At 72.2% G+C, this 111,036-nt stretch carries 106 protein-coding genes and 21 pseudogenes (2 of these 127 running past the window's edge); 57 read left to right on the top strand and 70 right to left on the bottom strand.

Translation table 11 applies throughout. From position 1 onward, the window contains the following. Positions 1-131, top strand: a pseudogene (locus ACZ411_RS10190) (hypothetical protein); its annotated part reaches 217 nt to the left of the window's first position; the annotation flags it as partial. 246 nt (positions 132-377) lie between these two features. Further along, positions 378-1,230: pseudogene (locus ACZ411_RS10185) on the top strand (sulfurtransferase). Here ACZ411_RS10185 and ACZ411_RS10180 read toward each other — a convergent pair. The 5 genes and pseudogenes from ACZ411_RS10180 to ACZ411_RS10160 all read right to left on the bottom strand — a co-directional run. Beyond that, the gene (locus ACZ411_RS10180) at positions 1,231-1,599 is read right to left on the bottom strand and encodes a PP2C family protein-serine/threonine phosphatase (protein WP_464170373.1); all 369 of its coding nucleotides are present in this window, start codon (positions 1,597-1,599) and stop codon (positions 1,231-1,233) included. Beyond that, complete coding sequence (locus ACZ411_RS10175) at positions 1,524-3,317, bottom strand: PP2C family protein-serine/threonine phosphatase (RefSeq protein WP_464170543.1); 1,794 nt, start codon at positions 3,315-3,317, stop codon at positions 1,524-1,526. Before ACZ411_RS10175 ends, ACZ411_RS10180 begins: the two co-directional genes overlap by 76 nt. Further along, the gene (locus ACZ411_RS10170) at positions 3,314-4,558 is read right to left on the bottom strand and encodes a DUF3418 domain-containing protein (protein WP_464170541.1); all 1,245 of its coding nucleotides are present in this window, start codon (positions 4,556-4,558) and stop codon (positions 3,314-3,316) included. Before ACZ411_RS10170 ends, ACZ411_RS10175 begins: the two co-directional genes overlap by 4 nt. Positions 4,559-4,877: 319 nt before the next feature. Continuing rightward, positions 4,878-5,714 (bottom strand): annotated as a pseudogene (locus ACZ411_RS10165) (helicase-related protein); the annotation flags it as partial. A 293-nt stretch (positions 5,715-6,007) separates the two neighbouring features. Further along, positions 6,008-6,304 (bottom strand): annotated as a pseudogene (locus tag ACZ411_RS10160) (hypothetical protein); the annotation flags it as partial. Between the two features lie 251 nt (positions 6,305-6,555). Between ACZ411_RS10160 and ACZ411_RS10155 the strand changes: the two are divergent. The 4 genes and pseudogenes from ACZ411_RS10155 to ACZ411_RS10140 all read left to right on the top strand — a co-directional run. Continuing rightward, positions 6,556-6,774, top strand: a pseudogene (locus tag ACZ411_RS10155) (AMP-binding protein); the annotation flags it as partial. Positions 6,775-6,862: 88 nt separating this feature from the next. Then, positions 6,863-7,613, top strand: a pseudogene (locus tag ACZ411_RS10150) (AMP-binding protein); the annotation flags it as partial. Between the two features lie 256 nt (positions 7,614-7,869). Continuing rightward, positions 7,870-7,977, top strand: a pseudogene (locus tag ACZ411_RS10145) (hypothetical protein); the annotation flags it as partial. Positions 7,978-8,185: 208 nt separating this feature from the next. Continuing rightward, a complete protein-coding gene (locus tag ACZ411_RS10140) occupies positions 8,186-8,989 on the top strand; it encodes an aldo/keto reductase (protein ID WP_464170371.1) in 804 nt (267 codons plus the stop codon). On the opposite strand, the gene ACZ411_RS10135 is transcribed toward ACZ411_RS10140, so the two are convergent. Further along, on the bottom strand, positions 8,931-9,269 hold the full coding sequence (locus ACZ411_RS10135; RefSeq protein WP_464170539.1) for a hypothetical protein: 339 nt from the start codon (positions 9,267-9,269) through the stop codon (positions 8,931-8,933). The two genes, ACZ411_RS10140 and ACZ411_RS10135, sit on opposite strands and share 59 nt — an antisense overlap. 368 nt (positions 9,270-9,637) lie before the next feature. Here ACZ411_RS10135 and ACZ411_RS10130 point away from each other — a divergent pair, with 368 nt between their 5' ends. From ACZ411_RS10130 to ACZ411_RS10110, 5 genes and pseudogenes are all read left to right on the top strand, one after another. Continuing rightward, positions 9,638-11,422, top strand: a complete 1,785-nt coding sequence (locus ACZ411_RS10130) for a flavin-containing monooxygenase (RefSeq protein ID WP_464170369.1) — start codon at positions 9,638-9,640, stop codon at positions 11,420-11,422. Positions 11,423-11,526: 104 nt separating this feature from the next. Beyond that, a pseudogene (locus tag ACZ411_RS10125) lies at positions 11,527-12,700 on the top strand (magnesium and cobalt transport protein CorA). A 38-nt stretch (positions 12,701-12,738) separates the two neighbouring features. Further along, positions 12,739-13,527, top strand: a complete 789-nt coding sequence (locus tag ACZ411_RS10120; RefSeq protein ID WP_464170367.1) for a thioredoxin domain-containing protein — start codon at positions 12,739-12,741, stop codon at positions 13,525-13,527. Then, positions 13,463-14,704: a YyaL domain-containing protein gene (locus tag ACZ411_RS10115; RefSeq protein WP_464170365.1), complete on the top strand. Its 1,242-nt coding sequence runs from the start codon at positions 13,463-13,465 to the stop codon at positions 14,702-14,704. Before ACZ411_RS10120 ends, ACZ411_RS10115 begins: the two co-directional genes overlap by 65 nt. Positions 14,705-15,384: 680 nt before the next feature. Next, on the top strand, positions 15,385-15,930 hold the full coding sequence (locus ACZ411_RS10110) for a class I SAM-dependent methyltransferase (RefSeq protein WP_464170363.1): 546 nt from the start codon (positions 15,385-15,387) through the stop codon (positions 15,928-15,930). A 73-nt stretch (positions 15,931-16,003) separates the two neighbouring features. Here the strand turns inward: ACZ411_RS10110 and ACZ411_RS10105 are convergent, their stop codons facing one another. Together ACZ411_RS10105 and ACZ411_RS10100 are read right to left on the bottom strand one after the other, a co-directional pair. After that, positions 16,004-16,471, bottom strand: coding sequence for a YybH family protein (locus tag ACZ411_RS10105; protein ID WP_464170361.1), 468 nt, complete (start codon positions 16,469-16,471; stop codon positions 16,004-16,006). 52 nt (positions 16,472-16,523) lie between these two features. Continuing rightward, a complete protein-coding gene (locus tag ACZ411_RS10100) occupies positions 16,524-17,492 on the bottom strand; it encodes an aldo/keto reductase (protein WP_104344178.1) in 969 nt (322 codons plus the stop codon). Between ACZ411_RS10100 and ACZ411_RS10095 the strand changes: the two genes are divergently transcribed. Continuing rightward, entirely contained in the window at positions 17,491-17,682 is a 192-nt protein-coding gene (locus ACZ411_RS10095) for a hypothetical protein (RefSeq protein WP_146081618.1), read from the top strand. The genes ACZ411_RS10100 and ACZ411_RS10095 overlap by 2 nt on opposite strands. A 255-nt stretch (positions 17,683-17,937) precedes the next feature. Here the strand turns inward: ACZ411_RS10095 and ACZ411_RS10090 are convergent. From ACZ411_RS10090 to ACZ411_RS10080, 3 genes and pseudogenes are all read right to left on the bottom strand, one after another. Continuing rightward, positions 17,938-19,369, bottom strand: a pseudogene (locus ACZ411_RS10090) (aldehyde dehydrogenase family protein). Then, positions 19,366-20,322, bottom strand: coding sequence for a 5-dehydro-4-deoxyglucarate dehydratase (locus tag ACZ411_RS10085; RefSeq protein ID WP_464170357.1), 957 nt, complete (start codon positions 20,320-20,322; stop codon positions 19,366-19,368). Before ACZ411_RS10085 ends, ACZ411_RS10090 begins: the two are co-directional and overlap by 4 nt. Further along, positions 20,322-21,554 (bottom strand): enolase C-terminal domain-like protein, encoded by a 1,233-nt coding sequence (locus ACZ411_RS10080; RefSeq protein ID WP_464170355.1) that lies wholly within the window; start codon positions 21,552-21,554, stop codon positions 20,322-20,324. Before ACZ411_RS10080 ends, ACZ411_RS10085 begins: the two co-directional genes overlap by 1 nt. 114 nt (positions 21,555-21,668) lie before the next feature. Here ACZ411_RS10080 and ACZ411_RS10075 point away from each other — a divergent pair, with 114 nt between their 5' ends. The 3 genes from ACZ411_RS10075 (at position 21,669) to ACZ411_RS10065 (ending at position 24,434) form a co-directional block, all read left to right on the top strand. After that, positions 21,669-22,475, top strand: a complete 807-nt coding sequence (locus tag ACZ411_RS10075; RefSeq protein ID WP_464170353.1) for an NAD-dependent epimerase/dehydratase family protein — start codon at positions 21,669-21,671, stop codon at positions 22,473-22,475. Continuing rightward, positions 22,469-23,299, top strand: a complete 831-nt coding sequence (locus ACZ411_RS10070; protein ID WP_464170351.1) for an IclR family transcriptional regulator — start codon at positions 22,469-22,471, stop codon at positions 23,297-23,299. Before ACZ411_RS10075 ends, ACZ411_RS10070 begins: the two co-directional genes overlap by 7 nt. 196 nt (positions 23,300-23,495) lie before the next feature. Beyond that, the gene (locus ACZ411_RS10065; RefSeq protein WP_464170349.1) at positions 23,496-24,434 is read left to right on the top strand and encodes a hypothetical protein; all 939 of its coding nucleotides are present in this window, start codon (positions 23,496-23,498) and stop codon (positions 24,432-24,434) included. A gap of 30 nt (positions 24,435-24,464) precedes the next feature. On the opposite strand, the gene ACZ411_RS10060 is transcribed toward ACZ411_RS10065, so the two are convergent. The 4 genes from ACZ411_RS10060 to ACZ411_RS10045 all read right to left on the bottom strand — a co-directional run bounded on the left by ACZ411_RS10060 (position 24,465) and on the right by ACZ411_RS10045 (position 27,299). Then, entirely contained in the window at positions 24,465-24,836 is a 372-nt protein-coding gene (locus tag ACZ411_RS10060; protein ID WP_104344171.1) for an SdpI family protein, read from the bottom strand. 37 nt (positions 24,837-24,873) lie between these two features. Beyond that, positions 24,874-26,241 carry an L-serine ammonia-lyase gene (locus ACZ411_RS10055; protein ID WP_464170345.1) on the bottom strand — a complete coding sequence of 456 codons (1,368 nt, stop codon included), beginning with the start codon at positions 26,239-26,241 and terminating at the stop codon, positions 24,874-24,876. Between the two features lie 9 nt (positions 26,242-26,250). Further along, on the bottom strand, positions 26,251-26,895 hold the full coding sequence (locus tag ACZ411_RS10050; RefSeq protein WP_464170343.1) for a hypothetical protein: 645 nt from the start codon (positions 26,893-26,895) through the stop codon (positions 26,251-26,253). Positions 26,896-27,038: 143 nt separating this feature from the next. Beyond that, on the bottom strand, positions 27,039-27,299 hold the full coding sequence (locus ACZ411_RS10045; protein ID WP_015491009.1) for a GlsB/YeaQ/YmgE family stress response membrane protein: 261 nt from the start codon (positions 27,297-27,299) through the stop codon (positions 27,039-27,041). A gap of 293 nt (positions 27,300-27,592) precedes the next feature. Here ACZ411_RS10045 and ACZ411_RS10040 point away from each other — a divergent pair, with 293 nt between their 5' ends. After that, positions 27,593-27,994 carry a DUF427 domain-containing protein gene (locus ACZ411_RS10040; RefSeq protein ID WP_464170332.1) on the top strand — a complete coding sequence of 134 codons (402 nt, stop codon included), beginning with the start codon at positions 27,593-27,595 and terminating at the stop codon, positions 27,992-27,994. A 45-nt stretch (positions 27,995-28,039) separates the two neighbouring features. Here ACZ411_RS10040 and ACZ411_RS10035 read toward each other — a convergent pair whose 3' ends face one another. From ACZ411_RS10035 to ACZ411_RS10015, 5 genes and pseudogenes are all read right to left on the bottom strand, one after another. Continuing rightward, a complete protein-coding gene (locus ACZ411_RS10035) occupies positions 28,040-28,558 on the bottom strand; it encodes a CoA-binding protein (RefSeq protein ID WP_181034776.1) in 519 nt (172 codons plus the stop codon). Between the two features lie 251 nt (positions 28,559-28,809). Continuing rightward, positions 28,810-30,106 (bottom strand): annotated as a pseudogene (locus tag ACZ411_RS10030) (O-acetylhomoserine aminocarboxypropyltransferase/cysteine synthase family protein). Positions 30,107-30,181: 75 nt separating this feature from the next. Beyond that, entirely contained in the window at positions 30,182-31,186 is a 1,005-nt protein-coding gene (locus ACZ411_RS10025; RefSeq protein WP_104344167.1) for a YeiH family protein, read from the bottom strand. Then, positions 31,186-31,932, bottom strand: coding sequence for a dolichyl-phosphate-mannose--protein mannosyltransferase (locus ACZ411_RS10020; RefSeq protein WP_464170535.1), 747 nt, complete (start codon positions 31,930-31,932; stop codon positions 31,186-31,188). The genes ACZ411_RS10025 and ACZ411_RS10020 overlap by 1 nt, the downstream gene beginning before the upstream one ends. After that, the gene (locus ACZ411_RS10015; RefSeq protein WP_464170533.1) at positions 31,932-32,882 is read right to left on the bottom strand and encodes a phospholipid carrier-dependent glycosyltransferase; all 951 of its coding nucleotides are present in this window, start codon (positions 32,880-32,882) and stop codon (positions 31,932-31,934) included. The genes ACZ411_RS10020 and ACZ411_RS10015 overlap by 1 nt, the downstream gene beginning before the upstream one ends. Before the next feature lie 179 nt (positions 32,883-33,061). On the opposite strand from ACZ411_RS10015, the gene ACZ411_RS10010 reads away from it, so the two are divergent. Continuing rightward, positions 33,062-33,427, top strand: coding sequence for a DoxX family protein (locus tag ACZ411_RS10010; RefSeq protein ID WP_464170329.1), 366 nt, complete (start codon positions 33,062-33,064; stop codon positions 33,425-33,427). 13 nt (positions 33,428-33,440) lie between these two features. Here ACZ411_RS10010 and treS read toward each other — a convergent pair whose 3' ends face one another. Then, entirely contained in the window at positions 33,441-35,711 is a 2,271-nt protein-coding gene (gene treS, locus ACZ411_RS10005; protein WP_374953162.1) for a maltose alpha-D-glucosyltransferase, read from the bottom strand. A 223-nt stretch (positions 35,712-35,934) separates the two neighbouring features. Between treS and ACZ411_RS10000 the strand changes: the two genes are divergently transcribed. From ACZ411_RS10000 to rsmI, 5 genes are all read left to right on the top strand, one after another. Beyond that, the gene (locus ACZ411_RS10000) at positions 35,935-36,558 is read left to right on the top strand and encodes a TetR/AcrR family transcriptional regulator (protein ID WP_464170326.1); all 624 of its coding nucleotides are present in this window, start codon (positions 35,935-35,937) and stop codon (positions 36,556-36,558) included. A 61-nt stretch (positions 36,559-36,619) separates the two neighbouring features. Continuing rightward, on the top strand, positions 36,620-37,327 hold the full coding sequence (locus tag ACZ411_RS09995) for an NADPH-dependent F420 reductase (RefSeq protein ID WP_464170324.1): 708 nt from the start codon (positions 36,620-36,622) through the stop codon (positions 37,325-37,327). Positions 37,328-37,407: 80 nt separating this feature from the next. Beyond that, complete coding sequence (locus ACZ411_RS09990) at positions 37,408-37,938, top strand: SRPBCC family protein (protein WP_464170322.1); 531 nt, start codon at positions 37,408-37,410, stop codon at positions 37,936-37,938. A 3-nt stretch (positions 37,939-37,941) separates the two neighbouring features. Continuing rightward, positions 37,942-38,235, top strand: coding sequence for a hypothetical protein (locus ACZ411_RS09985; RefSeq protein ID WP_464170320.1), 294 nt, complete (start codon positions 37,942-37,944; stop codon positions 38,233-38,235). Positions 38,236-39,192: 957 nt separating this feature from the next. Then, positions 39,193-40,008 (top strand): 16S rRNA (cytidine(1402)-2'-O)-methyltransferase, encoded by an 816-nt coding sequence (rsmI, locus tag ACZ411_RS09980; RefSeq protein ID WP_094116450.1) that lies wholly within the window; start codon positions 39,193-39,195, stop codon positions 40,006-40,008. A gap of 34 nt (positions 40,009-40,042) precedes the next feature. On the opposite strand, the pseudogene ACZ411_RS09975 reads toward rsmI, so the two are convergent. Beyond that, positions 40,043-40,602: pseudogene (locus ACZ411_RS09975) on the bottom strand (CGNR zinc finger domain-containing protein). A gap of 73 nt (positions 40,603-40,675) precedes the next feature. On the opposite strand from ACZ411_RS09975, the gene ACZ411_RS09970 reads away from it, so the two are divergent. Continuing rightward, positions 40,676-41,686 carry an EamA family transporter gene (locus tag ACZ411_RS09970; protein ID WP_464170318.1) on the top strand — a complete coding sequence of 337 codons (1,011 nt, stop codon included), beginning with the start codon at positions 40,676-40,678 and terminating at the stop codon, positions 41,684-41,686. Here the strand turns inward: ACZ411_RS09970 and ACZ411_RS09965 are convergent. The 3 genes from ACZ411_RS09965 to ACZ411_RS09955 are packed head-to-tail and all read right to left on the bottom strand — an operon-like array spanning position 41,672 to position 43,727. Then, on the bottom strand, positions 41,672-42,502 hold the full coding sequence (locus ACZ411_RS09965) for an aromatic acid exporter family protein (RefSeq protein ID WP_464170316.1): 831 nt from the start codon (positions 42,500-42,502) through the stop codon (positions 41,672-41,674). The two genes, ACZ411_RS09970 and ACZ411_RS09965, sit on opposite strands and share 15 nt — an antisense overlap. After that, the gene (locus ACZ411_RS09960; RefSeq protein WP_464170314.1) at positions 42,499-42,774 is read right to left on the bottom strand and encodes a hypothetical protein; all 276 of its coding nucleotides are present in this window, start codon (positions 42,772-42,774) and stop codon (positions 42,499-42,501) included. The genes ACZ411_RS09965 and ACZ411_RS09960 overlap by 4 nt, the downstream gene beginning before the upstream one ends. A gap of 8 nt (positions 42,775-42,782) precedes the next feature. After that, entirely contained in the window at positions 42,783-43,727 is a 945-nt protein-coding gene (locus ACZ411_RS09955) for a GNAT family N-acetyltransferase (RefSeq protein ID WP_464170312.1), read from the bottom strand. Between the two features lie 101 nt (positions 43,728-43,828). On the opposite strand from ACZ411_RS09955, the pseudogene ACZ411_RS09950 reads away from it, so the two are divergent. From ACZ411_RS09950 to ACZ411_RS09940, 3 genes and pseudogenes are all read left to right on the top strand, one after another. After that, positions 43,829-45,379 (top strand): annotated as a pseudogene (locus ACZ411_RS09950) (MmgE/PrpD family protein). Next, positions 45,379-46,293 (top strand): methylisocitrate lyase, encoded by a 915-nt coding sequence (gene prpB / locus ACZ411_RS09945; RefSeq protein WP_464170310.1) that lies wholly within the window; start codon positions 45,379-45,381, stop codon positions 46,291-46,293. The pseudogene ACZ411_RS09950 and the gene prpB overlap by 1 nt, the downstream one beginning before the upstream one ends. Before the next feature lie 87 nt (positions 46,294-46,380). Continuing rightward, a complete protein-coding gene (locus tag ACZ411_RS09940) occupies positions 46,381-46,863 on the top strand; it encodes a hypothetical protein (RefSeq protein ID WP_464170308.1) in 483 nt (160 codons plus the stop codon). A 72-nt stretch (positions 46,864-46,935) separates the two neighbouring features. Here ACZ411_RS09940 and ACZ411_RS09935 read toward each other — a convergent pair whose 3' ends face one another. After that, positions 46,936-47,478 (bottom strand): N-acetyltransferase family protein, encoded by a 543-nt coding sequence (locus ACZ411_RS09935; protein ID WP_464170306.1) that lies wholly within the window; start codon positions 47,476-47,478, stop codon positions 46,936-46,938. 22 nt (positions 47,479-47,500) lie between these two features. Next, complete coding sequence (locus ACZ411_RS09930; RefSeq protein ID WP_464170304.1) at positions 47,501-48,073, bottom strand: TetR/AcrR family transcriptional regulator; 573 nt, start codon at positions 48,071-48,073, stop codon at positions 47,501-47,503. Positions 48,074-48,118: 45 nt separating this feature from the next. Here ACZ411_RS09930 and ACZ411_RS09925 point away from each other — a divergent pair, with 45 nt between their 5' ends. Beyond that, positions 48,119-49,162, top strand: coding sequence for an NAD(P)-dependent alcohol dehydrogenase (locus ACZ411_RS09925; protein WP_464170302.1), 1,044 nt, complete (start codon positions 48,119-48,121; stop codon positions 49,160-49,162). Positions 49,163-49,186: 24 nt separating this feature from the next. Here the strand turns inward: ACZ411_RS09925 and ACZ411_RS09920 are convergent, their stop codons facing one another. From ACZ411_RS09920 to ACZ411_RS09910, 3 genes are read right to left on the bottom strand one after another with little or no spacing between them, the layout of a single operon-like run. After that, a complete protein-coding gene (locus ACZ411_RS09920) occupies positions 49,187-49,789 on the bottom strand; it encodes an NAD(P)H-dependent oxidoreductase (RefSeq protein ID WP_464170300.1) in 603 nt (200 codons plus the stop codon). Beyond that, the gene (locus ACZ411_RS09915; RefSeq protein ID WP_464170531.1) at positions 49,786-51,135 is read right to left on the bottom strand and encodes a dihydrolipoyl dehydrogenase family protein; all 1,350 of its coding nucleotides are present in this window, start codon (positions 51,133-51,135) and stop codon (positions 49,786-49,788) included. Before ACZ411_RS09915 ends, ACZ411_RS09920 begins: the two co-directional genes overlap by 4 nt. Further along, complete coding sequence (locus ACZ411_RS09910; protein ID WP_464170572.1) at positions 51,026-51,271, bottom strand: hypothetical protein; 246 nt, start codon at positions 51,269-51,271, stop codon at positions 51,026-51,028. The genes ACZ411_RS09915 and ACZ411_RS09910 overlap by 110 nt, the downstream gene beginning before the upstream one ends. A 187-nt stretch (positions 51,272-51,458) precedes the next feature. Here ACZ411_RS09910 and ACZ411_RS09905 point away from each other — a divergent pair. The 7 genes and pseudogenes from ACZ411_RS09905 to ACZ411_RS09875 all read left to right on the top strand — a co-directional run bounded on the left by ACZ411_RS09905 (position 51,459) and on the right by ACZ411_RS09875 (position 59,215). Then, a pseudogene (locus tag ACZ411_RS09905) lies at positions 51,459-52,609 on the top strand (bifunctional 2-methylcitrate synthase/citrate synthase). A gap of 795 nt (positions 52,610-53,404) precedes the next feature. Continuing rightward, positions 53,405-53,572, top strand: a complete 168-nt coding sequence (locus tag ACZ411_RS09900) for a hypothetical protein (protein WP_464170298.1) — start codon at positions 53,405-53,407, stop codon at positions 53,570-53,572. A gap of 202 nt (positions 53,573-53,774) precedes the next feature. Further along, positions 53,775-55,352 carry a methionine--tRNA ligase gene (gene metG / locus ACZ411_RS09895; RefSeq protein ID WP_464170296.1) on the top strand — a complete coding sequence of 526 codons (1,578 nt, stop codon included), beginning with the start codon at positions 53,775-53,777 and terminating at the stop codon, positions 55,350-55,352. Between the two features lie 56 nt (positions 55,353-55,408). Then, positions 55,409-56,360, top strand: a pseudogene (locus ACZ411_RS09890) (TatD family hydrolase). A gap of 26 nt (positions 56,361-56,386) precedes the next feature. Continuing rightward, positions 56,387-57,284 (top strand): annotated as a pseudogene (rsmA, locus tag ACZ411_RS09885) (16S rRNA (adenine(1518)-N(6)/adenine(1519)-N(6))-dimethyltransferase RsmA). Positions 57,285-57,294: 10 nt separating this feature from the next. Next, positions 57,295-58,234 (top strand): annotated as a pseudogene (locus ACZ411_RS09880) (4-(cytidine 5'-diphospho)-2-C-methyl-D-erythritol kinase). Positions 58,235-58,252: 18 nt separating this feature from the next. Beyond that, entirely contained in the window at positions 58,253-59,215 is a 963-nt protein-coding gene (locus tag ACZ411_RS09875; RefSeq protein ID WP_464170294.1) for a DMT family transporter, read from the top strand. 17 nt (positions 59,216-59,232) lie between these two features. On the opposite strand, the gene ACZ411_RS09870 is transcribed toward ACZ411_RS09875, so the two are convergent. Further along, positions 59,233-59,733: a CGNR zinc finger domain-containing protein gene (locus ACZ411_RS09870; protein WP_464170292.1), complete on the bottom strand. Its 501-nt coding sequence runs from the start codon at positions 59,731-59,733 to the stop codon at positions 59,233-59,235. Positions 59,734-59,818: 85 nt separating this feature from the next. Between ACZ411_RS09870 and ACZ411_RS09865 the strand changes: the two genes are divergently transcribed. After that, positions 59,819-60,679: an alpha/beta fold hydrolase gene (locus ACZ411_RS09865; RefSeq protein WP_464170290.1), complete on the top strand. Its 861-nt coding sequence runs from the start codon at positions 59,819-59,821 to the stop codon at positions 60,677-60,679. A 2-nt stretch (positions 60,680-60,681) separates the two neighbouring features. Here the strand turns inward: ACZ411_RS09865 and ACZ411_RS09860 are convergent, their stop codons facing one another. After that, positions 60,682-62,388 (bottom strand): glycosyltransferase family 39 protein, encoded by a 1,707-nt coding sequence (locus tag ACZ411_RS09860; protein ID WP_464170288.1) that lies wholly within the window; start codon positions 62,386-62,388, stop codon positions 60,682-60,684. 136 nt (positions 62,389-62,524) lie between these two features. Here ACZ411_RS09860 and ACZ411_RS09855 point away from each other — a divergent pair, with 136 nt between their 5' ends. The 3 genes and pseudogenes from ACZ411_RS09855 (at position 62,525) to ACZ411_RS09845 (ending at position 64,379) form a co-directional block, all read left to right on the top strand. Beyond that, positions 62,525-63,574 (top strand): ThiF family adenylyltransferase, encoded by a 1,050-nt coding sequence (locus tag ACZ411_RS09855; RefSeq protein WP_464170286.1) that lies wholly within the window; start codon positions 62,525-62,527, stop codon positions 63,572-63,574. Further along, a pseudogene (locus ACZ411_RS09850) lies at positions 63,547-63,717 on the top strand (hypothetical protein); the annotation flags it as partial. The gene ACZ411_RS09855 and the pseudogene ACZ411_RS09850, both read left to right, overlap by 28 nt. Positions 63,718-63,848: 131 nt before the next feature. After that, entirely contained in the window at positions 63,849-64,379 is a 531-nt protein-coding gene (locus tag ACZ411_RS09845) for a hypothetical protein (RefSeq protein ID WP_464170570.1), read from the top strand. Between the two features lie 6 nt (positions 64,380-64,385). Here ACZ411_RS09845 and ACZ411_RS09840 read toward each other — a convergent pair whose 3' ends face one another. The 5 genes and pseudogenes from ACZ411_RS09840 to ACZ411_RS09820 all read right to left on the bottom strand — a co-directional run. Further along, a complete protein-coding gene (locus ACZ411_RS09840; protein ID WP_464170285.1) occupies positions 64,386-65,672 on the bottom strand; it encodes a hypothetical protein in 1,287 nt (428 codons plus the stop codon). A gap of 104 nt (positions 65,673-65,776) precedes the next feature. After that, positions 65,777-66,508, bottom strand: a complete 732-nt coding sequence (locus ACZ411_RS09835; protein WP_464170283.1) for a phosphotransferase enzyme family protein — start codon at positions 66,506-66,508, stop codon at positions 65,777-65,779. A gap of 305 nt (positions 66,509-66,813) precedes the next feature. Then, positions 66,814-67,107: a hypothetical protein gene (locus ACZ411_RS09830; protein WP_464170568.1), complete on the bottom strand. Its 294-nt coding sequence runs from the start codon at positions 67,105-67,107 to the stop codon at positions 66,814-66,816. Between the two features lie 154 nt (positions 67,108-67,261). Beyond that, positions 67,262-67,513 (bottom strand): hypothetical protein, encoded by a 252-nt coding sequence (locus tag ACZ411_RS09825; protein WP_464170566.1) that lies wholly within the window; start codon positions 67,511-67,513, stop codon positions 67,262-67,264. A gap of 70 nt (positions 67,514-67,583) precedes the next feature. Continuing rightward, positions 67,584-67,760: pseudogene (locus ACZ411_RS09820) on the bottom strand (general stress protein); the annotation flags it as partial. Between the two features lie 86 nt (positions 67,761-67,846). On the opposite strand from ACZ411_RS09820, the gene ACZ411_RS09815 reads away from it, so the two are divergent. From ACZ411_RS09815 to ACZ411_RS09785, 7 genes are all read left to right on the top strand, one after another. Continuing rightward, positions 67,847-68,359: a MarR family winged helix-turn-helix transcriptional regulator gene (locus tag ACZ411_RS09815; RefSeq protein ID WP_464170281.1), complete on the top strand. Its 513-nt coding sequence runs from the start codon at positions 67,847-67,849 to the stop codon at positions 68,357-68,359. 137 nt (positions 68,360-68,496) lie between these two features. After that, entirely contained in the window at positions 68,497-70,515 is a 2,019-nt protein-coding gene (locus ACZ411_RS09810; protein ID WP_464170279.1) for an aldo/keto reductase, read from the top strand. A gap of 265 nt (positions 70,516-70,780) precedes the next feature. Beyond that, positions 70,781-71,539, top strand: coding sequence for a substrate-binding domain-containing protein (locus ACZ411_RS09805; RefSeq protein ID WP_464170529.1), 759 nt, complete (start codon positions 70,781-70,783; stop codon positions 71,537-71,539). A gap of 41 nt (positions 71,540-71,580) precedes the next feature. Continuing rightward, a complete protein-coding gene (locus ACZ411_RS09800) occupies positions 71,581-71,931 on the top strand; it encodes a GntR family transcriptional regulator (RefSeq protein WP_464170277.1) in 351 nt (116 codons plus the stop codon). Continuing rightward, on the top strand, positions 71,928-72,887 hold the full coding sequence (locus ACZ411_RS09795) for a DUF1648 domain-containing protein (protein ID WP_464170275.1): 960 nt from the start codon (positions 71,928-71,930) through the stop codon (positions 72,885-72,887). The genes ACZ411_RS09800 and ACZ411_RS09795 overlap by 4 nt, the downstream gene beginning before the upstream one ends. Positions 72,888-72,928: 41 nt before the next feature. Continuing rightward, on the top strand, positions 72,929-73,081 hold the full coding sequence (locus ACZ411_RS09790; RefSeq protein ID WP_172407216.1) for a hypothetical protein: 153 nt from the start codon (positions 72,929-72,931) through the stop codon (positions 73,079-73,081). Between the two features lie 826 nt (positions 73,082-73,907). After that, positions 73,908-74,672: a CoA transferase gene (locus ACZ411_RS09785; protein ID WP_464170273.1), complete on the top strand. Its 765-nt coding sequence runs from the start codon at positions 73,908-73,910 to the stop codon at positions 74,670-74,672. 165 nt (positions 74,673-74,837) lie between these two features. On the opposite strand, the gene ACZ411_RS09780 is transcribed toward ACZ411_RS09785, so the two are convergent. From ACZ411_RS09780 to arsB, 12 genes and pseudogenes are all read right to left on the bottom strand, one after another. Continuing rightward, positions 74,838-75,641, bottom strand: a complete 804-nt coding sequence (locus ACZ411_RS09780) for an AAA family ATPase (RefSeq protein WP_464170271.1) — start codon at positions 75,639-75,641, stop codon at positions 74,838-74,840. Then, positions 75,641-76,699 carry a Mu transposase C-terminal domain-containing protein gene (locus ACZ411_RS09775; RefSeq protein ID WP_464170269.1) on the bottom strand — a complete coding sequence of 353 codons (1,059 nt, stop codon included), beginning with the start codon at positions 76,697-76,699 and terminating at the stop codon, positions 75,641-75,643. Before ACZ411_RS09775 ends, ACZ411_RS09780 begins: the two co-directional genes overlap by 1 nt. Positions 76,700-76,702: 3 nt before the next feature. Continuing rightward, positions 76,703-77,026 (bottom strand): helix-turn-helix domain-containing protein, encoded by a 324-nt coding sequence (locus ACZ411_RS09770; protein ID WP_464170267.1) that lies wholly within the window; start codon positions 77,024-77,026, stop codon positions 76,703-76,705. A gap of 8 nt (positions 77,027-77,034) precedes the next feature. Continuing rightward, positions 77,035-77,628: a recombinase family protein gene (locus tag ACZ411_RS09765; RefSeq protein ID WP_464170265.1), complete on the bottom strand. Its 594-nt coding sequence runs from the start codon at positions 77,626-77,628 to the stop codon at positions 77,035-77,037. A gap of 216 nt (positions 77,629-77,844) precedes the next feature. Beyond that, positions 77,845-78,030, bottom strand: coding sequence for a hypothetical protein (locus ACZ411_RS09760; RefSeq protein WP_464170263.1), 186 nt, complete (start codon positions 78,028-78,030; stop codon positions 77,845-77,847). A 637-nt stretch (positions 78,031-78,667) separates the two neighbouring features. Further along, on the bottom strand, positions 78,668-79,189 hold the full coding sequence (locus ACZ411_RS09755; protein ID WP_464170527.1) for an N-acetyltransferase family protein: 522 nt from the start codon (positions 79,187-79,189) through the stop codon (positions 78,668-78,670). Next, entirely contained in the window at positions 79,180-80,535 is a 1,356-nt protein-coding gene (locus ACZ411_RS09750) for an NAD(P)-binding domain-containing protein (protein ID WP_464170261.1), read from the bottom strand. Before ACZ411_RS09750 ends, ACZ411_RS09755 begins: the two co-directional genes overlap by 10 nt. Then, positions 80,532-81,524 carry a thioredoxin-disulfide reductase gene (gene trxB, locus ACZ411_RS09745; protein WP_464170260.1) on the bottom strand — a complete coding sequence of 331 codons (993 nt, stop codon included), beginning with the start codon at positions 81,522-81,524 and terminating at the stop codon, positions 80,532-80,534. Before trxB ends, ACZ411_RS09750 begins: the two co-directional genes overlap by 4 nt. Then, positions 81,521-81,739 carry a hypothetical protein gene (locus tag ACZ411_RS09740; RefSeq protein WP_464170258.1) on the bottom strand — a complete coding sequence of 73 codons (219 nt, stop codon included), beginning with the start codon at positions 81,737-81,739 and terminating at the stop codon, positions 81,521-81,523. The genes trxB and ACZ411_RS09740 overlap by 4 nt, the downstream gene beginning before the upstream one ends. Further along, positions 81,736-82,191: a hypothetical protein gene (locus ACZ411_RS09735; protein ID WP_464170256.1), complete on the bottom strand. Its 456-nt coding sequence runs from the start codon at positions 82,189-82,191 to the stop codon at positions 81,736-81,738. Before ACZ411_RS09735 ends, ACZ411_RS09740 begins: the two co-directional genes overlap by 4 nt. 9 nt (positions 82,192-82,200) lie before the next feature. Then, positions 82,201-82,623, bottom strand: a pseudogene (locus ACZ411_RS09730) (arsenate reductase ArsC). A 30-nt stretch (positions 82,624-82,653) separates the two neighbouring features. Further along, positions 82,654-83,689: pseudogene (gene arsB / locus ACZ411_RS09725) on the bottom strand (ACR3 family arsenite efflux transporter). 182 nt (positions 83,690-83,871) lie between these two features. Between arsB and ACZ411_RS09720 the strand changes: the two are divergent. From ACZ411_RS09720 to ACZ411_RS09710, 3 genes are all read left to right on the top strand, one after another. Continuing rightward, positions 83,872-84,222 carry a metalloregulator ArsR/SmtB family transcription factor gene (locus ACZ411_RS09720; protein ID WP_464170254.1) on the top strand — a complete coding sequence of 117 codons (351 nt, stop codon included), beginning with the start codon at positions 83,872-83,874 and terminating at the stop codon, positions 84,220-84,222. Between the two features lie 312 nt (positions 84,223-84,534). Then, a complete protein-coding gene (locus ACZ411_RS09715; protein ID WP_464170252.1) occupies positions 84,535-84,717 on the top strand; it encodes a hypothetical protein in 183 nt (60 codons plus the stop codon). Then, positions 84,714-85,850 carry a cadmium resistance transporter gene (locus ACZ411_RS09710; protein WP_464170250.1) on the top strand — a complete coding sequence of 379 codons (1,137 nt, stop codon included), beginning with the start codon at positions 84,714-84,716 and terminating at the stop codon, positions 85,848-85,850. Before ACZ411_RS09715 ends, ACZ411_RS09710 begins: the two co-directional genes overlap by 4 nt. Positions 85,851-86,243: 393 nt before the next feature. Here the strand turns inward: ACZ411_RS09710 and ACZ411_RS09705 are convergent, their stop codons facing one another. From ACZ411_RS09705 to ACZ411_RS09655, 11 genes and pseudogenes are all read right to left on the bottom strand, one after another. Then, on the bottom strand, positions 86,244-86,831 hold the full coding sequence (locus tag ACZ411_RS09705) for a vitamin K epoxide reductase family protein (RefSeq protein WP_464170248.1): 588 nt from the start codon (positions 86,829-86,831) through the stop codon (positions 86,244-86,246). A 410-nt stretch (positions 86,832-87,241) separates the two neighbouring features. Further along, positions 87,242-87,571, bottom strand: a pseudogene (locus ACZ411_RS09700) (copper resistance CopC family protein); the annotation flags it as partial. A gap of 43 nt (positions 87,572-87,614) precedes the next feature. Beyond that, on the bottom strand, positions 87,615-87,770 hold the full coding sequence (locus ACZ411_RS09695; protein WP_464170246.1) for a hypothetical protein: 156 nt from the start codon (positions 87,768-87,770) through the stop codon (positions 87,615-87,617). Further along, a complete protein-coding gene (locus ACZ411_RS09690; protein WP_464170244.1) occupies positions 87,767-88,477 on the bottom strand; it encodes a cytochrome c oxidase assembly protein in 711 nt (236 codons plus the stop codon). The genes ACZ411_RS09695 and ACZ411_RS09690 overlap by 4 nt, the downstream gene beginning before the upstream one ends. Before the next feature lie 65 nt (positions 88,478-88,542). Continuing rightward, on the bottom strand, positions 88,543-89,007 hold the full coding sequence (locus tag ACZ411_RS09685; protein ID WP_303056905.1) for a DUF3093 domain-containing protein: 465 nt from the start codon (positions 89,005-89,007) through the stop codon (positions 88,543-88,545). Between the two features lie 286 nt (positions 89,008-89,293). Further along, positions 89,294-90,055: a DUF4396 domain-containing protein gene (locus ACZ411_RS09680; RefSeq protein ID WP_464170242.1), complete on the bottom strand. Its 762-nt coding sequence runs from the start codon at positions 90,053-90,055 to the stop codon at positions 89,294-89,296. A gap of 157 nt (positions 90,056-90,212) precedes the next feature. Continuing rightward, on the bottom strand, positions 90,213-90,950 hold the full coding sequence (locus ACZ411_RS09675; RefSeq protein WP_303056907.1) for a cytochrome c biogenesis CcdA family protein: 738 nt from the start codon (positions 90,948-90,950) through the stop codon (positions 90,213-90,215). Beyond that, positions 90,947-91,582, bottom strand: coding sequence for a TlpA family protein disulfide reductase (locus tag ACZ411_RS09670; protein WP_464170239.1), 636 nt, complete (start codon positions 91,580-91,582; stop codon positions 90,947-90,949). The genes ACZ411_RS09675 and ACZ411_RS09670 overlap by 4 nt, the downstream gene beginning before the upstream one ends. Beyond that, on the bottom strand, positions 91,567-91,830 hold the full coding sequence (locus tag ACZ411_RS09665) for a hypothetical protein (protein WP_303056909.1): 264 nt from the start codon (positions 91,828-91,830) through the stop codon (positions 91,567-91,569). The genes ACZ411_RS09670 and ACZ411_RS09665 overlap by 16 nt, the downstream gene beginning before the upstream one ends. Positions 91,831-91,933: 103 nt before the next feature. Beyond that, positions 91,934-92,608, bottom strand: a complete 675-nt coding sequence (locus ACZ411_RS09660; protein WP_464170237.1) for a DsbA family protein — start codon at positions 92,606-92,608, stop codon at positions 91,934-91,936. Positions 92,609-92,829: 221 nt separating this feature from the next. Beyond that, the gene (locus ACZ411_RS09655; RefSeq protein ID WP_303056911.1) at positions 92,830-93,237 is read right to left on the bottom strand and encodes a hypothetical protein; all 408 of its coding nucleotides are present in this window, start codon (positions 93,235-93,237) and stop codon (positions 92,830-92,832) included. 161 nt (positions 93,238-93,398) lie between these two features. Here ACZ411_RS09655 and ACZ411_RS09650 point away from each other — a divergent pair, with 161 nt between their 5' ends. Continuing rightward, positions 93,399-93,752, top strand: coding sequence for an ArsR/SmtB family transcription factor (locus ACZ411_RS09650; protein WP_303056951.1), 354 nt, complete (start codon positions 93,399-93,401; stop codon positions 93,750-93,752). Position 93,753: 1 nt separating this feature from the next. Continuing rightward, a complete protein-coding gene (locus ACZ411_RS09645) occupies positions 93,754-94,677 on the top strand; it encodes a cation diffusion facilitator family transporter (RefSeq protein WP_303056912.1) in 924 nt (307 codons plus the stop codon). A gap of 21 nt (positions 94,678-94,698) precedes the next feature. On the opposite strand, the gene ACZ411_RS09640 is transcribed toward ACZ411_RS09645, so the two are convergent. Together ACZ411_RS09640 and cmtR are read right to left on the bottom strand one after the other, a co-directional pair. Beyond that, a complete protein-coding gene (locus ACZ411_RS09640; protein ID WP_303056913.1) occupies positions 94,699-95,382 on the bottom strand; it encodes a cation diffusion facilitator family transporter in 684 nt (227 codons plus the stop codon). Then, positions 95,379-95,732: a Cd(II)/Pb(II)-sensing metalloregulatory transcriptional regulator CmtR gene (gene cmtR, locus ACZ411_RS09635; protein WP_303056914.1), complete on the bottom strand. Its 354-nt coding sequence runs from the start codon at positions 95,730-95,732 to the stop codon at positions 95,379-95,381. Before cmtR ends, ACZ411_RS09640 begins: the two co-directional genes overlap by 4 nt. Before the next feature lie 208 nt (positions 95,733-95,940). Here cmtR and phoA point away from each other — a divergent pair, with 208 nt between their 5' ends. Continuing rightward, positions 95,941-97,638 (top strand): alkaline phosphatase, encoded by a 1,698-nt coding sequence (gene phoA, locus ACZ411_RS09630; RefSeq protein ID WP_464170232.1) that lies wholly within the window; start codon positions 95,941-95,943, stop codon positions 97,636-97,638. 88 nt (positions 97,639-97,726) lie between these two features. On the opposite strand, the gene ACZ411_RS09625 is transcribed toward phoA, so the two are convergent. Further along, complete coding sequence (locus ACZ411_RS09625) at positions 97,727-99,850, bottom strand: heavy metal translocating P-type ATPase (protein WP_464170230.1); 2,124 nt, start codon at positions 99,848-99,850, stop codon at positions 97,727-97,729. A gap of 200 nt (positions 99,851-100,050) precedes the next feature. Here ACZ411_RS09625 and ACZ411_RS09620 point away from each other — a divergent pair, with 200 nt between their 5' ends. The 4 genes from ACZ411_RS09620 (at position 100,051) to ACZ411_RS09605 (ending at position 103,634) form a co-directional block, all read left to right on the top strand. Then, positions 100,051-100,566, top strand: a complete 516-nt coding sequence (locus ACZ411_RS09620) for a hypothetical protein (protein ID WP_464170228.1) — start codon at positions 100,051-100,053, stop codon at positions 100,564-100,566. Between the two features lie 11 nt (positions 100,567-100,577). Continuing rightward, positions 100,578-101,222, top strand: coding sequence for a DUF305 domain-containing protein (locus tag ACZ411_RS09615; RefSeq protein ID WP_464170226.1), 645 nt, complete (start codon positions 100,578-100,580; stop codon positions 101,220-101,222). 91 nt (positions 101,223-101,313) lie between these two features. Further along, positions 101,314-102,267 carry a M23 family metallopeptidase gene (locus ACZ411_RS09610; RefSeq protein WP_464170224.1) on the top strand — a complete coding sequence of 318 codons (954 nt, stop codon included), beginning with the start codon at positions 101,314-101,316 and terminating at the stop codon, positions 102,265-102,267. Beyond that, a complete protein-coding gene (locus ACZ411_RS09605) occupies positions 102,243-103,634 on the top strand; it encodes a peptidoglycan DD-metalloendopeptidase family protein (protein WP_464170222.1) in 1,392 nt (463 codons plus the stop codon). Before ACZ411_RS09610 ends, ACZ411_RS09605 begins: the two co-directional genes overlap by 25 nt. A gap of 37 nt (positions 103,635-103,671) precedes the next feature. On the opposite strand, the gene ACZ411_RS09600 is transcribed toward ACZ411_RS09605, so the two are convergent. Together ACZ411_RS09600 and ACZ411_RS09595 are read right to left on the bottom strand one after the other, a co-directional pair. Further along, entirely contained in the window at positions 103,672-104,634 is a 963-nt protein-coding gene (locus ACZ411_RS09600) for a F510_1955 family glycosylhydrolase (RefSeq protein ID WP_464170220.1), read from the bottom strand. A gap of 40 nt (positions 104,635-104,674) precedes the next feature. Then, entirely contained in the window at positions 104,675-104,923 is a 249-nt protein-coding gene (locus ACZ411_RS09595) for a heavy-metal-associated domain-containing protein (RefSeq protein WP_243575112.1), read from the bottom strand. 432 nt (positions 104,924-105,355) lie between these two features. Between ACZ411_RS09595 and ACZ411_RS09590 the strand changes: the two genes are divergently transcribed. Beyond that, entirely contained in the window at positions 105,356-106,588 is a 1,233-nt protein-coding gene (locus ACZ411_RS09590; protein WP_464170217.1) for an MFS transporter, read from the top strand. Between the two features lie 61 nt (positions 106,589-106,649). Here ACZ411_RS09590 and ACZ411_RS09585 read toward each other — a convergent pair whose 3' ends face one another. From ACZ411_RS09585 to ACZ411_RS09565, 5 genes are all read right to left on the bottom strand, one after another. After that, the gene (locus ACZ411_RS09585) at positions 106,650-106,997 is read right to left on the bottom strand and encodes a histone-like nucleoid-structuring protein Lsr2 (protein WP_243575114.1); all 348 of its coding nucleotides are present in this window, start codon (positions 106,995-106,997) and stop codon (positions 106,650-106,652) included. 117 nt (positions 106,998-107,114) lie between these two features. Next, positions 107,115-107,801, bottom strand: a complete 687-nt coding sequence (locus ACZ411_RS09580; protein WP_464170215.1) for an SOS response-associated peptidase — start codon at positions 107,799-107,801, stop codon at positions 107,115-107,117. A gap of 4 nt (positions 107,802-107,805) precedes the next feature. Then, positions 107,806-108,054 carry a hypothetical protein gene (locus ACZ411_RS09575; RefSeq protein WP_464170213.1) on the bottom strand — a complete coding sequence of 83 codons (249 nt, stop codon included), beginning with the start codon at positions 108,052-108,054 and terminating at the stop codon, positions 107,806-107,808. A gap of 303 nt (positions 108,055-108,357) precedes the next feature. After that, positions 108,358-109,917 carry a tetratricopeptide repeat protein gene (locus ACZ411_RS09570; RefSeq protein ID WP_464170211.1) on the bottom strand — a complete coding sequence of 520 codons (1,560 nt, stop codon included), beginning with the start codon at positions 109,915-109,917 and terminating at the stop codon, positions 108,358-108,360. Then, the gene (locus tag ACZ411_RS09565; protein ID WP_464170209.1) at positions 109,907-110,200 is read right to left on the bottom strand and encodes a DUF4365 domain-containing protein; all 294 of its coding nucleotides are present in this window, start codon (positions 110,198-110,200) and stop codon (positions 109,907-109,909) included. Before ACZ411_RS09565 ends, ACZ411_RS09570 begins: the two co-directional genes overlap by 11 nt. Positions 110,201-110,656: 456 nt before the next feature. Between ACZ411_RS09565 and ACZ411_RS09560 the strand changes: the two genes are divergently transcribed. Next, positions 110,657-111,036, top strand: the 5' portion of a protein-coding gene (locus tag ACZ411_RS09560) for a universal stress protein (protein WP_237582567.1). 127 nt of this gene lie beyond the right edge of the window; 380 of the gene's 507 nt are visible here — the first part of the coding sequence; its start codon is at positions 110,657-110,659; its stop codon lies off the right edge, out of view.

Raw genomic sequence — 111,036 nt, 5'->3', positions numbered from 1 at the left:
CGAGCTGGGCCGACGCCACCATCGTCGCGGGCGACGGGGTCGGGATCGTCCGGCGCCTCAAGGAGGAGTCCGCGCTGCCCCTGCGTTCGCCGGGCAGCCTCTCGCTCAACCGCTCGCTCCTGGCGGCCGGCCTCGTCGACCGTCTGCACCTCACGGTATTCCCCGTGGTCTCGGGCGCACGGGCACCAGCCCGATCCTCCGCGGCGTCGAGGACCTCCAGCTCGAGCTCATGGAGAGCCGCGTGCTGGACGGCGGCACGCTCGACCTCGTCTACCGGCCCCGCCTCCGCTGACGTCAGCGGGCCGCGGGCGCGGGCGGCGGGTGGCGAGCGGCGCTGCGGCCGCGGCACGGGGAGCGCGGCCTGCGAGCATGGGCGGATGGACATCCTCATCACGCCCGCCGAGCTGGACCACGCCCTCCGCACCCGTGACGACATCCGCGTGCTCGACGCGCGCTGGTCGCTCGGGGGACCTCCCGGCGCGCCGCTGCACGAGGCGGGGCACATCCCGGGCGCGGTCTACGTCGACCTCGACGCCGAGCTGTCCCGGGCACGGCGTTTCCCGAGGAGGGGCGGCACCCGCTGCCGGACACCGCGGACCTGCAGGCCGCGGCCCGGCGCTGGGGCATCCGCACGGGGGACGTCGTGGTCGCGTACGACGGCGGTGGCGGCCTCGCGGCCGCGCGGGCGTGGTGGGTGCTGCGCGACGCGGGCGTCGCGGACGTGCGGATGCTCGACGGGGCGCTCCCCGCCTGGACCGCTGCCGGCCTGCCGCTCGACACCGGCCCGGCGGCGCCCGCGCCCGGCGACGTGACGCTGTCGAGCGGGCTGCTCGCCGTGGTCGACGAGGCCGGCGCCGCCCGCGTCGCGGCGCAGGGAGTCCTCCTCGACGCCCGCGCCGGGGAGCGGTACCGGGCCGAGGTCGAGCCGTGGGGCAACCGCGTCCCGGGCACATCCCGGGCGCCCGCAGCGCGCCGTCCTCCGACGCGCTGACGGCGACCGGCGCGTTCCGGTCGGCGGAGGAGCTGCGGGCGCGGTACGGGCGGCTCGGTGCGGTGGACGCGGGGCAGGTCGCCGTGTACTGCGGGTCGGGCGTCAGCGCGGCCCTCGAGGTGGCGGCGCTCCGCATCGCGGGGATCGACGCGGCGCTCTACCCCGGATCCTGGTCGGCGTGGTCGAACCGGCCCGAGCTGCCCGCGGCGACCGGCGCGGAGCCGGACGGCGGCCGTTGATCAGGCCGAGCGCCGCACCGCGATCACGGTGCAGTCGTCCGGCTGGCCCGCCGGCGCGAGCTTCACGAGGGCGTCCACGAAGCGCTGGGCGTCGCCGTGCCGCACCATGAGGCCCGTGAGGTAGGTGTACGCGGACTCCTCGTCGTCGAAGAAGTCGAGCAGACCGTCGCTGAAGATCACGAGCGCGTCGCCCGGGTCCAGGCGCACCGTCTCCTCCTGCCAGGCGTCCTCCGCCTCGAGCCCGAGGGGCAGGTGCCGCCCGCGGAGGCGCTGCATGCCGCCGTCCGCGCGGATCACGAGCGAGAGCCCGTGCCCGGCGTCGACGTAGGTGAGGACCCCGGTCGCGAGCGCGAGCCGCGCGTGGAACATCGTCGAGAAGGAGCCGGCCGTCGAGAAGGTCGTCCACGAGGGCCGCGGCGCGCGCGCACCATGGTGCTGCGGACGCCGTGCGTGCGGGAGGCCAGGCGGACTGTCGCGCGGACGCCCGCCGCGAGGATCGCCGCGCCCACGCCCTTGCCCATGACGTCGGCCAGCGTGAGGCGCAGGTCGCCGCCCTCGAGGAACCAGTCGTGCACGTCGCCGCCCACGACCTGGGCGGGGATGCTCGTGCCCGCGACCTCGTAGCCCTCGAGGTGCGGCGCCGCCACCGGCGAGAGGGCGCGCGCGACCTCGACGGCGCGCTGGCTGTCGGTCTCCCGGGCGAGCTCCTCGGAGAAGAAGTCGCCGATGAGGGCGAGGCGGGCGCGGTCGGTCGCGCTGAGGAAGGCCCGCGGCGCGGTGTCGGCGATGAAGAACACGCCGATGACGTTGCCGTCGGGCGCGCGCAGGTGCTGCGCGGCGTAGAAGCGGACCCCGAGCGGGCCGGTGACGCTGGGGGAGTCGGCGAGCCGGGGATCGCGGAGGGCGTCCTCGACGACGAGCATGCCGCCCTCGGCCGCGAGCGCCGCGTCGGTGAAGGTGCCGTGCCGGGCCCAGCGGGCGGAGGGCAGGCCGACGCTGGACTTCATCCAGATGGACTGCGCGCCGATGACGCCGACCGCGGCCATCGGAACGCGGTAGAACTCGGCGATCATGACCGTGATGCGGTCGAACCGCGTCTCGGGAGCGGTGCCGAAGACGTGCAGGGCCTCGAGCGACTCGAGCCGCTGCTGCTCCCGGAGGTCGGTGTCCACGCGGTCCCCCTGTGCCGTCACCCGCGGATCCCCCGATCCGCGCGTCGCGCACCCGGCCCGGCGGCCCGTCGTGCGCGATGCCCTGATCCTACGCGCCTGCGGAAATGCGGGGCGCCGGGTCAGCTCGCGAGCACCTTGCGGATCCGCTGCAGCGACACGGGCTCCGCCGTGGGCAGGTGCTGCGCGAAGAGGCTGAGGCGCAGCTCCTCCAGCATCCACCGGGCGTGCACGAGCGACTCGGGCGCGTGCGGCGCCGACGGGATGACGCCGCCGGCCTCCCGGTACAGGTCGGTGGCCTTCTGCACCTCGGTCATCCAGGCGCGGTCGCGGGGGCGGGCTGGTCGGGGAGGCGCTGCACGCGGTGCGTGAGGCCCTGACAGGTACGCGGGCAGGCGCTGCAGCCGCGCGAGCCCGGTGGCCGACGACGAACCCCGGGTGCACGAGGCCCGCGAGCTGCTCGCGCGCGTCGGTGAGGGCGCCGATGAGCTGCATGCTCGTGGCCTGCTTGATGGCGCGCTCGGCGTCGCGGGATCCCGTGAGGATCCGGTTCACGAGCGCCACCGTGTCGAACATCGAGTCCATGACGACGCCCGAGACGCGATCGCGCGCCGTCTCGAACAGCTCCTTCGAGTAGATCGCGCCGCCGGGCGCGACGCGCTCGAGCACCTGGTCGATGCAGGCGAGCAGGCAATCGTCGAAGAGCGCCTGCACGTTCGCGTACGGGCTCGTCGCGAGCATCAGCTTCTCCTGGCTCGTGAGGTGCTGCTTCACGTAGGCCGAGGGGTTCGCGATGGCGAGGACGAGGAGCCGCCGGACGCCGCCCGGCATCGCTCGGGCCTGGTCCTCCGCGGTGGCCATGAGGCGGATCGCGACGGTGGAGCCCTCGTCGACGAGCGCGGGGTAGGCGCGGATCACGTGCCGGCTGTCTCCCGTGCCGCCCTGCGCGGTGTCGACGAAGCGGGAAGCTCGTCGAGGTCCCAGGTCGTGAGGCCGGTGCGCTCCATCCCGCGCGCGGGGCCCTTCGCGCCCGCCACGCGCTCGACGGGTCGCGCGGTCGCACGGGCCACGCTGTCCCGGGCGCGGCTGGAGAGGCGCGCCTGCAGCTCGGTGAGGTCGCGGCCCGCGGCGACCTCGCGGCCGCGCTCGTCGACCACGCGGAAGGCCATGCGGAGGTGCGCGGGGATCCGGTCGAGGTCGAAGTCGTCGTCGGCGACGCGCACGTGCGCCTTCCGCATGATGAGCGAGGCGATGGTGGTCGTGAAGGCGACCGGGTGCTGCGGGTCGGGCTCCGGCAGCCCCTCGAGGAGCCGGTCGGCCCAGTCGGCGGCGGGCACCACGTTCTTCCGCAGCGCCTTGGGGAGCGCCTTGATCATGGCGGTCACGAGGTCGCGCCGCATGCCCGGGACCTGCCAGTCGAACCCGGCGGGGCTGAGGCGCGCGAGGAGGGCCAGCGGGACCTGCACGGTCACGCCGTCGTCGGGCGCGCCCGGCTCGAAGCGGTAGGTGAGGGACAGGCGCTGGTCGCCCTGCTGCCAGGTGGGCGGGAACGCGGCCTCGTCGACGTCCACCGCGTCCTCGGCGAGGAGCTCCTCGGCGGTCATGGTGAGGAGGTCGGGCGTCTCCTGGCGGGCCTTCCTCCACCAGCCCTCGAAGGCACGCGTGGAGGCGACGTCGCGCGGGATCCGCTTGTCGTAGAACTCGAACACGGCCTCGTCGTCGTTGAGGATGTCGCGGCGGCGCGTGCGCTCCTCCACCTCGGCGAGCTCCTCGCGGAGGCGGCGGTTGGCGCGGTCGAACGCCTGCTGCGACTCCCAGTCGCCCTCGACGAGCGCGTGCCGGATGAAGAGCTCCCGCGCGTACGCCGGGTCGATGCGGGAGAACTGCACCCGGCGCTTCAGCACGATGGGCACGCCGTAGAGCGTCACGCGCTCCCAGGCGACGGTCGCGCCCTGCTTCTTCTCCCAGTGCGGCTCGCTGTGGGTGCGCTTCACCAGCGAGCCCGCGATGGGCTCGGCCCACGCCGGGTCGATGGCGGCGTTCGTGCGCGCGAACAGGCGGCTGGTCTCCACGAGCTCGGCGCTCATGATCGCGTCCGGCTGCTTCTTGGCGAGCGCGGATCCGGGGAACACGACGAACCGCGACTGCCGGGCGCCCACGTAGTCCTTCTTCTGCGCGTCCTTCAGCCCGATGTCGGGAGAGGAGGCCCGCGAGGAGGGACCGGTGGATCCCGTCAGGGTCGGCCTTCGGCTCGTTCATGGCGAGGTCGAGCGGACGGGCCAGCTGCCGGAGCTGCCGGAACACGTCCTTCCACTCGCGGACCCGCACGTAGTTGAGGAACTCGGCCTTGCACATGCGTCGGAACGCGCTCGAGGAGAGCTCGTCCTCCTTGGCCTCCAGGTGGTTCCAGAGGTTGAGGAGGGTGATGAAGTCGCTGGTCGGGTCGATGAACCGCGCGTGCTGCTGGTCGGCCTGCGGGCGCTTCTCCAGCGGCCGCTCGCGGACGTCCTGGATGGTGAGGCCGGCCACGATGATCATGACCTCGCGGCTGACGCCGTGCTTGCGGGACTCGACGACCATGCGCGCGAACCGCGGGTCGATGGGCAGGCGCGACAGGTCGCGGCCCACCTTCGTGAGCGCGGGGGTGCCGTCGGGGGAGCGGACGACCGCGCCCAGCTCCGTGAGGAGGTCGACGCCGTCCTTGATGCCGCGCGAGTCCGGCGGCTGGAGGAACGGGAACGCGGCGATGTCGCCGAGGCCGAGCGACACCATCTGCAGGATGACGGCCGCGAGGTTCGTCCGGAGGATCTCGGGCTCGGTGAACTCGGGACGGCGGAGGAAGTCCTCCTCCGAGTAGAGGCGGATCGCGATGCCGTCGCTCGTGCGGCCGGAGCGGCCCGAGCGCTGGTTCGCCGACGCCTGCGACACGGCCTCGATGGGAAGGCGCTGCACCTTCGACCGCACGCTGTAGCGGGAGATGCGCGCGGTGCCGGCGTCGATCACGTACTTGATGCCGGGCACGGTGAGGCTCGTCTCGGCGACGTTGGTCGCGAGCACGATGCGGCGGCGCACGCCCGCCTGCGTCGAGGGCTGGAACACGGCGGCGCTGGTCGGCTGGAGGAGAGCCGCCCGTAGAGCGGCAGCACCTCGGTGTGCGGCAGGTTCCTGCTGCGGATCGCGTCCTCGGCGCTCGCGGATCTCGTTCTCCCCGCTGAGGAACACGAGCACGTCGCCGGAGGACTCGCCGGCGAGCTCGTCGAGGGCCGCGTTGATGCCCTCCAGGTAGTCCTGCCGGTCGTCGGCCGGGCGCTCCATCGGCGCGTCGGCGAGGTCGTCGTCCTCGCCCGCGACCGCCGCCTCCGCGACCAGCGGGCGGTAGCGGATCTCCACCGGGTACGTCCGCCCCGAGACCTCGACGATCGGCGCGTCGCCGAAGCGCCGCGAGAAGCTCTGCGGGGTCGATGGTCGCCGACGTGATGATGAGCTTGAGGTCGGGCCGGCGCGGGGAGCAGCTGCTTGAGGTAGCCGAGCAGGAAGTCGATGTTGAGGCTGCGCTCGTGCGCCTCGTCGATGATGATCGTGTCGTACTTCCGGAGGAGCCGGTCGCGCTGCAGCTCGTTGAGGAGGATGCCGTCCGTCATGAGCTTGATGCGGGTGTCGGCGGAGACCTTGTCGGTGAAGCGCACCTGGTAGCCGACGAGCTGGCCGACCTCGCCGCCGAGCTCCTCCGCGATGCGCTCCGAGATGGTGCGCGCGGCGAGACGCCGGGGCCGCGTGTGGCCGATGCTCTCGCGGCCGAGCTCGAGGCAGATCTTCGGCAGCTGGGTGGTCTTGCCGGAGCCCGCGGCGCCCGCGACGATGACCACCTGGTTGTCGCGGATCGCCTCGGCGATCTCGTCCCGCATCCGGCTGACGGGGAGCTCCGGCGGGTACGCGACGCCGAATTCCATGCTGGTCCCATCCTATCCGCGGGCCGTCGGGACCCCGGCGGGACGGCCGCGGTGGCTATCGTCGGGGGAAGGCGCCGATCCGCTCGGCGCGCGGGGGGCTGTGCCCGCCGAAGTCGACGACGACCGACGGGATCCGCCATGACCTCCGACGCGCCCCTCCTCCCCGAGCACGACCGCGGTGACGCGGATACCGGCTTCGCCTCCCCGTGTCCGTCGCCGCGATCCTCGCCGAGTCCGCCGAACGGCACGCCGACCGGGTCGCCGTCGTCGTCGGCGACGTGTCGACCACCTACCGCGAGCTGTGGGACGAGACGCGCGCCTACGCCGGGGCGCTCGCCGAGCGCGGCGTGGGGGAGGGCACGCGCGTGGCCATGCTCATCCCGAACGTGGCCGACTTCCCGCGGGTCTACTACGCCGTGCTCGCGCTCGGCGGCGTGGTCGTGCCCGTGCACGCGCTGCTCAAGGCGGAGGAGATCGCCTTCGGCGCCGCGCGACTCCGGATCCGCCCTCCTCGTGTGCGCCGGACCCCTGCTCGAGCAGGGCGGGAAGGGCGCCGGGCTCGCCGGGGTGCCCGTCATCAGCGTGCTCGTGCCGGCGTCGACCGAGGGCGGGCCCGACCGGCTCGAGGAGCTCGCGCAGGCCGCGACGCCCATCCGCACCTACGTGCCGCGCCGTCCGTCCGACACCGCGACGATCCTCTACACCTCGGGCACCACGGGCCAGCCCAAGGGCGCCGAGGGCTGCCACCTGGCGCTCGTCATGCAGGTCGACGTGCTGCTGCTCGAGCACGTTCGACCTCCGCACGGGGGACCGGATCCTCGGCTGCCTGCCGCTGTTCCACACCTTCGGGCAGACCTGCACCATGAACGCGTCGTTCCGCACGGGCGCGACCATCGTGATGGTGCCGCGCTTCGACGGCGACACCGCGCTCGCGCTCATGGTCGAGCACGACACGCAGGTGTTCATGGGCGTCCCGACGATGTACTTCGCGCTCCTCGCCGCCGCCGGCCGCAACCCCGCCCGACCGTCCCTCCCCGGTACGCGATCTCGGGAGGCGCCGCCATCCCCGTCGCCGTCATCGACGCGTTCCGCGAGCAGTTCCAGGCCGAGATCGCACGAGGGCTACGGCCTCACGGAGACCTCGCCCGTCGCGTCGTTCAACCATGTGGGCGTGGCCGCGCGGCCGGGCACGGTCGGGAAGCCGATCTGGGGCGTGCAGGTCGAGATCGCCGACCCCGAGCACGAGGACCGTGTGGAGCTCCTCGAGCGCGGGACCATGGGCGAGATCGTCATCCGCGGCCACAACCTCATGAACGGCTACCTGAACCGCCCGGAGGACACGGCGCGCGCGGTCGTCGACGGGTGGTTCCGCACGGGTGACCTCGGGACCATCGACGACGACGGGTACATCCGCGTCGTCGACCGGACGAAGGACATGATCCTGCGGAACGGCTACAACGTGTACCCGCGCGAGGTCGAGGAGGTCCTCGCGCGCCACCGCCGCCGTCGCGCAGTGCGCCGTGTTCGGGGTGCCCCACGAGGAGCACGGGCAGGAGATCGTCGCCGCGATCGTCGCGCAGGCGGACGCGGCCGTGGACGCCGAGGAGGTCGTCGCGTACATGCGGGAGCGCATCGCGTCGTACAAGTACCCGCGGCGGGTCGAGGTGGTCGAGGCGCTGCCGCTCAGGGCCGAGCGGGAAGATCCTCAAGCGGGCGCTCGTCGAGCGGTTCGGCGCGTGAGCGACGGGCACGGCGCTGCGGGCGCCGGCCCGGGCGCGGCAGGCAGCGGGCGACGCGGGCTCCGCCGTCCTCCGCACGCCCGTCCCGTCGGTGCCGATGGGCGACGGCGTGCCCATCCCGCAGTTCGGCGTCGGCACCTACAAGGTCCCGGCGGACGACGCCGAGCGGGTCGTGTCGGAGGCGCTCGAGGTCGGGTACCGGCACATCGACACGGCCGCGATGTACGGCAACGAGGAGGGCGTCGGGCGGGCGATCCGCGCCTCCGGGATCCCGCGCGACGAGCTGTTCGTGACCACCAAGGTCTGGAACGACGACCACGGGCGGGAGCGCGCGCGCGACGCCATCCGCCGGAGCCTCGACCGGCTGGACCTCGCCGCGGTGGACCTCCACCTCATCCACTGGCCGGCCGCCGAGCGCGGCCTCTACGTGGAGACCTGGGAGGCACTCGCCGCCGCGCGCGACGCGGGGCTGACCCGCTCCATCGGCGTCTCCAACTTCCTCGTGCCGCACCTCGAGGCGCTCGACGCGGCCGGCCTCCCGCGGCCCGCGGTCGACCAGATCGAGCTGCACCCGCGGCACCAGCAGCGCGCGACGACGCGGTACCTCGCGGAGCACGGCATCGCCGTCGAGGCCTGGAGCCCGCTGGCCCGCGGAGCCGTCGCCGACGCGCCCGTCGTGCGCGCCGCCGCCCGCGCCCACGGGCGGACGGACGCGCAGGTCGTGCTCCGCTGGCACGTGCAGCAGGGCACGATCGTGTTCCCCAAGACCACGCGCCGCGAGCGGCTCGTGGAGAACGCCGACGTGTTCGACTTCGCGCTCACCGACGACGAGATGGACGGGATCACCGCCCTCGAGGCGGCCCGCGGACGCGTCGGCAGCCACCCGGACGCGGTGTCGTAGGGGGCGGACGCCCGCGGCCGGTCAGGGGATGCGGCGGTCGTTCCGCAGCTCGCGGGCGATGGCGCCGAGGCCCGTCCGGAGCGCCTGCAGCTCCGCGAGCGTCAGGCGCGCCGAGCACGTCCTCGCCGAGCTCGGGGCGGGCGGCCATGAGCTCGCGGACGACCGCGCGGCCGAGGTCGGTGGCGTGGATCCGGCGCACCCGCTGGTCGACCGGATCCGGCGCGCGGATCACCAGGCCCGACGCGGCCAGGCGGTCGACGAGCTTCGAGGTCGAGGCCATGGACACCCCGAACGACTGGGCGAGGGCGGCGCCGGTCGCGCCCTCCTCGGTCGTCACGATCACGGTGAAGGGACTTCAGCTGCTGGATCGTCAGGTCCGTGGTGAGCAGCGGCGCGAGCACCCGCGGGATGGAGCGCACGGTGATCGCGATGGTCAGGGCCTCGATGCCGGCGAGGGCGTCGGCGCGGGGATCCATGGCCCCACCGTAGGTCCCAGCCGATCCCCAGCGCAGGCGCGCCTCAGCCCCGGGCTAACCTTCTGTCGCAGCAACAGAACCGATCCGCAGTCGTGTCGGCGCCCGCGGTCCGCCGCCGTCGCCCCACCCGGGTCGCCGTCCGCGCCGGCCCACCCGACGAGAGCGAGACGCCATGACCGACACCATCCCCGCCGCCATCTCCGCCACCGACGAGCGGCGCCTCGAGGCCGCGCGCGCCCGGTACCGCCACGAGCGCGACCGCCGGGTCCGCCCCGACGGCGCGACGCAGTACCGGGGCGCCCGGGGCGAGTACGGCTACTACGCGAAGGACCCGTACACGCCGCGCGAGGAGCGGGAGCCCGTGACCGACCGGGTCGAGGCGCTCGTGATCGGCGCCGGCTTCGGCGGCCTGCTCACCGCCTCGCGCCTCCGCGAGGCGGGCGTGGAGTCGCTGCGCCTCATGGACGAGGCGGGCGACGTGGGCGGCACCTGGTACTGGAACCGGTACCCGGGCGTCCGCTGCGACATCGAGGCCTCCGTCTACCTGCCCCTGCTCGAGGAGGTCGGCGGGATGCCCGGCGAGCGGTACGCCCCCGGCGAGGAGATCCGGCAGCACGCCGTCGCGATCGCCCGGCGCTTCGACCTGTACCGCGACGCGCTCCTGCAGACCCGGGCCACCGGCCTCGCGTGGGACGAGGGCGCCGAGGAGTGGATCGTCGACACCGACCGCGGCGACCGCTTCCGGGCCCGGTTCGTGGTCACCTCCTCGGGCACCCTCACCCAGCCGAAGCTGCCCGGGATCCCCGGCATGGAGGAATTCCGCGGCCACACGTTCCACACCAGCCGCTGGGACTACGGCTACACGGGCGGCACCCCCGACGGCGGGCTCACCGGCCTCGCCGACAAGCGCGTGGCGGTCGTCGGCACCGGCGCGACGGGCCTGCAGGTCATCCCGCACGTCGGCGAGGACGCCCGGGAGCTCTATCGTCTTCCAGCGCACGCCCTCCACGGTCGACGTGCGGGACAACCGGCCGACCGATCCCGCGTGGGATTCGGCGTCGCTCCGCCCCGGGTGGCAGCGCGAGCGGATCGACCACTTCCTCGCCGCGCTCGCCGGCGAGCCGTCGGCGGAGGGCCTCGTGCAGGACGGCTGGACGAGGACCGTCGCCCTGCAGCGCCAGATCCTCTCCGGCGCCGTCGACACGAGCGTGCCGCCCGAGGAGCGGGAGCTGCGCGACGAGCTGCCGACGACCTCGACACCATGGACCGCATCCGGGCCCGGATCGACGAGGTCGTCGAGGACGAGGCGACCACCGAGGCGCTGAAGCCCTGGGCACCGCTGACACGTGCAAGCGCCCAGGGCTTCAGCGACACGTACCTGCCCACCTTCAACCGGCCGAACGTGCGGCTCGTGGACACGGCGGACACGGGCGGCATCACGCGCATGACCGAGACCGCGGTCGTGGTCGGCGACACGGCCTACGAGGTGGACTGCGTCGTCTTCGCGACGGGCTTCGAGGTGGGGATCTCGGGCGATCCCGTCCGGCACGCTGCCCGTTCGTCGGGCGGGGCGGTCCGCACGCTCCTCGGTGGCCTGGGCCCAGGGGCCGCGCACGCTGCACGGCCTCTTGTCGCACGGCTTCCCGAACCTGTTCCACCTGAGCGGCATCCAGAACGCCAACTCGGTCAACTTCGTGCACGTCCTGCTGGAGCAGGCGGAGCACATCGCCGCGATGATCGCCCGGGGCCGCGACGTCGGCGCGCGCCGCATCGAGCCCACCGCGGAGGCGGAGGACGCGTGGGTGCGCACCATCCGGGAGACGGCAGCCGACCCCCGCGCGTTCCAGGAGGCGTGCACGCCCGGGTACTACAACGGCGAGGGCACGCGCTCCATCGGGGGCGCCTCCTACAGCCCGGGACCCGTCGCGTTCCACCGGCTGCTCCGCGCCTGGCGTGAGGAGGGCATGGCCGACGTGCTCGTCGGCGCGCAGGAGGGCGCGGGCGCCGCGGCGTCGCGCTAGGCGCGGGAACGCGACACCTCCGCCCGGTACGGTGTGGCCCATGTCCCAGCACCGCATCCGCACGCGCCTCAAGTCCGTGGTCTCCCGAGGCGTCGCGCCCCTCGGGGGCCTCGCGGGCGGCGGCACCTCGCGGGCGCGGGCCGAGCGGGATCCCGAGCACCGCGAGCCCGACGACGGCCCGCGCCGCCCGAGCCTCGTCGACAACGGCGTCTACGTCGACGGGTGCCGCGTGGCGAGCCCCGCGACGCTCGCCGACACCTTCCGCGAGCTCGACGAGCGCCCCGAGGCGATGGCGTGGATCGGCCTCTACCGTCCGACCGTCGAGGAGCTGCAGGCGCTCGCCGAGGAGTTCGACCTGCACGAGCTGGCCGTCGAGGACGCGGTGCAGGCGCACCAGCGCCCGAAGACCGAGCGCTACAGCTCCACCCTCTTCACCGGCGTGCGCCGCGCGCCGCCCGCTACGTGGACGACCGCGAGGAGGTGGAGTTCGGCGAGCTGCACGTGTTCCTCGGCCGGAACTTCGTCATCACGGTCCGGGCGCCGCCGAGTCGCCCGACCTCTCCGCCGTGCGCACGCGCATGCAGGAGCGGCCGGAGCTCCTGGCGCACCGGCCCGAGTCGGTGCTCTACGCGATCCTCGACGCCGTCGTCGACGGGTACGCGCCCGTGGTCACGGGCCTCGCCAACGACATCGACGAGATCGAGGACCAGGTCTTCGACGGGGACCCGGCCGTGTCCCGCCGCATCTACGAGCTGTCGCGCGAGGTCATCGACTTCCAGCGGGCCGTGCGCCCCCTCACGGGCATGCTGCAGCAGCTGCAGGCGGGATCCGGGAAGTACCGCGTGAGCGAGGACCTGCAGCAGGCGCTCCGGGACGTGGCCGACCACGTCATCGTCGTCAACGAGCGCGTCGAGGAGTTCCGGGTGCTGCTGCGCGACATCCTCACCGTGAACAGCACGCTCGTCGGGCAGCGCCAGAACGAGGAGATGCGGGAGCTGTCCGAGTCGAGCAACCGGCAGAGCGTCGAGACCCGCAAGATCTCCGGCTGGGCGGCCATCCTCTTCGCGCCCACGCTCGTCTCGAGCGTGTACGGCATGAACTTCGACCTGATGCCGGAGCTGCACTGGGACTGGGGCTACCCGGTCTCGCTCCTGCTCATGCTGGGCGTGAGCGGCGTCCTGTTCACCATCTTCCGCAAGCGCGACTGGATCTGACCGGCCGTCGCCCGGAGGCCCGCGCGTAGCGTGGACGCATGACCAACCGCCTCGCCGACGCCGTCAGCCCCTACCTCCTGAGCCACGCCGACAACCCGGTCGACTGGCGCCCCTGGGGCCCGGAGGCGTTCGCGGAGGCCGCCCGGCGCGACGTGCCCGTGCTCGTCTCCGTCGGCTACTCCACGCGCCACTGGTGCCACGTCATGGCGCGCGAGACGTTCTCCGACCCGGTGCTCGCGGAGCGGCTGAACGCGGGCTTCGTCGCGGTCAAGGTGGACCGCGAGGAGCACCCGGAGGTCGACGCCGCGCTCATCACCGCGGCGGGGGCCTTCACCGACCAGCTGGGCTGGCCGCTCAACGTGTTCACGACGCCCGAGGGGCGCACCTTCCACGCGGGAACGTACTCGCCGCCCGAGCCGCGGGCCGGCCACCCGTCGTTCCGGCAGGTGCTGGACGCGGTCGCCGACGCGTGGACGACGCGGCGCGACCAGGTGGAGCACGGTGCGGGGCAGCTGAGCGCGGCGATCCGCGAGGCCTCGGCGCGCGGATCCGCCGCCTCGCCCCTCCCGGACGCCGCCGCCCTCGACCGCGTGGCCGCCGAGCTCGCGGGCTTCGAGGACACGGAGCACGGCGGGTTCGGATCCGCGCCCAAGTTCCCGGTCGCCCCCGTGGTGCTGCTCCTCGACACGCTCGCGACCTCCGGCGCGCTCGCCGGACCGCGCCGAGGCGACGGCCGCGCTCGTCCGCCGCACCCTCGACGCGATGGCCCGCTCCGACCTGCGCGACCCGGTCGAGGGCGGCTTCTTCCGCTACTCGACGCGCCGTGACTGGTCGGAGCCGCACTACGAGCGGATGCTCTACGACAACGCGCTCCTCCTCGACGCGTACGCACGCGCCGGCGACGAGGAGGTCGCGGCGGGGATCGTCGCGTTCCTCACCGGGACGCTCCGGCGGGCGTCGGGCGGCTTCGCGTCGGCGCAGGACTCGGAGAGCACGGTCGCCGGCCGCCGCGTCGAGGGCGGCTACTACGCGCTCGACGCCGCGGGCCGCGCCGCCGAGGAGCCGCCCGCGGTCGACGGCAAGGTGCTCACCGGCTGGAACGGGCTCGCGATCGGCGCGCTCGCCCGGTCGGGCCGCGCGTTCGGCCGCCCCGCGTGGATCCGGGCCGCCCGGGCCGCCGCCGACATGCTGCTCGACCAGCACGTGCGGGAGGACGGGTCGCTCGTCCGGGCGTCCATCGACGGGCGGGTGTCGCCCGCGGTCGCGACCCTCGAGGACCACGGCATGCTCGCGGACGGGCTGCTCGCGCTGGCCCTCGCGACGGGGGACGCGGGCTACGCCGTGCGGGCGCGGGACCTCGTGGACGCGCTGATCGCGGCGGCGGCGGCGGAGGGCGCGGACGCGGGATCGGACGCGGGCGGCGGCGGGAGCGCCGGGTTCCGGGTGCCGACGGGCGCGGATCCGGTGCTCGCCGGATTCGGCCTCGACCTCGCGTCGGATCCGTCCGAGGGCGCGTACCCCTCCGGGCTCACCGCGGCCGCCTCGGCCGCGCGCGTGCTGGGGCAGCTGACCGCGGATCCCCGCTACGACGACGCGGCGCGCGACGCGCTCGCGACCGTCGCGGCGGCCGGTGCGACGCGGCCGATCGCGTTCGGCGGCGCGCTCGAGCAGGCGGTCGCCGTCGACCGGGCCGCCCGCCAGCTCGTCGTGGTGCTGCCCGACGCGTCCGATGCCCCCGACGCGGCCGGTGCCGCCGACGACGCCGGTGCCGACGACGACGCGCTCGCCGCGATCGCGCGCGGCCGCATCCGCCCGCCGGACGTGGCGCTGGTCGTGACGGAGTCCGTGGCGCGTGCGTGGGCGGAGGCGGGCTTCGAACTGCTCGCCGACCGGACGGCCGCCGCCGGCCCCACCGCGTACCTCTGCGCCGCGTTCGTCTGCCGCCTCCCCGTCACCGACGCGGATGCGCTCCGCGCCCAGCTCGCGGGGGCGCTCCCCGGCTGACGCCGCGATGCCGGGACGCGCACCGAACGGCGGGCTGCGCGTCGCGGCCTAGGGTCGGAGGGTGGCCGAGCACCCGGAGTACGCGATCTTCCTCAACGGCTCGTACGGCGTGGGCAAGACGACCGTGCTCGACCACGTCGGGAACCTCCTCGCCGCCCGCGGGCGCCCCTTCAGCCTCATGGACGTCGACTGGTTCCACCGGTCGTGGCCGGTCGCCGACGATGACCCGGGCAACACCCTCGTCGAGGCGCGGGCCATCGCCGCCGTCTGGGCGGCCTACCGCTCCGTCGGCCCGCGGCAGCTGGTCCTCAGCGGCGTCATCGCGAGCGCATCCGACGCGGCCCGCTATGCGCGCGCCGTCGGGATGCCGGTCCGGTCGGTCCGCCTCGTGGCCCGGCCACGGGCCCTCGAGGCGCGGCTGCGTCGACGCTACGACCCCGACCGGGCGGAGGACCTGGCATGGCACCTGGAGCGGCACGCGGAGCTCGCGGACCGGCAGGCGCGGGTGGATCTCGACGAGGCGGTCATCGACGCGGACGACAGCACCCCGGCGGAGGTCGCCCGGCGCGTGCTGCGGCACTTCGGCCTGGACGACGCCTCCCCGGCACCTCGCCGGGCAGCCGACGTGGCTCGGCTCGTACGCGGACCGGGCCGCGGAGTACGCGGAGCTGCTCGGATCCATGGCCGCCGTGCACCCGTCCGACGCCGAGCTCGTGACGACATGGGCGGCGGGCGTCACGGGTCCCGTGCTCGACGCGGGCTGCGGTCCCGGGCACTGGACCGACCACCTCGCGCGTCAGGGGATCGACGTCCGCGGGATCGACCAGGTGGCCGCCTTCGTCGACCACGCGCGCGCCGCCTACCCCGCGGTGCCCTTCGTGACCGGCAGCATCGACGCCCTGCCCGACGCGGCGGACGCGTACGGGGGAGTCCTGTCCTGGTACTCCCTCATCCACCACGAGCCGTCGACCATCCGACGCGCCCTCGACGAGTTCGCCCGCGTGCTCCGCCCGGACGGACGGCTCCTCGTGGGCTTCTTCCCCGGTGCCCGTCTCGAGGCGTTCGACCACGCGGTGGTCACCGCCTACCGGTGGCCGACGGATCTGCTCGCGCACGAGCTGGTCGCGGCGGGCTTCGAGGTCGTCGAGACGCACACCCGCACCGGCTCCGGCGCGGGATCCCGTCCGCACGCGGCGATCTCGGCTCGACGCGTCCGCGGCCGCTAGGGCGCGGGCTCCGCCGCCCCGTCCGGCAGGCCGTCCGCTCGCGGGGCTCCGCCGGACCTCGAGGCCGCTCGGCTCAGTGCTGCGGGATCGCCCGGTCCGGCTCGTCCTCCGGTCGGCCCGCGTACCACTCGTGGAACTCGGAGCAGCGCCCGTCGGCGTCGAAGCGGAGGAACCAGATGTTGTCGTACGCTGTGACGACCTCGTCGCCCTCGTCCGCGAGGAAGACGGTGCGCCCGTGCGTGACGGCCGTGTCGCCGTCGAGGACCACCGGGTGGTACCGCGCGTCGAACCGCTCCCCGACGAACGCGTCGCGCTCGGCCATCCACTCCGCGACGATCGCGTCGCGGCCCGTCGCGCGGATCCCGAACGGGTAGTGCCACACGGCGCCCTCGGACCACAGCGCGGCGATGTCGTCCGGCTCGTACGACTGCCACGCGGCCACGTACGCGTCGAGCCACCGCTGCACCTCCGGCCGGCCGATGCCGCGCACGGACCTCGTCGTCGGATGGTGCCAGGCGGGCTGGTCGAGGAGGGAGGTCATCGTGCGAGCCTAGGCGCGGGCGCACCCGGACCCTGGCCCCGACCCGGCGCCGTCACCACCAGAACGGCGGCTGCGTCACGTAGGGGCTCTCGAGACGGGCGACCTCGTCGTCGGTCAGCTCCAGGTCGAGCGCGGCGACGGCGTCGGTGAGGTGGTGGGGCTTGGTGGCCCCGATCACCGGGGCGGCGACTGCGGGGTTCCGCAGCACCCAGGCGAGGGCGACGCGGGCCATGGGCACGTCGCGCTCGGCGGCGATCCGCTCGACCGCGTCGATCACGGGCCCGTCGGCGTCCGTGTCGAAGGCCGCGGCGACCTCGTCGGTCTCGGATCGCGCGGTGGTCGCGCCGCGCGGTCGGGTCAGCCGGCCCTTGCCGTTGGGGGAGTAGGGGGTGAGGCCGACCCCGGTGTCGACGCAGAGGGGGATCATCTCGCGCTCCTCCTCGCGCTTGATGAGGTTGTACTGGTCCTGCATGGCGGCGAAGCCCGTCCAGCCGTGGACGGCCGCGGCGCGCTGGAGCTTCGCGAACTGCCACGCGTGCATGGACGAGGCGCCGAGGTAGCGGACCTTGCCCGCGCGGACCACGTCGTCGAGCGCCTGCATCGTCTCCTCGACCGGGGTGTCCGGGTCGAAGCGGTGCAGGTAGTGCACGTCGATGTGGTCGGTGCCGAGCCGGCGGAGGGACGCGTCGACCTGCTCGAGGATCGCGGCCCGGGACAGGCCGGATCCGCCGGGCCCGTCGTGCATCCTCCCCGAGACCTTGGTGGCGAGGACGATGTCCTCGCGCCGGGTGAAGCGGCGGATGGCGCGGCCGACGTACTCCTCGCTCGTGCCCTGCTGGTAGACGTTCGCGGTGTCCCAGAACGTGATGCCGAGCTCGACCGCCTGGCGGAAGAAGGGCGCCGACGCCTCCTCGTCCATGGTCCAGGTGTGCATGCCGCGTGCGGGGTCGCCGTAGGTCATGCAGCCGAGGGCGAGGCGGCTCACCTTCAGGCCGGTGCTGCCGAGACGGGTGTGCTCCATGGTGGTGATCCTCCTCGATCGGCCACCAGGCTACGGCGTGCGGGGCGTCCCGGGCGTGCCGTGCGCGCCGTCGGCTGCGCTCGCCGGCGAGGCCCGTCCGCCCGTCGACGTCCACGTCGCCGCTCGCGCTCGCGGCCGGACACCGGTGGTGCGCACCCACTACTGGCATGGCGGCGCGGAAGACAAGTAGCGGCCCCGGTTCACGGCCGACGGGGTGCGCGCTACCTTCGATCTGTGCGCCGCTCCTTCGGGTGGAGCGCGACACATGTCGGCTCGAGCTGCGGGTAACAGCTCGCCGGCGGCCCGGCCCCGTCACCGGGGCCGGGCGCACTTCCGCCCGGGCTCCGGGCTCCGGGCTCCGGGCTCCCGTGCTCCCCCCTCTCGCCCGGCCCATGCCGAGCGGCGCGCGCGGCGTCCGGCGCGCACGCCGTCCGGCGCGTCCCGCTCAGGCGCGCAGTCGGCCGTCCACGCGCCGGGGGCCCGACCAGCCGTCCCGGAGCGGGGCCGGCAGGATCGCCTCCGGGGCGTCCTGGTACGCGATCGGCCGCTGGAACCGCCGCATCGCCGTCACGCCCACCGACGTGTGCTGGGACGTCGTCGCGGGCCACGGCCCGCCGTGGCGCTGGGCCCACGCGACGGCGACGCCCGTGGGCCAGCCCGCGAAGAGCAGGCGACCCGCGCGTGCGGCGAGGAGGTCGACGAGCGCGTCGACCTCGTCCTCCGGCTCGGCGTGCAGGGTCGCCGTGAGGGACCCCGGGAGGGCGGCGACGGCGAGGTCCCGCTCCTCGGCGCTGCGGTACCGCACCAGCAGGGTCGCGGGGCCGAACACCTCCGCGGTGAGCTCGTCGGCCGACGCGGCGAAGTCGAGGGCGTCGACCGCGAGCAGCGCGGCGGCGCCGGCGACCGTCGGCGCGATCAGCTCCTCGACCCCCGGGATCCCGGCCAGCCGTCGGGCGCCCGTCACGAAGCCCTCCGCGATGGATCCGGTCAGCATGGCCGCCGTGCCGCCCGGCACCTGCCCGGGCAGCTCCCGCTCGAGCGCCGAGCCCGCGGGGACGAGCACGAGCCCGGGCTTGGTGCAGAACTGACCCGCCCCGAGCGTGTACGACGCGGCGAGGCCCGCGGCGAGCTGGCCCCGCGGGCGGCATCGGCCCGAAGTGTGACGACGACCGGGTTGAGGCTGCCGAGCTCGCCGAAGAACGGGATCGGCTCCTCGCGCGCGGCGGCGCGGTCGGCGAGCGCGCGTCCGCCGCCGAGCGAGCCCGTGAAGGCGGCCGCGCGGACGGGGGCCGCGTCGACGAGCGCGAGCCCGGCGTCGAAGCCCTCGACGAGCGCGAACGCGCCGTCGGGAGCCCCGGCCCGCCGGAGCGCGCCGGCGACGATCGCGGCGGTCGCCCGGGAGGTCTCGCGTGCCCGGGGTGCGCCTTCACGACGACGGGGCACCCGACGGCGAGCGCCGATGCCGTGTCGCCGCCGGCGACGGAGAACGCGAAGGGGAAGTTCGAGGCCGCGTACACGGCGACGGGGCCGAGCGGGATCAGCATGCGCCGGAGGTCCGGACGCGGGGGAGCGCTCGACGGGTCGGCGTGGTCGACGACCACCTCCAGGTGGCTGCCCTCCTCGATCGCGTCGGCGAACAGCCGCAGCTGGCCGGTGGTGCGGGCGACCTCGCCCGTGAGGCGCGCGGCACGGCGAGCCCGGTCTCGCGGGCGGCGAGCGGCACCGAGCGCGTCGCGCGCGGCGTCGAGGTCGTCGGCGATCGCGCGGAGCCACCCGGCGCGCTCCGCCTCGGTGGCCCGGGCGGCGGCGGGCGCGGCCGCGGCGGCGCGCGCCACGGCGTCCCGGACGGCCTCCGCCGTGGTGTCCGCGCCGCTCACGAGACCACCTCGTCGCCGTGCGCGAGGATCCGCTCGAGCTCCGCGAGCTGGTGCGGGCTCGGATCCACGAGCGGCGCCCGGACGGACCCCACCGGCATCCCCCGGAGCCGCAGGCCCGCCTTGATGAGCGACACGGCGAAGCCGGGCGTCTGGTCGCGCAGGCGCACGAGCGGCGTGTAGAACCCGTCGAGGAGCCGGCGCTGCGCCTCCCGGTCGTCGGCCTCGTACGCGGCGAAGAACGCCCGCGCGATCCGCGGCGCCATCGCGAAGACGGCGGACGAGTACAGCGGCACGCCGATGGCGCGGTAGGCCGCCTGGCTCGCCTCGGCGGTCAGGAGCCCGTTGAAGAACTGCACGTCGTCCCGTCCGGCCCGGCGCGCGGCCAGTACGAAGCGCTGCATGAGGGCGATGTCGCCGGCCCCGTCCTTGATGCCGGCGAGGGTGGGCAGGGCGAGGAGCCGCTCCACCGTCGACTCGCTGAACTGGGCGGTGCCCCGGTGGTACGCGATGAGCGGCAGCGGCGAGGCGGCGGCGATCGCCTCCACGTACGCGGCGACGCCGGCCTGGGGGCCCTGCACGAGGTAGGGCGGCATCACGAGGATCCCGTCCGCGCCCAGCTCGGCGGCGATCCGGGCGCACCGGCGGGCGTGCCCGAGCGGCCCGCCGACGCCCGCGACGACGACGTGGCGCCCGGCGGCCGCCGCGACCCCGACGCGCACGGCCTGCGCGTACTCCTCGATGTCGAGCGCGTGGAACTCGCCCGTGCCGCACGCGACGAAGGCGGCGCCGGCGCCCTGGCCGAGCCCGTCGGCCACGTGCGCGGCGAGCAGGTCCTCGTCGACGCGGTCGTGGGCGTCGAACGGGGTCACGGGGAAGAAGAGCACGCCCTCGAGCGGGGCGAGCCCGCCGGACGCAGCGGTGGCGGGGGTGGCGGGGGTGTCGGTGATCGTCATCAGAACCTCGGGAGCGTGGGGTCGTAGGCGGGATGGATGCTGCGCATGTAGCCGGTGTCGTCGCGCACGGTGCGGCCGGACTCCCGGTACACGCGGTGCTGGCGGGCGAGCGCCTCGCGGTCGAGCTCGACGCCGAGGCCGGGGCCGGTCGGCACGGCGACGGCGCCGTCCACGATCTCGAGGACGCCGGGGACGATGACGTCGTCGCCGCGGTTCCACGGGTAGTGGGTGTCGCAGGCGTAGCCGAGCTCGGGGCTCGCCGCGGCGACGTGCGTCATGGCGGCGAGGGAGATGCCGAGGTGCGAGTTCGAGTGCATGGACAGGCCCACGCCCCAGGTGGCGCAGATCGCCGCCAGCTCGCGGGTGTGCGCGAGCCCGCCCCAGTAGTGGTGGTCGGAGAGCACGATCTGCACGGCGTCCTTCGCGAAGCCCTCCGCGATCTGCTCGAAGGTCACGACGCACATGTTCGTGGCGAGCGGCTGGGACACCTCGGCGGCCACGGCGGCCATCCCGTCGATGCCGAGCACCGGGTCCTCGAGGTACTCGAGCACCCCGTCGAGCTCGCGGGCCACGCGGAGCGCCGTCTCGTGCGTCCACGCGCCGTTCGGGTCGATGCGCAGCGGGTGGTCGGGGAACGCCTCCGCGAGGGCGCGGATCGCCGCGATCTCCTCGTCGGGCGGGAGCACGCCCGCCTTCAGCTTGATGGAGCCGAAGCCGTACCGGCCGATGAGGAGGCGGGCCTGCGCGACGATGCCCGCAGGATCGAGCGCCGCGCCGAAGTCGTCGGGCTCCTGACCGGGGTGCGCCGCCCACTTGTAGAAGAGGTACGCGCTGTACGGGACGGCGTCGCGGACCCGGCCGCCCAGCAGCTCGCTGACCGGCAGGCCCGTGATGCGGCCCTGGGCGTCGTGCGCGGCCACGTCGATCATGGAGTGCACGACACGGCGGGCACGGAGGTCGAGCGGACCGTCGTCGCCCCCGAGGGCCGCGCCGACCGCCGCCTCGATGCCGTGGAGGTCGAACACGCTGAGCCCGACGACGGCGTCCCGGACGGACGCGACGGCCTCAGCCGCGGCGGCACCGCCCTGGCCCTCGCCGAGGCCGATGACGCCGCCGTCGACGACGAGCTCGACGATGGTGCGCAGCGCCAGGGGCTCGTGCACGCCGTCGGCGTTCAGCAGGGGAGGGTCGCGGAACGCGATGGGCGTGACGACGAGGTCGCGGATGATCATCGAGCCCCTCCCATCCGCATATGCGGATGCCCTCCATCAGCGTGAACGTGCCTGCTAACGTAGGCGGCATCGGGCACGTCGTCAACGCGGACGGGCCGGGAAGGGGACGCCGGCATGGCCGACGCGCGGAGCATCGTCATCACCGGGGCCGCCGGCCTCGTCGCCCGCGGGGTGCGGCCGCTCCTGCGCGCCGCCGGCCACCGGCTGACCCTCATCGACCTGGTCGACCCGGAGGCGGTCGCGGGCGAGACGGCGATCACGGCCTCCGTCACCGACACGGACGCCGTCCGTGCGGCGATCGTCGGGGCGGACCTCGTCGTGCACCTCGGCGGCCTCAGCCGGGAGCGGTCGTGGGCCGCGCTGGCGGAGGCGAACGTCGAGGGCACCCGCAGCGTGCTCGAGGCCGCCCGCGACACGGGCGTGCGGCGGGTGCTGCTCGCGAGCAGCACGCACGCCGTCGGCTTCCACCCCGTGCCGGCGCAGCCCGTGGACCGGCTCGAACCGCGGCCCGACGGCCTGTACGGCGCGAGCAAGGCCGCCATGGAGGCGCTCGGCTCCGTGTACGCCGACCGCCACGGGCTCGCCGTCGTGAGCGTCCGCATCGGCACGGCCCTCGCGCGGCCCACCACCTCGCGCATGCTCTCCACCTGGCTCTCCTTCCCCGACCTCGCGCGGCTCGTCGAGGCGGTCGCCGCGCTCGACGAGCCCGGCGCGCGCATCGTGTGGGGCGTCTCCCGCAACACCCGCGCCTGGTTCGCGCACGATGCCGGCCACGCCATCGGCTACCACCCGGAGGACGACGCCGAGCAGCTCGCGGCGGACGTGATGCCGCGCGACGTGGACGGCGTGGATCCCGACGCGAACGGCCTCATCGGCGGCGAGTTCGCGTCGGCGGCGCATCCGCTGGGGGAGCCGTGGTGACCCGCGCCGCCGGGGAGCGGGTTCCTGCATCGTCGCCTGCCGCGATGGCGGCGGAGGGCGGCGCCCGGCCCGTCAAGTCGGCGGAGCGCACCCTGGCCCTCCTCGAGCGGCTGGCGGCGTCGGACGAGCCCGTCTCCGTCGTCGAGCTGCACCGGGCGTCCGGATACCCGCGCTCCAGCCTCCACCAGCTGCTGCACACCATGGCCGCCAGCGGCTGGATCGAGATGCTGCAGGACGGCACGCACGTCGCCATCGGATCCCGCGCCCTCGTCGTCGGCACCGCGTACCTCGACCGCGACCGGGCGCTCCCGCACGCAGTGCGGGCGCTCGAGCGCATCCGCGACGACACCGGCTACACCGCCCACTACGCCCGCCGCGAGGGCGACCAGGTGCTCTACCTGGCCACGCGCGAGACCACCGAGTCCCGCCGCGCCACCTCGCGCGTCGGCCGCCAGCTGCCCGCGCACGCCACCTCGCTCGGCAAGGCGCTGCTCGCGGAGCTCAGCCCCGCCGAGCGGCGCGACGCGCTCGGCGACGGCCCCCTGGCCGCCCTCACCGCGCGCACCGTCACGGACCGCGCCGCCCTCGACGCCCAGCTCGACGGCTTCCACGAGCGCGGCTACGCGCACGAGCGCGAGGAGAACCTCGCGGGCGTGAGCTGCGTGAGCGTCAGCGTCGGCTACCGGATCCCCGCCACCGACGCGATCAGCTGCTCCATGCCCGTCGCCCGGGCCGACGACGCGGAGGTCGCCCGGGTCGCCACCGTCATCGGCACGCACGCGCAGCGGCTCGCCCAGGAGCTGCGCTCGGCGGGCGTCCGATGAGCCGCGCGTTCTGCGTCTACCCCTGGGACCTCATCGACGATCCCGATGCGACCGCGCGCGTGCGGGACGCCGGCGCCGGCGGGGTCGCGATCGCCGCCGCGTACCACTCCGTCCGCGCCGCGACGCCCCTGCACCCGCGGCACCGCGTGGTGGACGCCCGCGACGCCGCCCTCTACGTGCCCGTGCGCCCGGAGGCGTGGGGGAGATCCGGCCGAGCGACCACGCGCCCTGGGTCGGGCCGCGCGCGTTCGAGCGCGCCGCCGCCGTCGCGCGGGAGGCGGGGCTGCGCGTCGAGGCCTGGATCGTGCTCACCCACGCGTGCGCGATCGGGGAGCGGCACTCGGAGCTCTCGGTCGTCGACGCGTGGGGGCACGTGCACGTCCACGCGCTCTGCCCGTCGCACCCCGAGGTCCGGGAGTACGCGGCGACCCTCGTCGCCGAGGTCGCCGCCGCGGCACCGCTCGACGGCGTGATGCTGGAGGCCTGCGGGCCCCTCGGCCTCGCGCACCTCAGCGCCCACGAGAAGACGTCGGGCGCCGACTGGTCGGCCGACGTGGAGGCGCTCCTCTCCATCTGCTTCTGCACCGCCTGCGTCGCGGCGCTCGCCGCGGACGGGGTCGATCCGGTTGCCCTCCGCGCCGAGGTGCGGGCCCGCGTCGACGCGGACGGCTCCACCGACGGCCTCGAGGCGGTGCTCGCCGTGCGCGCGCGGGCGCGCCGCCTGCTCCTCGAGGCGTGCGTCGGCGCCGCGCGGGCGGCGGGCGTCGCGCGCGTCGTCGTGCACGCGGATCCCGACCCCTGGGCCACGGGCCCCTTCGCGGCGCTCCTCGACGACGTCGACCTCGTCGACGGCGTCATCCTCGCGGACGCCGTCGTGCACGACCCGGACGCCGTCCGCGCCCTGCGCTCCCGGCTCCCCGGCACCCGGCTGGGCGGCTGGATGTGGGCGATGCCGCCGGCCACGGCCGCGGGGATCCGGGCGGGCTGGCCCCGCGCGATCGCCGGCATCGACGACGCGTACGCGTACCACCTGGGCCTCGTCGGGCCGGAGCGGCTGGCGGCGGTGGGCGACGCCCTGCGCGCGGGTGCGGGTGCAGGTGCGGAAGGCCCCGAGGCCGCGCCGCCCGCGTCCTAGCCGCGCGGCTGCAGCCGCGCGCCCGGCCTCTCAGCGCGCGACGGGCCGCCGCGGCGCCTCGGCCTCGCGGCGGATGACGGCCTTGGCGGCGCGTCCCGCCCGGAAGGTGCTCCAGGCGATCCCGCCGACGAGCAGCAGCGCGCCCCAGCTGGCGACGCTGTTCATGCCGGCGCCCGCCGCGATGCCGCCGATGACCCCGCCGATGGCGACGGGGAGGCACGTCCCGCGCAGCGCCGGGAGCGCCGCCCGGTGGCCGGCGCGCCACGCGGCGTCGCTCGTCATGAGCGGGCGCGTGCGGATGCCGATCCAGCCGTTGCGCTTGAGCACGCCCCACGCGGCCAGCTGGGTGGTGCCGAGGATCAGCAGCGCCGCGACGGCGAGCAGCAGCGCGGGGACACCCATGCGCTCAGCCTGACACGGGAGGGCCCGTCGCGCGCGCTCAGCACTCGATGACGTTGACCGCGAGTCCGCCCGTGGACGTCTCCTTGTACTTGGTGGACATGTCGAGGCCCGTCTGCCGCATCGTCTCGATGACGGTGTCGAGGGAGACGAGGTGCGTGCCGTCGCCGTGCAGCGCCATGCGGGCGGCGTTGACGGCGGTCGAGGCGGCGATCGCGTTCCGCTCGATGCACGGGATCTGCACGAGACCTCCGACGGGGTCGCACGTGAGGCCGAGGTGGTGCTCCATCGCGATCTCGGCCGCGTTCTCGACCTGGCGCGGGGTCCCGCCGAGCACGGCGCAGAGCGCACCCGCCGCCATCGCGCACGCCGTGCCGACCTCGCCCTGGCAGCCGGCCTCGGCGCCCGAGATGGACGCGTTGGCCTTCACGAGCGAGCCGATGGCGGTCGCCGTGAGCAGGAAGTCGCGGATCCCGTCGCGGTCCGCGCCGGGCACGAACCGCAGGTAGTAGGAGCCGACGGCGGGGATGATGCCCGCGGCGCCGTTGGTGGGCGCGGTCACCACGCGCCCGCCGGACGCGTTCTCCTCGTTGACCGCGAGGGCGAACGCGTGCAGCCACTCGTGCGAGGTGTCGCGCGCGCCCTCGGCGTCGATGGCGGCGAGCTGCGACGCGACGCGGGCTGCCCGGCGTCGCACGTTCAGGCCGCCGGGCAGCGTGCCCTGGCCGTCGAGGCCCGAGGAGACGCACGCGGCCATGGCGTCCCAGATCGCGTCGAGGCCGGCGACCGCGCGGCGCGAGCCGTGGATGGACTCCTCGGTGTCGCGCGCGACGTCGGCGATGGAGCGCCCCGTCGACTCGGCGAGGGCGATGAGCTCGTCCGCGTTGGAGAAGGAGTGGGGGAGCCCGGTGGGCAGCACGGCCGAGGGCGCCTGGTCCTCGCGCAGCACGAACCCGCCGCCGACCGAGTACCACGTGCTCTCGAGCACGGTGCCGCCCTCGGCGTCGAGGGCGGCGAGGTGCATCGCGTTGGGGTGCCGGGGCAGGCGCGTGAACGGCTCGAACGTGAGGTCGCGCCCCACCATGCGCACCGGGTGGACGCCCGCGAGCGGCACGTCGACGCCCTCGCCGAGACCGGACCAGCGGCCGCGCACCTCGTCGGGGTCGCACGTCTCCGGCGCGAGCCCGGCGAGGCCCGCGACGACCGCGTCGGGCGTGCCGTGGCCGAGCCCGGTGGCGCCGAGCGAGCCGAACAGCCGCACCGTGACCCGCGTGATCCCCGTCAGCCGCGGCGACGCCGCGCACTCCTCGGCGAACAGCAGGGCCGCGCGCATCGGGCCGACGGTGTGCGAGCTGGACGGCCCGATCCCGATGGAGAAGAGGTCGAGTGCCGAGACGTACGCTGTCATCCCGTCAGACTATGCCGCCGCCTCCGCGCGGTCGGCCGGGCGGCCCCCGACGGGTCCGACGGGGCCGCGCCGGGCGGCCCCGGAGGAGGCGAGCGCCAGCCAGGTCCACCCGACGGCGAGGCCCAGCATGGTGATCACGCCCCGCGGGAAGAAGATGTGGCTGTCGACGAACGAGACGGCCGCGATGACGGCGACCACCGCGCCGGGCAGGGCCCGGAGGCCGGCGCGCCGGATCACGAGGGCGCTCGCGAGCACGGTGACGGCGACGTAGGACCACACGCCCGTGACGACGATGCCGTCGGCGAGCGCGTACATGGTGGTCACCCCCTGGCCGCCCTCGATCTTGAGGGCGCCGGCGGCGATGCCCGCGAGGATGTCGAGCGCCTGGTAGCAGACGGCGTAGGCGAAGCCGAGGACGACGGCCAGGATGCCGAGGCGGCGGTCGTGGCGGCGGGTCAGGAGGATCGGCGCGATGGCGAGCAGCGGGAAGACCGGGAGCAGCGCGATGTGCAGGTCGCGCCACTGCACGGCGGTCGCGGCGGTCAGCTGGGTCGGGTGGCTGAGGCCCGCGGCGGCGAGGGCGAGCGGGGGCAGGGCCACGGCCACGAGGACGGCGGCCGTGCGCGAGCGGGTGGGGGCGGCGACGTCGGGCATGCGGTCATCGTAGGCACGCGGCGGCGACGCATCGGGCGGGATCAGGGGCCCGACAGGAACCCGGGTGCGTCACCCCGGCATGGAGAGAGCCCCCGCCGCCGGACCATGCGGTCGGGCGACGGGGGCTCCGTGGTGCAGGAAGACTAGGCCTTCTTGCGGCCGACGATCGCGCCGTAGACCAGCAGGACGATGATCGCGCCGACGATGGCGAGCGCGAGCGAGCCGAGGTCGAAGCTGTCGACGCCCTTGCCGAAGAGGGCGCTGCCGATGAAGCCGCCGAGGAATGCGCCGACGACGCCCAGGATCAGCGTGACGATGATTCCGCCACCCTGCTTGCCCGGGAGGATCAGCTTGGCGAGCGCTCCGGCGATCAGACCCAGAACCAGAAAACCGATGATGCCCATGTGTTGCTCCTCAAAGATGTCGTGCTGTGTGACACCCGAATGCGGGTGGACGTGCCCCAGTCAAGCACCCGGAGGACTATTTGTGCAAAAACGTTTAGTGGCTACGTCATTGCGCGGCGATGTCCTCCGAGCTGTCCGGGCGCCGGATCCGGGGCGCTCAGGAGCCCGGGGTACCTTCGGCGCATGCGCATCCCCCCCTGTCCGCCGTCCCCGCGAGATCCCCGGCGAGGGGGCAGGAGTCGGTCTGGGACTACCCCCGCCCGCCGCGCGTCGACCCGAGCGGCGAGCACGTCGTGATCGAGCTCGGCGGCCGGGTCGTCGCCGACACCCGGGCCGCCGTCCGCGTGCTCGAGACGAGCCACCCGCCCGTCTACTACATCCCCTCCGACGACTTCGCCGCGGGGGTGCTCTCCTCCGCCGCGGGTCGCTCGTGGTGCGAGTACAAGGGCGAGGCCTCCTACCTCACCCTCGCGGCCGGCGGGGTCACGGCGGAGCGGTCGGCGTGGTGGTACCCGTCGCCGACCCGCGGGTTCGAGCGGCTCGTCGACATGATCGCGGTGTACCCCTCCGCGATGGACCGCTGCACCGTCGATGGCGTGACCGTCGAGGCGCAGGAGGGCGACTTCTACGGCGGCTGGATCACGCCGCGCGTGGTGGGCCCGTTCAAGGGCGCACCCGGCACGCTCGGCTGGTGACCCCCGGGTCCGGGCCGCGCGCGACCGCGCCGCCCGGACCCGCCGCTAGACCGCGGCCTTCCGCGAGCTGATGACGCCGGTGTCGAAGCCGAGCAGGTGCAGCCCGCCGTGGAAGCGCGCGTGCTCGACCTTGATGCAGCGGTCCATGACGACGGTGAGGCCGCGGGCCTCGGCGTCCTCCGCCGCCTCCTGGTTCCAGATGCCGAGCTGCACCCAGATGACGGGCGCGCCCACGGCGACCACGTCGTCCACCACGGACGGGATGTCGCTCGCCTTGCGGAAGACGTCGACGATGTCGGGCACCTCGGGGAGCGACGCCAGGTCCGGGTACGCCCTCTGCCCGAGGATCTCGGTGGCGTTCGGGTTCACGAAGTAGACCCGGTAGCCGCTCGACTGCTGCAGGTACGTGCCGACGAAGTAGCTGGACCTGGCCGGGTTCGGGGAGGCGCCGACGATCGCGACGCTCTTCGCGCGGCGGAGGATCGCCAGCCGCTCCTTGGCGCTCGGGCCCGTCCAGGTGCGCTCCGAGCGGAGCAGCGCCGCGAGCGGGCTGGAGCGGGGGATCGCGCAGGTGAGCCCGTTCTGGAGCTGGGTGGTCTGGGTGCCGTCGGCGCCCGGGTCCTGCACCGGCTCGACGACCTCGGCGGGGGCGTCCGTGGGGACTCGCGCCTCCGCGGCCTGCGCCTCCGCGGCGTCGCCGGCCGCGCGGTCGGCGGACTCCTCGGCGGGGTCGAGCGGCGCCAGGTCGGCGGCGTCCGAGGCCGGGTGGGGCGTGGATCCGGCGCGCTCGGGCGGCACCCCGCCGGTGTCGAAGCTCACTTCGCTCCCTCCGTGGCCGCGGCGAGCGCCTGGTCCAGGTCGTGGATGATGTCGTCGACGTCCTCGATGCCGACGCTGATGCGGACGATGCCGGGCAGCACGCCCGCGTCCACGAGCTGCGCCTCGCTGAGCTGCGCGTGGGTCGTGGAGGCCGGGTGGATGACGAGCGTCTTCGCGTCGCCGATGTTGGCGAGGTGGCTCGCGAGCTCGACCGACTCGATGAAGCGCTGGCCGACGGCGCGGCCGCCCGCGACCTCGAAGGTGAAGACGGAGCCGGGCCCGGTCGGCAGGTACTTGCGCGCGCGCTCGTGGTGCGGGTGCGCGGGGAGGCCGGCCCAGTTGACGGCGGTGATGCGCGGATCCGCGTCGAGCCACTCGGCGACGCGGCGCGCGTTGTCGACGTGCGCCTGCATCCGGTACGGGAGGGTCTCGACGCCCTGCGCGAGGAGGAACGCGGAGTGCGGCGCGAGCGCCGGCCCGATGTCCCGCAGCTGCTCGGCGCGGAGGCGGGTGAGGAAGGCGTACTCGCCGAAGTTGCCGGTCCAGTTGAGGCCGCCGTAGCTCGGCACGGGCTGGTCGAGCAGCGGGAAGCGCGCGCTCTCCCAGTCGAAGAGGCCGGACTCGACGACCACGCCGCCGAGCGTCGTGCCGTGCCCGCCGAGGAACTTCGTGGCCGAGTGGATGACGATGTCGGCGCCCCACTCGATGGGCCGGTTGAGGTACGGCGTGGCGATGGTGGAGTCGATGACGAGCGGGACGCCGGCCGCGTGCGCGACCGCGGCGAGGCCCTCGATGTCGGCGATCTCGCCGGACGGATTCGCGACCGTCTCCGCGAAGACGAGCTTGGTGCGGTCGGTGATGGCGGCGGCGTAGTCGGCCGGGTCGCTCGACTGCACGAACGTGGTCTCCACGCCGAAGCGGCGGAGGGTCACGTCGAGCTGCGTGATGGATCCGCCGTAGAGGTTCGCGGAGGCGACGATGTGGTCGCCCGCGCCCGCGAGCGACGCGAAGGTGATGTACTGCGCGCTCAGCCCGCTCGCCGTGGCGACCGCGCCGAGGCCGCCCTCGAGGCTCGCGACGCGCTCCTCGAACGACGCGACCGTGGGGTTCGACAGGCGCGAGTAGACGTTGCCGTACTTCTGCAGCGCGAAGCGCGCGGCGGCGTCGGCGGTGTCGTCGAAGACGAACGCGCTCGACTGGTAGATGGGGAGGGCGCGCGCGCCCGTGGTGGCGTCGGGGATGTTGCCCGCGTGGATCGCCCTTCGTCCTGAACCCGTACTCGCGATCGACCATGGGGTCACGCTAGCCCGGGCTCCCGACGGTTTCCCGGCCGCGGCGTAATGCGGCGACATCCGGCCCGGCCCCGGATCAGGACAGGCGCACGGCCGCGAGCGCGAGGCCCGCGATGAGCGCCCAGGACAGGAGGCCCGCGGCCAGCGCGGAGCCGCCCTGGCCGACGAGCTCGCGGAGGCGCACCGCGGATCCGAGGGCCACGAGCGCGACGGCGAGGAGCGCCGTCTGCGCGACCTGCGCCGCCTCCAGCACGCCGTCCGGCAACGGCACGAAGGTGCGCACCAGCACGGCGGCGAGGAAGCCGAGGACGAACAGCGGCACGATCGGGGGGCGGGCGGCGCCCTCGACGCGGCCCTCGCGGCGGCGCATGACCACGCCGGCGACGGCGACCACGGGCGCGAGCAGGAGCACACGGGTGAGCTTCACGGCGATGGCGATGGTGAGGGCCGCGGATCCGGCGATCTGCGCCGTCGCCACGACCTGGCCCACGTCGTGCACGCCCGCGCCCACCCAGTGCCCGAAGGCCACGTCGTCGAGGCCGAGCGGGCCGGCGAGGGGCGGCAGGACGGCGATCGCCAGGGTGCCGCACAGGGTCACGAGCGCGACGGGCGCGCCCTGGTCGGCCGGCTTCGCGCGCGTGACGCCCGCCATCGCGCCGATCGCGCTCGCGCCGCAGATGGAGAAGCCGGTGGCGAGGAGGAGCGGCTGCTGCCCCGGCATGCGCAGCGCGCGGGCGATGGCCCAGGTGCCGGCGAACGACAGCACCACCACGGCGACCACGAGCAGCACCGCGCGCCAGCCGAGGCCGACGATGTCGGAGAGGCCGAGCTGCAGGCCGAGGAGCACCACGCCGATCCGCATGAGCCGCTTCGACGCCAGCGTGAGCCCCGGCTTCAGCGGGCCGGTGAGGGCGGGGCGCGCGGCCGGCACCTGCGCCGCGACGATGCCGAGCGCCACCGCCACCGTGAGCAGCGGGACCGCCGGGACGAGGGCGTGCACCCCCCACGCCGCGAGCGCGGCGGCAGCCGCCGCGGCGAGGCCGGGGAGCGCGGGGTGGAGGCGCGAGGCGGTGGCGGGCATCAGATCCAGCCCGAGGGGATCCAGGCGTGCAGGCGCCAGAACCAGGTGGGGATGAGCTGCCCGGTCCAGAGCGGGTAGAAGAAGGCGCTCACGAGGATGCACGCGGCGAGCACCGAGCCCACGACCACGAGGCCGCGCGTGCGCCGCCGCCGGGGATCCGTGCGGTCGCCGAGGACCATGCCGAGCACCATCGCGAGGCACAGGATGAGGTACGGCTCGAAGGCGATCGAGTAGAACTGGAAGACCGTGCGGTTCACGTAGAGCAGCCACGGCAGGTAGCCCACGACCATGCCCATGAGCACGAGGCCCACGCGCCACTCGCGCCGGGCGGCGAGGCGGTAGAGCAGGTACAGCATCGCGGCCACGGAGAGCCACCAGATGAGCGGGTTCGCGATCGACGTGATCGACGCCGAGCACGCGTCGATCGTGCAGCCGGCCTCGCCGGGGCCGTAGGCCTCGTAGTAGAACTGCGTCGGCCGGTAGAGCAGCAGCCAGAGGCGCGGATCCGCCCGGTACGGGTGCGTCACGTCGAGCCCCACGTTGAACTCGTACTGCTGCGACAGGTAGTGCCAGAGGCTCTGCACGGGCAGCGGCACCCAGCCGAGGCCGCCCTCCCAGGCGTTCCGCCCCTCCGCCGCCCAGCCGCGGAAGTACCCGTTCGAGGTCGCGAACCACCCCGCGTACGACGCGAGGAAGGCGGCGACCGCGGGCGGCACGAGGAGGAGCGCCGAGACCGGGCCCTGCATCACCGCGCCGGCCGTGAACCACGCGCGGCGAGGCCGTGGCGGCGGCGCAGCAGCATGTCGGTGAGCACCGCGTAGAGGCCGAAGCCCGCGAGGAAGAAGATCCCCGACCACTTCACCGACGCGGTCGCGCCGAACGCGATGCCGGCGGCGACGAGCCACGGACGCCAGAGGACCACGGGCCCCCACTCGAGCGGGAGGGCGCTCTCGGGCCGGGCGTCGCGCCGGAGGGCGAGGAGGCGCTCGAAGCGCCGCTCGTGCCAGGTGCGGTCGAGGAGGACGGCCCCGAACCCGAGCAGGCCGAAGAACATGACGTGCGTGTCGAGGAGCGCGATGCGGCTCATCACGATGGCGTGGCCGTCGATGGCGAGGAGGAGCCCGGCCATCGCGGCGACGACCGCGGAGCCGGTCAGGCGGCGGGCGATGAGCATGAGGAGGGCGACGGCGAGAGTGCCGACGACGGCCGTGGCGATGCGCCAGCCCACCGGGTCGCCCGCGCCGAAGACCGCGAGCCCGAGGGCGATGACCCACTTGCCGAGCGGCGGATGCGCCACGAACGCGGGCGCGATCAGGTACTCGTCCGTCCGGCCGGCGATGAAGTCCGGGTTCGGCTCGGTCGGCCACGAGCCCTCGTAGCCGAGGTGGAGGAGCGTCCACGCGTCCTTGACGTAGAAGGTCTCGTCGAACACGAGCGTCGCCGGGTGGCCGAGGCTCTGGATGCGGAGCACGGCCGCGAGCAGGGTGATGAGGATCGGCGCACCCCAGTGCGACGCGCGGCGGCGGCCGGGCGTCGAGACGAGGCGCGCCCAGGCGTCGTCGAGGCGGGATCCGCGGGCGGTGAGCGCGCGCTCGTCGGCGCGGCGGGACACGCGCGTGGGCACGTCGACCGCGAGGGCGGTGCCGTCCGCGGGCATGCGCTCGTCGACTCCGTTCCCGGCAGGGCGGTGGGGCATGTCGGGCACGGCTCATCATCGCATGCGGGTGCGCGGCGTCCGGGGCGGCGGACGCTCCGCGGCGGGCCGTGACGCCGCGGCGGGACGACGGCCCGGCTCCGGCCCCGCTCCCCGTCGACACGGCGGATGCCCGGCGCTACGGTCGGCATGTCGACCGACCGCGCACGAAGGGGAGTCCCGTGCTCATCGCCCTCTGGGCCGTCTCCGCCATGCTGGCCGTCGCCATGCTCGGCGCCGGGATACTGAAGCTGGTCCGCTCGCGTCAGGCCCTCGTCGACGGCGGGATGCCGTGGGCCGAGGGCTTCCCCGCGGGTGTCGTGAAGGCCATCGCCGCCCTCGAGGTCGTCGGGGCGATCAGCCTGGTCCTGCCGCTGGCCACCGGCATCGCGCCGGTGCTCAGCCCCGTCGCGGCGGTCGGCCTCGCGGTGCTGATGGCCGGCGCCGTCGTCGTGCTTGCCCGCCGCCGCGAGCCCGTCGTGCCGCCGCTCGCGCTCCTCGTGCTCGCGCTCGCGGCGGCCGTGCTGGGCTTCGTCGCCCTTGGCTGACGTCCGGCCGCGGCTACTCGGCGTCGTCCTCGGCGGCGTCCGGCTCGTCGTCGAGCAGCAGGAAGAGGCCCGCGTAGGGCTCCAGCTGCACCGGGAAGCTGGACAGGTCGTCGACCTGGCCGATGACCTCGTCGGTGGTGGCGTCGCGCACCGCGCGGCGGCTCGGCAGGTGCTCGGAGCGCACTGTCGCGAGGATGGGCTCGCCCGTGAAGTTCAGCACCGTGAGCTGCAGGCGCGCGTCGCCCGACGGGTCGCCGTTGTCGAGGCGGTGGACCATCACGAGCATGCCGGGGTGGCCGACGTCCGGCACGTCGAGCTGGGTGCCGACGGCCACGTCGAAGCGCTCGCGCACCTCGAGGACGCTGCGGAGTCCGGACGCGAACGAGGCCGGGTCCTCGATCTGCGCGGGGAGGGATCCGTACAGCGAGCGGCCGCGCGGCATGCCGGCGCCGGACGCGGTCGCCTCGGGCGCCGCGTCGAGCAGGTCGTGGCCGCCCCGGTGCACCCAGCGCGTGTCGCCGCCCTCGATGAGGTCGGCCACCTGCGACGCCTGCAGCGGAAGCACGCCGAGCAGGTCCCATGCCGAGAGGGCGAAGACGCCCGGCTGCCAGGCGTTGAACTTCGCCAGCAGGAGGTGCGCGGCGCGGATCCCGTCCACGTCGTCGTCCCCGATCGCGTCGAGGGTCGTGAAGCCCTGCGCGGCCGCGATGACCGAGGTCGTGGTGCAGGCGATGCCGTTGGTCGTGAACACGTGGTTGTAGTCGGCGCTGTCGCCCGTCAGCTCCTCGAGGAGGTCGCCGCGGATCGTCTCCGCGAGATCGGCGCCCGTCATCTCGGCGCCCCGGAAGGGGAAGACGTCGGCGCAGTGCTCGGTGGCCCAGTGCACGAGCTCGTACGTGAGCTCGTCGTGGTTCTGCAGCGCGTGCACGAGGGTCACGGGCTCGACGCCCACCTCGAGCGAGGTGCGGAGCGTGAGCCGCAGGAACTCCGTGTCGCCGGTCGCGAGGGCGTGCTGGTACGCGGGCCGGTTGATGAAGTCGTAGGAGAGGTCGGCGCCGACGCGGCCGGTGTCGCGGATGTCCTCCATCGTCAGGTTCAGCTCCTGGAAGGAGAATCCGCCGACCTTGCGCACCATGCTCGCGATGAGGTGGTTCGCCGCCTCGGAGAGCGGGTGGCCCTCGGACCAGGCCGGCCCCTCGACGCTCTTCTCCACGCCCAGGAAGCCGTTCGCGTCGAGCCGCAGGGCGCTCGCGCCGAGGTCGCCGAGCGAGTGCAGGGCGTCGCCGATGACCATGCGCATGCCGGCGAACGTGGGGTCCAGCCAGTTGATGGAGGGCTGGCCCTGCTTGAAGTAGTGCAGGTACACCCAGCGGCGGGTGCGTCCGTCGACGCCCAGCACGGGCGCGGTGGCGCTCCAGTTGGTCTCCTTGACGCCGGGGGCGTAGAAGATGACGCGCTGCAGGCGCCCGATGATGTAGCCCTGGTCGGCGAGCGCCTGCTCGGCGGCCACGTCGAGGTTCACGGCGTCGCGGCCGGGGAGCACGTCCGGCAGCAGGTGCCAGTCCTCCTCGGGGATCTCGACCATGTGGTAGATCCCGGGGAAGTCCTTGTAGCCCATCTCGGCGAGGCGGAAGTCGGCGCCCTTGCCCGTGTGGCCGGGCACGATGTCGTCGATGACGCTGCCGCCGTGCTGGTCGGCGACCTCGGTGAGGCGGCGGAACTCGTCCTCCGTGCCGAAGGCCGCGTCGATCTGGGTGCTGATGCGGTCGAAGTGGCCGTCGACGCTCGCGGTCTGCGACCACTCGGTGATGCCGCCGGCGAGCTTCACGGGGCCGGTGTGCACGGCCTCGATCCCGATGCGCTGGAAGATCTCCCACAGCTGCGGGTCGCCGAGGGCGGCCAGGTACGACTCACCGCCCTTGGTGATGAGCGAGATCGGGTAGGCGGTGAACCAGACCGACGCGGTGTCGATGGCGCGGCGCGCGTCCGGGCGGGCGTAGGGGTTCGACCACATGCTGGGCGAGCCGGACAGGCCGCGGCTCAGCACGTCGGCGTCGCCGAGCATCGACTGGCGGCGGAGCCACTCGACGTAGGAGGGGTTCGACGCGTCGGCGGCACGCGGGTCGGACGACGAGCGGCGGATCCCGCTGGCCCGCATCTGCGGCCGGGAGCGCAGGCGCGCGGGGCGCGCCGGGAAGCGGTTGTCGTCGTACGTGATCTCCGTGGGCTCCGGCTCGGGGACGGCGTGCGTCTCGATGGCGTCCGTCGGGATGGCGTCGTCCACGTGGTGCTCCTCGCAGGTGGTGGTGGTGCGTCGCGCCCGGTCCGGGCGCCGTCGGCCCCGCGGGGCCGCTCTGACGAGCGTACGCAGGATGAGGGACGTCGTGGAGCGTGGCGCGGGCGGGCCGGGGCGGATCGGGAAGCGCGTCCCCGCTCGCTTGCAAGCGGATCAGCTCTCCGCTTAGAGTGATCCGGACGCACTGTCCGCTACGGAGACGAGGAGCCGCATGCCCGAGACCACCCGCATCGCCCGTGCGCCGCGCGCCGACGCCCGTCGGAACCGCGACCTCCTCCTCGACGTCGCGGAGCGGCACTTCGCCGAGCACGGCGTCGACGGACCCCTGGACGCCATCGCGAAGCGGGCCGGCGTGGGCCCCGGGACCCTGTACCGGCACTTCCCGACGCGCGAGGCCCTGCTCGCCGCACTCCTCGCCGCCCGCGACGACGCTGTCGTGGCCGAGCGGGAGCGCCTGCGGAGCGCGTCCTCCGACACGGGCGAGGCGCTGGCCGGATGGCTCGACGCGGTCGTCACCTGGGCGTCCGCGTTCGACGGGCTCCCCGAGCCGCTCCGGGCTGCCACGCGGACCGATGCGTCACCGCTCGCCACCCGCTGCGCGGGCTTCATCACGACGACCGAGGAGTTCCTGACGGCGGCCCAGCGCGACGGGCACGCCCGACCGGGCATCCGGGCGCGTGACCTGTTCCTCGCCGCCCTCGCGACCAGCTGGGTGCGCGGGGCCGCGCTCGCGGACGACGCGTCCGCGACGTCGCTCGCCGCCCTGACGCGGTCCGGATGGGCGTCGTCGTCGTCCGGCGGGCCCGCCGCCGCGTCCGCCGCGGATCGGCACTGACCACGAACGCCGACGGGGATCCCCGCCGGCCACCACGAGCACGACCAGGAGGAGACAGCGCATGGATCGCATCGGGATCATCGGCAGCGGAGACATCGGCACGGCGATCGCCCGGCTGGCCGTCGCCGCGGGGCACGAGGTGCTCATCGCGAACTTGCGGGGCCCGGCGTCGCTCGCGGGCCTGATCGAGGAGTTGGGCCCGAGCGCGCGGGCGGGCGACGTGGCGGAGGCGGCCGCGTTCGGGGACGTCCCCGTGCTGGCGGTGCCACTGGGGGCCTACCCCTCGCTCCCGGCCGATGCGCTCGCCGGCCGCGTCGTCCTGTCGACGGGCAACTACTATCCGCACCGGGACGGGCGCATCGCGCCGCTGGACGCCCTCGCGGCGACGACCGCCGAGCACGAGCAGGCGCTCCTGCCCGGCGTGGCGATCGTGAAGGCGTTCAACAACATCCTGTTCCGGCACATCCCCGCGCTCGCGCACTCCGCCCCGAGGACCGCGCTGCCCGTCTTCGGCGATGACGCGGGGGCGGTGGAGCGCGTGGTGGCCGTCGTCGACGAGCTCGGCTTCGACGCGATGGCCGCCGGCACGCTCGCCGACTCGTGGCGTGCGGAGCCGGAGTCCGGCGCGTACACCGCCACGTACGCCGCCGACCCCGACCTCTTCGCGCACGACTACCTCGCGGACCCGGGGGCCCCCGTGTCCGCGGCACGCCTCCGGGAGGTGCTCGCCGCGTCGCGCCGGCCGGACGTGGGCGCGCGTCGCTTCTGACCTCGCCGCCCGGCGGCCGGGGCGTATCGGCGGGGGCGCGGGGAGGCCGCCGCGCCGACGCGCATGCCGGCGTCGGGGCCGTGCCCGTCGTCGAGTCCCGCCGGATCGTCCCCGTCGCGCCCGAGGTCGCGTTCGCGATCTCCCAGACGCAGGGCGCCGTCCGGAAGCGGTGGGATCCGTTCATCGCCCACCAGCACCTCATGGGCGGCGCGACCGAGCCGGCGAAGGGCGTCCGCACGTTCACGGTCTCGCGCCTGGGGCTCAGCATGGGGAGCGAGTACGTCTCGCACCAGCCGCCCACGAACGTCGGCATGCGCATGACCCAGGGGTCGTGGTTCTTCGCCCGCATGGGCGGAGGCTGGCGCTTCGCGGCCGCCGAGGGCGAGCCGGGCCGCACGCTCGCGACCTGGCGCTACGACTTCGCCTGCCGGCCCGCCTGGCTCGCACCCCTGGCCGAGCGCATCGGGGCGTGGATCCTGCAGCGCGACATGGACCGGCGCATCGACGGGTTCGCGCGCGGGTGCCAGGATCCGGTGGTGCTCGCGGCGGTCGGCGCGGGAGTCGGCGCGGGCTCGGGCTCCGGCGTCACGGGCTCCGGCGTCACGAGCTGACGCGTGTTCCTGCGGAGGGAGCGGCGGTGGCCGGACACCTGGGGGCTCATCGCCATCGGCGTCGTGCTGTGCGTCGTCTCGGTGCTCGGCCTCACGGGGGCGTTCGGCGAGATCGACAGCGCGGGGAGGCTGGACACGATCGTGCTGTTCGGCGTGCCGCTCGGGCTCTTCGCGATCGGTGCGGGCGTGGTGAACGCGGTCCGCGGCGGGAGCGCCCGGGACGGCACCGACCCGGACGGCCCCGATGCGGACGAGGACGAGGACGACGCAGCCGAGGGCGGGCCGGCCCGCGGGTGATCGCCCGCGTGCCGGCCCGCCCGGGTGCCCGCCGCGGCTCAGTCCCGCAGTGCGAGTTCCAGAAGTCGGGGACCTTCACGTACACGAAGCGCCGGCCCTCATGCACGCAGTAGGTGGCCGTGGTCGCGATGAATGCGCTCGCCCCCGCGCTCATCGCGGACACGGCCGCGCACACGACCGCGCCGTGGCCGACGCAGGTCGCGCCGATCGATAGGAGGACGACCGCGGATGCCGCCACCCCCGCCACGAACCCCCTCGACGGGACGGCGAAGGTCTTCCAGTGGAAGACCTTGCTCCGCCAGTGCGCATCGGCGGTGACCGGATCGGGGTACCGCGCCGACCCGGCCCGTCCTCGAGCCCCGGCGCCTCGCCGGCGGCCATGCCCGCGCGGAGGTCCTCGACCTCCTCCGTCGCCTGACGCGTCAGAGCCGCGCGGGACGAGGGCGATGCCGTCCCCGTCGCGAGGACCACGTCGACGATCTGGTCCACCGTGATGCGGCCCGACACGACGTCCTGGGGGAGGGTCCGGTGCTCCACGGAGGCGGAGATCGCCGACCGGGCGTCGCCCAGAGGGTCGGCGGAGGCCGGAGTCGGCGCGGCCAGGGAGGAGGCGGCCACGGCGACGGCGAGGACGACGGCCGCCCTCGGGACCAGGCCGCGGAGGCGGTGCCGGCGGGTCGCCGGCGCGCGGCGTGCGGTCGAGGCGCGGCGGTCGGCCGCCGGAGCGGCGCCCGTCGGAGCGGCGGCTCCGGGCGGGACCGGGGGCAGCGGGGCGGGGAGCGGGCGGACGGTGGTCATGGTGGCCTTCCGGAGGGGATGGGCCGACGGGGTCGTCGGCGTGCCGACGAGGATGCTCGCGGATGGGAGGAGACGGTAGGGCGCGGGAGGGCACCGCCGCGCGGCCGCCGCACAGCCCGCCATCGCGTCCGCGCCCGGACCGGATGGGATGATCGACCGGTGATCATCCTCGGCGCGACCCCCATCGGCAACCTGGGCGACGCGTCGCGGCGGCTCGTGGAGGCCCTCGGCTCCGCCACCGTCGTCGCCGCGGAGGACACCCGGACGACCATCCGCCTGCTCGGCGCCCTCGGCGTCGAGAACCGGCCGCGCCTCATCGCGCTGCACGACCACAACGAGCAGGAGCGCTCCGCCGACCTCGTCGAGCTCGCGCGCGAGACCGACGTGCTCGTCCTCTCGGACGCCGGCATGCCGGCCATCTCCGACCCCGGCTTCCACCTCGTGGAGGCGGCCGCCGCCGCGGGCGTCCGCGTGACCGCGCTGCCCGGGCCGAGCGCCGTGATCACCGCGCTCGCCGTCTCGGGCCTCCCCACGGACCGCTTCACGTTCGAGGGCTTCCTGCCGCGGAAGGGCGGCGACCGACGTCGCGTGCTCCGCGAGCTGGTGCGCGAGCGCCGCACGATGGTGTTCTTCGAGTCCCCGAACCGGCTGCAGGCGTCGCTCGAGGACGTGGTCGCCGAGTGGGGCCCGGATCGCCGCCTGGTCGTCTGCCGCGAGCTCACGAAGCTGTACGAGGAGGTGCGCCGCGGCACCGCGGCCGAGCTCGCCGCGTGGGCGGCCGAGGGCGTGCGCGGGGAGATCGTGGTCGTCGCGGAGGGGGCCGCGGCCCTCGAGATCGACCTCGCCACGGGCGTCGCGCAGGTGCTGGAGCTCGTGGCCGACGGGGCCCGCCTGAAGGACGCCGCGGGCACCATCGCGGAGGCGACCGGCCTCGGCAAGCGCGACCTGTACCAGGCGGCGTTGCAGGCCAGGTGATGCCGGCGGTCGCGGCAGGCCCGGGCGTCGGCGCCTAGCCGGTCGGATCCTGCGCGCGGCGCTCGCGGAACGCGACCATGTTCATCCGATTGCCGCAGCGCACGCTGCAGAACCGCTTCGAGCCGTTGCGCGACAGGTCGACGAGCACGCCGTCGCAGTCGTCGGCGGCGCACACCCGGAGCCGGTCGGTCGCGTCGGAGCGCACCACGTCGACCAGCGCCATCGCGGCCTCCACGAGCACGCGGTCGGCGAGCGGCGCGTCGTCGGGCGTCGCGTGCAGGTGCCAGTCGAGGGCGTCGTGCCGGACGAGCCGGGGGAGGCGCGGTGGCGGGCGAGCAGCTCGTTGACGGGATCCACCATGGCGTCGCGGTCGAGGGTCCAGATCTCGCGCAGCCGGGCGCGGGCCTCGTGCACCTCGCGGAGCTCGCGCTCATCGCGGTCGAAGCGGCCGGAGAACCCGTTGCGGGTCATCAGATCGGCGAGCTGCTCCGGGGTGGACAGCAGGTCGAGGCCGGTCCGGGTGGCGCGCGGGGCCGTGTTGAGGATGACGGCGTCGAACGTGAGCACGTCCTCCGTGTCAGGGGCGAAAAGCAATTTGACTCCTTATCCGAGTCCAGTTTAACGTCAGGACCGTAGGCCGCTTGGCCCCTGACGGAACGAGCACACCATGGAACGCCGCCACCTCACCACCGGCCTGGTCCTCGCGATCGTGGCCGCCGCGTCCTTCGGGCTGTCCGGCGCCTTCGTGAAGCCCCTGCTCGCCGCCGGCTGGAGCCCGGTCGCCGCCGTCACGCTGCGGGCGGTCATCGGCGGGCTGATCCTCGCCCCCGTCGCGCTCGTCCAGCTCCGCGGCGACCTCCGCCCCGTCCTCCGGGCCTGGCGGCGCGTGCTCGGCATGGCGGTCGTGGGCGTGGCCGGCGCGCAGGTCCTGTACTTCGCGGCGATCGAGCGGATCCCCGTGGGAACGGCCATCCTCATCGAGTTCATGGCGCCGCTGCTGCTCGTCGCGGTGGCGTGGGTCGTGACCCGGCGGCGGCCCGCGCTGCCGGTGCTCCTCGGATCCGTCGCGGCCGCCGGCGGGCTCGCGCTCGTGGTCGCGCCCTCCGGGGGCGGGGCGCTGGATCCCGTCGGCCTCCTCTTCGCGGTCGGCGCCATGGTCGGCTGCGCCGGCTACTTCGCCATCGCCGCGCGGGGAGCGGACGGCCTGCCGCCCGTGGCGCTCGCCGCCGCGGGCCTCCTGGTCGCCGCGGTGCTGCTGGGGATCGTCGGCGTGACGGGCCTCGTGCCCTTCACCGGATCCACCGCCGACGTGGAGGTGCTGGGGGACGTCGTGCCGTGGTGGGTGCCGATGCTCGTGGTCGGCGTCGTCGCCACCGCCCTCGCGTACGGCGCGGGCATCACGTCGGGCTCGATGCTGGGATCCCGCCTCGCGTCGTTCACGGGCCTGCTCGAGGTGGCGGCGGCCGGTGCCTGGGCGTGGCTGCTGCTCGGCGAGGCGCTCACGGCGCTCCAGCTGGTCGGCGGGGTGCTGATCGTGGCGGGCATCGTCGCGGTGCGCTTCGACGCGCGGGCGGACGCGCTGCCCGGCGGCGCGGAGGCCGGGACCGCGGCGGCAGCGGCGGCCGTCGCCTCGTCCGGATCCTCGCCGGGATCCGGGCCCGCGCTACGGGGCCGGTGACTCCGCCGCGTCCACCGGCTCGAGGTGCCGCAGCACGCGCTTGAGGTGCATCGCCGTGAGCACGCCGGGCCCCATCGCGCGGCCGAGCTCCTGCGACCGGCGGTCCACCGCCTCCACGAGCAGGCGCACCCGACGGGCGGCCTCGCCCATCGCGCGGTGCCGCTCGGGGGAGTCCGGGTCGTCGAGTTCGAGCACGTCGGCCACCGCGTGGCACGCGGCGCGGACGGGGGCGGCGACGTCGCGGTCGAGGGCGGACGACCCGCGCTGCTGCCAGATGGTGTCGGCGAGCGCGGCGGAGACGTCGCGCACGTGCCAGACGATCTGGTCCATCGCCTCGAGCCGGGCGTGGTCGATGCGCACGTCCCGCTTGTTCACCAGCGCCCGCGGGTTGCCCTTCCGGCTCTCGTCGGCCTCCCGCAGGTCGGCGCGCACGGCCCGCGCGGTGTCGGCGAGGCCCTCGCTCGCGCGGATCCAGTCGGCGTGGGCGGGCGGCGCCTCGGACTCCACGGCATCGCCGACCTCCCGGAGGCGCTGGGCGACCTCGCGCTGGAAGTCGCTGATGCGGGCGCTCGCCGCCCCGCTCGACAGCCGGGGGATCACGAGCACGTTGACGAGGAGCCCGGTCACGACGCCCACGGCCATCTGCGCGACGTAGCCGAGCGAGTACTGGTCGGCGTCCTGCCCGCCGATGATGAGCACGAACAGCGCCGCCATCGGCACGTACTCGCGGCCGGCGCCGAACCAGCCGGAGCCCGAGAGGATCACGCCGATGCCGACGATCACGGGGATCGACCACCACGACGGACCCGTGGTCATGATGACCCCGGTCGCGAGCAGGATCCCGCCCCGAGGCCCAGGAGCGTCTGCAGGCCCGTCCGCGCGGACCCCATGAGCGTCGGGTACATGCTCACCAGCGCGCCGAGCGGCGCGTAGTAGGGGTACTCGCTCGCGACGCCGGGCACGTAGGGCGCCACCGCCCAGGCGATGCCGACCGCGAGCGCGGTCTTCGCGGCGAGGACGAGGCGGCCGGGGGAGGTGGCCGCGCGCCAGGCGCCGACGACGGCGTCCCGGACGCGATGGGTGACCATGCCCGAGGCTATCGACGCGGGGAGGGCGCGACCGGGCCGGCGGTCGGCCCGCGGCCGGGCGCCACGAGCCAGGCGTCGACCGGGTCCTCGCGCTCCACCCGGAAGCCGGCCCGCTCGTACAGGCGCCGGGCCGGGCTTCCCTGCAGCACGTCGAGGCGGAACGGCCGGCCGTCGTCGTGCCGGTCCATGAGGTCGGCGAGCACCTCGCCGCCGATGCCGCGGCCCTGCGCCGCGGGGTCCAGGTAGAGGTGCTCGACCCACCACGCATCCGGCTCCTCGCGGCAGGCCACGAGTCCGGCGTCGCGGCCGTCGACGCGGATGACGGAGGTGCGCTCGGCGGCCCACCCGTCGAGGAGGCGGCGGCGGACCCGCACCGGATCGAAGCGCCCGAGCCGCTCGAGGTCGGGGCGGAGCACGACGGCGCGGAGCTCGGCCATCCAGGCCGCGTCGTCGGGGAGCGCGGGGCGGAGGATCCAGGCGGGGAGGGGCCCTGCTGCCCGCCGCAGGTCCCGCTCCATGCAGACGCTCGTCGGATCGGCGGCGTACGGGCCGAAGCGGGGCACGTGCCGGTACCCGGCGCGCTCGTAGAGGGCGATCGCGGCGGTCTGCGGCAGACCCGTCTCCAGCCGCATGAGCGAGGCGCCCGCCTCCCGGGCGGTGGCCTCCGCCGCCGCGAGCAGCGCCCGGCCGACGCCGAGGCCGCGCGCCGCGTCCGTGACGAACACCCGCTTCAGCTCCGCGGATCCGTCGTCGCCGTCCACGACCGCCGCCGTGCCGAGCGCGCGCCCGTCCTCGCGCGCCACGAGGAAGGCCACCCCCGGCCGCTCCAGCGCGGCGACGTCGAGCGAGTGGTAGCTCTCCGCGGGGTACAGCGCGAGCGCGTACTCGTCGGCCTGCCGCAGCAGCGGCAGCACGTCGTCGCGGCGGGGGGACTCCGGGGAGACGATGAGCACACGCCAGCGTAGGACGGGCCGGGCGGTGGATACGCTGGACCGGTGCCGCGCGGACGAGGCCCCGAGCCCTCCGCGTCCGGCGCCCGACCGTGAGGAACAGCATGCAGATCCACCGCGTCCGCGTCCACCGCAGCGACGAGGCCCTGCCTCCGGGGAGCAGCTGGCGGGGCGCATCGCCGCCGTCGCCGCGGATCCCGTCGAGGTCGACGCCGACGTCACCGAGATGATCGTCAACCGCATCATCGACAACGCGGCCGTCGCCACCGCCTCGCTCACGCGGGCGCCCGTCGTCGCGGCGCGTGCGCAGGCCCTCGCGCACGGGCCGTCCACGGGCGGTGCCGGCGCCACGGTCGTGGGAGCGGATCCCGCCACCCGCGTGAGCGCCGAGTGGGCGGCCTGGGCGAACGGCGTGGCCGTGCGCGAGCTCGACTACCACGACACCTTCCTCGCCGCGGAGTACTCGCACCCGGGCGACAACATCCCGCCGATCCTCGCCGCCGCGCAGCACGCCGCCGCGGCCGGGCGCCCGGACGGCCGCCCGATCACCGGCGCGGACGTCGTGCGCGGCATCGCGACCGGCTACGAGATCCAGGTGGACCTCGTGAAGGCCATCAGCCTGCACGCGCACAAGATCGACCACGTCGCGCACCTCGGCCCGTCGGCCGCCGCCGGCATCGGCACGCTCCTCGGCCTCGACGCGGAGACGGTGTTCCAGGCCGTCGGCCAGGCCCTGCACACGACCACCGCGACCCGGCAGTCGCGCAAGGGCGCCATCAGCACGTGGAAGGCGCACGCTCCGGCCTTCGCCGGGAAGATGGCGGTCGAGGCGATCGACCGGGCCATGCGCGGGCAGACGAGCCCCACGCCCATCTACGAGGGCGAGGACGGCGTGATCGCGTGGCTCCTCGACGGCCCCGGCGCCGGCTACGACGTGCCGCTGCCCGGGCCCGGCGAGGCCAAGCGGGCGATCCTCGACACGTACACGAAGGAGCACTCGGCCGAGTACCAGGCGCAGGCGTGGATCGACCTCGCCCGGCGACTGCACCACGCGCACCCGGTGCTCGCCGACGCGGACGCCGTCGACCGCGTCCTCATCCACTCGTCGCACCACACGCACGTGGTCATCGGATCCGGCGCCAACGACCCGCAGAAGTACGACCCGCGGGCCAGCCGCGAGACCCTCGACCACTCGATCCCGTACATCTTCACGGTCGCCCTGCAGGACGGCGCTTGGCACCACGTCGACTCGTACGCGCCCGAGCGCGCCGGCCGTCCCGACACGGTCGACCTGTGGCGCCGCGTCACGACGACGGAGGACCCCGAGTGGACGCGCCGCTACCACTCGATGGACCCGGCGGAGAAGGCGTTCGGCGGCCGCGTCGAGATCCGCCTGACGGACGGCTCGACCATCGTCGACGAGATCGCCGTCGCCGACGCGCACCCGCTCGGCGCCCGGCCGTTCGCGCGCGCCGACTACGTCGCCAAGCTCCGAACCCTCGCCGACGGCGTGCTCGAGGAGGCCGAGGTCGACCGCTTCCTCGCGCTCGTCGAGCGCCTGCCGGAGCTCACGGCCGACGAGCTCGCCGGCCTCACCGTCACCGCCCGACCCCGGCCTCCTCGAGCGCGCCGGCTCCCCGAAGGGACTCCTCTAGTGCTGCACTCCGCCCTCACCGCCGCCGCCAAGCGCCGCGCGTTCCGCGAGCGCCTCGCGAGCGGCGAGCTGATCCGCATGCCGGGCGCGTTCAACCCGCTGTCGGCCCGGCTCATCCAGGACAAGGGCATGGACGGGGTCTACATCTCGGGCGCCGTGCTCTCCGCCGACCTCGGGCTGCCGGACATCGGGCTCACGACCCTCACGGAGGTCGCCGGCCGCTCGCAGCAGATCGCGCGCGTCACCGACCTGCCGTGCCTCGTCGACGCCGACACGGGCTTCGGCGAGCCGATGAACGTGGCCCGCACGGTGCAGATGCTGGAGGACGCGGGCGTCGCGGGCCTCCACATCGAGGACCAGGTGAACCCGAAGCGCTGCGGCCACCTCGACGGCAAGCAGGTGGTCGACGAGTCGACCGCGCTGAAGCGGATCCGTGCGGCGGTCGACGCCCGCCGCGACCCGGACCTGCTGATCATGGCCCGCACCGACGTGCGCGGCGTCGACGGCATGGACGCCGCCGTCGACCGGGCCCGCGCGCTGGTCGACGCGGGCGCCGACGCGATCTTCCCCGAGGCGATGGCCGACCTCGCCGAGTTCGCGGCGATGCGCGCCGCGGTGGACGTGCCGATCCTCGCCAACATGACCGAGTTCGGGAAGAGCGAGCTGTTCACCACCTCCCAGCTGCGCGACGTGGGCGTGGACATCGTCATCTACCCGGTCTCGCTGCTGCGCCTCGCGATGGGCGCCGCCGAGCGCGGCCTCGACGCGATCCTCGAGGAGGGCACGCTCGCCGCGAAGGTGCCCGAGATGCAGACCCGCGCCCGCCTCTACGAGCTGCTCGACTACGCCGGCTACACCGCCTTCGACGAGGACGTCTTCACCTTCACGCTCGAGGGGAACCGCGGCGGGGCGTGATGCCGCCGCGGTCGGCGGCCCACCCGATCGGGAGGGTGGCCGTCGACCCCGGCCTGTGGTCGACTCGGGGCAGCGGAAGGAGCGGGCATGCGGCGACGCGAGGACGACCTCCGACACGACCCCGTCTTCACGCGGACGATGACCCGCCTCTCCGTGGCGGCCCTCGCGGTCGGCGCCGCGGCGTTGGCCACGGTCGTCCTCGTGGCGTCCCACCCGCCCGAGCCGACCGTCGTGGGGGAGCGCTTCGACGCTGTCGGCGCGGGGCTGGTGAGGTTCGAGGGCCCGGCGCACACGGATCCCGAGGTGCGGTGGCTCGACGTCGGGGAGCGATTCCTCGTCACGACGTACGGTTCGTCCACCTGCCCGGAGGCACCGACGGCGGTGCTACCCGCCGACGGCGGCCTGCGCATCCGGATGGATCGCATGGGCGGGCAGGCCTGCAGCGAGGACCTCGGCCCCACCTCCTACGCGGTCGACGTGCCCGAGGAGGCGGCGCACGAGGCGCGACTCGCCGTGGTCCTCGACCGCGAGGACCAGCCGCCACTCGATCTCGTGCTCGCGCCGGAGTGAGGAGGTCGTCCCCTTCCGCCCGGAGGGGAACCGCGGCGGGCGTGATGTCGGCCCGGCGAGCGGCGCCGCCCCTCAGAGGCGGACGACGCGGTACGTCTCGTCGACCGCGAACCCGGCGCGGGCGTAGAGGGGGATCGCGCGGGTGCTGGAGTGCACGCGCACGTAGCGGCAGCCGGCATCGCGCGCCACGTCGAGCAGCGCCTCGAGGAGGCGTGCGCCCGTGCCCGAGCCGCGGAGCGCGGGCAGCACGTACACCGACTGGACGTCGCCGGCGACGCGGCTGAGGTCGTCGGGCGTCGGCGGCCGGTCCGTGAGGGCGATCCAGGCCATGCCCGCGATCTCGCCGCGGGCCTCCGCGACGAGGCACCGGTGCGTGGCGGCGTGCGCCTCGGCGAAGGCGACGGTCGCGGCGGCGTACCCGGCGGCGTCCGTTGCGGGGTCCATGCCCGACTCGTCGACGCTCCACCGCCAGCGCAGCTCGGCGACGCGCGGCAGGTCCTCGGGGCGCGCCGGGCGGATGATGACGGCGGGATGCGCGGTCGGCCCGGCGGCGTCGGCGTCGGCGGCGTCGGGGTCGTCCGGTCGGTCGCGGGGCGGATCGGCGGGAGCGCTCATGGACCGAACCTACGTGCCGCGGTCAGCCGCCGCAGAGCCCGTCGCGCACGGTCTCCGCGAGCGCCCGGCGGCGGCGGGCGTGCACGCCGTCCGGCTCGTCGGCGGTCGCCACCGTCGTGATCGAGATCTGCGCCCAGCTCGCGGCCGTGGCGATGAGCACGCTCCAGACGTCGTCGGGGTCGAGGTCCGCCCGGATCCGGCCCGCGGTCTGGGCGGCGACGATGTCGCGCCGGTGGCCCGCGTCGTGCTCCTCGAGGCCGGGGTAGAGGTAGCCGGCCGGCTCGCGCTCGAGGCGCTTCCACATCACGAGGCGGGCGAGCGCGGGATCGGCCAGGTAGTCGTCGTAGAGCAGCGCCGCGTAGCCGGGCAGGTCGTCGGCGGTGAAGGGCACGCGGTCGCCGTTCGCGATCACGTGCTCGGCGAAGACGGCGTCGAACAGGCGGTCCTTCGCCCCGAAGTGCGCATAGAGCATGGGCTTGCTCATGCCGGAGGCGGCGGCGATGCGGTCGACGCGCGCTCCGGCGATGCCCCGCGCGGCGAACTCCTCGGTGGCGGCGTCGAGGATGCGCTGGCGGGTGCGGTCGGCCGTCGTCATGCCCTCGACCCTACCGATCTACCAACCAGTAGGTAGGGTGGGCGCATGCGCACCACAGCCCTCCTCTCCCCGGCCTCCGGCCAGCCCCTCCGCCCGACGCCGATCGACCGTCGCGCCCTCCGCCCGGACGACGTCGACGTCCGCGTCACCCACGTCGGCGTCTGCCACTCCGATCTGCACGCCCTCGACCAGCCGGGTCGCGACCACGCGCTCGTCCCCGGCCACGAGTTCGTCGGCGAGGTGGTCGCGGTCGGATCCGCCGTCACGGCCTTCGCCCCTGGCGACCCCGTCGCGGTGGGCAACATCGTCGACTCCTGCGGCGTCTGCCGCATGTGCCGGGCGGGGCAGGAGAACATGTGCGTCGAGTTCCCGACCCTCACCTACGGCGGCCGGGACCGCGTCGACGGGTCCCCCACGCTCGGCGGGTACGCCGGTCGCTACGTCGTCCGCGAGTCCTTCGTCTACCGCCGGCCCGCGGCCCTGGACCCCGCCGCCGTCGCCCCGCTCATGTGCGCGGGCGTCACGGTATGGGAGCCGATGCGCGCGGCGGGCGTCGGACCGGGCACGCGGCTCGGCGTCGTCGGCCTCGGCGGGCTCGGGCACCTCGCCGTGCGGCTCGGCCGGGCGCTCGGCGCGGAGGTCACCGTGTTCACCACGACCGCGGCGAAGGCGGCCGACGCCGAGCGGCTGGGCGCGACCCGCACCGTGGTCTCGACCGACGGCGCCGCGATGGCCGGATTCGACCGCAGCCTCGACCTCGTGGTCGACACGGTCTCCGTCGCCCACGACCTCGCGCCCTACCTCCGGGTGCTCGACCTCGACGGGACCCTCTGCGTGCTCGGCCACCTCGGCGGGCTCTCCGTGCAGGCGATGGACCTCCTCACGGGCCGCCGGAAGCTGACGTCCTCCGGCAGCGCCGGGCGGCCCGCGACGCAGGACCTGCTCGACTTCTGCGGCGAGCACGGCATCACCGCGGATGTGGAGGTGCTGCCCGCCGACGCCGTGGAGACCGCGTTCGCGCGCCTCCGCCGCAACGACGTGCGCTACCGCTTCGTGCTCGACATGGCGGGGATCGACGACGCGACCTGAGCGGATCCGCACGCCGGCCGGACGTCAGCCGATCGCGGCGATCACCTCCGCGACGGCTCGCTCCACCTCGGCACCCGTCGCGTCGCGGTCGCCCGACTCGGAGTCGTGGACGAACGCGGTCGCGCCGCGCCGGGCGCCGCAGTAGTCGAGGATCCCGTGGCCCACCTGCGTCTCGAACGCCGACAGGTAGCCGTGCCGCGCGAACGACGCGCGGCTCGTGCCGGACACGGGGATGAGGTGCACGGTGAGCCGCTGGAGCCGCTCCTCGATGCGGCCCTCGTCGTCGATCCCGAAGGCCCAGCCGGCGATGAAGGTGCGGTCGATCCAGCCCTTCAGCAGCGCGGGCATCGACCACCACCACACGGGGAAGACGAACACGACGTGATCCACGGCGCCGAGCCGCGCCTGCTCCGCGAGGACGTCCGCGGGCGCGGGGGAGTCGCCGGCGTACGCGCGCCGGTCGGCCATGCCGAAGACCGGGTCGAAGCCCTCCTGCGCGAGGTGCGCGGTCGTGACGCCGGATGCGTCGGCACCGTCGGACGCGCCGAGCGCGACCTCCAGCCGGCGGGCGACGTGGTGGGTGAGGGAGTCGGGATCGGGATGGGCCGTGACGATCAGCGCGGTCATGCGTCCATCCGACCACGCCCGCCCGGGTGCGTCCTCAGTCGAGCTCGCCCGCCCGGTCGTCCTCCTGCAGCAGCCGCCGGGCCGCGATCCCGATGATCGCGCTGTACGTCGGGTACGCGGAACCGCACGTGCGCGAGCGTGGCCACGTCGACGCCGGCCGCCATCGCGGTCGTCACCGACTGGATCACCTCGACGGCGTTCTCGCCCACGGCGTGCGCGCCGAGGATCAGCTCGCGGCGCCGGTCGGCGATGAGGAGCAGGAAGCCGGCCTCGCGGTCGTCGATGACGGCGCGGTCGACCTCCGAGAACGGCACCCGGGCGACGACGCACGCGCCGTCGCGATCGCGCGCCTCCGCCTCCGTGAGCCCGACTCCCGCGTAGTCGGGGTCGGTGAACCCGCCCGCCGGGAGCAGCTGCAGCGGGATGCGCCGGTTGACGCCCAGCACCGCGTTCTCGGCCGCCGCCTCGCCCTCGGACTGCGCGGCCTGCACGAGCATGTCCTTCCCGTTCGCGTCGCCCACCGCGAGGATGTGCGGCACGCGCGTGCGCAGGTACCGGTCCACCGGGATCGCGGACCGGGTGACCTCGACGCCGGCGGCGTCGAGCCCCAGGTCCTCGACGTCGGCCGGCCAGCCGGTGGCCATGATCACAGCGTCGAAGCTGGAGGACTGCGGCCGGTCGCCCGCGCGCCAGAGCAGCGTGAGGGATCCGTCGGCCGAGCGCGTGATGCCCGTCACCGTGTCGATGCCCACGTGCACGCGCACGCCCTGCGCACGGAACGCGTCGGACACGGCCTCGGAGATCGCCGCGTCCGAGGCGGTGAGCAGGCGCGGCGCGACGTCGAGCAGCGTGACCTCGGACCCGAACGAGCGGAAGACGGTGACGAGCTGCGCGCCCGTGTTGCCGGCCCCGATGACGGCGAGGCGGCGGGGGATCTCCGGCAGCGCGAGCACGTCCTCGGGCACGGTCGCGAGCTCCGCGCCCGGCACGGGCAGGCGGCGCGAGTGGCCGCCGACGCACACGATCACGGATGCCGCGGTGACGCGCCGCCCGCTGTCGAGCACGAGCGTGCGGTCGTCGACGAAGCGCGCCCGGCCCTCGTGCACCAGCGTCACGCCCGCCTCCTGGAACCGCTCGGCCTCGCGCTTGAGCGAGCGCACCCGGTCGACCTGCTCGTGCACGCGCGCGACGATCGAGGGCCAGTGCGGCACAGGCGTGCCCACGCCGATCCCGCTCTCACCCGCGGAGCGCACCTCGCGCACGAGCCGCGCGGTCTTCGCGAGCACGCGCGTGGGCACGCACCCCGTGTTGACGCAGGTGCCGCCGACGCGGCCGGCCTCCAGCACCACGACGGACGCGCCGAGCTCGGCGGCGCGGAGGGCCGCGGCGGTGCCGGCGGGCCCCGCCGATCACGGCGACGTCGTAGTGCGCCGGGGCGTCGGCGTGGTCGGCGGGATCGGCGTGGTCGGTGCTCTCGGGCATGGCGTCCTCACGGGTCGGCGCGGCTGCGCGGTCGGCGCCTCGGGAAGGGCCTGACGGAAGGCTACCGAGCCGGCAGCGGCGCGACCGGCACCGCAGGCGGCCGTCACCCCTCGCCCGGGGAGGCCCGCCCCGATACAGTGACGAGCGCACCCGAGGGCGACCCGATCCGCCCCGTCAGCGGTGCGGCATGCCGCGAAGGAGCACCATGGCCGACATCCGCAAGGGACTCGCCGGGGTCGTCGTCGACACCACCGCGATCAGCAAGGTCGAGCCGGCCACCAACTCCCTCCTCTACCGCGGGTACCCGGTGCAGGAGCTCGCCGCCTCCTGCTCCTTCGAGCAGGTCGCCTACCTCCTCTGGCACGGCGAGCTGCCCACCGACGAGGAGCTCGCGCACTTCGAGGCGCAGGAGCGCGCCGAGCGCCAGCCCGACGACGCCGTGCTCCGCATCGTCGACGCGCTGCCCGTCGACGCGCACCCCATGGACGTGCTCCGCACCGCGGTCAGCGCGATCGGCGCGGCCGATGCGACGCCCGATGACCACTCCGCCGACGCCGACCTCGAGCGCTCCGTGCGGCTCCTCGCCCAGATCCCGGTGCTCATCGCCCACGACCAGCGGCGCCGCCAGGGCCTCGAGCCGGTCGGCCCCGCGACGACCTCGGCCTCGCCGAGAACCTGCTGCTCATGGTGCACGGTGAGCGGCCGACGGAGGCCGACGCGCGCGCGCTCGAGGTCTCGCTGATCCTCTACGCCGAGCACTCGTTCAACGCCTCCACGTTCACCGCGCGCGTCATCACGTCGACCCTGGCCGACCTGCACTCCGCGGTCACGGGCGCGATCGGCGCGCTGAAGGGCCCCCTGCACGGCGGCGCCAACGAGGCCGTCCTCGAGACGCTGGAGGAGATCGGCGACGCGTCCCGCGTGGAGGCCTGGCTCGACGAGGCGCTCGCCGCGAAGCGCAAGGTCATGGGCTTCGGCCACCGCGTGTACCGCGCGGGCGACTCGCGCGTGCCCACCATGAAGGACGCGCTCGACGAGCTCGTCGCCGTGCGCGTGCAGGCGGGCGGTGCGGCGGGGGAGTCCGCGACCCGCACGATGGAGCTGTACGACGCGCTCGAGCGCGGCATGGCCGAGCGCACCGGGATCCTGCCGAACCTCGACTACCCGTCGGGCCCCGCGTACGCGCTCCTCGGCTTCGAGACGCGCGCCTTCACGCCCCTGTTCGTGGCCGCGCGCGTGGTCGGCTGGACGGCCCACGTCGTGGAGCAGCGCGCCGCGAACTCGCTGATCCGCCCGCTGTCCGAGTACGACGGTCCCGCCGAGCGCCACCTCTCCTGAACGGGAGGCAGGTGCTCCTCGGCGACCGAGGGGCCGTCGCCGTGCATCGTCGTCCTCTTCCACGTGAGCCGGACGGCGAGACGCGCCCGCCACGTCCCAGGGTGTCGCGTGCTGGTGCTGGTGCTGGTGCTGGTGCTGGTGGCCGTGCGCGTGGTCGGTGTCCGCGCAGCACGCGTCCCGCTCAGCCCTCGACCTCGACCCTCCTCTTCGGCCGTCGTCCCTTCGCGACGGAGCGGGCCCTACCGGACGTCCCTGCATCCAGACGTAGCCGTGGAGGCGTGGAGTCCTCCTGATCGGCCCCGTCCCGCCGTCCCCTCCGATCCCCGGCGGCGGCGGCGTCGACCATGACCCACGTGTCGCCCGTGGACGAATCGCCATGCGTACGCCGGCCGGTGGCTACTCTTCCGACTCGGCACCGACAACGAGAAGGAAGATCGAGGAAAGAAATCAGATTCGCGCTGCTCGGACTCGCGCTCACCGGCGCGCTGATCAGTGGCGCGGCAGTCACTGTGCTTCCCGCTGAATCTGCTCGAGCCCAGGACACGGCGTCGGACTTGGCGTATGCCAAGTGCCACTACGGTCACAGCTTCGAGTCTTGCCAGTTCCTCGCCGAACAGGGGAACATCTCTCGCGAGGGATTGCGGTGCTTGGCTGCGTCGGGAATCGCCGTCGCGGGCCTGTTCATCGGCGAAGGAGTCGGCGAGGGGCTCGCAACCGCGATCGCACGCAAGTACCTCGCCGCTGGGGCATTCGGGTGCCTCAGCACGTTCCTCTGAGATGGGAGTGGAACCGACCGTGGATCGAGATCGTGTCTCCCCGTGGGCCGCAGCGACGACCGCGTTCGTATTGGGCGTCATCTGCTTCTCCCTCATCCGATCGGCATGGGCGATCGTCGCGTACGGTCTGCTCGTATTCGGTGTCGCCCTGTTCTACCGGATCACCGTGAGGCGCTCGGGGAAGTGACGGCCGAGGGGGTGCGGCGGGCTCCCCGTCGCACCCTCTCCGTGCGCCGGCCACCCCGTCCTCCGGATCCACGCGGCAGCCGGGGGGACCGGACGAGTGCCGTCGACGCGGTCCTCGCCGGTGCCGCGGGTACTCCTCACCCGTCGGCCGCGACCCCGCCACGCGGCCGGGGCCGCTCCCGCCGATCGTTAGGATGGAGCCCATGTCCCGCGGCGAGCCCTTCTACATCACCACGCCGATCTTCTACGTGAACGACGTCCCGCACATCGGGCACGCGTACACGGAGGTCGCCGCCGACGTGCTCGCCCGCTGGCACCGCCAGCGCGGCGACGACACCTGGTTCCTCACCGGCACCGACGAGCACGGGCAGAAGATCCTCCGCACGGCCACCGCGCACGACACGACCCCGCAGGCGTGGGCAGACCGCCTCGTCACCGAGAGCTGGCAGCCGCTGCTCGAGGCCGTGGACATCTCCAACGACGACTTCATCCGCACCACGGACGCCCGCCACGAGGAGAGCGTCACGATCTTCCTGCAGCGCCTCCACGACGCCGGGTTCATCTACACGGGCGAGTACAAGGGCTACTACTGCGTCGGCTGCGAGGAGTACAAGCAGCCCTCCGACCTCCTCGAGGGCACCGGTCCGTTCGAGGGGCAGCTCGTCTGCGCCATCCACTCCAAGCCGGTGGAGCTGCTGGAGGAGAAGAACTACTTCTTCCGCATGAGCGACTTCGGCGAGCGGCTCCTCGCGTACTACGAGGAGCGCCCCGACTTCATCCAGCCCGAGAGCGCCCGCAACGAGATCCTGTCGTTCGTGCGCCGGGGCCTCGAGGACCTCTCCATCTCGCGCTCCAGCTTCGACTGGGGCATCCCCATCCCGTGGGACGAGAGCCACGTCGTGTACGTGTGGTTCGAGGCGCTCATGAACTACGTCACGGCCATCGGCTACGGCGTCGACGACGAGCGCTTCCAGCGCCGCTGGCCCGCCACGCACCTCGTCGGCAAGGACATCCTCCGCTTCCACGCGGTCATCTGGCCGGCCATGCTCATGGCCCTCGGGGAGGAGCCGCCGCGGCGCGTCTTCGGCCACGGCTGGCTGCTCGTCGGCGGCGAGAAGATGTCGAAGTCGAAGCTCACGGGCATCGTGCCGCAGACCATCACCGACACCTTCGGCATCGACGCGTTCCGCTACTACTTCATGCGCGCCTTCGCCTTCGGCCAGGACGGCTCGTTCAGCTGGGAGGACCTCAGCGCCCGCTACCAGGCCGAGCTCGCCAACGGCTTCGGCAACCTCTCCTCCCGCGTGATCGCCATGGTCGGCCGCTACTTCGACGGCCGCGTGCCTGAGGCGCATGCGACCACCGAGGCGGACGAGCGCGTGCTGTCCGTCGCGCGCGCCGCCGCCTCCACGGCCGACGACGCCATCGAGCGGCTCGCCATCCACGAGGCGCTCGCCGCCGTGTGGACCCTGGTCGACGAGCTCAACGGCTACATCACGAGCCAGGAGCCGTGGGCGCTCGCCAAGAAGGACGAGGACCGCGCGCGCCTCGAGACCGTCCTGCACACCGCGGTCCGCGGGCTCGGCACGCTCGCCGTGCTCCTCGCGCCCGTGCTGCCCGGCGCCACCGCGAAGCTCTGGACGGCGCTCGGCGGCGACGGCACCGTCGGCCAGCAGCGCATCGACCTGGCGGACGAGTGGACCGGATCCGGCGTCGTCACGCCGCTCGAGGCCCCGCTGTTCCCGCGCATCGAGCAGGAGCCGACCACCCCCACGGCGTGACCGGGGCAGCCGCGCCCCACGGGGTGCGGCATCCTCCCCTCGGTAGAGTGGGCGGGATGTCCGATTCGAACTACGTGCGCCAGCGCGACACCACCGCGGTCCACGGCCAGACGCGCGATCTCACGTATCCGCCGCTGCCCGAGGCGCTCACGGTCCCGGTCTACGACAACCACACGCACCTCGAGATCGCGGACGGCGAGTCGCCCATCGACTTCACCGAGCACCTCGACCGGGCGAGCTCGGTCGGCGTCCGCGGGGTGATCCAGGTCGGCGGCGACCTGGAGACCTCCCGCTGGTCCGCGGAGACCGCGGCCCACGAGCCGCGCATGCTCGCGGCCGTCGCCATCCACCCCAACGAGGCGCCCGCGTACGACGAGGCGGGCACGCTCGATGATGCGCTGGCCGAGATCCACGAGCTGGCCGGGCGGCCGCGCGTGCGCGCCGTGGGCGAGACCGGGCTCGACTTCTTCCGCACGGGCGAGGAGGGCCGCGCCGCCCAGATGCGCTCGTTCGAGGCGCACATCGAGATCGCGAAGCAGCGGGGCATCGCCCTGCAGATCCACGACCGCGACGCGCACGACGAGGTCGTCGAGACGCTGCTGCGCGTCGGCGCCCCCGAGCGCACCGTGTTCCACTGCTTCTCCGGCGACGAGGACCTCGCCCGCATCTGCGCCGAGAACGGCTGGTACATGTCGTTCTCCGGCACGGTCACCTTCAAGAACGCGCACGACCTGCGCGAGGCGCTGGCCTTTCGCGCCCCGCTCATTGCTGCTCGTGGAGACGGACGCGCCGTTCCTCACGCCCGTGCCGTTCCGCGGCCGCCCGAACGCGCCGTACCTCATCCCGCACACGCTGCGGGCGATGGCCGCGCACCTCGGCACCGACGTGTCGATGCTCGCCGCGCAGATCTCCTCCAACACCGAGCTCGTCTACGGCCGCTGGGACGACGAGCCCGTCACGTCGCCCGCGAAGGACCCCGCCGAGATCGACCCGGCGGGCCGCGCGTGACCGACGACTCGGGCCCCGGTGCGGCGCTGCCCGCCACGCCCGCGGCCGCCGGCGCCACGCTCCTCGGACCGGCCGAGATCCGCGACCTCGCCGAGCTCCTCGGCGTCGCGCCCACCAAGAAGCTCGGGCAGAACTTCGTCATCGACGCGAACACCGTGCGCCGCATCGTCCGGGTCGCGGGCGTCGAGGCCGGCACGCACGTGGTGGAGGTGGGGCCGGGCCTCGGATCCCTCACGCTCGGCCTCCTCGAGACCGGCGCGAGCGTCGTCGCGGTCGAGATCGACGGCCGTCTGGCGGAGCAGCTGCCCCTCACCGTGAGCCTGTACCAGCCGGAGGCGCGCCTCACGGTCGTGCACGAGGACGCGCTCCGCGTCGCGGAGCTGCCCGGCGATCCCACCGCGCTCGTCGCGAACCTCCCGTACAACGTCTCGGTCCCGGTGCTCCTGCACCTGCTCGAGCACTTCCCGTCGATCCGCACGGGCGTGGTTATGGTGCAGGCCGAGGTCGGGCACCGCATCGCCGCGGCCCCCGGCTCGAAGGTCTACGGGTCCCCGAGCGTCAAGGCCGCCTGGTACGGCGCCTGGCGCACGGCCGGCAACGTCAGCCGCCAGGTGTTCTGGCCCGTCCCCAACGTCGACTCCGTGCTCGTCGCCTTCGGGCGGCACGCGGAGGCCTTCGCCTCGGAGGAGCTGCGGAAGCGCACGTTCCGGATCGTCGACGCGGCCTTCCAGCAGCGCCGCAAGATGCTCCGCCAGGCCCTCGCGGAGCTGCTCGGCGGCAGCGAGGCGGCGTCCGCGCTGCTCGTCGCCGGAGGGGGTGGCCCCCACTTCGCGGGGCGAGGAGCTGAGCGTCCACGACTACCTCCGCGTGGCCCGCGCCTGGGCCGATCGCGACGGTGACGGACGGGCTCCCAGCCTCCGCTAGGTTGGAGCACATGACCTCCGCGGCCACCACCTCCGACGTGGTGCACGCGCGGGCCCCGGGCAAGATCAACGTGTCGCTGACGGTGGGCGCCCTCCAGGAGGACGGGTACCACGACGTCGCCACCGCCTACCAGGCCGTGAGCCTGTACGAGGACGTGTACGCCACCCGCTCCGACGGCTTCTCCGTCGAGTTCGGCGGGGTCCATCGACACGTCGCACCTCACCGTCGGGGCCGACAACCTCGCCATCCGCGCCGCCCGCCTCCTCGCCCGCAGCACGGGCTACCGCGGCGGCGTGCACCTGCGCATCGAGAAGCACGTGCCCATCGCGGGCGGCATGGGCGGCGGATCCGCGGACGCCGCGGCCACCCTCCTCGCCTGCGACGCCCTCTGGGGCACCGAGCGCACCCGCGACCAGCTGCTCGCCCTCGGCGCGGAGCTCGGCGCGGACGTGCCGTTCGCGCTCGCGGGCGGCACCGCCATCGGCACGGGCCGCGGCGACCGGCTGAGCCCGGCGCTCGCCAAGGGCACCTTCCAGTGGGTGCTCGCCATCGCGGAGTTCGGCGTCGCCACGCCCGACGTGTACGGCGAGCTCGACAAGCACCGCGAGCGGCACGCGCAGGACATCTTCCCCGCGCAGCAGATCCCGCAGGTCGACTCCGGGGTGCTGCAGGCGCTCCGGGCGGGGGATCCGCACATGCTCGCCGAGGTCCTCCACAACGACCTCCAGGCTCCCGCCCTGCACCTCGCTCCGGGTCTCGGCGAGGTGCTGCAGCTCGGCGAGGAGAACGGCGCGCTCGCGGGGATCGTCTCCGGATCCGGTCCCACGGTCGCCTTCCTCGCGGCCGACCTCGACAGCGCGCTCGAGCTGCAGATCGCGCTGAGCGCCGCCCGCCTCACGGTCATCCGGGCCACCGGGCCCGTGCACGGCGCCCGCATCATCACCGGCTGACCCGGCGCGCTCCACCCCGTGCGCACCCCGCTGCCCCGCGCCGTCCGTCTGCCTCGCGCCGTCCGTCTGCCTCGCGCCGTCCGTCTGCCCCGCGCCGTCCGGCCGTCCCGCCCCGAGTGGGCGCTCGTCGGCATCACCGCGATCTGGGGTGCCACGTTCCTCGCCGTGCACGTGGCGATGGAGCACAGCGGGCCGCTGTTCTTCGTGGGGCTCCGCTTCCTCGTGGCGGGGCTGATCAGCGCGGTCGTCTTCCGCCGGGCGCTCCGCGGGATGCGGCGGATCGACCTGGGCGCCGGCGCGGCCATCGGGGTCATGATCCTCCTCGGCTACGGCCTGCAGACCTACGGGCTGCAGAGCATCCCGAGCAGCACCTGCGCCTTCATCACCGCGCTGTACGTGCCGCTGGTGCCGCTCCTGCAGTGGGCCGCCTTCCGGAAGCGGCCGAGCGCGCCCGCCCTGGTGGGCGTGGCGCTCGCCTTCGTCGGGCTGCTGCTGGTCGCCGGACCGCAGGAGGGCGTCGCGCTGGGCCCGGGGGAGGTAGCGACGCTCGTGAGCACGCTGCCGATCGCGGCCGAGATCATCCTCATCGGCCTGTTCGCGGGCCGCGTCGACGTCGGGCGGGTGACCGTCGTGCAGCTGCTCGTCGCGGGTGCCCTGTCGCTCGCGTGCATGCCGCTGGCGGGGGAGGCGGTGCCGGCGTTCTCGGGGGTGTGGCTCGTGGCGGCGGTCGCGCTCGGGGCGAGCAGCTGCCTCATCCAGCTCACGATGAACTGGGCCCAGCGCTCCGTGTCGCCCACACGGGCGACGATCATCTACTCGGCCGAGCCAGTGTGGGCGGGCGTCATCGGCCGGGTCGCGGGAGAGCGGCTGCCCGCGCTCGCGATCCTCGGCGCGGCGCTCATCGTCGCGGGCACGGTCGTCAGCGAGCTGCGTCCGCGCCCGGTCCGGGCGCCCGAGGCCCCGGCCCCGACGGACGGCTGAGGGGCACGTCGCCGCGGTCAGCGCGATCGGCGGGCGTGGGCGCGGGCCTTCATCCGGTTGCCGCAGGTCGCCATGGAGCACCACCTCGCGGTGCCGGGGCGGCTGTGGTCCACGAGGAACAGCGCGCACTCGTCGTTGGCGCACGGGCGCAGGCGGCCGGGCAGCCGGGCTGTGACGCTCGACCAGGCGAGCACGGCGTCCACCGGCAGGCGGTCGTCGGGCGGCACGCGCAGCTCCCAGGCGACGCCGTCGGCGGTGACGCGCGGCGTGCGCACGGCGCCGTCGACCACGGCCGTGAGATCCGCGACGGCGGCGGGCGCCGTGTCGGCCCCGCGGACGACGGCCTGGATCGCATCGCGTGCGCGGCGGAGGCGGGCGAGCTCTGCCGCGGTGCCGGTGCCGCCCCAGTCGCGGGCGAGCCGGCGGCCGGATGCGCCGTCGAGGCGGTCCTCGGGCCGGCCGTCGACCACCGGCGCGCTGTTCAGCAGCGCCAGCAGCAGCTCCTCGTCGCGGTCCACTGCACCTCGATCCCCGCGCCCCGGTGGCGCCTCGGATCCATGCTACCGTCCGACTAACCACCAAAACAAGCCAAAGGGGTTATCCATGACCACGGTCCACCACCGCACCGCCTCCGTCGACGGACTCGACGTCTTCTGGCGCGAGGCCGGGCCCGCCGAGGCGCCCGTGCTCCTCCTGCTGCACGGCTACCCGTCGAGCTCGCACATGTTCCGCCACCTGATCCCCGCGCTCGCGGACCGCTTCCGGGTCATCGCGCCGGACCTCGTCGGCTTCGGGCGCTCGTCCGCCCCGTCCGTCGAGGACTTCGACTACACCTTCGCCGCGCTCGCCGACGTGACCCGCCGCTTCCTCGCGACCATCGGGGTGTCCCGCTACGCGATCTACGTGCAGGACTACGGCGCCCCCGTCGGCTGGCGCCTGGCGCTCGCCGACCCGCATGCGGTCACGGGCGTCGTGACGCAGAACGGCAACGCCTACGAGGAGGGCTTCGTGCCCTCGTTCTGGGACCCGATCTGGGCCGACGCCGCCGAGCGCACCGACGCCACGCGCGACGCCCTCCGGCCCGCCCTCGGGCGCGACGCGGTCGAATGGCAGTACACGCACGGCGTGCCGGATCCGTCCGCGGTCGACCCCGACGCGTGGGAGCACGACCTCGCGCTCCTCGCCCGCCCCGGGCAGGACGACGTGCAGCTGGCGCTCTTCCGCGACTACGCGAACAACCGCGAGCTGTACCCGGCGGTGCACGCCTGGCTCCGCGCGTCGCGGGTGCCGCTGCTCGCCGTCTGGGGCCGGAACGACGAGATCTTCGCCGCGGCGGGCGCCGAGGCCTTCCGCCGCGACGCACCGCACGCGCGCATCGACCTCCTCGACGGCGGGCACTTCCTGCTCGAGTCCCACCTCGACGAGGTCGTCGCGGCGATCGGGGAGTGGCACCCCCGAGCCTGAGGTCAGCCCGCGTCGACCCGCTCGTAGCGCTCGACGTTCGCGTTCTTCACGTGCCAGTCGTCGGTGCGCACGAAGCCGCGCGGGGTCAGCGCCTCCGCGACCTCGGGCCGGATGTCCTGCCGGTCGCTCGTGACGAGCCACACGACGTCGGCGCCCTCGACCTCGTCGACGCGGTCGGCGAGCGGGTACGACTCCTCCCAGAGGCCGTCCGTGTCGCCGGGCGGCGTGCGCAGGAGGATGTCGTCCATCCCGCGGAAGGCGTCGGAGTAGGAGTAGGCGACGATGCGCGAGGTCGCCTTCGGGTGGCGCCGCACGGGTCCGAAGATCACGGCCTCCTCGGTGCCGGGCGCCTCCGTGGCGCGCTCCTCCGTGACGATGCGGGAGATGCCCGCCCAGTCGGCGTCGGCCTTCCGCGTGGTGCCGCGGTCGTGGGCGACCTGCACGAGCGACAGGGCCACGAGCCCCGCGGTGACGATGGCGACGGCGGGCCGCCAGCGCAGCGCCAGGATGCCCACCGCGACGAGCATGGCCATGGCCGGCGCCGTGTAGGAGAGGTACCGCGGCGAGTACAGCGGCGACGTGAGCGTCGAGGCGTACACGAGCAGGATCGTGGGCACCGCGAACCACACGACCGCGAGCTGCAGCAGCGTCGGCGACCAGCCGGCGTGCAGGTACGCGGACTCGAAGGCCGCGATCTCGCCCACGGGCTCCGCGGTCGACCGGCGCCGCGCGCGCACCAGGCGGACGCCCCGCCGCACCAGCATCGCGAGCCCGACGAGCGCCAGCACCCAGGCGACCGCCGCGAAGGCCGCGTTCTCCGGGAACAGCTGCGTGAGCACCACCTGGCTGGGCGTCCGCGGGCCGATCGGCTTGATCCACCCGACCTGGCCCGACTGCGCGGTGACCACGCCGACGAGCGGCAGCGAGAGGAGCCCGGCGACGATGGAGGAGACGCCCCAGCCGAGGAGCGACACGATCATGGGACGCACGGTGCGTCGGCCGACGCGGGCCGAGGCGACGGCCCACAGGATGACGGCGCCGTGCGCGCCCACCAGCAGCGCCAGGTAGATGAAGGTCGACGCGCCGAACCACGCGATGAGCCCGTAGAGCGCCCACCACCGGGCCTGCAGCTGCCACGGCGACCCGGCGCGGCGGGCCGCCAGCACGAGCACCACCGTGAGGGCCACGGCGATGAGGGTGCCGAGCGCGAACGAGCGGCCCTCGGTGCCCATCCACGCCGAGCGCGGGATGACGACGAAGACGATGCCCGCGACGACGCCCGTGGCGCGCGTGGAGACGGTGCGGGTCAGGAGCACCACGCCCGCCGCGGCGAGGCCGATGAAGGCCGCGCTCGGGAGGCGGAGCGAGGTCGGCGAGTACCCGACCAGGTCGAACCACACCTTCATGACGGCGTAGTAGAGGCCGTGGACGGCGTCGACCGTGCCGAGCATGCGGAGGAGGTCGTCCCAGTCGCGCGTGGCCGAGATGACCGTGGCGGCCTCGTCGTACCAGACGGACGGCTGCCCGGCGAGGGGGAGCGCGAGGAGGAACCCGAACAGGCCGATGAGCCAGGCGTCGCCCCAGCGGCGGTGGTGGAAGCGGCCGAGGGGGCCGGAGGGACGGCCGCCGCGGGTCCCGTCGGCGGGCCGTCGTACGCTGGATCCGGTCGACGCGGGTCCGCGTCCGCCGTCCGTACGGAGGTCTGTCATGGGGTCGTCTCTGCCGCTCGTCGATCTGGACGGCACGCACCCCGGGGGGCGGGGCCGTGATGGTCATGGCTCCGGGCAGGATGCGCACGAGCGGCGCGAACGCCACTCCCGGCACCTCGCCCTTCCCGGCATCGGGATGGGGGGTCAGTCCCGCATCGACCGCGCGCGCGTGCTCGTGATCGGCGCGGGCGGCCTGGGTTCCCCGGTGCTGCAGTACCTGGCCGCCGCGGGGATCGGGACCCTCGGGATAGTAGACGACGATGCTGTGGACCTCTCGAACCTGCAGCGCCAGACCATCCACGGCACTCCCGACATCGGTCGACCGAAGACCACGTCAGCGGCGGATTCGGTGCACCGGACCGACCCCGGGATCGAAGTCGTGGAGCACGCGGAGCGGCTGACGGTCGACAACGCGATCCGGATCCTCAGCGGCTACGACGTGGTCGTCGACGCCACCGACAACTTCGCCACGCGGTACCTCATCAGCGACGCCGCGGCCCTCGTGGGGATCCCGTGCGTGTGGGGATCGGTGTACCGCTTCGACGCCCAGGTCACCGTCTTCTGGGATGCCGCGCCCGACGGCCGCGGCATCGACTACCGCGACGTCTTCCCCGACCCGCCCGCCGACGGCGCCGTGCTCTCCTGCGAGGAGGCGGGCGTGTTCGGCGCGGTCTGCGGCACGGTCGGCTCCCTCATGGCGACCGAGGTCATCAAGCTCGTCACGGGCGCGGGCCAGCCGCTCCTCGGCCGGGTCGTGGTGCTCGACGCGCTCGCCGGCACCAGCCGCACCATCGGCGTGAAGCGCGCGAAGGGTCGCCAGCGGGTCACCGCGCTCGCCGACTACGACCTGTTCTGCGGCGTGGGCGCCGCCACCGACGGCACCGAGCTCGACGCGGAGGAGGTGGAGCGCATCCTCGCCTCCGACGAGCCCGTCGTGCTCCTCGACGTGCGGGAGCCCGACGAGCGGCTCGTCGACTCCATCCCGGGTCACGTGGCGGTGCCGGTGCGCATCGTGACGGTGGACCCGGGCGCCGTGCCCGGCGGCGTCGCCGACCGGGTCGTCGTCTACTGCGCCTCCGGCGTCCGCTCGCGGGCGGCCGCGGCGGCGCTTCGCGAGGCGGGCCGCGACGCCGTGAGCCTGCGCGGCGGCATCGCCGCATGGCGGAGCGTGGCGGGGCGGGCATGACGGCGGTCCCCGGGCCCGGTCCCGTCCTCGGGCTCGACGACGACGCGTTCCTGGAGCACGTCGCCGACGCGCTGCACGGCGTCCCCGGCGTGCGGGGCGTGGCGCTCGGCGGATCCCGTGCCCAGGGGGTGCAGCGGCCCGACAGCGACTGGGACGTGGCGGTCTACTACCGCGGGTCGTTCGACCCCGACGGCCTCCGCGCGCTCGGCTGGCCCGGGGTCCTCAGCCCGCGCGGCGGCTGGGCCGGATCTTCGACGGCGGCGGCGCGCTGCACGTGGACGGCCGCACGGTCGACGTCCACTACCGCGACCTCGACGCCATCGAGGCGATGCACGAGGAGGCGGTGGCCGGGCGCTTCGCCGTCGAGCGGCTGCTCTTCCACCCGGCGGGCCTGCCGAGCACGATCCTGCTGGCCGAGGTGGGCGTGAACCGCGCCCTCCGCGGGGAGGTGCCGTCGTGGGGGTACCCGCCGGCGCTCCGCGAGGCCGCACCCGGCGTGTGGTGGGGGGACGCGGCCATGACGCTGCACTACGCACGGGAGGGCCACGCGCGCCACGGCCGCGTCGCCCAGTGCGCCGGGCTGCTGGCGGAGGCGGCGAGCATGGCGGCGCACGCGGTCCTCGCCCACCGCGGCGAGTGGATCACCAACGAGAAGCAGCTGCTGACCCGCGCGGGCCTCCGCGGCGTCGACGCCGTCGTCGCCCGCATGGGGAGCGAGCCGGCGGACCTCCTGCGGGCCGTCGACGACGTGGAGGCGCTGCTGCGCGACGCGGTGCGGCGCGAGGGGATGGCGGTCGCGGGGTGAGGGGCGTCAGGCCTCGCGGTCGGGCGCGGGTCCGATCCCGTCCTGGTGCTGGTCCTCGTCCTTTCGACGGCGACGCAAGGCACCGGCCGCGAGCTTCAGCGACAGTCCGTCGGCCGCCGCGCGTCCCCGGCCGAAGGCCGCCATGCCCATGCGGCGGGCCGCATCGACACCCTCGGCGCCCTGGTCGCGGGCCGAGTCCCAGGTGTCGCCCACCGCGGCCAGCCACGGACGCGCCTCCAGCGACGCGCGCTCGTCGGCGACCCCGAGGAGGCCGTTGAACTGCACGACTCCGGTGGCGACGCGGTTGCTGGATCCCACGACGGCCCGCGAGTCGAACGGGTTGAGCAGCACCTTCGCGTTCGCGGTGCCGGCAGCCGCGTCCATGCGCTCCAGCAGGCGGTCGGTCGTCCTGCCGATGACGGCCAACCGGTTCTCCCGAGCCGTGCGGAGGCCGAGGCGGTGCTCGTCGATCTCCTCCGGCGACGCGTCGAGGACGCGATCGAGCTCGAGCACGGCAACTGCGTCCTGGAGCTGGAAGCAACGCGCGAGCACGGCGAGCCACTCGCGCACGGTGCTCTCGGCATCCTTCGTGGTCCTCACGAGATCATCGACCTTGGTGGTGCGCTCCATCTTCTCGGCGAGTGCGTCGAGCTGGCGGAGGGCATAGCCCTGGGTGCGCGCGAGCGTCTGCGTCGTGCCCTGCGCCTTCGACCAGGTGATGTCGGAGACGCGGCCGACGCGCTGGCGGATCAGCGTCGCCTCGTCGAGGACGATCTCCACGCCGATCATGTCGGCGAGGACTGCGTCCTTCTGGCCGCGGAGGATGTCGTCGACCTTGGCGTCGATGACGGCGAGGTAGTCGCTGATCTCGTCCATGGCCTGCTCCATCGCGAGCTGCGCCATGATGCCGGCGGCGCCGGCGAGGAAGGCCGGATTCGCCAGGAACCTGCCCGGCCCGGCCGCGAACTCGACGACGTCGACGAATCGGCCCCCTTGCCCGCGGATGACACCGAGGTCGAGTCCGGACTTGGTGCTCTTCACGAGTCCGGCGTTCTCCTGCATCAGCTTCACCGACCTCTCGGAGAGCTTGACCCAGCGCCCGTGGTTCTCCGCGATCACCGAGCCGGCCTGCGCGGCGGCCGCCGCCATCCCTGCGGCGGGCCGCAACCGCTCGAGGCCGAGGTCACGCCCCTTCGGCAGGTCGTTCGTCGCGAGGAAGCGCTCGACGGCGGTCGGTTCGCCGATGACGGCGAGGCCGTCTCCGTCGCTGATCAGCTGGACGTCGTCATCCATGGGGCTCCTGAGAGCTCGGATCCGGGTGGTGCCCGGGCAGGCACCTGCTGAGTCTCCCACCGCCCCTCGCGCTGCGCCTCGCCCCAGAAGGCGGGGCCGCGCCGTCACCCCACGGCGGAGCGCAGCGACTCGGTGTCGCGGAGCTTCGACGCCCAGCGGGCGGGCCAGCCCTCGGCGACCCAGGTCGCGTGCGGTTCGTGGCCCCGGGCGCCGAGGTGCACCACCTCGTCGGTGGCGCGCTGCTGTCGCGCGAGGACAGCGTCGACGACGGCGAGGGGGCCGTCCCAGCCGTAGCCGTCGAGGAGCGCGTCGATGCGGGAGCGCCGGTCGACGTCGGCGGTCAGGCCTCGCACGTGCAGCCCGGCGGGATCGGTGCTGAACGGGGTCAGCCACTCGAGCGCGGAGGCGACGTCGCTGAGGGGCGGGGCCGGGCGGGCGGCGTCCCAGTCGAAGAGGCCGACCGCGACGCCGTCGCGCCAGGACATGTTGCCGGGCTGGGGATCGCCGTGGCAGATCACGTCACCGCCTTCGGGCGGCACGGACCAGACGGCGTGCGGCGGCGGATCCCACCCGCGGGTGGCGTCGTGGATCCGGCGCAGGAGCCGCCCCGCGGACGCGACGGAGCGGGTGGTGGTCTGGTGCGCCCAGGCGTCCTCGCCGCCGTCGCCGGGGACGAGGCGCACGCGCTCGACGCCGCCGTCGATGCCGAGGGGCTCCGGGACGGGCAGCCCCTCCGCATGCAGGTGCTGCAGGAGCGCGTGGACCGTCGGCGTCCACGGCTTCGCGGGGCGGAGGACGACGTCGCCGACGATGCGGACGGAGCGTGCGGCGGGCATGACCCCACCGTACGCATCGCCGTCGCCACCACCTCCCGTGCCGAGGTGCACGCCGCGTGGCAGGCTCGGGAGATGCCGCAGGAGCCCGTCGTCGTCCCCGCAAACGATGCGCGCGCCGACGCGCTGCGGGCCGAGGGGTGGGTGGTCACCGCTCGCTCCTTCGGCGCGGTCCTCCACGGCGACGACGCCGATCCGGTGCGGCTGCGGTCGGCGGTGGAGCGGGTCGCGGGCATCGTGTCCGTGCGGGAGCTCGGGCCGGACGACCAGGCGGCCATGCTCGCCCTCGACGCGGCCACGCTCGACGACTACCCGGGAGGACCCGCCACGCAGCACGTGCCGTTGACGGCCGGCACCGCGCGGGTGCCCTCGGCCGCGCGGCGGGCGTTCGGGGCGGTCGACGCGGACGGGAGCCTGGTGGCGCTCACCGTCGTCGACCTCGATGCGGACGGTCGACGCGCGGAGGTCGACTTCACGGTCGTGCACCCGGCGCACCGGTCGCGTGGGCTCGCCACCGCGGTGAAGGCCGCCTCCGTGCGGGCGCTCCTCGGCGACGGGGTCGCGACGATCCGCACGGGAGGGTCGAGCGGGAACGCGGGCATCCTCGCCGCCTCGGCGGCGATCGGGTTCCGGGTCGACGAGGAGTGGCTGACCCTGGACGCACCGGAGCCCCGGGACCAGGGGTCCCAGGGCTCCGGACGATGCGGGTGGCGAGGCCGACCCGGCGGACCAGGCCGACCGAGCCCTCCGCGAGGGCTAGGACGCGGCGGGCGCCGGCGTCTCGAACAGGATGCGCGACGCCTCGGCGGCCCGCGTGCTGTCGACCAGCACGTCGTAGCGACCGGCGGTCAGCGTCTGGATGGACGCGAAGTCGCGCTTGCCGCGGGTGGCGTAGTGGCCGACGAAGCCGAACAGCGCACCCCAGAGCGCGCCGATACCGACCGCGACGAGGAGGACGCCGAGCCAGGCCACGCCCGGCGTGAAGATGCCGAAGAGCAGTCCGATCATGACGCCGAACCACGCCCCCGCCCGCAGCCCCGCGCACCGCGGCGCTGCCGTTCGTGACGCGGCCCGTGACGGTCTCGACCGTGCGGACGTCGTGGCCGACGATCTGCGTCGACGCGACGGGGAACTCCCGGTCGGAGAGCGTGTCGACGGCCGCCTGCGCGTCGGCGTACTCGGTGTAGCTCGCGATCACCTCGCGCGGCGTGGCCGGGACGGCGTTCGCTCGGGGATCGGTGCTCGGGGTCGACATGGGGTGTTCCTCTCGGGTCGTGCGGTGGACGATATGGTTTGAGGATACCAACGGACAGGTCGCACGGAGGGGACGGGGATCATACGGTGAGCGAGCTCCCAGGCAAGGACGTCGAGGAGGCGCCGGACGACGCTGCGCGGACAGGCGCGGCGCTCGAGCGGGCGGTCCTCGCGATCACGCGGTGGGCCTCGCGCCCGGACGTGCGCCGCCGCATGCTCGCCGACGAGGGCGGGGCCTTCTCCGCGACCGACACCTGGCTGCTCGGCCACCTCATGGAGTGCGGGGCGACGCGCATGCGCGTGCTCGCGGACTGGCAGGGCGTCGACAAGTCGACGATGACCGCGCACGTCCAGCGGCTCGAGGCGCGGGGGCTCGTGGTCCGGGAGGCCGACCCCGGCGACCGCCGTGCGGTCCTCGTGCGCGCCACGCCCGACGCGCGACGGGCCCTCGACCGCAACTCGGCGACGGCGCGTGCGCTCCTCGGCGAGCTCGTGGGGGAGTGGGCGGCACCCGAGCGCACCGAGCTGACGCGTCTGCTGGACCGGCTGGTGGTGGAGATCGAGGCGGAGGCCGCCGCGCGCGAGGCGCGAGGCGGCTGAGCTCCGAGAGCCGCTCGCGGGCTCCGGCTTCGTGAACGTTCACGTCGGATGCACTCAGCCCCGCTTGACCCGCCTGGAGCGGATCCCGTAGCGTCGTCGTGAACGTTCACGCCGACGATGCCGCGAAGGGCTCCACCATGACCGACCCCACCACGACCACCCCGACCGCACCCGGCTGGGCGGTCCTCGGCCCGGGCGGCATCGCCCGCCGCTTCCTCTCCCAGCTGCCCGCGAGCGAGCGCGGCGCGCGGCTCGTCGCCGCCGGCAGCTCCAGCGCCGAGCGTGCCCGCGCCTTCGCCGCGGAGGCCGCCGACCACGGCTTCGCCGACGTCACGGGTGCGGGCTACGACGAGGTCCTCGCCGACCCCGCGGTCCAGGCCGTCTACATCTCCACCGTGCACACGGGCCACGCGGACCTCGTCGTCCGCGCGCTCGAGGCCGGCAAGGCCGTCCTCTGCGAGAAGCCCCTCGCCGTGAACCACGGCACCGCGATGACGCTCGTCGACGCGGCCCGCGACGCCGGCCTCCCGCTCGTCGAGGCCTTCATGTACCGCTTCCACCCGCAGACCGCGGCGCTCCTCGAGCTCCTCCGCGACGGCGTCATCGGCGACGTCGCCCACGTCGACGCGTCCTTCTCCTTCCGCACCGGGTCCCGCACCGGGCGCCTCTACGACCCGGCCACCGCGGGCGGCGGGATCCTCGACGTCGGCGGCTACACCGTCACGGGCGTCGCCGCCGTCGTGCAGGCCGCGACCGGCGTCGCCGTCGCCGAGCCGCTGACCCTGGAGGTCGACGGCACCGTCGGCCCGACCGGCGTCGACGAGTGGTCGGTCGCCCGCGCGACCTACCGCGGCGGCATCACCGCGACGCTCCGCACGGGCGTCGCCCTGCACGAGCCGGAGGCGCTCACCGTCCACGGCTCGCGCGGCCGCATCCACCTGAGCGACCCGTGGACGCTCCGCGACGAGCCGACCATCGAGATCACCGTCGTCGGCGAGGAGCCGCGCACGCTGGCCTTCCCGGGCGCGAAGCCGTACGCGATCGAGGCCGACGCCACCACCGACGCGCTCGCGGCCGGCCTCGGGGAGGCCGCACAGATGACGCTCGAGGAGACCCTCGCCACGGCCCGCACCCTCGACCGCTGGCGCGCCGCGCTCGAGCTGCGCTACCCGTTCGAGGCCGAGGACGCCGACATCCCCACCGTCTCCGGGCGCCCGCTGCGCGTCCGCGACGACAGCCCCATGCTCTACGGCGAGATCCCGGGCGTGGGCAAGCGCATGTCGCGGCTCGTCATGGGCGTCGACAACCAGCCCGACCTCGCGCACGCGTCCGCGATCTTCGACCACTTCGTCGAGCAGGGCGGCAACGCGTTCGACACGGGCTACATCTACGGCCACGGCCTGCTCGAGGGGCGCCTCGGCCGGTGGATCGCCAACCGCGGCATCCGCGAGGACGTGGTCGTCATCACCAAGGGCGCGCACACCCCGCACTGCGACCCCGAGTCGATCACCCGGCAGCTCCTGGAGAGCCTCGAGCGCCAGGGCACCGACTACGCGGACATCTACCTCATGCACCGCGACAACCCGGACGTGCCGGTGGGGGAGTTCGTCGACGTGATGGACGAGCACCAGCGCGCGGGCCGCATCCGCTCCTACGGCGTCTCGAACTGGACCCCGGAGCGCTTCGACGAGGCGCAGGCCTACGCGAAGGCGAACGGGCGCGCCGGGTTCCAGGCGCTGAGCGACCACTTCGGCCTCGCCGAGGCGTACGACGTGCCGTGGGCCGGCTGCGTGCACGTCACGGATCCCGCCTCCAAGGCGTGGCTCGAGGAGCGCCAGGTGCCGCTGCTCCCGTGGTCGTCGCAGGCGCGCGGCTTCTTCACGGGCCGTGCCCGCCCGGACGACCTGAGCGACCCGGAGCTCGTGCGCTGCTACTACGGCGACGAGAACTTCGAGCGCCTGCGCCGCGCCGAGCAGCTGGGCGCCGAGCACGGCGTGCAGGCGACCGCGATCGCGCTGGCCTACGTGCTGGCGCAGCCGTTCCCCACCTTCCCGCTGTTCGGCCCGCGCACCATCTCGGAGGTCCGCTCCTCGATGCGCGGCCTGTCGGTCGAGCTCACCCCGGAGCAGGTGGCGTGGCTGGACCTGCGCGGCTGACCGGAGGCGACGACGGAGGTCGGGGCCCGGCCGGTCGCGAGGCGGCCGGCCGGGCCACGATCCACGACGTCGCGGCCGCGGCGGGGGTCTCCCGCCAGACCGTGACCCGCGCGATGAACGGCATGCCGGGCATCAGCGAGGAGACCAAGCGGCGCGTGCTGGCGGCGGCCGACGCGCTCGCGTACCGGCCGTCGCGCTTCGGCCGCGGGCTCGTGACGGGCGGGGACCACCAGCTGGGCCTCGTCGTCGACGACCTGCGGAACCCGTGGTCGCCCGAGCTCGCGGCCGCGGTCGTGCGCATCGCCGCGGCGCGCGGCTGGAACGTGTCGCTCGCCGACGTCGGGCTCGCGGCCGACTCCGACCGCATGGTGGAGGCGCTCGGCGCGCAGACGGACGCCGTGATCGGCATGCTCGGCTCGCGCGCCGCCGAGTGGATCGGGCGGCTCGGCTCCGTGCCCGTGGTGGAACTCGACCCGCGTGGCGACCCCCTGCGGGCCGCAGTGCAGCTGGATCCGACCGACGCCGTCGACGCGCTCGCCGACCACCTGTACGCGGCCGGGGTGCGCCACCCGGTCGTGCTCGACGCGGCAGTCGCCGCCGGACCCAGCGCGCGGGCGTCGCTGCTCGTGCGCGCGTTCTCGGCGCGGTCGATGGACGTGTCCGTGGTGCAGGCCTCCGCCCCCACCGCGGAGGCGGCCGCGGCGGCGACCGAGCGCATCATCGCGCGCCCCGGACCGCCGACGCCATCGTCGCCTTCAACGACGTGTGCGCCCTCGGGGTGCTCTCCGCCTGCCGTCGCGCGGGCGTCGACGTGCCGGGCGACGTGCGCGTGGTCGGCATCGACGGCCTCTCCCTCGGGCGCCTGCTGGCGCCGACCCTCACGACGCTCGCCGTCGACCTCGACGAGCTCGCCCGCCACGCGCTCGACCTCGCGGTGGCGATGATCGCGGGGGAGCTGCCGCGCTCCGGCCCCGAGGTCGTGCGCCGCGTGCGGCACCAGCTGGTGGTGCGCGAGTCCGCCTGATCGTTGGCGCCCGGCAGCATTGTTTGCATCAGAATGCAAACATGTTGATCACGGTGGACCCCGCGGCGAAGGCCTCCCTGGCCGACCAGGTGGCCGGGCAGATCCGGCACGCCATCGCCCGGGGCGAGCTCGCGAGCGGGGAGCGGCTGCCGTCGGCGCGCGACCTCGCGGCCGCCGTGGACGTCGACGTGCACACGGTCCTCCGGGCGTACGCCCGCCTCCAGGACGACGGGCTCATCGAGCTGCGGCGCGGCCGCGGTGCGACCGTCCTCCGCTCGGGCAACGCCTCGTTCGACCGCCTCCGCGCCCTCGTCGAGGAGCTCCGGGACCAGGCGGAGACCCTCGGGGTGCCGCTCGACGACCTCATGACCATGATCAAGGGAGCACGATGACCGCCGCATCCCCCCTCACTACCGCGACGCGGGTGGCGATCGTCGCCCCCGCCGCGGTGCTCGTCCTCGCGCTCGGGGCCACGGCCGCCGTGCTCGCGCCGATGCTGCCCGCGCGGATCCCCATCCACTTCCAGGCCGACGGGAGGGCCGACGGCTGGGGATCGCCGTGGGCGCTCCTCGGGATCGCGCTCGCCCTCGGGGTGCTCGGCGTGGCGCTCGCGGTCGCCGCGCTGCGCGCCCGGGATCGTCGGACGGCGGGCACGTGGCTGCTCGTCGTGAACCTCCTGGCGGGCAGCCTCGCGACCGCCTGGGTCGTGCTCGCGCTGTCCGCGACCGTCGGCGACGGCACCTTCCCCATGTGGTGGAGCCTCGGGCTCCTCGCCGTGGGCGGGGTGGCGGGGGCGGTCCCCCTGGTCGCCCTCGTGCGCGTCGCGGGTCCTGTCCCCGCGCACGACGTGGAGCCGCTCGACGTGCCCGCGACGGCGCGGGTCTCCTGGCGCGGATCCGTCGGCAGCGGATGGTTCGCGGGCATCGGCGCGGTGATCCTCGTCGCGGGCGTCGCGGCGGGCGTCGCCGCCTCCGCGGTCGACGCGGGCACCGCCGCGCTCGCCGGCATCCCGCTCGCGGCGGCTGGCCTCGGCATGCTGGCGATGGCGCGCGTGGAGGTCACGGCCGACCGCCGCGGCCTCCGCGTGACGTCCACGTGGACCCGGCTGCCCATCATGCGCGTGCCCCTCGACCGCATGGAGTCCGCGGGCTGGGAGGACGTCTCGCCCGGCCAGTGGGGCGGCTGGGGCCTCCGGTTCTCCGGTCGCGGGCTCGCGTACGTGACGCGCTCCGGGCCCGGGCTCGTCGTCCGCCTGCACGGCGGGCGGGCGCGCCTCGTGACCGTGGCGGACGCGGATCGCGGGGCGTCGGTCCTCGAGGCCCTGCTCCGCGCACGACGCGCGGCCTGACCCCGCGCCGCCCGGGGCTGTGGTCTCGGTACCGTGGCGCGGTGACCGACACGCTCGGCGATCTGCTGTCCGCGGATCCGCAACGCATCTGGCAGGCCTCCTGGGACGTCATCGCCACGCGCGACGTCGCGCTGCTCGAGAGCCTCCGGGGCGCGCTCCCGGCTCCTCTCTGCGTGATGATCGGCATCAGCTGAGCTCCCGCAGCGATTCGCCGGCAGCTCGCTACGCGCGCCTCGCGAGCCTTGTGTTGCGAGACGTCTCGTGCCCGGGGAAGTAGGTGAGCGATCGCATCCGGCACCGGAGGGGTCGGTCATCGAGGAGTGCCTGGCTGAGGGTGTTGCTGCTGACTCGTCCACCAGTACCCACCGGACATGTCGAAGGTCAGCGGTCGCGAGAGCCTGGATGCCGCGCGACACAGGCTGGGGTTGGAGGGCCATCCGGTACTTTCAGGCACGGGATTCATCACGTCGCCGCTACGGGTATCCGAGCTGGCTACGGCGTCCATGTCATTGCTCGCGGGTGCACTGGGTCGCGTGAGCCGTGTCGCCGGACTCGCGGATGGCGAACCGGCCGCCGTGGACCGCACCCTGACGGACGCGTGGTTCGGGCTTCAACTGATTCCGGTGGGCTGGAGTGCGCCTTCCCCGTGGGATCCGCTGTCCGGTGCGTTCGTCACCCGTGACGGGTCGTGGATCCGCACGCACGCGAACGCGCCCCGTCACCGAGCGGCTCTGCACGCACGCGAACGCGCCCCGTCACCGAGCGGCTCTGCTTGCGACGCTCGGTGCGTCGATCGAAGCCAACGCGACGGAGGTGGCCCACGTGATCCGGTCACGCGACGCTCGTGCGCTCGAGGACGCCGTGGTCGTGTCCGGGGGAGTGGCTGCCGCCCTGCGGACCTCCGTGTAGTGGCGGACGTCGGACGCCGGACGTGCCGTCGGCGGCGAGGACCTCATCAGCTCCGACCCGGGAAGCAGATGGGACGGCGTCACGCACTGGGCGCCGAATGAGGAGCGTCCGTTGTCCGGGCTGAGGGTGCTGGATCTGACGCGCGTCATCGCAGGTCCCGCAGCTACTCAGGCATTGGCCGCCCTCGGTGCTGATGTCCTCCGCGTGGACCCGCCTGGTTGGGACGAACCGGCTGTCCTCCCTCTCGTGATGGGTGGCAAACGCTCAGTTCGCCTCGACGCTCGGACACCGGATGGTCACCAGGCGCTTCTCCGGCTCGTCGCCGATGCGGACGTGCTCGTGCACGGCTACCGCGCGGGCGTGATCGATCGCCTGGGTCTCTCCCCAGACGAACTCCGCCGTCTACGACCTGGGCTGATCGACGTGGGCATCCGTGCGTGGGGCTGGAGCGGCCCGTGGGCGGGGCGCCGGGGCTTCGACTCCATCGTCCAGTTCGCGACCGGCATCGCCAACACGGGCATGGTCGCGACCGGAGCCGGCCAGCCGGCATCGCTCCCCGTCCAGGCCCTCGACTGGGCGACGGGCTACCTCGCGGCGGCCGCGGCTCTCGCCGGCATCGCCGACCGCAGCACCATGCGACTCGGGTCGTCCTGGAGGCTGTCCCTGGCGAGGACGGCCTCGCTCCTGCAGGCGCTTCCCGCGACGGGCGAGACGAGGATCAGCGCCGCTCCTCCTGAGGATCTCCCCGGGTCGCCACTGGAGATGCCCTCCGGACAGGCAGTCATCGCAGCCTCACCCATCCGCGTCGGCCGAGCCGGACTCGCTTTCACGCACATCACGACCGACCTCGGCGAGCACGCGCCCATGTGGTGGTAGATGCCCGCGTCCTAGGTCGGCTGCCTGGGTAGCACGTTCTTCCCTCCCGCAACCGATGGGTTGTGAGACGTCTCGCGAGCCGAACTCGATGTGGTGCCACTTCCTGATGGGCGAGTGTGTGGATCACGCCGCTTCCTGGCGGTGATCTGTCGCCGTTCCGTGTCGTCACCCGGTGACGAGGATGCTGGCGGCTGCTTCGATGACGTCGTCGGTGATGATCTCCAGCTGGTTGATCTTGAGGACTCGTTGGATCTGCGGGAAGAGCCGTTCGAGGAGGCGAAAGTTGCCGCGGGTGATGCGCTCGATCGCGGCGACGGCCTGAGCGTCGGTGAAGTCCTCTGTGTTGAGTGTGTGGCCGAGTCGCTTCCAGTGGCGGTCGAGGACGAAGAGGAGCTCGTCCTGGCCGAGAGCGCGGTATCGGTGGGCGAAGCCGAGGCGGCTGTAGAGCTGGGGGTAGTGGCGGAAGCGCTGGTCGATGCCGGGCATGCCGATGAGGATGATCGCGAGGTGCTCGCGATCGTGCCGATCGCGGAGGAGCTCGAGCGCGGTGGGCGTGAGCCGTTCCGCCTCGTCGATGATCAGCAGCTCGACCCACCGGCGCGCATCGCCGCCGGTACCGGTGATCTTCCCGATCGTGCGCTGGTGATCCTCGATCCTGATGCCGAGATCGACCGTCCAGCGGTCCAGCTCCCGCATGAGGTCCTTCGGCCGGGGCAGGACGTCGGGCGTGTAGAACACCGCCCGGGAGCGGTTCGCAGCCGCATCGAGCTTCGGGTCGTCCGCGCCGCGACGTCCCCACTCCTGGACGTAGGGCTCGAGCGCGTCCCAGTGCGCGTAGCGGCGGGCGGAATTGGTCTTCCCGACGCCGGCGTCGCCGTGGCAGATCCCGATGGTCTGTTCCTTGCGGACGGCGTTCGCGAACTCGACGAACCGCCGGTGCTCCTTCGTAGTGATGAACGTGTCGGGCATCATCCGTCCTCTTCATAGGTGCGCAGCCGCGGCCGGCGCGACGGTGCCGGAGTCGTCGGCAGCTCGGCGCGGCTGGCGGTGGTGGGGATGCGGTCGTTGATGTCCCGGCGCAGCTGCCGGCGTCGGGCGCGGCGTGCGGTCTCGACGTCGCGGAGGCTCATGCGGAGGTTCGGGTGCGCTTCGTCGACGGCGACGCAGATGAAGGTGTTGTGGTCGTAGACGCGGATCTCGGAGATGTCGCGGGGGTCGTAGCGGATGGTGACGGTCCGGCCGACGAACGGGGCAAGCGTCGGGGCGAGGTATCGCTGGCCTTGGAAGTGGATCCCGTCGCGCTGCACGGTGCGGCTCTTCGGCACAGTCAGCAGTAGCCCGTCGAGCTCCACGAGACTCTCCGGCATTCGCGGCAGCCAGCCCTCGCCGACCCACGCCGTGCGAGGCGTGCCACCGAGCTCCTTGTGCGGGCGGTCGTTGTAGGTGGTGATGAACGACCCGATGGCCGTGTCGAGGCCCGCCAGGTCGAGCACCGGATTCGGGCGCCGATTTCCGGGGCCGAGGCGGCCAGGCAGGAGCGGGAGCAGTTCCGTGGTGATGGTGCCGAAGAATCGCTCGATCTTCCCGCGGCCCTGGGGACGGCCGACAGCGGAGTGAATGATCCGGATCCGCAGCTCCGCGGCGGTGTGCTCGAGGTGGCGGCTGGTGAAGTCGGTGCCGTGGTCGACGTGGAGGATGTCGGGGATCCCGCACATCGCCCAGCCGGGATCGGGCTTCCTCCAGATCGCTTGCCGGAGCGCCAGTGCGGTGTTCATCGCCGACGGGGCGCCGGTGAAGACGGTGTACCCGCAGATCGCGCGTGAGTAGTCGTCCATGATCACGGTCAACCAGGGCCGGTCGGGCTTCCCGCCGGCGCCGACGATGAGGATGTCGAGCTCGGTGTGGTCGGCCTGCCATGTCTGGTTCGGGCGCTCCGCCCGGCGCCGGTACACGAGCTCGTGCCGATCTCGATACGACGCCGGCCCCTCCTGGGCCAGCGTCACCAGCGCGGGGTCGAGCGCCTGCACGATCTACCGGACCGTGGAGTAGCTCGGGATCGGGTCTCCGCGCTGCTGCGCGTCCGCAGAGGCGAGCCGGTGAAGGGTCGCGATGCTCGGGCGGGGCTTGGTCAGCGCCAGACGCTCGACGAACGCAACCGTCGCGCCCACCGTGCGCCGGCGGACGCGGTCAGCGCGGGCATGAGGGTCGAGTGCGGCGACTCCGCCGGTTCGGTAGAGCTGGTGCCAGCGTTGCAGGGTCCGCGCGCTGATCCCGGTGGTGCGGGCAAGAGCTGCGAGCGGGATCTGGTCTTCGACATGCAGCCGAAGAACGCGCCACCTCTCGAGCCCGTCCACACCCTCACCTACATCGCGGCGCTCTCGCGCGCCGCGTTCGACTGGTGCCGGTACAACGTCGCCCGGCTCCACCCGACGAGACGTGCCGCGTCCTCCGCGGTCCGGCCGCGGGCTCGCGCGTCGGTGGCGATCTGGAGCTTGTCGGCGATGACGGCTGGATCCGACAGGGGCCGGCCGAAGCGTGTCCCGTTGTCGCGGGCGACGGCGATGCCAGCGTTCACGCGCTCGACAATCAGCTCGCGCTCGTACTCAGCCAAGCTCGCGAGCATGCCCAGCATCAGCCGGCCCGAGGTCGTCGCCGGGTCGATACCGTCGGAAATGGACCGGATCTGCACGCCCCGTTCGCGGAGGAGCTTCACGGTGCTGAGCACGTCGAGCATCGAGCGGCCCAACCGGTCGATGCGCCAGACGACGATGGTGTCGCCGTTCTCGGCGTATTCGAGCAGCTTCTTCATCCCCGGCCGCTCGATCGCGGCCCTGCTGCCGGAGGTGACGTCGGCGAACACATCCCGTTTCTGCACTCCGTCCTTCACGAGCGCGTCGAGCTGGAGCTGCGCATCCTGACTCGTCGTGCTCACCCGCGTGTATCCCAGAAGCCTCACCCGAGCAGTCTGCCTCAGAAACACCCGCGAGGGGCCTGCCCGAGACACTTTGCGATGAGATGACTTCATGAGACGTCGAGGACCAGGTGAACAGGCTCGCTCGACGGGGCTCTGACGAGCACTCGGACGTGTCTCACAAAGCTATTGCTTTTCGAGACACGAGTAGTCAGAGCTCTCCCTGCCGCGAAGGAGGTGCGCTTTTTCGAGCTCCGCTAGCTAGGGCTTGCGGGACCAGGCCTTGATGATCTTCTTGATGCGCTCAGTGGGCCGCTCGCTCTTGCCGAAGACGACGAGATAGACGAGCGGCGCGCCCACGATGATCGCCAGAGTAGGCGGCAGCGCGGTGACGAGTGCTGTCAGGAAGTTCACCTCCTCCGGGGACTCGGGAAGCAGGATCGTCATGACGAACCTCTCCGCGTGGGACACGCGAGCGTGTCGGGGTGACACCGCGCCGGATGGCGCGATGAGTTCAGGGAGCACCGGCGACGAGGTCGCGATCGGTACACGGGAAGAGAGCGCCACGGGCACTCGAGCTGCTCATCTGTCACATGCGCAATACGCGTGTGAGGAGCTACGTGGTCGAGAAACATGCTGGCGTGCGTTCACGAGGCGCCGCGGGGGCATGAAAAAAGCCAGCCCGTGGGCTGGCTAGATCGGTCTGGGGTGCGAGATGGTCCGGGCGATAGTGCCCACACGACGTACCCCGATGCTATGTCGCCAGTTTGTCATAGGGGCACAAGAGCGTTCAAGCCCTGCACCGCCAACGGAAAGCAGGTGAAGAGGGGCCAGAAACCAAGAAAGCCAGCACGAGGCTGGCTTTGGATGCGGACACACTCGTCCACCGACGTGCTCAATCTACGGCTTTCGCGCCGTGGCAGCCAGTGCGCGAGGATCCGGCGCACTGGTGAGTGAGGAGGGAGGCGGTGCTGCGTCGGGCCGAAACGACCGGCGACATCTTCAACCTAAGGGGTGAAGTCACTGATCTTGCTCGTCTGCGACCTTCCCCACTCTCAAGTTGTGGGGGGACATCGTGGGTCTGTCAACACCGACTCGCGTCGGAGTCGTGCGTGCGGCGCCGTTCGATGAGGACCGTGTCGCGCCAGGCGCCAGCGAGCGGACCGGAGGTCATGCGGGCGATGCGTTCCCGGGTGCCGACCTGCCGAAAGCCGGCGGCGTCGTGGAGGGCGAGGCTCGCGCTGTTCTCTGGGAACAGGCTCGCCTGGATGGTCCAGATGTCGGCGGCATCGGTTGCTGCGGTGAGTGCATCCAGCAGGGCCCGGCCGACGCCTTGCCCGCGCGCGGCCGCGGCGATGTAGATGGAGTGCTCGACGACGCCCCGGTAGACCTCCCGCGAGGAGGTCGGGGACACGGCGACCCAGCCAAGGACGTGGTCGCCGTCGACGGCGACCAGTCGCCCGACGTCGAGCTTGCCGGCGTCGAACTCGTCCCAGGACGCCGGCGGTGCGGCTTGGAAGGTGGCGTGGCCGGTGTCGATGCCCTCCTGGTGGATGTCCCGGACGGCAGGCCAGTCGGCCGGGATCAGGGGGCGGATCACGCGCAGCAGCTCGGCCCGTCGGATCCGGTGCCGATGTCGGTCGAGCACACCCCGGTCTCGGGGAGCACGAGCTGCACGCGGCGGGCGGCGTCGTGGTCGCCGGCGAGCTCGTCGGCGATGGAGCGGACTTGCTCGTATCCGGTGGCGAGCAGGAACGTGGGGGCGCGTCCGTAGCTCTTCATGCCGGCGATGAAGAACCCGGGCTCCGGGTGGGTGAGCTCGGCGACGCCGTGGGCGGGGACGCTGCCGCAGGAGTGCAGGTTCGGGTCAATGAGCGGCGCGAGCAGGCGCGGCGCTTCGACGATCTCATCCAGCGACAGGCGGATCTCGCGCAGCATGTCGAGGTTCGGGCGGAACCCGGTCGCGTTGACGACGACGTCGGCTTCGATCCGGTACGGGTCGTTCCGGCGTCGCCCGATGAGCGTCACGCGGTCCTCGTCGGCGGCGGCGGCCTGGTCGATTTCGAACCGGTCGATGAGGGTGATGGCGCCCTGGCGGACGAGGTCATGGACGATCCCGCCGAGCGCGCCGCGCTCCGGCAGCTCATCTCCTGCGGACCCGTAGACGCGGACGGGGCTGGTGGAGCGGATGGCCCAGGTGATGGTGGTGCCCGGTTCCTCGCGGGCGAGGGCGGCGAGCTTGATGAGGGTGTTCGCGGCCGAGTGCCCGGCACCGACCACGACCACGTGCCGGCCGGCGAACCGGGCACGATCGACCCCTTGGACGTCGGGCAGGGCGTGACTGATGCGATTCGCCACCTCGGCCGGGACCGCGGGGGCGAGCCCGTCGGAGGTCAGGGGATTCGGGGAGGAGTAGGTGCCGGAGGTGTCAATGACCGCCCGGGCAAGGACATCCTCGACACCGGCCGACGTCTCGAGGCGAAGGAGGAACGGGGCGGATCCGCGCTTCGTGGACCGGGTGCGGTCCATGCCCTGCCGGGTCACCGCCTGCACCCGGGTCCCGTATCGGATCCGCGGCGCAAGCTCGGGGGTCGCGGCCAACGGCGCGAGGTAGCTGTCGACGAGGTCGTGCCCGGTCGGGAGGCGCTTCGCCGCCGGCGCGTCCCAGCCGGCGGCGTCCAGGAGTCGGGCTGCGGCGTCGTCGACGAGGTACTCCCATGGGGAGAACAGGCGGGTGTGTCCCCACTGCCGGACGGCGGCGCCGGCTGTGTCGCCTGCTTCGTAGACGATGACGTCGATGCCGCGCTCGAGCAGCTGCGCGGCCGCGGCGAGCCCGACGGGGCCGGCGCCGATGATCGCGACGGGCAGCCCGGCGAGGCGGCGCTCGTCCGTGCGGGGCGGGACGGTGAGGGTCATCGACATGTGGTGCTCCTTGATGGTGTCTCCGCTCACGCGGGGACGGTTGCGTCCAGTTCAGCAGTCTCGGCCTGCGCGTAGGTGGCGAGGCCGTGGAGGGCGAGGTGGTGCTCGGCGTCCTCGGCGGCCGAGCAGCCGGTGCCGGCGGCGGTGATCGCCTGCCGGTAGCGGTGGTCGACGAGGTCGCCGGCCGCGAACACCCCGGGCAGGTTCGTCAGCGTGGTGGGCGCATCGACGAGGACATACCCGTCATCGTCGAGATCCACCTGTCCAGTGACGAGCTCGGAGCGCGGGTCATGGCCGACGGCGATGAACAGGCCCTGCGCCGGCATCGTCGATGTGCTCCCGGTGACGGTGTCCCGGAGCGCCAGGCCGGTCATCGCGTCGTCGCCGACCACTTCGGTGACCTCGGTGTTCCAGAGCATGCGGATCTTCGGGTTCGCCAGCGCCCGGTCCCGCATGATCCGGGATGCGCGGAGTGCGTCGCGGCGGTGGATGAGGGTGACGGTTGCGGCGAAGCGGGTGAGGAACATGGCCTCTTCGAGGGCGGAGTCGCCGCCGCCGACGACGGCGACGTCCTTGCCGCGGAAGAAGAACCCGTCGCAGGTCGCGCACCACGACACCCCGTGCCCGGTGAGGCGCTGCTCGCCGGGCACCTGGAGCTTCCGGTACGCGGATCCCATCGCGAGGACCACGGTGTGCGCTTGGTAGGTGTCGCCGTTGCCGGTGGTGATGGTCTTCACGGCGCCGGTGAGATCCAGTGCGGTGGCGTCGTCGTAGATGATGCGGGCGCCGAACCGTTCGGCCTGGCGGCGCATGTTGTCCATCAGGTCCGGGCCCATGATGCCGTCCGGGAAGCCGGGGAAGTTCTCCACCTCCGTGGTGTTCACGAGGGCGCCGCCGGCTTCGACGCTGCTGGTGAGCACGATCGGGTCAAGCCCTGCACGGGCGAGGTAGATCGCGGCGGTGTAGCCGGAGGGGCCGGATCCGACCACGACGACGTTCTCGGTCACCTGGTCGCTCATGCGGTGGGTCCTGTCGTCTCGATGCCGAGGCCGGTGAGCATGGCCTCGACCCTCTCCGCGATCTGGTCGCGGATGGTGCGGACCTGCTCGATCGGCAGGCCAGCGGGGTCGGTGAGGTCCCAGTCCTGGTAGGTCTTGCCCGGGTAGATGGGGCATGCGTCGCCGCAGCCCATCGTGACGACCACGTCCGCGGCCTGCACGACGTCATCGGTCAAGGGCTTCGGGAACGCCTCGGTGATGTCGAGCCCGAGCTCTCCGATGGCGGTGACGACTGCGGGTTAAGCTCTGCGGCGGGCATGGATCCGGCGGAGCGGACGTGGACGCGGCCGGCGGACATGGTGTGGGTGAGGATCGCGGCCATCTGGGAGCGGCCGGCGTTCTGCTCGCAGATGAACAGGATCTCCGGCACGTCGTGCGCGAGAGCGCCCTTGGCCTGCGCGAGGGCGGTGAGGCGGTCGGCGGCGAAGCGGACGGTCTGGTTCGCGAGGTGCGCCTTCACCTTCGAGGTGCGCAGCAGCCCCGTGTAGGACTCCAGCACGTACCGCTCGACGGTCTCCTTGGCGAAGATCCCGGAGAAGCGGGTGCTGAGCTCGTCCGCGAGGCGGGCGAGGTAGCCCTCCGGGTAGGTCAGGCCGGGCAATGCCCGGCGGGTGCTCACGTCGGTCATCGTCGTGGCCTAGGCGGTGGCGGGCTGGAGCTCGGCGAGGAGCTTCTGCACGCGGTTCTTGATGTCGTCGCGGATCGGGCGGACCTCGTCCAGGCCCTTGCCCTTGCGGTCGGTCGAGCTCCCAGTCCTCGTAGCGCTTTCCGGGGAAGATCGGGCACACGTCGCCGCAGCCCATCGTGATGACGACGTCGGAGTCCTTGACCTGCTCGGTGGTCATGAGCTGTGGGACGGCCTGGGAGATGTCGATGCCTTCCTCGGCCATGGCTTGGATCGCGACGGGGTTGATCTGATCGCCGGGCTCGGGATCCGCCGGAGCGGACCTGGACGGTGCCGCCGGAGAGCTGCGCGCATGTACCCGGCGGCCATCTGAGAGCGGCCGGCGTTGTGGATGCAGACGAACAGGACGGTAGGTGCGGCGGTGGTGTCGGTCATCGAGAGCTCCTTGACGGGTGAGGTGAGGGGTCAGACCCGGTCGGCGACCGGGTCGAGCGCGGGTGCGGCGGTGGCCGCGGCGGTGCTGCGGGTGGGGAAGAGTCGTGGTCGCAGCCACAGGGCGGCGTAGACGAGCGCGAGCAGCGCTGGGACCTCGATCAGCGGGCCGACGATCCCGGCGAGGGCCTGCCCGGAGGTGGCGCCGAAGGTGCCGATCGCGACGGCAATGGCGAGCTCGAAGTTGTTGCCCGCGGCGGTGAACGCGAGGGTTGTGGTGCGCTCGTAGCCGAGCCCGACGGCCTTGCCGAGCAGGAACCCGGCGAGGAAGGTGACCGCGAAGTAGATGATTAGCGGGATCGCGATGCGGACGACGTCGAGCGGCCGGTCGATGACCTGCTGCCCCTGGAGCGCAAAGAGCATGACGATCGTGAAGAGCAGTCCGTAGAGGGCGAACGGGCCGACCTTGGGGAGGAACCGGTCCTCGTACCAGGCGCGGCCGCGGGCCTTCTCGCCAATGCGGCGGGAAAGGTAGCCGGCCAGGAGCGGGATCCCGAGGAACACCAGCACCGATGCAGTGATGGCCCAGAAGGAGAACTCGGCGCTCGTGGTTGGAAGCCCGAGCCAGGATGGGAAGAGCTGGAGGTAGAACCAGCCGAGCGCGCCGAACGCGAGGACCTGGAAAACGCTGTTGATGGCGACGAGGAAGGCCGCGGCCTCCCGGTCGCCGCACGCGAGGTCGTTCCAGATCAGCACCATCGCGATGCACCGCGCGAGCCCGACAATGATGAGTCCGGTGCGGTACTCCGGTAGGTCCGGCAGCAGCAGCCAGGCGAGGGCGAACATCAGCGCAGGGCCGACGATCCAGTTCATCGCGAGCGAGGAGACGAGCAGGCGCCGGTCGCCGGCGACCTGGCGCGCGTCCGAGTAGCGGACCTTCGCGAGCACCGGGTACATCATCACCAACAGCCCGACCGCGATCGGCACACTCGCCCGACCCGACGCTGAACGCATGCAGCGCCTCCCCGACCGCCGGCGCGAAGACCGCCAGCAGGAGCCCGGCGCCCATCGCGGTGAGGATCCACACCGGCAGCAGCCGGTCCGTGGTGCCCAGACGAGCGGGGGCGAGAGCAGCAGGAGCCGTCGAGAGGAGTCGCTTCTTTCGGGCAGCGGGAGGGCATCGACGGGCGTCGATGACCTGAGCATATCCGTGCGCATCGACGGCTGTCGATGTGTGGGAGGATCGCTTCCATGGCCGTTCTCGACATGCTTCCCCTCACCGACGTGACCGCGTGCTGCGCGCCGCTCATGCGGGAGGCGATCAGTGCCGAGAACGCCGACGAGCTCGCCCGCTCGCTGCGCGCGATCGCCGACCCGGCGAGGCTCCGGCTGATCTCGATGGTCGCCGCGCACGACGGCCAGGAGGCCTGCGTCTGTGATCTCACAGAACCGCTCGGCCTCGGTCAGTCCACCGTCTCGCATCACCTCAAGGTCCTCGTCGACGCCGGCATCCTCAGCCGCGACAAGCGCGGCAGCTGGGCCTACTACCGCCTCGTGCCGGGCGCGCTCGACTTACTTGCCGGGCTTATTGCCACTGTTTGACCGGTCGGTCCCTCGGGGGCGCGAGGGCAACGTGCTGTGACCTGGCGCACCTGCACTCGCCATCATCGTTACACGCCGATACCATCGGCACGTGACGATCCATGATGAGCGCGGCACTTCGGCTGCTGTCTCCCTCTTTCATTCCCTTGCGGATCCGCGACGTCTCCAGATCGTGCGACGGCTTCAACTAGGCGAAGCGCGGGTCAGTGACCTGGTGACCGAGCTCAGGACTTGCACAGTCGACGGTGTCCGAGCACGTCGAGCTGTCTCCGCGAGTGCAACCTGGTCGTCGGGCGTGCTCAGGGACGGCAGGTGTTCTACTCCCTGGCTCGACCGGAGTTGCTGGATCTGCTGGAAGCTGCTGAAGCGCTGCTGGAAGCAACCGGCTTCCAGGTGGACCTATGCGGCAGGTACGGGTCGAGGTCGAGCGACCAGAACGCGGCGGGTACCCCGGCAGGTGTCGACGCCGGCGCCGGCCTTGGAGCGGCACGGTGATCGGGACGATCGCGGCAGCGATCGGTCTGTTCGCCGCGACGAACATCGATGACATCGTCGTTCTGACAGTGTTGTTCCTTGCGTCCACGCGTGGATCAATGCCGGGCTGGAAGGTCGTCGCGGGACAGTACCTCGGCTTCGCGGTGCTCGCTCGCGATCGGCGTCGGCGCCGCGGCGGGGCTGACGATCATCCCCGACGAGTCGGTGGGGCTGCTCGGCCTGATCCCACTGGCGATACAGGTGTCTACGGGCTGATCCGCACGCTCCGGGCACGAGGCGACGATGATGACGATGACGACGAGGGCTCAATTAGCGCCGTCGGTCTGCTGGGTGTAGCAGGGATCACGATCGCGAACGGCGCAGACAACATCTCGCTCTACACTCCAGTGTTCCGCACCAGTCCGGTCGCTGACACGGTGGTCACGATCATCGTGTTCTTCATCCTCGTGGCGGTGTGGTGCCTTGTCGCACGGGTCGTAGGAACGAACAAGAGGGTCACCGAGCTGCTCGAGAGAGTCGAGCACTGGCTCGTCCCGGCGGTCTTCATCGGGCTCGGACTGTTCATCCTGATCGAGTCCGGCGTCGTGCCGAGGTTGTTCTGGGCTCCTCGCTTGACCATGTCGAGCACGGCGCCGCGGCGGGTGACAATCTCTGTGCTGCTGCTTATGGTGGCGTTCGCTGCCGATCGCGTCACGAAGCAGTGGGCGCTTCGCGAGCTCAATGACGGCAGCACCATCGAGCTCGGCCTCGGCGCCCGGCTGGAGCTGATCTTCAACCCCGGAGTCGCATTCGGGCTCGGAGCAGAGCTTGGGCCTCCTCTCGCAGCGGGCTTGATCGTCGTTGCGAGCGCCTTGACGGCCTGGGTGTTGTGGCGTGCCGCGCGAGGCGCCCCGATGGGCGGCACGAGTCTGCTGGCCCTCGCCGCCGGCGGCGCAGCGGGGAACATCTGCGACCGCATCAGCCGAGCGGCCGAGGGTCCCCTCAGCGGCGAGGTCGTCGACTTCCTTGCAGTCGACGGTTTCGCGATCTTCAACGTCGCGGACGTCTTCGCCGCGCGTGGCGTCGCCGGCTGGGCACTCCTCCAGGTCATCCGCAAAGGCGACGCGCCAACGCCAGCGCAGTCCAACACCTAGACCGCTCATGCTTCCCTCTATGCCGTTTTACCGACGATGACGATGTGCTCCTGCGCCACCACCTGAGAGGCGCTGTGCGTCGGGCAAGCGCTCAGCGCCCGGATCGAGTGTCAGGGACGCGCCACCCCGGATGCCGGCGACGAGGACTGCGACAGCGGCGGCGACGCCGAGCTGAGTGATCAGGCGCCGGCGCTTGTGTCGGGTCTCCTCAGGGGACGCTGGGCGCTGGCCTCCTCGCAGATTTCGCGGGTGCGGGTGCGGGTGCGGGTGCGAGTGCGGTCGGCGGAGGTTCTTCCTCGTGGTCGGTTGCTCCTATGGGGGTCGGTCAGGGGAGGAGGGCAGGTATCAGGGCGGGGAACTGGGCGATGATCGCGATGACGATGACCGCGTAGTTCAGCACCACGACAGCCCACGTGAATGGGGCGATCGTCGTCGCGATGCGTTGGACAGCGGCGGGCGCGGGAATGTCGCCCGTGCCGCAGGGCGTGGATAAGCGTGGTCCACCAGAGGGGGGTGCATCGCGGTCCGCACGAGGAGGCAGTACGGGCAGAGGGCGCCGATGACGAACACGGTCTGGGTGAACAGCCAGGTGATGAACACCCACCCTGCGAACAGGCCCGCGAGGAAGACCGTCCAGAACCAGCGTGCGTACTGGGCGCCGGCGAGATACCTCCCATCCCGACGACGATCGGTGCGATGAACGCCGCGACGCCGATGAGCGGGTTCGGGAACCCGAGCAGGGACGCCTGCGGGGGACTGCATGGCGCATCGCTGGCGCAGGACACCAGCGGGTTGATCTACGCAGGACAGCGCCCGGTCGGGGTGCTCGAGCAGCGAGAGGCGCTCGAGCACCAGGACGAAGGATCCCACCCAGCCGAGGACTCCGGTGATCACGAGCAGCACGACGAGCCCCGCCGGCCGGCGGTGGCCGGCCGGCACGGCCGCGGGGCTGTCCGGTCTCTGCTTGATGAGGAAGCTCATAGGAGGGTGTCTCCGGTAGGAACTCGAGCACGGGAACTGGTGTTGTCGGCTCTCGGATCGGCCAAGACGTCTCAGCATGTTCAGGGACCGCTACTCGCGGGGGGACGCTTCTGCGGAGCTGGCCTTGTTCTTCCGGCCGATGTAGGCAATGACGGCGAGCCCGATGATGAACAGCGCAGCCAGGCCACCGAGGATCCAGAGCATGATCGCCGTGGAGTCTTGGGCAGCGGAGTCGGACGAGTGCGATGTGGCGATGCCAGCCGTCGGCAGGGGCTGCCGAGGCGGATGCCGACGCGGCAGGAGCCGGAGCCGGAGCGGGAGTGGCAGAGGTCGTGGGGGTCGCCTCGACGGCCGTCCCGGTAGAGGTGAACGCTGACGTTCCGGAGATGGGGTGCCCGTTCCTCGGATACCGATCGCCATCCGAGCTGATAGGTGCCGGCTGCGCTGAGGTCGACACCGGTGGTGATCGTGGCGCCGTCGATGTCGATCGTTCCGTCGGAGACAGCAGTCCCTGACGCGTCGGTGACCTGGATGGTGATCGCGCTCTCCAGCCCTGCCAGGGGCGCGGCGGCGAAGTTCAGGGTGACCGTGTCTAGCGACCCGTCGACCGTGCTGTCCGGGGCGGGGTCGGAGGAGAGGAGGACGTCGTGCGCTGTCGCGGACGACGCGCCCGTGGCGACCAGGCCGGCGGTGAGGATCACCGCGGCGATGGTCGAGGTCAAGGAGCGGAGGTGTCGCATCTGGGGTGCTTTCTCTGTCGATGTTGCAGGTGGGTGGTCGTGGCTACGCACGGTCGGATCGGTCGCTGTTGAGCGACTGCAGGTAGGCGTTGTACCTCTCAAGGTCGGCGTCGCCTTCATTGTCGGCACGTCGGGTGGCCCGGTCGGCGCGGCGGGTGTCCTGCCGGGACCAGCGGATCAGGGACGCCAGCAGGATCACGAGGACGGGAAGCTCCCATACGTCCATACCAGGGCACCGGCGAGTTGCTGGTCTCGTAGCGCGTCCACACCGAGGCCCTCGGGAGGAGAGGAGAACGCGGAAACGAGTGGGCCGCTGAAGATGAGTGTCAGCCCGAATGCGGCGTGGATCTGCATCTCGAGGAACGCGTCGACGACCCGGATGAGGTAAGAGGTGCGGCGCGGGAGCAGTTCGGTGGACACGAGCGGGGTCATCACAAGGACCCCACTGATGAGAAAGGCGAGCTGGGTGATGCTCCGCCCGGCGTCCGTGCTGAGGGCCAGGTCGGCGATGCCGGTGAGGTAGAAGCCGAACAGGGGCAGCACGAGCAGCGGGATGACCGCTAGGGGGTGAAGCAGGGCGTGGGAGACGGGCGATCGTAGGCCGCCGATGTGGAGGCGTAGAGCCACCAGTCCGAGTCCATGGCGTGGGAGGCCGCGGAGCATGACGGTGCCGGGGGATCCGAGGATCAGCAACGGAGGTGCGATCAGCATCAAAGAGAGCTGCTGGAACATGAAGGCCGCGAACAGCTCTCGCGCGTAGGTCTGGATGCCGGTCGCCGTGGTGATGACCATCACCAGGCAGCCGAGGAGGAACATCACCATCCGCCAGACGGGGAGCGGTGCGCCGTGTCGGCGAGCTCGGAGGAACACCAGCACGTATCCGAGTGCGGCGGCTGCGCCGAGCACAGCGATCGGCGAGGGTGGTCCGCTACTTACTGCGAAGAGCAAATTGGTGTCGAGGGCGGGCACTGTCAGACCTTGTCGTTCTGCGCCGTGATGGCGTCGAGGGCAGCGGCGAGTTGTTCCGGATGACGGGTGGAGACGAGCCAGTACGGTGCGGGGTCGGTGTCATCGTTCACGTCGATCCGGACGACCGGGTCCACCCATCCGCGGAACAGGGTCCATGCGCGTGCGTCGAGTCGCGGTCCGCGTTGCTGTGTCGCTGCTCCGCCGCGGAACGGTGTGACGGATCCGATCGCTTGGGGTGGCAGGCGTGCGGGACCCGCGCGGAGACCTTCCGGGGTGACGGTGACGACGGGCGAGGTCGCCAGCAGTACCGCGACGGCGCCGAGGTAGAACACTGCGGCGACGATGATGCCGACGGTGGCATTGATCGGAAGGAACACGAGATACGCGGCAGGGATCACCAGTGCGGTTGCGACGTAGACGCCAACTGACGGAGTCAGGCGTTCTCGATGCGATGGTCGTGGGGACATGAGTGCTTTCTCAAGGGACGGATGGGGGTGGGCGAAGTCGGGACGTGTCCGCGCGCTGCGCGCAACTCGCGACGGAAGCGGTGAGGGCTGAGAACGCGGATGAGCTCGCCCACGAAGCGCAGAACCATGTCGTCGCGCAGTGGACGTCAGTCGGCATGACTGGTCACCGGGTACGGCAGTCGTGCCGCCCGAACTGACCCGTCTTGCAAAGCGGTGTCAGGACAGGGCGGGCTCGATGAGGACGAATGGAGCTGTCACCGGTCATCGCCTCCGAGGTGAGATTCACCTACGTGGTTGTCCGTGTCGGGCGTGGTGGACGACTGTCCGCCACCGTGAAGCCCGGTCTCCAGGCGGCCACGGTGGCGCGCCGGCGAAGTAGCTGTCGCACCATCGGGAAGGCGGTCACCAATCCCAAGACGAGTCCGAACTGCATGAGGAAGAAGAATCGAACATCGCTCGGTGCGGGCATGAAGTTCCCAAAGTGCATGAGGAGCATCCAGCCACCCATACCCACATCGAATGCCACGACGGTAAGAGTGGCACTCAGTAGCGCAAGACCCGCCTTGCGCTTCCCGGCGCTCCTCCGCGCTCCGGATGCGAAGAAGTACTCGAAGATGAACAGCATGCCGATGGCCAGGAGTGCAATGACGATGATCATCACCCACAGATTCGTCCCCGCGATCGTTGCGCCGCTCGCGACGACGAGAGGCACCCCGATGAAGTGACCGACGGTTGCGGCGGCGCCGCCAGGTGTGCTGGCCGCGATCGTCTTCCCGGTGAGTTCCAGGGAGTGCGGGGTCTGTGAGGGAACTGCAGCAGCGTCTCCACTTCCACCCCATCGGTTATAAGCCCAGATCGCGAACGGGCCGAGGAATAGGCCAGCGATCGGCCAGACGACGCTCATGGCGCCCTTCTGCTGGTGCCGACGCCGGCCGAAGATCTCGTTGGCGAGTATCAAAGCGCTGATCACTCCGAGGGCCACGAAGAACCACGAGACCGGCGTCGACCAGGCGGGAAAGTCGGGCGACATCGAGGTCATGTCAGTCATATCGTCATTCATCGGTGCTGCATCTTTCTGTCGGGTTGGTGGCATCTAAGAGAAGGCGACTTAGGTTGGCCGCGATGACCACCATCGCTTGGGCGAGGTACACGCCAGGGGAGAGGGGTAGGCGATTGCGGTCTGAGCTCTGCGCAGTCATGGGTGCTCAGATGGGGAGGACGAACCCGTTGACGAGTCCCTGGATCTCGTTGACGAGCTGAGTCCACAGCCCGGTGGTCATGGCGATGCCGACGAGGACGAGCACCAGGCCGCCGGCGAGGTTGATGGCGCGGATGTGCCGGCGAACGAACGCGACCGACCCGCTGACCCAGCCCAGGCCCAGCGCGACCAGCAAGAACGGGATCCCAAGCCCCAGGCAGTACATGAACCCGAGGAGGGCTCCGCGGCCGGCGGATCCGCTGCTGAGGCTCAGGGCGCTGATCGCAGCGAGCGTGGGGCCGAAGCAGGGTGTCCAGCCCAGGCCGAACACGATCCCGAGCACCGGTGCGCCGGCGAGACCTGCCGCGGGTCGCCAGGTCGGGGTGAAGGAGCGTTGCAGGAACCTGATCTGGCCGACGAACACGAGACCCATGAGGATCACGAACACGCCGAGGATGCGGGTGACGACGTCCTGCCATTGCAGCAGCCATACGCTCAACGCCCCGAACAGGGCCCCGTACGCGATGAACACGACCGCGAATCCGGCCACGAACAACGCCACCCCGATCAGTAGGCGTCGGCGGCCGGTGCGGACGTTCGGGTCAGCGAGACCCCCGACGTAGCCGAGATAGCCCGGCACCAGCGGCAGCACGCACGGGGACACAAAGGACACGAGCCCCGCCAATAACGCGATGGGGATCGCCAGCAGTAGTTGCCCGCCGAACACGGTCTCGGCCCACGTCACGGCGTTGTCTCCAGGACGGTGCTGATCAGCGCGTTCAGTACCGACTTCTCGGCAAGCCCCGTGACCCGCGCGGCAAGACGCCCTTCGGTGTCGAGGATGATCGTCGACGGCACGGCGTTCGGGGCGATCTTGCCGGCGAAGGCGAGCTGCACGCCGCTGTCGACGGTGTCGATGATCGACGGGTAGGTGATGCCGAACTGGGTCGCGAACGCCCGCGCGGTGTCGGCCTCGTCGCGGACGTTCACGCCGAGGAACGCGACGCCCTGGGCCTGGTACTGCTGGTTCAGCGCCTCCAGGTCCGGTGCTTCCAGCCGGCAGGGCGGGCATTCGGCGTACCAGAAGTTCACGACGAGCACCCGACCGGCGTAGTCGGTGGACGCCACCGGGTCTCCGTGCTCAGTGGTCCCGTCGAACGCGATCGCCTTGCCGCGGTTCTCGGTCGGGATCTCCACCACGGTGCCGTCCCCGGCGATGTAGTTCTTCGTCGATCCGTCGCTGAACTGCTTCGCCAACGGGTCATCGTTCGCGCACCCGGCAAGCCCAACGCCGAGGAGAAGCGCGACGGTTGCCGCGGTGCCGGCTCGTCGAGAGCGGTGGGGTGATGTCAGGTGTCGCATCAGCTGCCTGGGCATTCGAAGGTGCCGGAGATGCCGTCCTGGACGCCGGGGCCGAGCTCCGCGCACACGCCGATGTCGCCCTCGAGGACCGCGCGGAAGTAGATGACCCCGCCGATGAACGCCAAGGTCGTCACCACGCCGACGATCACGCCGACCAATGCGGCGGTGCTGCGCTCACCCGCGCGGTGTGACCGGATCAGCGCGACCAGGCTGATGATCAGCCCGACCGGCCCCGCGACGCAGGACAGGATCAGCCCCAGCACGGCTACCGACTTCAAGTTCGGTCGTTCCGTGAGCTCGGCGGGCGCGGGGGTGGGGGCGGCCGCCTGGGCGGCTGCTTCCCGGCGGCGGCGCTGCTTGCTGGAGTTAGCCATTGTCCAGTGCGCTCTGCACGGCCATGTCCAGGTCCTCGAACGCGGTCAGCTCGAGCATCTTTCCGTCGACGAAGAACGTGGGGGTGCCGGTGACACCGAGCGCGGTTCCTTCGGCGCGGTCGCTGATGACCCGCTCCAGGGTCGCGGGATCGGTGACCGTGGCCTCGAACTTGGCCATGTCCAGGCCGATCTCCTCGGCGAAGCCTCGGAACCGCTCGATCTCGGGCGTCTGCTTCTCGCCCCACTCAGCCTGCGTCTCGTACATGCGGGAGTACATGGCCTGCATCTGGCCCTGCTGGGCGGCGGCCTCGACGGCGACGGCGGCGTTCTGGGAGTTGCGGTGGGAGGGGATGGGGAAGTACCGCACGGCCACGTTGATCTGGCCGGCGTACTTCTCTCGCATCTGCTCGACATAGGGGTACATCGCCGCGCACGCCTCGCACTCGAAGTCGAGGAACTCGACCACAGTGATCGCGTCCTCGCCGACCTCATCCAGGTAGCGGGTGTCCTCGCGGACAAGCTCCGCGGTGGATGGTGCGACGGTGGGGTCCGCAGTCATGGCTTGCGGGGTATCGGTGCGGGTGTTGTTGGAGGCAATGACGGCGATGAGGACGCCGACGATGGCCACGATGACGATCACCGCGGCGATGAGCTGCTTTTTGAGCATGAGGGAAGTCCTTGTGTGAAGTCGATGAGGGAGAAGAGATTGAAGGGCGCCGGCAGCACACGCCCGGAAGGGCGCATGGCAGCAGGAGCGCGGGAGCGATGTCGCTCAGGCCTCGTGCGGGCAGCCAGCTAGGTGAGACCCGACCATTGCTGTGAGGCGTCCCCGGAGAGAGGGAGGACAAGCGTGCTGGTGCCGACGGCGAGCCGAAGGGCCGAGGGCTTCTAGATGCGGGCGATGCTCAGAGCGGTCAAGCCGGCGAAGACCTGCCGGTTACGAAACGCGAGCAGCGGCGGGGCCGGTGGGGTGGGTCCACCCGCAGATAACGCCAGGGCGGCGCCGCCGCGCACACGGATGAGAATCGCCGCAAGGGCAGCAACGCACAGCAGCGCGAGCAACCCGCAGGTCAACACATCCCCCGCATCGGCGACGGCGGCCATGGTCGACGTCGCGATGAGCGCGTCCTCCGTGTCGCTGGCCGGAATGCTGAGCGTGGTCGCGGTGCTCGTGAGCGTGGCGGCCGCGGCGGTGTCGATGGTGTCATCCGTCAGCGCGTGCAGACCGATCACCGCGACAAGCAGCGCGGCCGTCACCGACAGGAGAACCGTCCAGAGCTCGATCGTGAACCGCATGCGCGAGGTCGACGAAAGGCGAACAGGCACCCTGTCTCCTTCCGCCGTGCAGTCATGTAGGTCAGCTCAAGCAAGTCCAGGGTAACGAACGGGGTACAGCCCTAGCTGACCATTCCGTGGAGCCGATGGACAGCGAGCCACCCCTCTGTCACTATCTTCGCATGCAGGAAGATACGCAGGAACAAGGACAGCACCGCGATGACGCATTCGTGGAGGTCGCCGTGGAGGTCTTCTCGATGCTGGCGGACGCGACACGAGTGCGAATGATCCTCGCGCTCGGCGAGGAGGAGCTGTCCGTGAACCACCTCGCAGACCTCGTCGACAAGTCCCCGACTGCCGTCTCCCAGCACCTCGCAAAGCTCCGGATGGCACGCATGGTCTCCACGCGCCAGGACGGCAACCGGGTCTTCTACCGGCTCGCGAACGATCACGCCAGCAAGCTCGTTCAGGACGCGATCTTCCAAGCCGAGCACTCCGTCGGCGGCGTCATCCGGCACCACCACGAAGGGCAGTGACATGGGCGCAGGACACGACCACGCCGCAAGCGGCGGCGGCGACACCCAACGGACGCGGCTCGCGATCGCCTTCGGGATCACCTCCACGATCCTGATCGCGGAGATCATCGGGTCCGTCATCACCGGCAGCCTCTCGCTGCTGGTGGACGCCGCCCACATGCTCACCGACGCCGGCGGCCTGTTCATGGCGCTCCTGGCTGCGAACCTGATGCGCCGCCCGGCGACGTCACGGCGCACCTGGGGGTTCCAGCGCGCCGAGGTGCTGGCCGCGACCGCTCAAGCGGCGGTCCTGCTCGCGGTCGGGCTGTTCGCTCTCATCGAAGGCCTCCGGCGGCTGGTGGAACCGCCCGCCGTGCCCTCAGCCGAGCTGCTGATCTTCGGCATCATCGGGCTGCTCGGCAACATCGCGTCGATCACCGTCCTGACCGCCGGCCGGTCCGCGAACATGAACATGCGAGCGGCATTCCTCGAGGTCGTCAACGATGCGCTCGGCAGCGTCGCGGTCATCGCCAGCGCCATCATCATCATGACCACCGGGTGGGGGCAGGCCGACGCCCTCGCAGGAATGCTGATCAGTGTCTTGATCATCCCGCGGACCATCAGCCTGCTGCGCGAGACCACAGGTGTCCTGATGGAGTCCACGCCGAAGGGCCTGGACCTGGATGACGTTCGGCGCCACATCCTCGAGCTCCCGCACGTGTCCGGCGTGCACGATCTGCACGCATCCCTCGTCGCGACCGGGCTGCCGATTCTCAGCGCTCACGTGACCGTCGAGGAATCCTGCTTCCAGGACGGTCACGCGCCAGAGATCCTAGACGACCTCCAGAGGTGCGTCGCGGAGCACTTCTCGATCAGCGTCGAGCACTCCACGTTCCAGCTGGAACCTGCTCGGCACACCCAACACGAGCACCACACCCACGCCTGACGCGAGGTGCTGATGCGTGGGTCAGCAGCAGTCGCAGGCAGCTACTTCGCGCTCACTCGTCAGGGCCGACACCGGCGTCTTGCAGGCGTCCCCGCGCCAAGCTTCCAGGCCCTCGCGGACGGCGAAGACCACGATCACGAGCCCCGCGACCGGGTCGGCCCATGCCCACCCGAAGGCGAGGTTCAGCACGAGCCCGAGGAGCACGGCCGCGGAGAGATAGCTGCAGATCAGGGTCTGCTTCGAGTCAGCGATCGCGGACGCGGAGCCGAGCTCGGTACCGGTGCGCCGCTCCAGGAGGCTGAGGAACGGCATGATCGCCAGACTCACCGCGGCGAGGACGATCCCGACGGGGGAGTGGTCGGGCTCTCGGATGCCGGTCAGCGCGAGGACCGCGTCGACGCTCACGTACGCCGCGAGGCCGAAGAAGGAGACGGCGATGACACGAAGCGCCACGCGTTCCCGCTTCTCCGGATCGGGGGCGGCGAACTGCCAGGCGATTGCGGCTGCGGAGAGCACCTCGACGATGGAGTCCAACCCGAACCCGATCAACGCGGTGGAGGACGCTACCGTCCCGGCGGTGATCGCGATAATCGCTTCGATGACGTTGTAGGTAATCGTCGCGGCGACGATCCAGCGGATGCGGCGCTGGAGGACGAGCCGCCGTTCGGGGGCGAGAAGCGCAGGGCGCGTGGTCGTCGCGCTCACGCGGTCACCTCACAGCACAGCGGAATGTCGCAGCTCTCATCCGTGCAAGGCACACCGTCATCGACGGCGAGCACGACATCGACCAGCGCCGTCAGCGCGCGGGTGAGGTGCGCGTCCGCGATCTCATACCGGGTCGAGCGGCCCTCGGGCACAGCGACGACGATGCCGCAGCCGCGGAGGCAGGTGAGGTGGTTCGACACATTCGAGCGGGTGAGATCGAGCTCGTCAGCGAGCTTGCTCGGATACCCCGGCCCTTCGAGCAGGTGCAGCAGGATCCGGGACCGGGTGGGATCAGCCATCGCCCGGCCGAGCCGGTTCATCACGTCCACGCGTGAGGCAAGAGTCAGCATGCGCTGACCATACAGCAGGCGGTGACCTATTTGTGACACCTCTGGGGGCGATGTTGCGGCCGCCACATCTCGTCGCACAGTAAGAAGTTGACCGGTGGCAACGAAGTTTGCCGCCTGGTCGCCTCGTGTTTGCCTGACCCGGCGTTTTCACAGCGGAGCCTGAGGTGCACCCCACCCCGGGGGTGCTTCTTAGGAGACCAGCACTCACATGAAGCTTTCCCCCTCCCCGAAGGCGCGTCGCCGCGTCCTCCCGATCGCCGCGGCCGCTGTCGCCGCGACGATCCTGCTCCCGGCCGGCGCGTTCGCCGCCGGCATGGCCCTCTCGCAGAACGGCGGCGCTGCCCGCCTCGGCGGCACCGACCAGACCTCCCAGATCCGTAACGAGATCAAGAACTCGGGAGCGAAGAACGTCATCCTCCTCATCGGTGACGGGATGGGCGACTCCGAGATCACCATCGCCCGGAACTACCAGTACGGCGCCGCCGGCCGCCTCCCGGGCCTGGACGCTCCGCCCCTGACGGGCCAGTACACGACGTACTCGCTGGAGAAGGACGGTGACGAGAAGGGCAAGCCGGACTACGTGCCGGACTCCGCCGCGACCGGCAGCGGCTGGGCCACCGGCACCAAGACCTACGACGGCGCGATCAGCGTCGACATCGACGGGAAGCCGCAGGCGACCCTCACCGAGATCGCGAAGGCCAACGGTCTGCGCACCGGCGATGTCAGCACCGCCGAGATCCAGGACGCCACCCCCGCCGTCCAGGTCGCTCACGTCGACAGCCGCTCCTGCTACGGCCCCGACTCCGCATCCTGCGGCGACAACGCCCTCATCAACGGCGGCCTCGGCTCCATCAGCGAGCAGCTGCTGAACACCCGCCCCGACGTCACCCTCGGCGGCGGCTCGGCGAGCTTCACCCAGACCGCGAAGGCCGGCCAGTACCAGGGCCAGACCCTATTCAACCAGGCCACCCAGCGCGGCTACCAGGTCGTCCAGGACGCCGCGGGCCTGAACGGCGTGAAGACCGCCGACCAGACGAAGCCCGTCCTCGGCCTGTTCACGCCCGGCAACTTCCCCACCCGCTTCGCGCCTACCCCCGCGACCGTCGGCGGCGCCGACCTCGCTCCCGTCGACTGCACGCCGAACCCGGCCCGCCTGAGCAGCGACCTGTCGCTGGCGAAGCTGACCGACAAGGCGATCTCGCTGCTGGACACGAACAAGAACGGCAAGGGCTTCTTCCTCCAGGTCGAGGGCGCCAGCATCGACAAGCAGGACCACGCCGCGAACCCCTGCGGCCAGATCGGCGAGACGCTCGACCTCGACGAGGCCGTCCAGTCCGCGATGGCGTTCGCGAAGAAGGACGGCAACACGCTCGTCATCGTCACGGCCGACCACGCGCACTCCAGCCAGATCGTGGACAACACGCCCCCCACCTCGCTCAGCGCAGCGGTCCGCACCCTCGAGGGCGGGATCATGAAGCTGTCCTACGGCACCGCCGCCCTCGGCGGCTCGCAGCAGCACACCGGCAGCCAGGTCCGCGTCGCGGCCTTCGGCCCCGGCGCGGCGAACGTGGTCGGCCTCGCCGACCAGACCGACACCTTCTTCACCATGGCGAACACGCTGCGACTCGACCGGAACACGGCGAACCTCAGCAAGGGCGCCTCGGTCGTCTCCAGCGACTTCCGCCCCGACCAGGGCGAGAAGATCACGATCACCGGCAACCGGTTCGCCGGCGACCGCCAGGTGACGCTCACCACCTCCACCGGTGAGCTCGTCGGCACCTTCGACGTCATCGACGGCAAGGTCACCATCCCCTTCACGGCGCCGACCACCAGCGGCCCGCTCACGCTCACCCTCACCGGCGTGCAGACCGGCAAGGTCGTCACCGCGAAGGTCACCGTCCGCTAGGACACCATGACAGCACAAAGGGGCGTCTCCTCGGGTTTCGACCTCAGGAGGCGCCCCTTTGTCCGGCCGCAACTACGGCAGCGCCCAGTTACGGCCTCAGGTCGAGCCGACGCAGGAGCTGGGCGTTGAGGGCGACGACGATGGTGGATGCGCTCATCAGCAGCGCGCCGATGGACATGGGCATCACGAACCCGATCGGCGCGAGAACGCCTGCGGCGAGGGGGACGGAGATGAGGTTGTAGCCGGCAGCCCACCAGAGGTTCTGCTTCATCTTCCGGTAGCTCGCACGGGAGAGCTCCATCACGGACAGCACGGATCGCGGGTCGTCGGAGGCGAGGATCACGCCCGCGGACGCGATGGCCACATCGGTGCCGGCACCGATCGCGATGCCGACGTCCGCCTTTGCAAGGGCGGGGGCGTCGTTCACGCCGTCACCGACCATCGCGACCTTCCGGCCCTCGTCTTGGAGCTCGCGGACCTTCGCGGCTTTGTCCTGTGGTCGGACTCCGGCGAAGACCCGGTCGATGCCGAGCTCCGTACCGACGGTGTGCGCGACAGCTTCCGCGTCGCCGGTGATCATGACGACCTGCACGCCTGCCTCGTGCAGGGCTCGGACCGCGTGCCGGGATTCCTCACGCACTTCGTCTGCGAGAGCGATCGCACCGATCACGTCTCCGTCCTCGAGGACGTGGAGGATGATCCGGCCCTCCTGCACCCACTGCTTCGTCCCGTCCAGCGGGGTCGCGTGGTGCGAGTCGAGCATCGCGGGGCCACCGACGCTGACCGTTGCGGCGTCTACCTGTGCGGTGACGCCGACCGCAGTGGATGCCTGGAATTCCCTTGCCCGGGGGACGGCGAGGTCACGCCGGGCGGCGGCGGCAACGATGGCGCGGGCAAGCGGGTGCTCGCTGTCAGCTTCGACGGCGGCCGCGATGGCCAGGACACCGTCCGCATCACGGCGGCCGGCGACGAGCACGTCCACGACGGTTGGCTCGCCCTTGGTGAGGGTGCCGGTCTTGTCGAACAGGACGGTGTCCACGGTGCGCATGGTCTCCAGCGCGAGGCGGTCCTTGATCAGGATCCCGGCCTTGGCGGCGCGCTCGGTGGCGATGGACACCACCAGCGGGATCGCGAGACCGAGCGCGTGCGGGCAGGCGATGACCAGGACCGTGATGGTGCGGATCACCGCGTCCTCGGGCCGGCCAAGTAGCGTCCAGGCGATCGCGGTGAGGATCCCGGCGCCGAGGGCGAACCAGAACAGCCATCCGGCGGCGGTGTCGGCGAGACGCTGCGCGCGTGAAGTGGAGCTCTGCGCCTCGGTCACGAGGCGCTGGATCCCCGCCAGCGCTGTGTCGTCACCGATCGCGGTGACCTGGACGCGGATCGCGGTGTCGGTCGCGACGGTGCCGGCGACCACCCGGGCTCCCGGCGCTCGAGACACCGGCTGGGACTCACCGGTGATCATCGACTCATCCACATCGGCCGTTCCCTGCACGATCAGGCCATCAGCGGGGATCCGCCCACCAGGACGGACGATGACCACGTCGCCCACGCGGAGCTCGGACGGCGCGATCGTCACGACGTCATCGCCGTCAACGCGTTCGGCCTCATCCGGAAGCAGTGCCGCGAGGGACTCCAGCGCCGAGGAGGTCTGCGCGAGCGAGCGCATCTCGATCCAGTGCCCCAGCAGCATGATCACGATCAGCAGCGCGAGCTCCCACCAGAAGTCGAGCTCATGATCCAACAGTCCGAGGCTCGCCCCCCACGAGGCGAGGAACGCGACAGTGATCGCCAACGCGATCAGCAGCATCATCCCCGGACGGCGACTCTTCAGCTCACTGACGGCACCCGTGAGGAACGGTCGGCCGCCCCAGAGGTACATCAGGGTCCCGAGCACGGGCGAGACCCAGCCGAGAGCGGCGACGTCGGGGAGTGTGTAGCCGAGGATCATCGCGAACATCCCACTGGCGCCGACGACCGGGATCGCGAGGATCAGCATGATCCAGAACAGCCGCCGGAACTGCGCCACGTGATCCCCGTGCCCACCGCCATGCCCCGCATGGCCGAGGCCGCTCATTGTGCCGTGGTGCTCGTGCGAGGCGCCACCGTCAGCAGCAGCGTGCGCGTGGTGATCGCCCGACGTCACCGGAGTTTCGTGCTGATGCTGGTGCTGCGCCCGGGTGTGAGAAGAGTCAGATCGACGATCGTTCATGCCACCGAACTTATACCCCCGGGGGTATATGTATACCTCCTAGGGGTACCGCCTAGAACGCTGGCTGTGTCGCTTGGGCGTGAAGCTAGAGTCGTGACAACTAGCAGGTAGGAGGGTGTGAACACATCGCTCTCGTGTGGTGTTCGCGTCACGATCGGGTAACGTACGCCGAGAACCAACGGCAGAGGGAAGGAGTTCGCATGGTCACCGTGTCGACTCCGACCCTCCATGAACGCCTCTCGGGCACCCCGTTCCTCGGGTTGCTGGTGAAGCTCGTGGCCTTGATCGCAGTCGTCGTGGGCCTCGTCGTGATGAGCCCGACCGCGCAGGGCTGGGGCGAGTCCCTGGGCACACCTCACCTGCATGCAGCCGACGACTTGCACGCAGCCGGCACCGGTCACGGTGTGGCCGACAGTCGTGCAGACGCTGAGGTAGTGCCTGCATTCGTGGCCGAAGCGCCCGCTTCCGCCCTCACCTCCGTCGGCATGCTCGGCGGCGTGGTCCTGGTGGCATCCGCCACCCTCATGCTCCTCGCCGCTCTCGGCATCGCCATCCTCCGAGCACTCCGACGAGCTCCCCATGACGATGACCCGCTTGGTCGTCGACTTCTTCCGCGTCGCCCGGGACGTGGCATGGCTGCCGTCCCCGCCGACGCATGCGGCGCTGTCCGTCTTCCGCATCTGATCTGTTCTGCATCGACCCGAGACCCGGGCTGATCTGTGGCGCCATGCGCGCTGCACGGATCCGGCCCTGCCATCCCGATTGCATGAACAGGACCAGACAGACGATGAAGAACACCACCCCGCTCCTTCGCGCCGGCATCGCCCTCGCGGCCGCGCTGACGCTTACCGGCTGCGCCGCCAGCGACACCGGAGCAACCCCCGAGAGCAGCACCTCCGCCGAAGCCGAGAGCGGAACCAGCAACGTGAACGACGCGGACAAGATGTTCGTGCAGATGATGCGCCCGCACCACGAGCAGGCCATCGAGATGAGCGACGCACTACTCGCCAAGGCCGGCATCAGCGACGAGATCACGGCCCTGGCCACCGAGATCAAGGAAGCTCAGGCGCCCGAGATCGAGCAGCTGAGCGCCTGGTCGGACGAGTGGGGCATCGAGGAGATGTCCGGCATGGACCACAGCATGGACGGCATGATGTCCGACTCCGACATGCAGGAGCTCGACACGGCCGAGGGCGCCGAAGCTGAGCAGCTGTTCCTCAGCCAGATGATCGAGCACCACACCGGCGCCATCGAGATGGCCAAGACCGAGATCGAGGACGGCCAGAACCCAGACGCCATCGAGATGGCAGAGGACACCGTCGCCACGCAGGAAGACGAAATCTCCCGCATGCGCGCGCTCCAGACGTCCTAACGCGCCCTCTTCTGTTCGTTCCCCTTCCTCCCGCAGCGTGACGGCATCACCCGTAATGCCGTCACGCCTGCGTGCCCCATGAAAGGCACTCGTGCACCACGAAACACCCGCATTGCGCAACCGGCTGAACCGGTCGACCCGCGTAACCCGGCCGGCACGCCCTACGGCCACCCGGCGCTCCACGTTCGAACGCCCCGACCTGCTTCCCAGTGATTTCCGCCGCACCCTGACGTGGCAGCAGGAAGCCCGCCGCCGGGCCCGCACCATCCAGCACACCACCACGACACAGACCGCACGCGCGCCCCGCACGGGTGCCAGCCCGTGGAAGACCGCCATCGGCGCGATGCTCGCCGCCGGCGCGATCGCCGTCACCTACGGCCTGCCCGCCTACGCGGTCCCGGACGATGTGACCGGCGGCGCCGTGACGTACCAGAACCCCGCCACCGGCGAGGTCCAGACGTTGCAGGTCGACGGCGCGAACTACACCGTCACCGCGGAACAGGGCTTCTCCGTCACGCTGCCGCCGCCTCCGCCGCCGCCGCCTGTGGTGCCCGTGCAGACGCTCAGTACCACCCCGTCCGGCGCCAGCACCAGCGCCGCGCTCTCGACTGCCGTCCCGGCCGGCACCGACGTGCGCTGGCCCATCCCCTCGTCACTGCGACTTTCTAGTGGCTTCGGACCGCGGGTGTCCCCGTGCTCGGGATGCTCCTCGTACCACCAGGGCCTGGACTTCGACCCCGGGAACGGCGCTGCCATCCAGTCCATCGCGGCAGGAGTCGTCCGGCAGGTCGTGAGCTCCAACACCGGCCTCGGCGTGCACGTCGTCATCGACCACGAGATCGACGGGACGCGCATCAGCAGCACGTACGCGCACATGCAGTTCGGATCCGTGCCGCTGCGCGCGGGGCAGGTCGTCGAAGCAGGCACTCCGGTCGGACGTGTCGGTACCACCGGCGCCAGCACCGGCCCGCACCTGCACTTCGAACTCGCCTACGGGACCAAGCGATTCGATCCCTACGCGTGGCTGAGCACCAACGTGCGCTGATGCATCTACAGGTGACCGGTGACCTCTGTCCTGCCGGGGGAGTGCAGTGGGCTGGGACGGGCGTATTCGGACGCCCGGCCCGGTCCGCCGCGGGCGTCCGCATCGCCGCCCTGCTGACAGCGATCGGCCTCCTCCTTGGCCTCGGTATTCCTTCGGCGCAGGCCGCCGAGGAGTACCCGACGTGGTCCGAGGTACAGGCGGCACGCGGCAACGAGCAGGCCACGGCCGATCAGGTCACCCGCATCACCTCGCTCATCGACGGCCTGGCGTCCGAGGTCGAAGAAGCGAACGCGATCGCGCTCCAGCGCGCTGACGAGCACCAGGCCGCGATCGACGCTGTCGATGAGGCGACCGGGAAGCTCGAAGCGCTCCAGGGCAAGGCCGAGAACGCGCAGACCGAGGCCGACGAGGCACAGCAGCGCGTGGGTCAGTTCGTGGCCCAGCTCTCCCGCCGCAGCGGACGGGGCGACGTCAGCCTCCGCCTGTTCACCAGCGGCGACGAAGCCGAAGGACTCCTCCGGCAGATGGGTACCGCGAGCAAGCTCGCCGACCGTCAGGACACCGCGTTCGCCAGCGCCGTCACCGCGGCCAAGTCAGCGAAATCGCTCGGCAAGCAGGCCGCTGTCGCGAAGGATGAGCTCACCGGGCTGGCCGCTACTGCCGAGGCGGCGCTGCAAGAGGCATCCGAGGCGCAGGCTCGAGCGGATCAAGCGCTGGCGGAGCAGCGGGCGCGCAGTGCCGAGCTCTCCGCGCAGCTCACAACGCTGCGCGACTCGCGCATCTCCATCGAGGAGGGCTACGCCATCGGCGAGCGGAAGCGCCAAGAGGCTGCCGCCGAAGAGGCCCGCAAGCAGGCAGAGGCTCGTGCGGCTGCCGCAGCACGTGCGGCAGCGGCCAATGTCGGGGGGCGTCCTCCCGCGAACGCGCCCCGACCGCCGTCCTCGGGCGGTCAGACCTCCAGCTCAGGCTGGACGATGCCCATCCGGAGCTACGGGTCGTACCAGTCCTACGGCATGCGCCTGCATCCGATTCTCGGCTACTGGAAGCTGCACGCGGGCGACGACTTCGGGGCGGGTTGCGGCACACCGATCTACGCCGAAGCGGCCGGCACGGTTCAGTTCGCGGGCGGAGCCAGCGGGTTCGGCAACGCGATCACCTTGAACCACGGCAACGGGGTGACGAGCGCGTACGGCCAGATGTACTCGTATGGGGTGATGGTACGCACGGGGCAGACCGTCCAGGCGGGACAGCGGATCGGAGCCGTCGGCAACGCTGGGCTGTCCACCGGTTGCCACCTGCATTTCGAGATCCGCCAGGGCGGCGTCGCCACCTCACCCATGCCGTTCCTGCGCTCACGCGGGGCGTAAGCCGCAGCTTGCGGTGCCGCCGCCCTGCCGGGTTCGGTTACCGGGGGCGCAGCACGGTCCAGGTTTGACCTAAGTCGGAGCTCGCGACGACACCGCGATCGTCGAAGGCCAGGACCCAGGGGGTCTGGCCTTCGACGTAGCTGAAGGCTTCTGCCGCTCCGGCGGTAGATCCGTGCTCGGACCACTCCAGCTCTGCGGTTGACGTCCAGATCCGGCCATCAGTAGCTACCCCGACGAGGCCGCCGCCCGCATCATTCGGCACCGCGTCAAGTAGGTACAGTGCCGGGGCTTCGGGCACCGTGGTGAAGGTGCGGCCCGCATCGGTGCTCACCAGGAGCCCCTCCGCTGTAGTGGCGAACACTCGGTCCGGATCAGAGGCGTCAACGGTGAGATCCCGAAGCGCGATGGATGCACCGTCGGCCCAGGTGGCGCCCGTGTCGTCGCTGATGCGAATCACACCGCGGCCGGAGTCGTAGCCGTAGATGCGTGTTTGCCCGCCCGGTAGCGACGCGGTGGCAAGGTCATGGAAGTCAGTGTCACCACGCAGCGACACGCGCTCCCATGTGGCGCCGTAGTCGATGCTGCGGATCAGCCCGAGGTTCGGCTGCTCCAACGTCTCGGACGCGGCGGGATCCGGATGTCCTGAGGCGAACAGTGTGCCCTCTGCGGCAGCGGAGACGGTGAAGCCCATCGTGTCCTGAGCGACACCGCCCAGGGGCCCGTCCTCCGTGGTGTCCGTGGCAGGGGTGGTGGTGCCGTACTCGGCGAGCGTGTCGGTGGGGATCAGCCATAGACCGGAGTGCGCTGCTGCGTAGGTGCGGCCGGTTGCCGGGTCGTAATCCAAGCCGTGCACGTGCTCCAACTCCGCTGTCGCGCTAGGCGTACCAGCAGTGCAGCCGGCCAGAGCAAGCAGTGTGGCCACGCCCCACCCAGCCACCGCGATGCGGCGGCCGAACGGCCTCACCACACCGGTCGCCAACGGGGGACGTAGCGAGTTCATCGGGTCCGTCGTTTCTCTGCACCTGGACAAGAGGCAGGAGTCAGCGCAGGGGCTCGAGCGTGTAGCCAGCCTCAGCGACGGCAGCCTTGACTGTGTCCTCGCTCAAGGGGCGGTCGCTGCTGATCTGCACTCGCGATGTTCCGCCGACGACCAGGTCGACACGAGCGTCGACGACACCGTCGATTGCGGTGACCGCTTCGATCACGCTGGCGACGCAGTGGGAGCAGGTCATTCCGGCAACTCCGAACTCTGCAGTGCTCGCCGGTTCCGCGGTCGGCGCCGTCACCATGGCAGTCGCTCCAGTTGGAGCGCAGCAGGCGCACGGCGTCGATGCCATTGGCAGCAAAGTGGGACGGCTTGGCGTAGTCACAGGGTCTCCAAGTCTTGGCTTACGGATGCTTCCAAATGTACCCCCGGGGGGTATCACCAGGCTGAGCATGCGCCTGTTGCTAGGCCCGAAGGGTCATGGGCTCGTCGCGGAGTCAGGGCGTCCGACATTGACACGCAGTGCATCAGGATTGGTCTCGAAAGCCATCCCCTATCGGACTGGCCGTGTGGTGACGCCGAGCATCGATCCGAGCCCGGCCGACAATACGTGCGCCGTGTTCAGGGGAGCCACTGGCTCCCTGCCGCGGTGATATGCCAAGACGCTATAGACGCCTCACCGTCCCGGCCTCCTCCACATCGAGGGCGACAGGCGGTGGCGGTACAGTGCCCGAGCATGACGACCAGTGCGACCGCCTCTCAGCCCGCCGAGCAGAGCTTCTCCCGGCGGTTCCTGTCGAGCGTGACGCTGTTGAGCGGCGCCGGACAGGTCATCGACTTCGCCTTGCCCCTGTTCGCTGGCGCTGTCCTCGGGCTCACGGCCGCGCAGACTGGCGCGCTCCTCGCCGCGGGGCTCGCGACGTCGTTCCTCCTCCGCCCGCTCGGGGGCATCGCGGCGGACAGGTACGACCGGCACACCATCGCCGCGGCATCCGCGCTTGTGCTCGGCGCCGGCTACGCGCTCGTCGCCACCGCTGACGCCTTCTCCGTCGTCCTCACGGGCGTGCTTGTGTCCCGGGCCGGCGGGGCGTTCCTGTGGGTCGCGCTGCGGGCGACCGCCGGCGCCCGGCATCAGGTGGACCCGCGGGCGTTCTCCCGGCTGATGTCAGCCGAGGAGCTGGGATCGTGGGTCGTCCTCGCGCCGGCGATCGCGCTCCTCGCGGCCGCCGGCTACGCGCCGACCTTCACCGCGGCCGCGGCGTGCGCGCTCCTCGCCGCCGCGCTCCTCGCGTCGAGCAGGCGCCGGGCGTCGACGCGGGGGAGTGGCGACGTCGACGCCCCTCGAGCGGCGCCGCCCGTCGGCGCCGGCGTCGACGCCGGCGGCGCCGTCGTGCGCGAGCTCGCGCGCCGGCTCCGCCCGGTCCTGGCCGTGGTGACGGTCATCGGAACCGCGGAGGCCGCGATCGGGCTGCTCCTGGTGCTCCACCTGCAGCGCGAGCTCGGCCTCGGACCGCTCGCGATCGCGTGGGTGTCGCTCCCGGGCGGGATCGCCCTCGCGGTCGCGCCTCCCCACCTGCACCGGCTCACGGTCTGGTTCGGACGCACGCCCGTTCTCGTGGCCGCGGCCATCGCCGGCGCCGCGTTTGCCCGCGGGCTCGCGCTCGCCCGGGATCCCGTGACGATCGCCGTCCTCTGGGTGCTCTCGGCGCTGGCGCTGGCCGCGATCCTGCCGATCGAGCAGGCCGCCCTCACCGAGGCCGCCGGCCCCGCCCGCATCGGCCGCGCGCTGGGCCTCTACGAGGCCACTACGCTCCTCGCCGCGGCCCTCGGCAGCTTCGCCGCGGGGATCTTCTACGACGCCGTCCCGTGGCAGGCCGCGTGCGCTACGTCGGCGGCCGTGATTCTCGCCGGCGGGCTCCTGCTCCCGCGGACCATCCGCCAGCTGGCACCGGCGCCGGCCGCCGGCTGAGCCACCAATGACGAGAGGGCCGACCCGTGACGGGTCGGCCCTCTCCTGTGTCCTGCTGGCGCTAGCTGTTCGCGCGGTACTCCTCGAGCAGGGACGCGGCGATGCGGCCGCGCTCGGAGACCTCGTGACCGTTGGCGCGGAGCCACTCGCGGGCAGCGCTGAGGTCCTCCTTCGGGCCTGAGCTCGAGGAGCGGCGCGGAACGGCCTTACCGGCCGTCGCGCGGCCGACGCGACGGCCCTTCTCGGTGTACTCCTCGAGGGCGGTCCGCAGCTTGGCGGCGTTGTCGTCGCTGAGGTCAATCTCATAGTTCACGCCATCGAGCGCGAAGGGGACGGTCTCGCCCTGGCCCTCTTCGATGGGCTCGCCGTTGATGTCGTCAACGAGCGTGGTGATCACTTTGCGGGCCATCTAATGTCCTCCCCTTACGGATTCAACGCGATATTGATGCGCTAAATCTCACAATACATGCAGGAGAGGATTCCGCTAGTACATTGCCATTTGCCGCGGTGTGTCATTCGGTTTGAGTTAGGGGAGTGGCCCGATGAGATCGGGCCGGTTGTTTCGCACACTGTTCACGTCCCGGGACACCTCGTAGTGCTCCAGGTCGTGCGCGACCTGGTGCGACTCCCGGTCCAGGAGCTTGAGCAGATCCTCCGCTGGCAGGTGATCTCCGAGCCAGTCGTCGTAGGCGTCCGGCGTGAGGCAAGCCGGCATCCGGTCGTGGACCTCGCCCGGCGCCACGTGGGCGTCGCGGGTGATGATCGCCATCGAGAGGCGCCACTTGTCCGGGTCGTCCTCCCCCTTGGTCGGATCCGGCCAGGCGGAGACGATGCCGGCCATCGCGATCGCGGCGTCCGGCTGGTGGATGAAGTGCGGTTGCTTGCCCGTCTCGGTCACCACCCACTCGTAGTAGCCGGCCGCCGGGATGATCGCGCGGGCCGTCGCGAACGACTTGCGGAACATGGGCGACGTCGAGACGGTCTCGATGCGTGCGTTGATCGGTTGCGGCCGCTGCTTCGTGAAGTCCTTCGCCCACCCGGGCACGTACCCCCAGTGGACGGCCGGCATCGACCGCTCCCCGTCGCGCTCACGCACGAGGGACACGTCGCGGGTCGGCGCTACGTTGAAGTCATCCCGCAGCGGATCGAACGCATCCAGCAGGTCGGGCAGCAGGTCTCCGGAGGCCCGGGTCACGACGAAGCGTCCACACATGCGCTCAGCCTCGTCTCATTCGCCCGCCGCCGCGCGCTAGGAGGCGCAGGCGCACGGCCTCGATCGTGCCGAGGGCGATCATGAGCGCCGCGGCGGCGAGGAGGATGACCCAGCCGGCCAGGACGCCGCCGCCGGCCGTGAACGCGGCGTAGGTGCGCTCTCCGGCGAAGCCGAGGAAGAACACGGCGAGCCCGAACCAGACCATCGCGTTCTTCACTCGGGCGGTGCGGGGAAGGTTCTGCAGCTGGAACATGCAGCAACGATCCCACTGACTGTGCTGCGAGACACCCTTCAGGAGTAGTTCGTGGTGTCTTGGCTCCTCATGTAGTGCGGCTTGTCTAGCGAGACGTCCTTTGGCTGCGGAGACATCTTGAGCTCCGACTGGTTCTTCCCCGTGGCGAGCCCGACTGCGGTGGTGCCCGCGCTATGTACGAACTCGAGCCTGGGCAGTATGTCGGTGTCCCGTTTGAAGCGATGGCTTGGGTACCGACACGAGGCGATAGTGCCGTCAACAACAAGGGCGAGGCATTGAAGCGACGGAACAATTAAAACTGCCTTAAATGAACGCTTCTCCGTTGTGTCGCACAATGAAGGGTTCTTTTGTATCCTCGACATCCTCGGCTAGGTCTGCTAACTTTCTCCATTCATGTGGTACCCGATCGTCCTCAAGTATGAACTGACGGAACGCATCGCCGGTCTCCTGCACTGCGGCCGTTAATATCATCTGAGACAGTTCCGTCCGTTCCTTATTGTCTTCCATCTCCGCATTGACAGCGAGAATGGCTTCAAACCAAATAACGGGCAGGGTCCGTGCAAAACACGCCGCCGCAACGTAAAGGAAGGCGTGCCCCGGTTCCTTTGCTTCTAGGCGTTCACGAGCGGCGCGCCAAAGCCCCTGCCAGTTGAGGGCGTCGGTCTCCAAGATTGTCAATCCGTTCGCCCCGGTTTCTACCAGAGTGTCCGCTTCTAGTATGTTTCGCTTTTGCTCGGGCAGGCTTAAGATATCGCAAATGTGATCGACGGCATACATTTTAAGGACCCAGATGAATCGAACCACGTCGCGCATGTCGTCCCAGGTTGATACGGCTTCCGCGTAGCGCCCCATGAACGCATATGTGTCCGCCAGGAGCGGTACTGCCCGCATGTCATGCAAGTCAACAGCAACTTTGTACGCCAGTGCGGCTTCGGCGTGGCGCCCTGCCTCAAACAGCATGGTGCCCCGCTCGCGCCACCAATAAGCGCGACCCAGATAAAGTTCGTCCCTTTCTGCCGCCGCCACATGAAGAGCAAGACCGCGGCTCGGGTCCGCTTGCATTATGAGTTGACCAGCGTTGTAGAGATACGAGGCGGCCGCTTCGTCTGCTGATTGGGTAGCGGCGTGCTTTTCAATTAGCTGAGTGATGTGCGATAAGGCGACAAGCTCAAAGCGCATGGAATCCCTGATCAGTGGCAACATTGCTATAATTCCGGCCGGTCGTGCTTCATCGAGATAGACCGTCTCGACCAGTGCTGTCGCTAGGTCGGCGTCGCGATATTTTACGATATGTTCGGCAACTCGGATGGTGAAGTCGGGGTCCGCACCGAGCATCGCGCTAGCACTTATGGCATTCCGGGTCAGAAGGATTTTGTCAGTTTTTAATCCGACCCTGCCTAGCTCCTCCGACACAGCAAGTGCAATATCTACTGCTATTGACTCAGGGTCAAACACTTTAAGCGAGCTACCGTAATGAAGTACGCCACCTGGCATACCACCAAGGCGCACTGATACATCAGTCGTCAAAACGTCTATGGCCAAAGACGATTCGTTTGCCTCGCTGGGCTTGCGTGTCAACTCCCTGTGCTGTCCCAGTAGGCGCTCGGTGGTTACTTTCAAGCGGCGCGTCCAGGGGTCGGACAGGTCAGGGTCCACATTAAGCGTCCATAAAACGGGCAAGTTGCGATGAAGATTTTTTGCGGCCCGCGAGGCCTTTACTTCGCGTTCAATTGCAGCAACGGAAGCCCCGTCCCAAGTATTGGGCAACTCAAAAGCATACTTGGCGGCGTTTTCCCGTCTTCCATAAACATCTAGCTTGTGCGCCCATTCATAGTGAACGTTTTCGCTCGCATCAACAAGCACAACTAGTGTTTGGCAGGTCAAGAGACTTCCAGTAGTTCCGAGTCGTAGTTTTTATGGGGGGCGCTGTCGACTCCGAGGTCTTATCTGTACCTTTTAGCTGTACGTTAAATATTAGGCCCGTTGTATCATCGCCATCGAATAATTCAACTCGACCATCGATTCCGTATTCGCGCTGCTCCGTCGGTGCGTAAGTCCATGCGTTCGGCAGTACGAACGCCCATACGCGTTGTGTTCGGTCATCGCGTCGGTGCTGTTTCGTGCGCTTAGGGAGCTTCTGAGCCATGTCCCGACCGTACACGCCGGTTTCATGCTGTAGAAGTTCGACGCCGCGGGCGTCGCAAAGTCGAAGTTCGGACGGCCGTTGGCACGAGACTCGAGTCGATAGCGCGTCAATGTGGGGCGGCCACTGGTCCTTGCTGGTCTCCCACCCGCCAGGTGGGCCAAGGATGGTTTCTCGCAAGGCTTGGGTTGCGAGACGTCTCGCGAGTCGAGCTCGGAGCGCTGGCACTTCTGGGCGCGTGAGATGTGGGCAGCTTCGCTCCGTGTCGTCGGAATCGCTTCCTTCGGTGTCTGGACGTCACGGGTGCGCGAGACGGCTCCCTGACTTGGGGGTTCGGGTGCATACTGGCGATGTCTTCGGACCCGGCAGTGGGGCTTGCCGGACCCAACCTCGACAGTTGTCGACAACAGTCCCTATCTCAGCTGGTCGCGCTTCTGCGCGCCTGAGGTAGGGAGTGTCATGACAGCATCAATCGGTACCGGCCCGGTCGTCGTCGGTGTCCTACCCGGCCTCGCGCCGGGGGTGATCGAGGTTGCGGCGTCTATCGCGCGGCGCTTCGGTACGACGCTGGTGTGCGTCAGCGTGGATGCGTCGCTCATCGATGCCGGTACGCGCTCGGACGGGTCGGTGATGGTGGAATCGCTCGACCCTGATACCGCTGACACGACACCGCAGGGCTTGTCGGACAGTGACGAGGCGGCAGTACGTGCCGCCGCAACGACCTACGGCGTCGACGTCACGTTCGTTCCGGGTGTTGGGGATCCGAGCCGGGCTCTGTCGCAGGTGGCCGAAGACCGCGACGCGGCGATGCTGGTCGTCGGGGCCAGGACGGGAGCGGG

Source organism: Clavibacter sp. AC415 (genome assembly GCF_979252985.1).
This window is presented reverse-complemented; position numbering and strand designations above follow the sequence as displayed.

Coding starts and splice junctions, on each gene's coding strand:
- ACZ411_RS10020 (WP_464170535.1), bottom strand. CDS start 31,932: ATGCAGGGCCCGGTCTCGGCGCTCCTCCTCGTGCCGCCCGCGGTCGCC.
- ACZ411_RS09680 (WP_464170242.1), bottom strand. CDS start 90,055: ATGACTGACATGACCTCGATGTCGCCCGACTTTCCCGCCTGGTCGACG.
- ACZ411_RS09795 (WP_464170275.1), top strand. CDS start 71,928: ATGACCGCCGCATCCCCCCTCACTACCGCGACGCGGGTGGCGATCGTC.
- ACZ411_RS09600 (WP_464170220.1), bottom strand. CDS start 104,634: ATGAACTCGCTACGTCCCCCGTTGGCGACCGGTGTGGTGAGGCCGTTC.
- metG (WP_464170296.1), top strand. CDS start 53,775: ATGTCCCGCGGCGAGCCCTTCTACATCACCACGCCGATCTTCTACGTG.
- trxB (WP_464170260.1), bottom strand. CDS start 81,524: ATGAGCGACCAGGTGACCGAGAACGTCGTCGTGGTCGGATCCGGCCCC.
- ACZ411_RS09670 (WP_464170239.1), bottom strand. CDS start 91,582: ATGCCCAGGCAGCTGATGCGACACCTGACATCACCCCACCGCTCTCGA.
- ACZ411_RS10045 (WP_015491009.1), bottom strand. CDS start 27,299: ATGGGCATCATCGGTTTTCTGGTTCTGGGTCTGATCGCCGGAGCGCTC.
- ACZ411_RS09625 (WP_464170230.1), bottom strand. CDS start 99,850: ATGAACGATCGTCGATCTGACTCTTCTCACACCCGGGCGCAGCACCAG.
- ACZ411_RS10015 (WP_464170533.1), bottom strand. CDS start 32,882: ATGCCCCACCGCCCTGCCGGGAACGGAGTCGACGAGCGCATGCCCGCG.
- ACZ411_RS09650 (WP_303056951.1), top strand. CDS start 93,399: ATGCAGGAAGATACGCAGGAACAAGGACAGCACCGCGATGACGCATTC.
- ACZ411_RS09930 (WP_464170304.1), bottom strand. CDS start 48,073: ATGACGACGGCCGACCGCACCCGCCAGCGCATCCTCGACGCCGCCACC.
- ACZ411_RS09840 (WP_464170285.1), bottom strand. CDS start 65,672: ATGGATGACGACGTCCAGCTGATCAGCGACGGAGACGGCCTCGCCGTC.
- ACZ411_RS09910 (WP_464170572.1), bottom strand. CDS start 51,271: ATGCCCGAGAGCACCGACCACGCCGATCCCGCCGACCACGCCGACGCC.
- ACZ411_RS09865 (WP_464170290.1), top strand. CDS start 59,819: ATGACCACGGTCCACCACCGCACCGCCTCCGTCGACGGACTCGACGTC.
- ACZ411_RS09995 (WP_464170324.1), top strand. CDS start 36,620: ATGGATCGCATCGGGATCATCGGCAGCGGAGACATCGGCACGGCGATC.
- ACZ411_RS09830 (WP_464170568.1), bottom strand. CDS start 67,107: ATGCCCGCGTTCCCGCTCGACCCTCCCGTGCGGATCGTCGCGACCCCG.
- ACZ411_RS10075 (WP_464170353.1), top strand. CDS start 21,669: ATGGCCGACGCGCGGAGCATCGTCATCACCGGGGCCGCCGGCCTCGTC.
- cmtR (WP_303056914.1), bottom strand. CDS start 95,732: ATGCTGACTCTTGCCTCACGCGTGGACGTGATGAACCGGCTCGGCCGG.
- ACZ411_RS10135 (WP_464170539.1), bottom strand. CDS start 9,269: ATGGCCTCGACCTCGAAGCTCGTCGACCGCCTGGCCGCGTCGGGCCTG.
- ACZ411_RS10180 (WP_464170373.1), bottom strand. CDS start 1,599: ATGTTCCACGCGCGGCTCGCGCTCGCGACCGGGGTCCTCACCTACGTC.
- ACZ411_RS09810 (WP_464170279.1), top strand. CDS start 68,497: ATGACCGACCCCACCACGACCACCCCGACCGCACCCGGCTGGGCGGTC.
- ACZ411_RS09860 (WP_464170288.1), bottom strand. CDS start 62,388: ATGACAGACCTCCGTACGGACGGCGGACGCGGACCCGCGTCGACCGGA.
- ACZ411_RS09595 (WP_243575112.1), bottom strand. CDS start 104,923: ATGGTGACGGCGCCGACCGCGGAACCGGCGAGCACTGCAGAGTTCGGA.
- ACZ411_RS10105 (WP_464170361.1), bottom strand. CDS start 16,471: ATGACCTCCCTCCTCGACCAGCCCGCCTGGCACCATCCGACGACGAGG.
- ACZ411_RS09685 (WP_303056905.1), bottom strand. CDS start 89,007: ATGTCCCCACGACCATCGCATCGAGAACGCCTGACTCCGTCAGTTGGC.
- ACZ411_RS09620 (WP_464170228.1), top strand. CDS start 100,051: ATGGTCACCGTGTCGACTCCGACCCTCCATGAACGCCTCTCGGGCACC.
- ACZ411_RS09825 (WP_464170566.1), bottom strand. CDS start 67,513: ATGATCGGACTGCTCTTCGGCATCTTCACGCCGGGCGTGGCCTGGCTC.
- ACZ411_RS09925 (WP_464170302.1), top strand. CDS start 48,119: ATGCGCACCACAGCCCTCCTCTCCCCGGCCTCCGGCCAGCCCCTCCGC.
- ACZ411_RS09615 (WP_464170226.1), top strand. CDS start 100,578: ATGCGCGCTGCACGGATCCGGCCCTGCCATCCCGATTGCATGAACAGG.
- ACZ411_RS09960 (WP_464170314.1), bottom strand. CDS start 42,774: ATGGTCACCCATCGCGTCCGGGACGCCGTCGTCGGCGCCTGGCGCGCG.
- ACZ411_RS10000 (WP_464170326.1), top strand. CDS start 35,935: ATGCCCGAGACCACCCGCATCGCCCGTGCGCCGCGCGCCGACGCCCGT.
- ACZ411_RS10130 (WP_464170369.1), top strand. CDS start 9,638: ATGACCGACACCATCCCCGCCGCCATCTCCGCCACCGACGAGCGGCGC.
- ACZ411_RS10050 (WP_464170343.1), bottom strand. CDS start 26,895: ATGCCCGACGTCGCCGCCCCCACCCGCTCGCGCACGGCCGCCGTCCTC.
- ACZ411_RS09660 (WP_464170237.1), bottom strand. CDS start 92,608: ATGCTCAAAAAGCAGCTCATCGCCGCGGTGATCGTCATCGTGGCCATC.
- ACZ411_RS09835 (WP_464170283.1), bottom strand. CDS start 66,508: ATGCCCGCCGCACGCTCCGTCCGCATCGTCGGCGACGTCGTCCTCCGC.
- ACZ411_RS09760 (WP_464170263.1), bottom strand. CDS start 78,030: ATGACGATCCTGCTTCCCGAGTCCCCGGAGGAGGTGAACTTCCTGACA.
- ACZ411_RS09965 (WP_464170316.1), bottom strand. CDS start 42,502: ATGACCACGGGTCCGTCGTGGTGGTCGATCCCCGTGATCGTCGGCATC.
- ACZ411_RS10110 (WP_464170363.1), top strand. CDS start 15,385: ATGGCCGCCGTGCACCCGTCCGACGCCGAGCTCGTGACGACATGGGCG.
- ACZ411_RS09580 (WP_464170215.1), bottom strand. CDS start 107,801: ATGTGTGGACGCTTCGTCGTGACCCGGGCCTCCGGAGACCTGCTGCCC.
- ACZ411_RS09970 (WP_464170318.1), top strand. CDS start 40,676: ATGGAACGCCGCCACCTCACCACCGGCCTGGTCCTCGCGATCGTGGCC.
- ACZ411_RS10085 (WP_464170357.1), bottom strand. CDS start 20,322: ATGACGATCACCGACACCCCCGCCACCCCCGCCACCGCTGCGTCCGGC.
- ACZ411_RS09585 (WP_243575114.1), bottom strand. CDS start 106,997: ATGGCCCGCAAAGTGATCACCACGCTCGTTGACGACATCAACGGCGAG.
- ACZ411_RS10140 (WP_464170371.1), top strand. CDS start 8,186: ATGGGCGACGGCGTGCCCATCCCGCAGTTCGGCGTCGGCACCTACAAG.
- ACZ411_RS09655 (WP_303056911.1), bottom strand. CDS start 93,237: ATGCGGTTCACGATCGAGCTCTGGACGGTTCTCCTGTCGGTGACGGCC.
- ACZ411_RS10100 (WP_104344178.1), bottom strand. CDS start 17,492: ATGGAGCACACCCGTCTCGGCAGCACCGGCCTGAAGGTGAGCCGCCTC.
- ACZ411_RS09780 (WP_464170271.1), bottom strand. CDS start 75,641: ATGCCCGACACGTTCATCACTACGAAGGAGCACCGGCGGTTCGTCGAG.
- ACZ411_RS09720 (WP_464170254.1), top strand. CDS start 83,872: ATGGCCGTTCTCGACATGCTTCCCCTCACCGACGTGACCGCGTGCTGC.
- ACZ411_RS09575 (WP_464170213.1), bottom strand. CDS start 108,054: ATGTTCCAGCTGCAGAACCTTCCCCGCACCGCCCGAGTGAAGAACGCG.
- phoA (WP_464170232.1), top strand. CDS start 95,941: ATGAAGCTTTCCCCCTCCCCGAAGGCGCGTCGCCGCGTCCTCCCGATC.
- ACZ411_RS10120 (WP_464170367.1), top strand. CDS start 12,739: ATGACCAACCGCCTCGCCGACGCCGTCAGCCCCTACCTCCTGAGCCAC.
- ACZ411_RS09855 (WP_464170286.1), top strand. CDS start 62,525: ATGGGGGGTCAGTCCCGCATCGACCGCGCGCGCGTGCTCGTGATCGGC.
- ACZ411_RS09705 (WP_464170248.1), bottom strand. CDS start 86,831: ATGAGCTTCCTCATCAAGCAGAGACCGGACAGCCCCGCGGCCGTGCCG.
- ACZ411_RS09565 (WP_464170209.1), bottom strand. CDS start 110,200: ATGGCTCAGAAGCTCCCTAAGCGCACGAAACAGCACCGACGCGATGAC.
- ACZ411_RS09645 (WP_303056912.1), top strand. CDS start 93,754: ATGGGCGCAGGACACGACCACGCCGCAAGCGGCGGCGGCGACACCCAA.
- ACZ411_RS09920 (WP_464170300.1), bottom strand. CDS start 49,789: ATGACCGCGCTGATCGTCACGGCCCATCCCGATCCCGACTCCCTCACC.
- ACZ411_RS10080 (WP_464170355.1), bottom strand. CDS start 21,554: ATGATCATCCGCGACCTCGTCGTCACGCCCATCGCGTTCCGCGACCCT.
- ACZ411_RS10055 (WP_464170345.1), bottom strand. CDS start 26,241: ATGACAGCGTACGTCTCGGCACTCGACCTCTTCTCCATCGGGATCGGG.
- ACZ411_RS10095 (WP_146081618.1), top strand. CDS start 17,491: ATGGTGGTGATCCTCCTCGATCGGCCACCAGGCTACGGCGTGCGGGGC.
- ACZ411_RS09940 (WP_464170308.1), top strand. CDS start 46,381: ATGCGGCGACGCGAGGACGACCTCCGACACGACCCCGTCTTCACGCGG.
- ACZ411_RS10115 (WP_464170365.1), top strand. CDS start 13,463: ATGGCCCGCTCCGACCTGCGCGACCCGGTCGAGGGCGGCTTCTTCCGC.
- ACZ411_RS09590 (WP_464170217.1), top strand. CDS start 105,356: ATGACGACCAGTGCGACCGCCTCTCAGCCCGCCGAGCAGAGCTTCTCC.
- ACZ411_RS09735 (WP_464170256.1), bottom strand. CDS start 82,191: ATGACCGACGTGAGCACCCGCCGGGCATTGCCCGGCCTGACCTACCCG.
- ACZ411_RS09935 (WP_464170306.1), bottom strand. CDS start 47,478: ATGAGCGCTCCCGCCGATCCGCCCCGCGACCGACCGGACGACCCCGAC.
- ACZ411_RS10025 (WP_104344167.1), bottom strand. CDS start 31,186: ATGCCCGCCACCGCCTCGCGCCTCCACCCCGCGCTCCCCGGCCTCGCC.
- ACZ411_RS09800 (WP_464170277.1), top strand. CDS start 71,581: ATGTTGATCACGGTGGACCCCGCGGCGAAGGCCTCCCTGGCCGACCAG.
- ACZ411_RS10060 (WP_104344171.1), bottom strand. CDS start 24,836: ATGGGTGTCCCCGCGCTGCTGCTCGCCGTCGCGGCGCTGCTGATCCTC.